Origin of the sequence: Paracoccus sp. (in: a-proteobacteria) (assembly GCF_035556475.1) — a bacterium.
Lineage (GTDB): Bacteria > Pseudomonadota > Alphaproteobacteria > Rhodobacterales > Rhodobacteraceae > Paracoccus.
In genome coordinates, this window is sequence record NZ_DATMFA010000091.1 from 1 (window position 1) to 91,047 (window position 91,047).

The following is a 91,047-nucleotide window of genomic DNA, read 5'->3' on the forward strand; positions in this document are numbered from 1 at the left end:
CCTGAAAAGAAGCGAGAACATCTCTCTAAACGACAAAAATACCGCATCTCCCGATGCAAAACGGCGCGGGATAGAGCAGCCCGGTAGCTCGTCAGGCTCATAACCTGAAGGTCGCAGGTTCAAATCCTGCTCCCGCAACCAAAAATCAGAACCAATGCCAGATATTCGAAACCCGACGCAAAACGTCGGGACATTCGCCGTGATGTAAACCAAGTGATCGGCCCAACCTGAGTGGTCCATTTTAAAAGTTAGGGCATGACCTGCCTCTGTCCATCGGGACGACGGCTTCCGGGGCTGGTGGGCGATTGCCAATGCGCGGTGTGGTCGTTTCGTGTTGTAGTGCTTTCTCCATTGCTCGATCAGGAATTGCGCCTCTCGGAGACGGTAGAGGACTTCCCCGCCCAGCTGGATCAGGGGCATGACGTTTGTGCCAATGTCGGCATGTCCAAACCTTTGGTGATCAGCCCCACCTGAGTGGACCGTTTTAAAGGTTAGTGCATGACCGGCCGCTGGTCCATTGGGACGATGGTTGCTGGAGCCGGTGGGCGATAGCCCAATGCGCTGTGTGGTCGTTTGATGTAAGCCGTTTTCGCCCCGACGGCGCCAATCCAGTCCCGAACGGCTTGGGCGATGAACTCCGGGCCGTTGTCGGAACGGATGAAGGCGGGAACGCCACGCAAGATGAACAGGTCGGTCAACGCATCGATCACATCTGTCGAATTCAGCCTGCGCCGCACTCTGATCGTCAGGCATTCGCGGCTGAAACTCGTCCAGGATGTTCAATGTCCGGAACACCTTACCGTCATGGGTGCGACAACGAACGAAGTCGTAAGACCAGACATGATCCCGATATTCGGGCCGCAGCCGGACACAGGATCTGTCGTTCAGCCAGAGCCGGCCCTTCTTGGGTTGCCTCGATGGCACTTTCAGCTCCTCTCGCCGCCACAAGCGCTCGACGCGCTTGTCGTTCACCTGCCACCCGGCACCCCGCAACAAGGCCGCAATCCGGCGGTAGCCTGAGCTGCCATATTGTCGAGCCAGCTCGATCATGTCGGCGACCAGGCGATCTTCATCAGCCCGCCCTCGCGGCAACTTGCGCTGTGTCGAACGATGTTGGTGGAGCACTTGGCACGCCCGACGTCTCGGAGACGCCCAACTCATCTTGGACATGATCGATGCCGTGAGGATCAGTTTGTCCAGCGTCAGGTCGGACACGGCACGCCTCAGCCGATCATTCTCCTGCTGAAGCCGCTTCAGTGCCTTGAGTTGGTCTACGCCCATCCCCCCGTATTGCTTCCGCCAGCGGTAATAAGTCTGTTCGACGACACCGATCCGTCTGATCGCGTCCAGACGCGAGAGACCTTGACCCATCAGAACCTCAACCTGCCGCAACTTCGAGGCAATCTCTTCCGGCTTCGGGCGCGTGTTTGCCATTCTCGATCCTCCGTTTCCTAATCATAACGGCGGACCACTTCACGGGGGGAGGATCAGGTCCCTCGAACCAGTGGCGTTCACCGCTCACTCTGGCTCATCATGGATTGCATCCATGCCGCCATACTGCGCCCGCCATTCCTAGAAGCTCGCGCTGCTGATCCCGTGCTTGCGGCACAGTTCCGGCCGCCTTCGGCCTGGTGCAGCACCGCCATGATCTGCGGCTACGTGAAACGGGTATTCCTCATTCGATCCTCCTCAGCTGACGTTAAGAGAAAATTCTACGCCCGCATCCCCTTAACCACCGGGAAGATTACCATAGGCGCCAGAGGCGGGCGGTCTTGGAAGGTCGTGCAGACCGTCCGCGAGAAGTTCACCTGCCGGGGCTGCGAGAAGATCAGCCAGAGCCGCCGGCCGTTTCATCCGACGCCTGAGCAGTCTATATCGCCCCGCGTTCCAAGGATATGCTGGGCGTTGGCCGCCTCCTGTGGAAATGAGTATGATGTCAATAATGCTGAGCAGCTTAGCTGGGAGGAACGGTCCATAAATTTTCGGCAGCTGACTTATTTTCGAAAAGTGGTGGAGACCGGTAGTATTACCGCGGCCTCAACTGCGCTGAACCTGGCCCAACCCGCTTTGGGGGCGCAGATTCGGCTGTTGGAAGATGAACTTGGCGTTGAATTGCTGCACCGCCATTCGCGTGGAGTCACCCCGACCACCGCGGGTGAACTGCTTTACCAGCACGCTCAGCACCTTCTGGACGGGTTGGAGCAAGCCTCTCGGGAGGTCCGCGCCTTGGCGGTTAAAGGTAGCCAACAGTTGCGACTCGGCGTTGCCCCAAGCATGGCGTTGCTCGTCGGTCCTGACACGCTGCTTGGAAAACCGCATCAGATGCCGGGGATCACGGTCAGCCTTGTGGAAGAACGCACCACTGCGCTGTTGGCCGCATTGCGGCAAGGGCAGCTGGATCTTGCCTTTCTTAGCAATGTCGAAGAGCAGCCCTGGCTTCAGCGCCACGCGCTGCTGGAGGAGGACTTGCTTCTGGTCACGGCCGCATCCCAGCTGCCGCCGCCGGAAGAGATCGGTTTCGCAGATGCGTTGCGCTATGATATCGCCATCGGAGGAGAGCGCAGTGTCCTGCGCCATGTTGTCGAATCCGAGGCCCGCAGGCTGTCGATGACGATGCGAGTCGCGTATGAGGTGCATTCTCTGTCGGCGATGAAAAATATCGTCGCGCGCGGAATGGCGGCGACGATCATGCCTTATGGCGTCGTTGAAACCGAAGTCCGCGCTGGAAAGTTGTCCGCGCAGCTGATCGTCCGTCCGGCGCTGACGCGCACGCTTTATGTTGTCTGCCGCAGGGACCAGCCCGATTATCTCGAAGTTCCGCAGATATCCGAGCACATCGAGCGTGTGGTGGCGTCTTATCTGTCGAAGGTGACGCCTTGGGCGCGTCGCCTGCTCTGATCCGGTTCCTCGGGGCTGTGATACAGCCCGCTACATGCGCCCAGCTCACCGGGGCAAGCCCCGTCTAAGCTCAAAGAAAAAGCTATTCCTGATGCAGGAAAATAGTTTTGGACCGAAAGTTTCCCCGCGGGTAAAACAGATCTGAGGAAAATATCCGTTCGTTTTTAATCGGTTAGGCGCGAGGCCTTTGCCTCCGCAAGCCGAGGCGGATTCCCGACAGCCTGGTCGTATTGAAAGGGGGCTGCCTTATGGCAGAGCACTATGTTTGCCCGGCATCTGAATTCAAAGAGGGCGAACGCCAGATCGTTCGCATAGGTAAAGATGAGATCGGTATTTTCCGACACGAAGGGAAATATTATGCCTATTCGAATTACTGCCTGCATCAGGGTGGCCCGGCCTGCGAGGGGCTGACCATCGCCCGAGTGGTCGAAAAACTGCGCCCTGATCAGACCTCCATGGGACTCGATTTTCATCCCACCGATATGCATTTCGCCTGCCCTTGGCATGGCTACGAATATGATCTCCGAACAGGTGAGAATGTTGCCGACCGGCGGTTGCGGTTGCGGAAATATGCCACAATTGAAAAGGAGGACAGCATCTATGTCGTCGTCTGATCCAATTCGTCTCGCCGAATCGAACGAACTGTTTACTGCCCCCTCGGCGACCGAAAAAACAGCCTTCGTCCAAGCGATGTATCGCGGTGTTGAGCCGGACTCCGAGGCGGCGCGGGCGGTGGCGCGCAAAAAGGGCGCAGAGGCCACGCCAAAGGTCGAGATCCTGAACCGTATTCCTGCCCCTTCATCGCTGAAGTCGGCAGAGGCCCCGGCTAACGCCCTTTCGGCCAGTGCCCTCGCGCTCGCGGCCGATATCGAAGCGGCCATGGCTGCGGATGATCCGGGCCGCATCTCGCCCGAGGCGCAGCAGGCGCTGATTGCAGCGCTTGGCCGGGTCTATGCGGCCAATGATGACAACGGCAATCACTTCGCAATCGTGGATCAGGGGGCCATCACTGCGACAGACGTGATGGTGATGTGCAGTGCGCTGCTGCGCGCGGTCGATCTGCAGGTCTTCGAGTTGTCCGTCTGGCAAAGTTGGAGCTCACGATGACCTTCCCCAAAACGTGCGCTCTGCCACATCCGCCTTTTCATACGACATCATACTGAAAGAGTGCAGGAATGGACCTCATTGCTGATCGCGGGCGTCGGGTGTCCGTCGCCGATCTTAACACCACTAATCAGTTGGCCCATGCGACGGAGCAGGCCAAGGCGCGCAATTACAAGGACATGCTGATCGTCGATTGCGACGCACATCATTACGAGGGCGAAAATCTCGATGAGATCCTGCCCTTTATGGAGAATGAGGTGTTCAAGCAGCTCTCGCTGTCGAGCCGCCAGAAGGGGCGGGGCAGCATCATGCCCTCCGGGACCAGCTGGCAGGACATGGGTGGGCGGGTGACGCGCTATCCCCTTCGTTCGAGTGAGATGACCGCAGCCCCGAAAGGACCAAAGCGCGATGTCGAGCGGACCTTCCGCTGGATGGATGCAATGGGGGTCGATTACTCCTGCCTGTTCCCTACCGGGATGCTGAATATTGGTCTGCATCCGCAGAAGGAAATGGAATTCGAGCTGTGCTGGGCCTATGCCCGGTGGGTGACGGAAAAGGTTCTGCCGGAATCCGGCGGCCGGATCTATACCATGATTTGCCTGCCTTTCAGTGATCCCGAGGGATCGCTGCGCATGGTCGAGACATTTGGCGACCGCCCCGGGGTTGGTGGCTTCATGGTCACTTCGGTGCGCGAGAAAATGGCGGTCTATAACAACGAATACATGAAGCTCTACCGCGCGCTTGAGGAGCGCGGTCTTACCCTGGCATTCCATGCAGGTCCTCACTGGGATTCGACCACCTTCCAGAGTTGCAACCGCTTCATCTCGGCTCATGCACTGGGTTTCAGCTGGTTCAGTATTCTGCATTGCACCAATTGGGTGGTGAACGGGTTGTGCGAACGGTTCCCGAAACTGCCGATGTTGTGGATTGAATCCGGCCTGGCATGGATTCCGTTCTTGATGCAGAAACTTGACCACGAATATCTTCTGCGTCCCTCGGAATGTCCGCTGCTAAAGAAAAAACCGTCGGATTACATGCGCGAAATGTTCTATTCCACCCAGCCTATGGAAATTCAGGACATGCAGGCGCTCGAGACGACTTTCCGCATGATAAATGCGGAAACGCAGCTCATGTACGCATCGGATTATCCCCATTGGGATTTTGATCTGCCGTCGACGATCTATGATCTGCCGTTTCTGTCGGAAAAAGCCAAGCACAGTATTCTGGGTGGCACTGCGGCACGTCTGTTCAAGCTGCCGCCGAGAAACGAGGCTCAGCGGCAGAATCTTATCAAATACGGGAATTATGCCGAGGAGCCGCTTGCGATCTGATCCTCACAGAGCCAATGACAGGAACCAGCATGACCGACATCATTTTCCCTGAAAATCGGGAACTCTACTATCGTGGCGCCTGGCACAAGCCACTGGCGGGGGAATATGACCGCAGCGTCAGCCCCGCCACCGGCGAGGATCTGGGGTGCATCGCCCGGGCCATGCCCGAGGATGTAGCGCAGGCCGTCGCAGCCGCGCAGGCCGGATTTGCCGAATGGCGACAGGTGGCTCCGCAGGACCGTGCCAAAATCATGCGCGAGGCCAGCGCAGTCATGGCCCGGCACGGGGAAGAACTGACGCTTCTTGATGCGGTCGATTGCGGCAATCCGGCAGGCCCCATGGCCAAGGATGCCGCCTCGGCGGTGGCACGGTTCCAATATTTCGCCGGGCTGGTCTCCGAGATGAAGGGCTCCTCTATCCCGTCCGGCCCGGATAGCGTCAACTTCTCGGTGCGGGAACCGCTTGGCGTGGTGGCGCGTATCATCGCCTTCAATCACCCGTTTTCCTTTTTTGCCAGCAAGATCGCGGCGCCACTGGCCGCGGGCAATGCTGTGATCGTCAAGCCGTCCGAGCAGGCGCCGCTTTCGGCGCTGCGATTGGCCGAATTGATCGGACCGCTGTTCCCGGCGGGGGTGCTGAACGTGCTGACCGGCGGGCCGGCGGCGGGCGAGACGTTGTCCTCGCATCCGGGTATCGCGGCGATTTCCCTTGTCGGCAGTGCGCGGACAGGCCGTGCCATTGCCCGCGCCGCCGCCGACACGCTCAAGGTCGTCACGCTGGAGCTTGGGGGCAAGAATGCGCTGATCGCATTTCCCGACGCCGATCCCGAACAGGTGGCGCGCATGGCGGTCAGCAGCATGAATTATGCCTGGTGCGGGCAGTCTTGCGGCTCGATGAGCCGGGCTTTCCTGCACGAGGCGATCCATGACGAGGTGATCGAGAGGATGGGCAAGCACCTTGCCCGGTATCGCCCCGGCGTGCCGACGGATCCGAAAACCACCATGGGGGCCCTGATCAACCGTGCCCATCATGACCGCGTTCTGGGCTATATCGCCGAAGGCCAGGCCGAGGGCGCGCGTCTGGTCTATGGCGGCACCGCGCCCGACGATCCGGCGCTGGCGGGGGGCTGTTTCCTTCAGCCGACGGTCTTTGCGGATGTCACCCAGTCCATGCGCATTGCCAACGAGGAGATCTTTGGCCCGGTGCAGTCGATCCTGCGCTGGTCCGATGAAAAGGCGATGCTCGCGGATGTCAACAGCGTTCCCTATGGTCTGACCGCCTCGATCTTCACTTCGGATATCACCAAGGCACATCGCGCTGCCGCTGATATTCAGGCAGGTTATATCTGGATAAATGGCGCAGGAAAAAGAACCTTGGGCGCACCCTTTGGCGGATATAAGCAATCCGGCCTTGGGCGCGACGATTGCCTTGGCGAACTACTTGCCACAACTCAGGAGAAGAATATCCATATCTACCTCTGAGTAAATAATGACAAATTTCTATCGAGTTCCATTCTCACAGGGAGGAAACGACGTGGGAATTTTCTCAAGAGGTATTGCTGCAATGGTTGCAGCAATATTGCCTGCCATCGTGGCGGGATCGGCAATCGCGCAATCGGGCGCCGATTTCTTCAAGGGTAAGACGGTCAGTTATATCGTCCCGACCGATGCGGGGGGCGGATATGACACCAATGGCCGCTTGGTGGCGGAATTCATGCAGAAGCATCTGCCTGGTTCCACTTTCGTAGTCCGCAATATGCCAGGCGCGGGCCATATAATTGGCGCCGCCTACATCTATGCGGCCAAACCAGACGGGCTGACCATCGGGACTTTCAACACCGGGTTGATCTATACGCAGCTGGCCGGAGTGGTGGGAGGACGCTTCGATCTGGCCAACATGGATTATATCGGCAAGCTGGCCTCGGACCCGCGCGCGATCATCGTGTCGAAGAAGTCCGGCATCACCAGCTTTGAACAACTGATGACGCATGAGCCTCGGGTGCGCTTCGCCTCTTCGGGCGGGGGAACGGCGTCGACGGCCGAAACGCAGATGCTGATCAGCTCATTGAATCTGCCGATCGACCTGGTGACTGGCTATGAAGGCAACGACGCGCTGCTGGCCCTGCGCAGGGGAGAAGTGACGGGAACGCTTGGAGCGCGCTCGTCAATGGAGCCCTTCGTCAAGGAAGGCCATGGAGTGATGATCGCGCAGATTGGCGGTTCGCAGACGGACATTCCGCAGCTTGCCTCTTTGGTCGATGACAACGAGGCGGGCGCGCGGGTCACCGCATTGGTGGCGTCGCAGGGCAATCTCTCACGCATGACCGCCGGGCCAAAAGGCATTCCCGCGGACCGGCTAGAGGCGCTGCGCGAGGCCTATCAGGCGGCCGTGACCGATCCAGAATTTCTGGCACGCGCGAACAGCATGGATCTGCCGATCGATCCACAGGTCGGTCCTGCGGTCGGCGAGGCCGTTGTTAAAGCCTTGGATCAGACTCCAGAGATGATCGAGTTCCTGAAGGCCACGCTGAAAATGGACTGATTTCGAGGCCGCCACCGGAGGAGGTGGCCGGGTTTTGAAAAGCGTCACTTCGGCAAACATCGCCGGCATCCCGGAATCGCCTGGGGTGCAGCTTATCTGACGGGAGGGGAAAATATGAATATGCTTGCGCGATTCGTGGCGATTGGTGCAGCTGTCATTGCGTCGACCTTCGGCACTTCAGCTCTTGCACAATCGGGCGCGAATTTTTTCAGCGACAAGACGGTCAATTTTATCGTTGGAACTGGCCCGGGCGGAGTCTACGACACCAATGGCCGGCTTCTCGCCGAATATATGCAGAAATATCTGCCCGGCTCGACCTTCGTGGTCCGCAATATGCCAGGGGCGGGTGGCATCATCGCGGCCAATTTCGTCTATGCGTCCAAACCGGACGGGCTGACGATCGGCATTTTCAATCCCGGCCTGATCTACAGCCAGCTTGGTCAGGAACCGACCATCAAGTTCGATCTGGCGAAGATGTCGTGGATTGGCAACCTGACATCCGATCCACGGGTGGTCGTGACCACAACCCAATCCGGCATCACATCGTGGCACCAACTGGCGACAGGTGAGAAGGTCAAGTTCGCCGCCTGTGGCATCGGTTGTTCCCGGATGCTGGAGACGACGATGCTTACCAATGCGCTGGAACTGCCGATTCAGGTCGTCACAGGCTATAACGGCAACGACGATGTTCTGGCGATGCGTCGCGGTGAGGTTCAAGGCCTGATCGGCTCACGCTCGGCCTTTCAGCAGTTCGTGCAGGAGGGTCATGGCCAGATGATCGCCCAGATTGGTGGCACGCAGACCGATCTTCCGCAACTTTCCTCTCTGACCGAGGATAAGGCGGGTTTGCGAACCATCTCGTTGATCGAGTCTCTGGGTACCATTTCGCGCCCCTCGGCCGGCCCGCCGGCTATCCCGACAGACCGGCTTGCGGCGTTGTGGGATGCCTATGCCAAGGCCACATCCGACCCGGAATTCCTGACCAGGGCAGAACGGCTTCAACTCGACGTCAATGTTCAGGTCGGTGACGAAGTCACGCTGGCGATGACGAAGGCTCTGAACCAACCGCTCGAGATGGTTCAGTTGATAAAAGACACAACAAATCAATAGAGAATGATAATCGCCAGCCAGCTACCAACTGGTCGGTGTCACTTGGGGGGTGCCGATCCCTTTATGGGAGACCCTGATACCCGGCACCGACGGTGCTGACGCAGACAAGGATGGATTGTGATGCATGACATGATAGAATCCCACTGGCATGAGCCGCGGGGCACCAACAAGGCTGGCTATGGCACCTTCCGACGCCCCGCGCTGCCCTACGATACATTCATGGAGGAGCAGGGTATCCCGATCTTCCGCGACATCGGTGTCAGCAAAGTCCAGAACCTGCCGCTGAAACCGTGGAAACGGATGGGCGGGAACGGCACGTTCATCCAGCTGTATGGCACTGAAGGCTTGTGGGGCTCTTACGTCATCGAAGTTCCGGCCTCGGGCGCTTTGAACGTCGAAAAGCACATCTATGAAGAGCAGTTCCTTGTTATCGAAGGGCGCGGCTCGACAGAGATCTGGCAGGACGGCGGTGAAAAGACCGTGTTCGAATGGCAAGCGGGTTCGATGTTCGCCATTCCCGTGAATGCCAACCACCGCATCGTCAACTCGACCAATGCGCCAGCGCTTCTGCTCGCCGGAACGTCGGCGCCGAATACGATGAACCTGTTCGGAAACGAGCAATTCATCTTTAACAATCCGTTCGTCTTCCGTGAACATTTCGACGGTCAGCCCGATTACTACAAGAGCAAGGATGACATCGCGCCGGACCCGGTGCGCGGCCTTGCCATGCGCAAGACCAACTTCATCCCGGATATCGTCAATTGCGAGTTGCCGCTCGACAACCGCCGTTCACCTGGCTACCGCCGGGTCGAGCCTCATATGGCCAACAACCGCTTCTACGTCTGGATCGGCCAGCATGAGAACGGGCGCTATGCCAAGGCGCATGCCCATGCCTCGGCGGCGGTGCTGATCTGCGTCAAGGGGAAGGGCTATACCTATACATGGCCTGCCAGCGCCGGTCAGAAACCGTGGGAGAGCGGTAAGGCCGATTTGGTCAAGCGTGTGGACTATGAACCGGTCGGCATGGTTACCGCCGCGCCGATGAACGGAGACTGGTTCCACCAGCATTTCGGGGTCAGCCATGAGCCGTTACGCCTGACCGCCTGGTTCGGGCCGAACAACGCCCGTGGACACAAGGCGGGTGTGCCAGGCCAGGCGACGAAGGACCTTGGTGCCATGGACATCCGCGATGGCGGCAGCGCCATTCCCTATGATGAGGAAGATCCCTATATCCGCAAGGAATATGAAGAGACATTGCGCCAGAACGGCACCGTCTCACGCATGGAGGACTGGCTTTACACCAAGCCGAAGGAAGGCGAGGAGCGCGCCTCGATCTTCACCGGGGGAATGTAGGCAGTGCCGTTGCGGGGGCGCCCTGCTGCGCCCCCACCTGAAAACCTGAAGATTTGCCCAAAACCTTTGGCACCGTCCTGCCTGACAGGTCGCGATTTCCCCATCTCTCGATCATTTGCAGCCTGCTGGTCAGCGCGCCTTCAGCGGCGTTGCTGTGGCGTCAGATCAGATCGCCGCGATCCATGCCTGCCTAGCTACACGCTGATGCTGGTGAAGTCGCAATGGCCGGTCACCACATGGCGGCATTTGGGCCGAGATGCCGAACCCGGACCCTGCCCCTCATGGCGGGGCCAGTTAATCGCCCCGCGCCACTCCTCGAAGGCGCGCGCAAGCCGCATCACGCCCAGATCGTCGAAACGGTGCCCCACGATCTGCAATCCGATCGGGATCCCGGTCGAGGTCAGGCCGCAATGGATCGAGGCTGCCGGCTGCTCGCCCATGTTCCAGGGCACGGTGAAGGCGATATGTTCGAAGGGGCGCGCCGGATCGTTGGTGGGCGAGGCCCAGTCTGCCGGATAGCTCCGCTGTGGATTGACCGGGGACAGGATGAAGTCCAGCCCGTGCAGCGCCTCGTTTGCGGCACGGCGCATCGCGAAGGTCTGGTCGAAGCCCTCGGCGACGCGGATCGGGTCGGCGGATGCCCCGGCCTCGGCCCATTCGCGGATATAGGGCAGGATCTTCGCGCGACTTTCGGCCGGCAGCTTCTGCATCTGGCCCCAGAACCGCGCGCGCCAGGCGATGTCGAGCCCGTCCAGCATCCCGCGCGTCAGGACAGGGGCGATGGGGATGATGGTTGCGCCGTTCTCCTCGAAGCGGCGCGCGGCGGCGGTGACGGCGGCGGCGACTTCGGGATGGGCGCCGAGGCCGCAGCCCGCATCCAGCATCAGGCCGATGCGCAGGTCGCGAACCTCGCACGCGGCGGCGTCCCAATCGATCGGCTCGTATTTCAACGCGGTCGCATCCCGCCAGTCGGGGCGGCAGACGGTGTGCATCAACAGCGCCGCGTCATCGACGGTGGGCGTCATCGGCCCGGCCGCGCGGCCGGTGTAATAGGGATCTATCGGGATGCGTCCCAACGTCGGCTTCAGCCCGAAAAGCCCCGTCCAACCCGCCGGAAGCCGCACCGAGCCGCCGATATCGGTGCCCAGATGCAGCGGCCCGTAACCCGCCGCCCCCGCCGAGGCGGCGCCCGAGGACGACCCACCCGGATTCTGGCTCAGATCCCAGGGATTGCGGCTGAGATGGTGGAAGGTCGAGAGGCCGGAACTGAGCATCCCGAAATCGGGGCAGGTCGTCTTGGCGAAGATGATCGCCCCATCCTCATGCAGGCGCGCGGCCGCAGGGGCATCCTCGGCCGCCGGGCTATGGGGCATGGCGGCGGTACCCAGCGGAATGTGGTCGCCCTTTGTCGCGATCAACTCCTTGACCGTCACCGGCATCCCGTCCAGCAGCCCCAGCGGCGCGCCTTGCATATAGCGGGCCTCGGAGGCGCGCGCGGCATCTAGCGCGCGCTCGGGGCGGAACAGCCACAGCGCCTGAACCTTCGGCTCCGAAGCCTCGACCCGCGCGATCAGCGCCCGCATGTATTCAACCGGAGAGAGTTCGCGCGCGCGGAATGCGGCAAGGATCTGGCGGGCGCCAAGATCGAGGATCGGGGACATTTCGGTTTCCTGTCGGCTTCTTGTCACGCCATGAACATCCCCCCTCGGGTGGAATGGAAGTCGCCTTGTTGTGCGCACGGTGCTACGTTTTCCGTATCATGGGGAATGGTCATGGATCTGAACAGCATCGCCACCTTCAATGAGCTGGTTCGCTCGGGCTCGATCCGGCAGGCGGCCGAGGGGCTGAACACCTCTCCGACCGCGGTGGTTCGGCAGCTCGACAAGCTGGAACATGCCTTCGGGACCGCGCTGGTCGAGCGGTCGCCGCGCGGCATCCGCCTGACCGCGGCGGGCGAGGTTCTGGCCGAACGCGCCCGTCTTGTCGCGCGCGAGATGGCGACGGCGCGGCGGGCGATCGACGACCTGCGCGGGCTGAAGCGCGGCAGCGTGTCGCTGCACGTGCCGGGCGTGGCGGCGAGTTCGATGCTGGCCCCGGCGCTGGCCGGATTCTCGTCCCGCTATCCCCATATCCAGATCGAGGTGACCGTGACTTCGGCCGCCGCCGCGATCGAGGCCGCCGCGACCGGCGCGTCAGAGATCGCGGTGGCGATGTTCACCCCGCCCGATCCGCGCATCGAGGTGCTTCTGCGCGTGCCGATGCGCCATGATCCGGTGATGGCGCCGGGCCATCCGCTGGCCGCGCTGGACGAGGTTTCACTGGAGGATCTGCTGCATCATCCGCTGGCCCTTCCCGACCGGGCCTTTGGCGTCAGGCGCGCGCTTGACGCCCGGATCCGGGCGAGGGGCCTGGCCGCGCCGGAGGTCGCCTTCACGACGGCCTCGCTGGAATTGCAGAAGGAACTGGCCTGTCGCGGTGCCGCCGTGATGATTCTGCCGCGCCAGACCGTCGCGCGCGAGATCGGGACCGGCTTCCTGACCCAGCGGCCCTTCTGCGCCCGCGACCGGATCGAGACGTATCTGGAACTGTGCCGACCCGTCGCCCACCACCAAAGTCGGGCCGCGCGCGAGCTTTCTGATTTCCTTGTCGAATACCTCAGCGGGCTGGGCGCGGGCTGAACCGCCGCCCTCGCGTCCTTCAGCCTTTTCTTGACAGCTTCACCCTCTTGTGTGAGCATTTGCCCATCGTGTTGGCAAATGCTGATCCGTAGGGAGGATAACCAGAATGACCACCAAGTTGCGCGGCCTGCTGGGGGCGTGCGCCCTTGCGGCCCTTGCCGTGCCCGCCACGGCCGAGACGCTGACCATCGCCACCGTGAACAACGGCGACATGATCCGCATGCAGAAGATGACCAAGCCCTTCACCGATGCGAATCCCGATATCCAGCTGGAATGGGTCACGCTGGAGGAGAACGTCCTGCGCCAGCGTGTCACCACCGATATCGCGACCAAGGGCGGGCAATATGACATCGTGACGGTCGGCAATTACGAGGTGCCGATCTGGGCCAAGCAGGGCTGGCTGATGCCGCTCGAGGACATGGGCGCCGATTACGACGCCGATGACATCCTGCCGCCGATCCGCGAGGGGCTGTCGCTCGACGGCAAGCTTTACGCCGCGCCCTTCTATGGCGAATCCGCGATGATCATGTATCGCAAGGATCTGTTCGAGAAGGCCGGGCTGACCATGCCGGAGCGTCCGACGTGGGACTTCGTCTTCGACGCGGCGCGCAAGATCACCGACAAGCCGAACGAGGTCTATGGCATCTGCCTGCGCGGCAAGGCCGGCTGGGGCGAGAACATGGCCTTCATCACCTCGATGGCGGCAAGCTATGGCGCGCCGTGGTTCGACATGGAATGGAAGCCGCAGTTCGGTTCCGAGGCGTGGAAGAAGACGCTGACCGATTACGTCACCATCATGACCGACGCTGGCCCGCCCGGCGCGTCCTCGAACGGGTTTAACGAAAACCTCGCTTTGTTCCAGACCGGCAAATGCGGCATGTGGATAGACGCCACGGTCGCGGCCAGCTTCGTCTCGAACCCCAAGGAATCGACGGTGGCGGACAAGGTCGGCTACGCCCTCGCCCCCGAGGGCGAGAAGCCCGCCATGTGGCTCTGGGCATGGACGCTGGCCGTCCCGGCCTCGACCGATGCGCCGGATGCGGCGAAGAAATTCGTCGGCTGGGCAACCTCCAAGGCCTATACCGAGCAGGTGGCGGCGGCCGAGGGCTGGGCCAATGTCCCGCCCGGAACCCGGACCTCGCTTTACGAGAACCCGGAATACCAGAAGGCCGCGCCCTTCGCCAAGCCGACGCTGGACAGCATCATGTCTGCGGACCTGAAGAACCCCACCACGGTCGAGGTGCCCTATATCGGCACGCAGTGGGTCGGCATCCCCGAGTTCCAGGCGCTTGGCACGGCGGTCGGCCAGCAATTCTCGGCAGCCCTCGCCGGGCAGGCCAGCGTCGATCAGGCGCTGCAGATGGCCCAGCAGATCGCCGAGCGTGAAATGGCCAAGGCCGGCTACCCGAAATAGCCTCCCCGGCTAGGCGGGGGGCGGTCGCGTCCCCTGCTTTTCATCACCCGCGCAGGGAGGCGCGGCCATGGCGACGAGACACCAGAAAACCCTTGCGCGCTTCATGGTCGCGCCCTCGGTCCTGTTGCTTCTGGGCTGGATGATCGTGCCGCTGGCGATGACGCTGTGGTTCAGCTTCCAAAGCTATAACCTGCTCTCGCCCGGGATGGAGCAGTTCATCGGCCTGACCAACTACAAGTATTTCCTCTCCGACCCGGCCTTCTGGACGGCGATGGCGAACACGCTGATGATCGTGGGCGGGGTCCTTGCGATCACCGTTGTCGGCGGCGTGGTGCTGGCCCTGTTGCTCGATCAGCCGATCATGGGGCAGGGGATCGTGCGCATCCTGATGATCGCGCCCTTCTTCATCATGCCCACCGTCTCGGCGCTGGTCTGGAAGAACATGTTCATGAACCCCGTGAACGGGCTTTTCGCATGGATGGCGAAGGCGGTGGGCGCGCAGCCGATCGACTTCTTCGCGCAATATCCGCTGATGTCGATCATCCTGATCGTCGCCTGGCAATGGCTGCCCTTCGCGACGCTGATCCTGCTGACCGCGCTGCAATCGCTGGACAGCGAGCAGATGGAAGCGGCCGAGATGGACGGCGCGGGCGCATGGTCCAAGTTCTCCCATCTGGTCCTGCCGCATCTGTCGCGGGCGATCACCGTGGTCATCCTGATCGAGACGATCTTCCTGCTTTCGGTCTTTGCCGAGATCCTCGTCACCACGAATGGCGGGCCGGGCTATGCCTCGACCAACCTGACCTTCCTCGTCTATTCGCAGGCGCTTTTGCAATATGACGTGGGCGGTGCATCCGCGGGCGGCATCGTCGCCGTCATCCTGGCCAATATCGTCGCGATCTTCCTGATGCGGATGATCGGCAAGACGCTGGAGTAACGCCATGGCCCGTCGCGTTTCCGACCGTCGCCGCTGGACCTTCACCATCCTCGCATGGCTGGTGGCGCTGGCAATCTTCTTCCCGATCCTCTGGACGATCCTGACCAGCTTCAAGTCCGAGGCCGACGCCATCGCCAGCCCGCCCAAGTTCCTGTTCTTCGACTGGACGACCGAGAACTATGCCGAGGTGCAGGCGCGTTCGCCCTATTTCCGGCATTTCACCAACTCGGTCGTCATCTCGATCGGCTCGACGCTGCTGGGGCTGCTGATCGCCATTCCGGCGGCATGGTCGATGGCCTTCCAGCCCGGCAAGCGGACCAAGGATCTGTTGATGTGGATGCTCTCGACCAAGATGATGCCAGCAGCGGGCGTGCTGATCCCGATGTATCTGCTGTTCCGCTCCTCAGGACTGCTGGATACGCGCTTCGGGATCACCTTCGTCCTGATGCTGATCAACCTGCCGATCATCATCTGGATGCTCTACACCTATTTCCGCGAGATCCCGTCCGAGATCCTCGAAGCCGCGCGGATGGACGGGGCCAGCCTCAAGAACGAGATCGTCCACGTCCTGACCCCGATGGCGGTGCCGGGCATCGCCTCGACCATGCTCTTGAACGTGATCCTCGCGTGGAACGAGGCGTTCTGGACCCTGAACCTGACCACCTCCAAGGCAGCGCCGCTGACGACCTTCATCGCCAGCTATTCCAGCCCGGAGGGGCTTTTCTACGCGAAACTCTCGGCGGCAAGCACCATGGCCATCGCCCCGATCCTGATCCTCGGCTGGTTCAGCCAGAAGCAACTCGTGCGCGGCCTGACCTTCGGCGCAGTGAAATAAGGGGGGAATGATGGGCAGCATCACCTTGAAACAGGTCCGTAAGACCTTCGGCGATGTCGAGGTCATTCCCGGCGTCGATCTGGAGGTCGATCACGGCGAATTCGTCGTCTTCGTCGGCCCTTCGGGTTGCGGCAAGTCGACGCTGCTGCGCCTGATCGCGGGGCTTGAGGATGTCAGCTCCGGCTCGATCCTGATCGACGGGCAGGACGTGACGCAGGCCGCACCGGCGCGGCGGAAGCTCGCGATGGTGTTCCAGTCCTATGCGCTTTATCCGCATATGTCCGTGCGCAAGAACATCGCCTTTCCGCTGAAGATGGCGGGAATGCCCGCGGATGAGCAGGCCCGGCGGGTCGAACATGCGGCGGGCATCCTGAACCTGACCGATTACCTGGAACGCAGGCCCGGCCAGCTTTCGGGCGGTCAGCGCCAGCGCGTCGCCATCGGCCGCGCCATCGTGCGCGAGCCGGTCGCGTTCCTGTTTGACGAGCCGCTGTCGAACCTTGACGCGGCGCTGCGGGTGAACATGCGGGTCGAGATTTCCGAACTGCACAAGAAGCTGGCGACCACGATGGTCTATGTCACCCATGACCAGGTCGAGGCGATGACCATGGCCGACAAGATCGTCGTCCTGCGCGCCGGTCGGGTCGAGCAGGTCGGCTCTCCGCTGGACCTCTATCGCAAGCCCGCCAACCGCTTCGTCGCGGGCTTCATCGGCAGCCCGAACATGAATTTCCTCGAAGGCGAGGCGGCGGCAAGGCAAGGCGCCCATGCCATCGGCGTGCGCCCCGAACATTTCCAGATGTCCAAGACCGAGGGGCAGCTTGCCGGAACCGTGGGCGTGGCCGAGCATCTGGGCTCCGACACCTTCCTGCATGTCCAGCTTGACGGCGGAACGCATGTCATCGCGCGCGCGGCGGGCGAGTTTCCGGTCAGCCATGGCGACCGGATCTGGCTGACCCCGCAGGAGGGGCGGATCTATCGCTTCGATCAGCAGGGGTTGGCGATATGAGGTTGTCGGGCAAGACCGCCATCATCACCGGCGCGGCGCGCGGCATCGGTCGCGCCTTTGCCGAGGCCTATATCCGCGAAGGCGCGAGCGTCGCCATCGCCGATATCAACGAAGCCGCCGTGCACCAGACCGCCTCCGAGATCGGCGCGCATCCGATCGTCATGGACGTGACGAAACAGGACAGCATCGACGCCGGCGTGGCCGAGGCGGTGCGCCTGATGGGCGGCATCGACATCCTGATCAACAATGCGGCCCTCTTCGACCTTGCCCCGATCACCGGGATCACCCGGAAAAGCTATGACACGCTTTTCGCGATCAATGTCGGCGGCACGCTTTTCGTCATGCAGGCCGTGGCGCGCCACATGATCGAGACCGGGCGGCGCGGCAAGATCATCAACATGGCCAGTCAGGCGGGCAGGCGGGGCGAGGCGCTGGTCGGTGTTTATTGCGCGACCAAGGCCGCCGTCATCAGCCTGACCCAATCGGCCGGGCTGAACCTGATCCAGCACGGCATCAACGTGAACGCCATCGCGCCGGGCGTCGTCGATGGCGAGCATTGGGACGGGGTCGACGCGAAATTCGCCGAATATGAGGGCAAGCCGCGCGGCCAGAAAAAGGCCGAGGTCGGAGCCTCAGTGCCTTTCGGCCGCATGGGGACCGCCGCCGACCTGACCGGCATGGCGATTTTCCTCGCCACGCCCGAGGCCGATTACATCGTCGCCCAGACCTACAATGTCGATGGCGGGAACTGGATGAGCTGACATGACCAAGTTGACCCAAGCCAACCTCTCCAGCCTGCCGGTTCCGGGGCCGGAATATGATCGCAAGGCGCTGAAGGGCGGGATCGTGCATTTCGGCCTCGGCAATTTCCACCGCGCGCATCAGGCGGTCTATCTCGACCGGCTGATGAATCTCGGCAAGGGCCATGACTTCGCCATTATCGGGGCGGGGGTGATGCCCTCGGACGCGAAGATGCGCGAGGTGCTGGCCGCGCAGGATTGGCTTTATACGGTGGTCGAGCAATCGGCGGGTGCCTCGCAGGCCCGCGTGATCGGCGCGATGATCGACTATCCCCCTGCCGCCGATGCCACAGCCATCGTGGCGCGGCTTGCCGATCCCGCCATCCGCATCGCCAGCCTGACCATCACCGAGGGCGGCTATTTCATCGACGCCCAGACCGGCCATTTCGACCCCACCCATCCCGCCATTGCCGAGGACGGGCGCAATCCCGACGCGCCCCGCACGGTTTTCGGGATGCTGGTCGCCGGGCTTCGCGCGCGGCGCAGGGCGGGCATCCCGCCCTTTACCGTCATGTGCTGCGACAACATCCCCCATAACGGCCATGTCACGCGCGAGGCGGTGGTGGAAACTGCCCGTCTTTCCGACCCCGAACTGGCGGAATGGATCGCAGCCAACGTCGCCTTTCCGAACGGCATGGTCGATCGCATCACCCCCGCGACCAGCGACCGCGAACGTCGGATGATCCGCGAGGATTTCGGGGTCGAGGATGAAAGCCCGATCTTTGCCGAGGATTTCATCCAATGGGTGCTCGAGGATAATTTCCCGCAAGGCCGCCCCGCGCTGGAGGAGGTCGGCGTCGAGTTCGTCGAGGACGTGACCCCGTGGGAGCTGATGAAGATCCGCATCCTGAACGGCGGGCACGCGGTCATCGCCTATCCCTCGGGCCTCATGGACATTCATTTCGTCCATGAGGGGATGGAGAACCCGCTGGTCCGCGCCTTCCTCGACAAGATCGAGGCCGAGGAGATCATTCCCGTCGTGCCGCCGGTGCCCGGCACCGACCTGCATGGCTATTACCAGAAGGTCGCGGAACGCTGCGCCAATCCCAAGATCGGCGACACGATCCGCCGCCTTTGCCTCGACGGGTCGAACCGGCAGCCGAAATTCATCATCCCGACCATCGCCGACCGGCTGGCGCAGGGGTTGGGGGTCGAGGGGCTGGCGCTGGAATCCGCGCTCTGGTGTCGCTACTGCGCCGGGACGACCGACAGCGGCGCGGTGATCCCGCCGAACGACCCGAACTGGGACCGCCTGACGCAGGTTGCGCAAAAGGCGAGGCATGACCCCTCCGCATGGCTCGCCATGTCCGAGATCTATGGCGAAACCGGGCAGGACCAGCGGTTTGCCGAACCCTTCGCGCGCTGGCTCGACCTGCTCTGGCGCGAGGGGACGGCGGCGACCCTGACCCGCTATCTTCAGGGCTGACATGTCGGGGGCGCTGATCTTCGACTGCGACGGGGTTCTGGTCGATTCCGAGCCGCTGGCGGTGGTCGAACTGGTCGCGATGCTGGCCGGCCTTGGCGCGCCAGTCGACGCGGCCCGGATCTATGACGAGTTCCTGGGCCGCTCGCTCCAGACCATCATCGAGGCGGTGGCGCGTGATTTCGGGGTCGACCTGCACCCCGCGCTGGAGGGGTATCGCGGCGCGCTGGCCGACCGCTTTCGGCGTGAGTTGCGTCCGGTCCCCGGCATGGCCGAGGCGATTGCCGCAATAGGCGGGCTGCGCGCTGTCGCCTCATCCAGCGCGCCCGAGCGGCTCAACCTTTCGCTGGGACTGACCGGGCTTGCGCCGCTTTTCGGCGCGCATGTCTATTCCGCGACGCAGGTGGCGCATGGCAAACCCGCGCCGGACCTGTTCCTGCTGGCCGCGCGGAACCTTGGCGTCGATCCTTCCGGCTGCGTGGTGGTCGAGGACAGCCCTGCCGGCATCCTTGCCGCGCAGGCCGCGGGCATGCGGGTGGTGGGGTTTCTGGGTGGCAGCCATGCCGGCCCCGCCGGATTACGCGAAAGGCTGGGCGCGCTTCGCCCCGACGCGCTGATTGAACATGCGCGGGATTTGCCCAACACTCTGGCACGGATGGGATAGGGGGAATCCGTGCTGATTGCTGCCGTTGATGTGGGCTCGGCGCGGGCGCGTGCGGGGCTGTTCACGACCGATGGGAAACTCGTGGCGCGCGCCAGCCGCGGTTTCGCGACGCTGCCCGCGGACGGAGGGCAGGCGGGCTTCGACTTTGCCGAGATCTGGCAGGCCGTCGCCGATGCGCTGGCCGAGGCGCGGCGCATGGCGGGGGCAAGCCCGGCCGAGGTGCGGGCGCTCGCTTTCGATGCCACCTGCTCGCTGGTCGTCGATGCGCCCGGATTCGCGCCCGACGTCATCGCCTGGCACGACCACCGCGCCGTGGCCGAGGCTGAGGAGCTTGGTCGGATCGACCATGAGGTCGTAGCACGCGCCGGCGGCTCGGTCTCGCCCGAGATGCAGACGCCAAAGCTGATCTGGCTTGCCCGGAACCGGCCCGATGTATGGGCGGGGCTGCGCTCGGTCCATGATCTTTGCGACCACCTCGCCTTTCGCGCGACAGGCCGTCCCGCCCGCTCGCTTTGTGCCATGGCGGCGAAATGGGCCTATCTGCCCGATCGCGGCGGCTGGGCCGAGGATCTGCTGGCCGCGCTGGGGATCGCGGATTTTCCACATGACCAGCCGGTCCTGCCCCCCGGCGCGCCGATCGGCCATCTGTCGGCGCAGGGCGCGGCGGAGCTGGGGCTGGACCGCGAATGCATGGTGGCCGCTGGGCTGGTCGATGCCTTTGCGGGCGCGCTGGGCGCTGCGCCGGGAATGCCCGCGCTGATCGCGGGGACATCGAATTGCGTCATGGCGACCGAGGTTGCGGTGACGCCCGCCCTTTGGGGGCCATATCCGGGCGCCATCCTGCCCGGCGAGGCCGTCAGCGAGGGTGGGCAATCCGCGACCGGGGCGCTCCTCGAATGGATACGCCGGCAATATGCCGGGGAGGAGAGCCATGACGACATCCTTGCTCGCATCGATCCGGGGCAGGAGCCGGGCGAGGGGATGCATGTCCTGCCCGACTTCAAGGGAAACCGCGCGCCGCTTGCCGATCCCCTGGTGCGCGGGGTCGTCCACGGCATGTCGCTGGATCGCGGGACCGAGGCGATGGACGCGCTTTACTGGCGGGCCTCGGTCGGGATCGCGCTGGGGACGCGGCAGGTGATCGCCCATATGGGGCTGAGACCCGACCGCATCGCCATGGCGGGCGGGCAGGCGCGTGCGCCGCTGCTGCGCCAGCTTTACGCCGATGCGACCGGGGCCGAGATCCACTGGCAGCCCGAGGATGCCGTCCTGCGCGGCACCGCCATCGCCGCCGCCGCGCCCGCCGCCGGCGGCATCCGCGCCGCCCGCGCCCGCTTCGCGCGCGAGGTCGAGGTCACGCGGCCCGATCCCGTCGCCGCGGCCCGGCGGGAACGGGACTGGGCCGTCTTTCTTCGGATGCAGGCGCATCGCGCCGAGATCCGCACGCTTACCACTGGGGGTTGAACATGTATCTGGGAATCGATCTGGGCACGTCCGGGGTCAAGGCGACGCTGATCGACGAGGCGCAGCGGGTCATCGGCTCGGAAACCGCGCCGCTTTCGGTGCAGCGCCCGCATCCGAACTGGGCCGAGCAGGACCCGGCGGACTGGATCCGGGCGGTGCAGGCGGTTGTCGGGGCGCTGGCGCGTCAGCATGACCTCGGGCGCGTGCAGGGGATCGGCCTCTCGGGGCAGATGCACGGGGCCGTCACGCTGGATGCGGGGGGCAATGTGCTGCGCCCCGCGATCCTCTGGAACGACACCCGCGCCCATGCCGAGGCGGCGGAACTGGACGCCATGCCCGAGGTGCGGCGGCTTTCCGGCAATATCGTCTTTCCCGGCTTCACCGCGCCCAAGCTGGTCTGGATGGCCAGAAACGAGCCCGATCTTTTCGCGCGCGTCGCGACGGTGCTGCTGCCCAAGGACTACCTGCGGCTCTGGCTGACCGGAGAGCGGGTCAGCGAGATGTCGGACGCCTCGGGGACAAGCTGGCTGGACGTGGCGGGGCGCGACTGGTCGGAGGTGCTGCTCGACGCCAGCGGCATGAGCCGGGCGCAGATGCCCGCGCTGGTCGAGGGGGCGGCGCCCTCGGGCCGGTTGCGCCCCGAGCTTTGCCGCGAATGGGGGATCGAAGGCAGCCCGGTGGTTGCCGGGGGCGCCGGGGACAATGCCGCGACAGCCGTTGGCGCGGGGACGGTGGCGGCGGGGCAGGGCTTTGTCAGCCTTGGCACCTCGGGCGTGGTCTTTGCCGCCTCCGACCGTTTCCTGCCCGCGCCGGAAACGGCGGTCCATGCCTTTTGCCACGCATTGCCGGGGCGCTGGCACCAGATGGGGGTGATCCTCTCGGCCTCGGCGGCGCTGGAATGGCTGGCGGGGGTGCTGGAGGCCAGCCCCGCGGCGCTGACGGCGGGCCTTGGCGATCTGCAACCGCCGGGGACGGTGATGTTCCTGCCCTATCTTTCGGGCGAGCGGACGCCGCATAATGATGCGTCCGCGAAAGGGGTTCTCGCCGGGCTGACCCCGGTGACGGATCGCGCGGCGCTGACCCGGGCGGTGCTGGAGGGCGTGACCTTCGCCCTTGCCGACAACCTGACCGCGCTGCGTGCGGCGGGGGCGGAGCTGGGGCCGCTGCTGGCGCTGGGCGGGGGCGCGCGGTCGGAATATTGGCTGAAGCTGATCGCGACCGTTCTGGACCTGCCGGTGCTGGTGCCGGTGGGCGGCGATTATGGCGCGGCCTTCGGTGCGGCGCGGCTTGCGATGATGGCGGCAAGTGGCGCCTCGGCCGAGGAGGTCTGCACCATGCCCGGCATCGCGGCCGAGATCCTGCCCGACCGCAGCCTTGTGCCGGCCTTCGTCGAGGCGCGGGGCAGGTTCCGCGCCCTTTACCCGGCCAGCGGCGGCTAGTCGCGCATCAGCGCGGCCCCGGTCGCCGCGTCGGTGATCAGCCCGCCCAGCAATCCACCGCTGAGCGCGCCGCGCAATGCGGGCAGCTTTTCCGCGCCATGGGCCGCGCCGATCACCAGCGTGGTCGCGCGCGGGGGGATCGGGGCCGAGGCGACGCGGTCATTGCTCAGCCCCTCGATCAGCCGGCCCTCTGCGTCATAGGCCCAGCCGGTGATCTCGCCCACCGCGCCCGCCGCGATCATGCGGTCGAGATCGGGCCGAGTCAGGAACCCGTCCTGCATCAGGGCGGCGCTGTCATTCATCGTGCCGACGCCAACAAAGGCCACCTCGGCTTGTCCCGACATCTCGATCACGCGCTGGATGCCGGGTTGGCGCATCATCGCGCGCTGCTCCTCGACCGTGGGCAGGATGACCGAAAGCGGCAGCGGAAAGCTGCGGGCCGAGACCAGTTCGGAGAGCGAGAAGAGGACGTTGTAATAGGCGGTCGACCCGTCGGTCGCGATATTCCCGGTCAGCGAGACGATGCGGTGCTGCGGGCAGTCGATATGGGGCAATTGCGCGACCCCGGCCCGCAGCGTCCGGCCGGTGCCGATGGCCAGCGTCACCGGCTCGGCCCGCCGCAGCCAACGCTCCATCGTGGCCGAGAGGTGATGGGCGACGCCCGCCTCGGGCGCGTCGGCGGGGGCGATCTCGCAGAATTGCAGGTTCCATTTCGCGCGCAGATCCCGGGCGAGTTCCAGGCATTGCGCGAAGGGATGGTCGATGCGGATCTTGACCAGCCCCTCGGCCATGGCCTGCGCAACAAGACGCTGCGCGGTCTGGCGCGAGACGCCCATGATGCCCGCGATCTCGTCCTGCGTCATGCCCGCGACATGCGCGAGCCAAGCCGCGCGCGCCGCCTGTTCGAGCTTCTGGCCCTCGTCCGCCATCTGGTCCCCTGAATACCCTCCTTCGGGTCTAGTCCCAGCCCGGCCATCCTGTCCAGTGCGACAAACTGGATCCATAGATGTGGCAAGACTGGCTCTATTGCGGCGGCGCGCGCGGACGTAATGTCGGCGGGCAAAGGATTCCCTCCCCTCCTATCGTCAGAGGCCCAAAATGAACGACCTCAGCCCGGTCATCGCCGCGGACAAGGCCCATGTCTGGCACCACCTGAGCCAGCACAAGCAATATGAAACCATCGACCCGCGCGTCTTTGTCGAGGGCAAGGGCATGCGTCTTTGGGACGCCACGGGACGCGAGTTCCTGGACGGCGTCTCGGGCGGGGTCTGGACGGTCAATGTGGGCTATGGCCGCGAAAGCATCGCCAATGCCGTGCGCGACCAGCTGGTGAAGCTGAACTATTACGCGGGCGCGGCCGGGACCGTGCCGGGTGCGCTCTTCGCCGAAAAGCTGATCACCAAGATGCCGGGCATGACGCGGGTTTACTATTCTAACTCGGGATCGGAAGCGAACGAGAAGGTCTACAAGATGGTGCGCCAGATCGCCGCGCGCCATTATGGCGGCAAGAAGTGGAAGATCCTGTATCGCGACCGCGACTATCACGGCACCACGATCGGCACGCTCGCCACCTCGGGTCAGGACCAGCGCGCGATGCAATACGGCCCCTATCCCGACGGCTTCGTCCGCGTGCCGCATTGCCTTGAATACCGCAAGCAATGGGATGTCGAGAATTACGGCGAACGCGCGGCCGACGCGATCGAGGAAGTCATCCTGCGCGAAGGCCCCGACACCATCGGCGCCATCGTGCTGGAGCCGGTGACGGCAGGCGGCGGCGTCATCACCCCCCCCGAGGGCTATTGGCAGCGCGTGCAGGAGATCTGCCGCAAATACGACATCCTGCTGCATATCGACGAGGTCGTCTGCGGCGTCGGCCGCACTGGCACCTGGTTCGGCTATCAGCATTACGGGATCGAGCCGGATTTCGTCACCATGGCCAAGGGCGTCGCCTCGGGCTATGCCGCGATCTCCTGCACGGTCACGACCGAGCGTGTCTTTGACATGTTCAAGGACGATGCCAGCGACCCGATGGGCTATTTCCGCGACATCTCGACCTTCGGGGGCTGCACCTCGGGTCCGGCCGCCGCGCTTGAGAACATGCGCATCATCGAGGACGAGAAGCTCTTGGAAAACACCATCGCCATGGGTAACCGGCTGATGGACAACCTGACCACGCTGATGGACCAACATGGCGTGATCGGCGACGTGCGCGGCAAGGGGCTGTTCTGCGGCGCCGAACTGGTCGCCGACCGCGCCACCAAGGAGCCCGCGGACGAGAAGAAGGTGCAGGCCGTTGTCGCCGACTGCATGGCGCAGGGCGTGATCATCGGGGCGACCAACCGCTCGGTGCCGGGGTTCAACAATACGCTGTGCCTGTCGCCGGCGCTGATCTCGACCGCCGATGACATCGACGCGCTGACCAATGCGATCGACGGGGCGCTGACTCGGGTCTTTGGATAGGGCAGGATGGGGGCCGATACGAAAGGCCCCCATGCAGATCCCGCCCGAGACGTTCCTGATCGACCGCAGCTCACACCTGCCGCTGCAATTGCAATTGCGGCGGCAGATCGTTCTGGCGGTGCATGAGGGGCGCTTGCGACCGGGCGAGCGGATGCCGTCAAGCCGGGCGCTGGCCGCGCATCTGGGGGTGGGGCGGATCACGGTCACGCAGGCTTACGGCGATCTGGTGGCGACCGACTATCTTTCGGCGCGGGGGCGGTCGGGCTTCTTCATCTCGGTCCGGGTCGAGGATCTGGCGGACAGCCCCGATCCCGCCCCCGATGCCCCGCGCTTCGACTGGGCCAGGCTGCTCGACGGGCGCAGCCTTGCGGCGCGGCGCAAGGATCGCCCGGCCGACTGGCGCAGCTATCCCTATCCCTTCCTTTACGGGCAGACCGATGACCGGCTGATCGACCACGCGGCGTGGCGGGAATGCGCGCTCCGGGCGCTGGGTCGCCGCGATCTGGGCGCGCTTTCGGATGACCAGTATGACGGCGATGACCCCGAGCTGATCGACTTCATCATCCGCCACCTTCTGCCCCGGCGCGGCATAAGGGCCCGGCCTGAGGAGATCCTGCTGACAATGGGGGCGCAGAACGCGCTGTGGCTGATCTGCGACATCCTCCTGAAGCGCGGCGTCTCCTGCGCGATGGAGGAGCCGGGCTATCCCGGCCTGCACGAGATCCTTGCGACCCATGATGCCGAGGCGCTGCCGGTGCCCATCGACGCGGGCGGCCTGCCGCCCGAGGCGATTCCGCCGGGCATCTCGGTCGTCTTCGCCTCGCCCAGCCATCAATGCCCGACCAGCCGCACCATGCCCCGCGCGCGGCGCGAAGCGCTGCTGCGGCTGGCCGAGGGGCGGGGTTTCTGCGTCGTCGAGGATGATTATGAGTTCGAGATCAGCTTCGAGGGCGCGACCTCGCCCGCGCTGAAGGCGATGGATCGCAGCGGCTCGGTGATCTATATCGGCTCCTTCTCGAAATCCGTGTTTCCGGGGCTGCGGCTGGGTTATATCGTCGCCGATCCCGCCTTCGTGGCCGAGGCGCGGGCGCGGCGCGGGATGATGCTGCGCCACCCGCCTGGCCATGTGCAGCGCACCATGGCCTATTTCCTGTCGCTGGGTCACTACGACCGCCAGTTGAAGCGGATGCGCGAAGCCTATGCCGAGCGGCGGCAGGTCGCGGCGGCGGCGCTGGCGCTGAACGGGCTCGATATCGGGATGGATGGCTGCGGCGGCGGCTCAAGCTTCTGGCTGAAGGTGCCGCCGGGGCTGGACAGCGACGTGCTGGCGCGTGCGCTGAAACCGCAGGGCGTGCTGATCGAGCCGGGCCGCCCGTTCTTTCGCCGGCGCGAGGCTGGGGCCGGCTTCTATCGCCTCGCCTATTCCTCGATCGCGGCGCGCGAGATCGAGGAGGGGATCAGGCGCATCGCCCGGACCTGCCGCAGCCTGACGGGCTGAGCCTTACCCGAGGCGGGCGAAGGCCTGCAGCACCACGCGCTCGGATTGCGTCAGATATTCGTCCAGCATCGCCGAGGAGCCGGCGGCATCGCCCGATTCCAGCCGGGCAAGGATCATGTCGTTGCGGTCGATATAGGGCTCGTGCAGCAGTTCGGGACTGTCGAGCAGCCCGAAGGCCAGCCGCAATTCGGCGATGATCTGGGCAAAGAAATCATTGAGGCGCGGGCTGTCGCTGAGCGAGACGATCGCTGCGTGGAATTCCATATTGGCGCTGCCGACGCCGCGCCAGTCGCGGACCTCGCGCAGGCGCTGCGCCTCCTCGACCGCGGCGCGCATCCGGCCGACCCCCTCATGCCGCGGCCAGGCCTGCGCCAGCGCCGGAACCTCGATCAGGCGGCGGACGCGATAGATGTCGAGGATCGACGCCATCGAAGGCACGGCCACGAAAACGCCGCGATTGGGCTCATGCCGCAGCAACCCCTCGCGCGTGAGCAGGCGAAAGACCTCGCGCAGGGTATTGCGCGAGATGTCGAGATCGGCCGCAAGCCGCGCCTCGGACAGCCGCTGGCCGGGAATCAGCTTGCCCCCCGTCACCTGATCGCGCAGCCGCGAGGCGATTTCTTCGGTCAGGCTGGGTTCTGCAGACATGTAGGTTTCCGTTCAGGTGGGGTGTATCTTGTCCGAGCGGCGGGGCGCAGGCAAGCCACGCCCGTGCAATGAAATCAGGTTGATGACCTGCCGATGCAGGGTGCAAACCTACATATCCTGCCTATCAACCGCGCAGATTGTCCAATTCGAAATATTGAATTGTTCAACAGTCTATGTATGAATGTAAGATAATCGTTGACTGACCGTCATGCGAAAATCAAACTTCCGTCATCCAGACCATTCCAGCAGGAGCATGTCAGATGAGCGATTCCGCTCCAACCGCTGCCAATGCCAGCCTTCGCGGCGGCTTCCTTGCAGCGATCTTCCTGATGGCCACCTCGGCCATCGGCCCCGGCTTCATCACCCAGACCGCCACCTTCACCCAGAAGCTGGGCGCGGCCTTCGCCTTTGCCATCCTCGCCTCGATCGTGATCGACTTCGTGGTGCAATTGAACATCTGGCGCATCACCGCCCTGACGCGCCGCAATGCGTCCGAGACGGCCAATGCGGCGATCCCCGGCTCGGGCTACCTGCTGGCGGTGCTGATCCTGATCGGCGGCCTTGCCTTCAATATCGGCAATATCGCGGGCGCGGGCCTTGGCATGAACGCGATGTTCGGCCTTGATCCCAAGATCGGTGGCGGGATCTCGGCCCTGCTGGCGATCGGCGTCTTTCTGTCGAAACGCGCGGGGCTGCTGCTCGACCGCTCGCTGATCGGGCTTGGCATCCTGATGATCCTGATGACGCTGGTGGTCGCCATCACTTCGAACCCGCCGGTGGGCGACGCGCTGCGCCAGACCGTCATGCCCGACGTGATCGACTTCCCGACCATCACCACCATCGTCGGCGGCACCGTGGGCGGTTATATCACCTATTCCGGCGCGCACCGCCTGCTGGACAAGGGCCTCGTGGGCGAGCAGAACCTTGCCGCCGTCACCCGCGCCTCGCTGACCGGGATCGCGGTGACCGGCCTCATGCGCTTCATCCTGTTCCTGGCCATCCTGGGCGTCGTCGCCTCGGGCGTGACGCTGGACCTGTCGAGCCAGGCCGCCAACCCCGCCGCGCAGGCATTCGCCGCCGCGCTGGGTGATACCGGCATGCGCATCTTCGGCGTGGTCCTCTGGGCCGCGGCCATCACCTCGGTCATCGGGGCGGCCTATACTTCGGTCAGCTTCCTCAACGTCTTTTCGACGCTGAGCGAGCGGACCCGCAACATCGCGACGGTGATCTTCATCGCCTTCTCGCTGGTGGTCTACATGCTGATCGGCACGGCGCCCGCCGCGATCCTGGTCTTTGTCGGCGGCTTCAACGGGCTGATCCTGCCCATCGGCCTGACCATCTTTACCTATGTCGGCTTTGCCCGGCCCGACCTGATGGGCGGCCATGTCTATAACCGGGTGCTGCTGACGCTCTCGGCCATCGTCTGTGCGCTGACCTGGTATATGGGCATCAAGTCGGTCGGCCCGATCTTTGCCTTCCTCGGCGCCTGATGACACAATGGCGGCGACCGGTCCCGGTCGCCGCCTTCCTGATATTACGGAGGACAGCATGACCCGATCCATCGACCTCAACAGCGATCTTGGCGAAGGCTATGGCGCCTGGCAGATGGGCGACGACGCGGCAATGCTCGCGATCGTCAGCTCGGCCAATGTCGCCTGCGGCTTTCATGCCGGCGATCCGCTGACGATCCTTGCGACGCTGCGCGGTGCCGTGGCCGGGGGCGTGGCGGTGGGCGCGCATGTGTCCTATCCCGACCGCGTGGGTTTCGGGCGGCGTCCGATGGACGTGACCTCGGCCGAGCTGACCGCCGACGTGATCTATCAGATCGGGGCATTGCAGGGTCTTGCCGCCTCGGTCGGAACGCGCGTCACCTATGTCAAACCCCACGGCGCGCTCTACAACACCATCGCCAATGACGCCCGGCAGGCCGATGCGGTGATCGAGGGCATCAAGGCCATCGACCCATCGCTGGTGCTGATGGGACTGGCCGGGGCGCCGATCCTTGCCCGCGCCGAGGCCGCGGGCCTGCGCACCGTGGCGGAAGCCTTCGGCGACCGCGCCTATACGCCCGAGGGGCAGCTTGTCTCGCGCCGCGAAAAGGGTGCGGTGCTGCATGACCCGGAACTGGTTGCCGCCCGCATGGTCCGCCTCGCGACCGAGGGCGTGATCGAGGCCATCGACGGCTCGACCCTGAAGCTCGCCGCCGACAGCATTTGCGTCCATGGCGATAGCGCCGGCGCGGTCGGGATGGCCCGCCGCATCCGCGAGGAGCTGGTCAAGGCCGGCGTCGCGATCACCTCCTTCGTGGAGGCCCGCTGATGCTGCGTCCCGATCCCGCCGCTGCTGCCGCCGCCCGCCTCGAATGCCGCAAGGGTCTTGTCGCGCCCACCGCGGGGATGGCCCCGGGCTTTACCCAATGCAACATGATCTCGCTGCCGCGCGACTGGGCATGGGATTTTCTGCTTTACGGCCAGCGGAACCCGAAGCCCTGCCCGGTCCTTGACGTGACCGATCCCGGCAGCCACCGCACCGCGCTTGCGCCCGAGGCCGATCTGCGCAGCGACCTGCCGCTCTACCGCGTCTGGCGCGACGGGGTGCTGACCGAGGAACTGGCCGACGCGACCGAAGCCTGGGCCGAGCATTCCGACCTCGTGACCTTCCTGATCGGCTGCTCCTTCACCTTCGAGACGCCGCTGATGCAGGCCGGGATCGAGGTGCGTCATGTCGCGCAGGGCTGCAACGTGCCGATGTATCTGACCAATCGCCCCTGCCGCCCAGCGGGACGTCTGCACGGGCAGATGGTCGTCTCGATGCGCCCGGTTCCCGCCGACCGCGTGGCCGAGGCCGCGACCATCACCGCGCGTTTTCCCGCCGTCCACGGCGCGCCGGTCCATATCGGATCGCCCGAGACTCTGGGCATCGCCGATCTCGGCAAGCCCGATTTCGGCGACCCGGTCCAGATCAATGAGGGTGAGGTTCCGGTCTTCTGGGCCTGCGGGGTGACGCCGCAGGCGGCGGTCATGGCCTCGAAACCGCCTTTTGCCATCACCCATGCGCCGGGCCACATGTTCATCACCGACGTGCCCGATACGCAGTGGCAGGTATGAGCATGAGGTTCCTGCCCGTCGGTCCGCGCACGGTTCTGGTCGAACTCGCCGATCTGGACGAGACGCTCGCGCTCTTCGATGCGCTGCTGGCCGAGCCGATCGAAGGCGTGGCCGAGATCGTGCCCGCCGCCCGGACGCTGATGATCCGCATGGCTGCGGGCTTTGCCGCCGATGCCGGGCTGGCCGGGCAGGTAATGGCGCGCCAACCCGCGCCCGGCACCCGGCGCGAGGAAGGCCCGGTCGAGACGGTCGAAATCCCCGTGACCTATTCGGGCGAGGATCTGGACGATGTGGCCCGTCATATGGGCCTGACCGTGGCCGAGGTCATCGCGGCCCATCAGGCGACGACGTGGCAGGTGGCCTTCTGCGGCTTCGCGCCGGGCTTTGCCTATATGACCTGCGACGATGCACGTTTCGACCTGCCGCGCCGTCCTGCGCCGCGCACGCGCATCCCGGCGGGCTCGGTCGCGCTGGCGGGGCGTTTCTGCGGCATCTATCCGCAAGAGACGCCCGGCGGCTGGCAGCTGATCGGCACGACGAAGGTTCCGATGTGGGATCTGAGCCGAGATCCGCCCGCGCTGCTGCGCCCGGGCGTGCGCGCCCGCTTTGTCGAGGGGGAGGCGGAGATCCATCCTTCGACCGCCATTCCCGCGCCGGTTGCCGAACCCGCGCTGACGATCCTCTCCTCGGCCTTTCCTATCGTCTTTCAGGACGAGGGGCGGCCGGGTCAGGGCGGGCAGGGGGTTTCGGCCTCGGGCGCGCTGGACATGGGCGCGCTGCATCGCGCGAACCGCGCTGTTGGCAATCCTTCCGATGCGCCGGTGCTGGAGATCACCCTTGGCCCGGTCAAGCTGCGCGCCGACCAGCCGGTGACGCTGGCGCTGAGTGGCGCAGCCACGGCCAGCATCGCGGGCATCCCCCAACCCGCCGGTCCGGCCTTTGCGCTGGATGCGGGCGAGGAGGTCACGATCCTGCCGCCCGAAGCGGGGATGCGCAGCTATCTGGCTTTGCGGGGCGGTTTCGATGTCGCCCCGGTGCTGGGTTCTGCCGCGACCGATACGCTGGCCTTTGTCGGCCCCGATCCGCTGAAAGCCGGCGCGGCGCTGGCCTGCGCGTATCGCCCGGCGGTGGCGGTGGCCGAGGTGCAGGACCAGCCCACGCTGCCGAAGCCGGGCGATCTGGTCGAGCTGCCCGTGACGCTTGGCCCGCGCGCCGACTGGTTTACGCCCGAGATGATCACGCATTTCCTGACGCAGGAATGGCTGGTCACGCCGCAAAGCTCGCGCGTGGGCATCCGCCTTGAAGGGGCGCAGCCGATGACGCGCGAGGATGCGCTGGAACTGCCCTCGGAAGGGACCGAGACCGGCGCGATCCAGATCCCGCATTCCGGCCAGCCGGTGCTGTTTCTGGCCGACCATCCCCTGACCGGCGGCTATCCGGTGATTGCGACCCTGTTGCCGCAGGCTTTGGATCTGGCAGGCCAGATCCCGCCCGGCGCGCGCATCCGCTTTACCGCCGCCCAAGATTTTGCCCCGATTACCCCTGCGAGGTCCGCATGACCCTTTTCGCCACCGGTCCCGACCGCCCCATCACCCGCCTGCTGATCGCCAATCGCGGCGAGATCGCCGTCCGCATCATCCGCGCCTGCCGGGATGAGGGGATTGCCGCGATCGCCATCTATGCCGACAGCGACCGCGACGCCCTGTTCGTGCGTATGGCGGACGAAGCCCATGCCCTTGGCGGCGAGAAGCCCGCCGAAAGCTACCTGAACGCCGAAAAGATCATCGCCATCGCGCGTGAGGCCGGGGCGGATGCCATCCATCCGGGCTATGGGTTCCTGTCGGAACGCGCCGATTTCGCCGCCGCGGTGCAGGAGGCCGGGCTGATCTGGATCGGCCCCGACCCATCGGTCATCGAGGCTTTGGGCGACAAGATCGAGGCGCGGCGCATCGCCGAGGCCGTCGGCGCGCCGCTGGTCGCGGGCACGCCCGGCCCGGTCGAAACCCCGGCCGAGGCGCTGGCCTTCGCCAAGGAACACGGCCTGCCCATCGCCATCAAGGCCGCCTTTGGCGGCGGCGGTCGCGGCATGAAGGTGGCATGGCGGCTGGAAGAGGTTGAGGAGCTGTTCGAATCCGCCACGCGTGAGGCCCTGACCGCCTTCGGCCGCGGCGAATGCTTCATCGAGCAATTCCTTGACCGCCCCCGCCATATCGAGGCGCAGGTGCTGGCCGACCGCCACGGCACCGTCAAGGTGATCGGCACGCGCGACTGTTCGCTGCAACGCCGCAACCAGAAGCTGGTCGAGGAGGCCCCCGCCCCCTTCCTGACCGATGAGCAGCGCGCCCGCATCCACGAGGCCGCGCGCGCGATCTGCGCCCATGCCGGCTATTCCGGCGCGGGAACGGTCGAGTTTCTGCTGTCCGGGAATGGCACGATCTCGTTCCTCGAGGTGAATACCCGGCTTCAGGTCGAGCATCCCGTGACTGAGGAAACCACCGGCATCGACCTTGTTCGCGGCATGATCCGCGTGGCGCAGGGCGCGCGGCTGGCGGATGAGACCGTGCCCGAGCCGCGCGGCCATTCGATCGAGTTCCGCATCAATGCGGAAGACCCGGCCCGGGGGTTCCTCCCCACTCCCGGGCCGGTCGAGGTCTTTGACGCGCCTTCGGGGCCGGGCATCCGCCTCGATAGCGGCGTGGTTTCCGGCTCGGTCGTGCCGGGCAGCTTCGATTCCATGATGGCGAAGCTGATCGTGACCGGCGCGACGCGCGAGGAGGCGCTGGCCCGTGCCGCGCGCGCCTTGCGCGAGTTCAGGATCGAAGGCGTGGCCTCGGTCCTGCCCTTCGATCAGGCGGTGCTGGATGAGCCCGATTTCCGCGCCGAAAATGGCGATTTCCGCGTCCATACCCGTTGGATCGAGACCGATTTCGCCGAGGCGCTGGCCGCCGCGATGGAACCCCATGCCCGTGTCACCCCTGCCGCCCCGGCGCGGATGCTGCGCCTTGCGGTCGAGATCGACGGCAAGCGGCATGAGCTGGGCCTGCCGGCGAACCTGCTTGCGGCGCTGCCTGCGGGCGGGGCTGCGCTGCCCGAGGATGCAGCCCCCGAAGCGGATGAGGCGGTGATCGGCGCTCCGGTCGCCGGCACGCTGACGCTTTGGCAGGCCGAGGACGGGGCCGAGGTCGAGGCCGGGCAGGTCATCGCCGTCATCGAGGCGATGAAGATGGAAACCCGCATCGAGGCGCATCGCGCCGGCCGGCTGGAGCAACTGGCCGAGGCGGGCAAGGTGCTGGGCTTTGGCGCACCGGTCGCCCGGATCGCCTAGCCCAAGATCATCTAGCCCGAGATCGAATAGGCCTCGCGCATCGTGCCGTTCTGGGTCGGGATCCGCCGGGTTCCGATCCAGCCGACATGGCGGGCGAGCGTCGCGCAGGCCGAGGTGACGTTCCCGCGCCTCAGCGCGGCCAGAATGGCCCGGTGGTCGTGATCGGTCCGCGATTCCCAATCCGAACGCCAGGCGGCGAACAGGAACCGCGCCGAGGCGGCGTGCAGGTCGTCGATCGTCGACATCAGCCGGGTCATCCCGCAGGGGGCGAGGATCAGGCGGTGAAAGCGGCGGTTCGCCGCCTCCCATTCGCGGACGCTGCCGGCATCATCGACCTCACGGGCCGCAGTCTCGGCCTCGGCCAAAATCACCGGAGTCATATGCGGCGCGGCATGGCGCAGCGCCAGCGATTCCAGCGCCGAGCGCATCTCGGCCACCTCGCGCAGCTCGTCGATCGAGAAGCTGGTCACGCGCATCCCCCGGCGCGGCTCGCTGACCGTCAGGCCCTGCGCTTCCAGCCGCAGGAGCGCCTCGCGCACGGGGACGTGGCTTGCACCGAACTCGGCGGCGATATGGTCCTGACGCAGCTTTTCACCGGGGGCGATCTGTCCCTGGATGATACGATCGGCAAGCGCGCGGGCAATTCGGGAGGTCAGCGTTTCATCGGCCATGAATCATAGATAATTTCTCATGGTGGCGGCGTCGAGGGGCGGATTTGACATCGCCGGCCTGCCACGGGACAAGGCGGCGCGCCTTCTGCTGGATTGCCGATGACCCTCACCACCCGACGTCTGCTGACTTTCGCCCTTGCCGCTGCCGGAGGCGCGCTGTTCCTGACCCTCGGCCTGCCGCTGCCCTTGCTGCTGGGACCGATGCTCGCTTGCCTGATCGCGGCCCTGGCCGGGGCGCCGCTGGCCGACATGGGCTGGTTCGGGGTGCTGATGCGCACGGTCCTCGGCGTCGCGGTCGGTTCCTCGATCACTCCCGAGGTCATTGGTGGTTTGCCCGACATCGCCCTGTCGCTGGTGTTCGTCCCGATCTTCATTCTTGTGATCGCGCTGGTCGGCTATCCGCTGCTGCGCCGCGCCTTCGGCTTCGACCACGCGACGGCCTGGTATGGCGCGATGCCGGGCGGGCTTCAGGACATGCTGGTCTTTGGCGAGGAGGCGGGTGGGGACATCCGCGCGCTGTCGCTGATCCATGCCACGCGGGTTCTGGTCATCGTCACGGTCGCGCCGCTGATCATGTCGACCTATTGGTCGGTGGATCTGTCACAGCCGCCGGGCCAGCCCATGGCCTCGGTCGCGCTGCGTGAGCTGGTGCTGATGATCTTCTGCGGCATCGCCGGCTGGAAACTGGCCGAGCGCCTCAACCTCTTCGGGGCCTCGATCCTTGGTCCGATGGTCCTGACCGCGGCCCTGTCGCTTTCGGGACTGATCCAGCACCGGCCCCCGGCCGAGATGATCCAGGCGGCACAATATTTCATCGGTATCTCGATCGGCGCGAAATATGTCGGCATCACCCCGCGCGAGTTGCGGCTGCATGTCACGGCGGGGCTGGTCTATTCGCTGGTGCTGGCGGCGATCAGCCTCGCCTTCATCGAGGTCATCGTCCAGCTTGGCCTTGCCCCCGGCCTCGACGCCTTCCTTGCCTTCCTGCCCGGCGGTCAGGCCGAGATGATCGTCATCGCCATCATCGCCGGGGCCGATCTGGCCTATGTCGTCAGCCACCATCTGCTGAGAGTCGTGCTGGTGATCCTGCTTGCGCCGGTGGTGGCGCGCTTCTTCCGCTAGATGTTCATCTGGCTTCCGATCTCGACCACGCGACCGGCCGGGATGCGGAAATAGTCGGAGGCCGCGGCGGCGTTCCGGGACAGCGCGATGAACAGGTTGGCCTGCCAGACCGGCACGCGGCTATGGGTCGAGATGCGGATGCGGCGGCGCGACAGGATGAACGAGGTCGCCATGATATCGAACTTCCACCCCTGACGCCGGCATTCCAGAAGTGCCTGCGGCACGTCGGGATCCTCGGCATAGCCATAGCGCAGCTCGACCCGGCGGAAGCGGTCGTTCAGCTCCTCCATATGCACACGCCGGCTTGGGGGCACGCGCGGGACATCGGCGGTGGTGATGGTCAGGATCACGTTCTGCTCGTGCAGGGACTTGAAGTGCTTGAGGCTGTGCAAAAGCGCGCCGGGCGTCAGGTCGGGGGTCGAGGTCAGGAACACCGCCGTCCCCGGCACCGTGCTGATCGAGCCGGATTTCTGGATCTGCCGGAGCAGCGTGTCGAGGGGCAGTTCGGCCTCGTGGTCCTTGGCGGCGACGATTGCGGTGCCGCGCATCCAGCTTCGCATCACCACCAGAGCGGCCGCCGCGATCCCGAGGGGCACATAGCCGCCATCGGCAATTTTCATCAGGTTCGCACCCAGAAAGACGAGGTCCAGCAAAAGGAAGGGCAGCATCATCGCGATCGACAGCCAGAGCGGCAGCTTCCAATGCTTATGCGCGACGATCATCGCCAGCGTCGCGGTCACGACCATGGTGCCGGTCACGCTGATCCCGTAGGCCGAGGCGAGGCTGGAGGACGAGCCGAAGATCACCACCAGCGCGAGAACCGCATACATCAGCCAGCGATTGACGCCGGGCATGTAGATCTGGCCCTGATGCTCGTCCGAGGTGTGGCGGATCTTCATTCGCGGCAGCAGATGCAGTTGCACGGCCTGCTGGGTCAGCGAATAGGCCCCGGTGATGACCGCCTGACTGGCGATGATCGTGGCCAGCGTCGCAAGGATCACGACCGGCAGCAGCGCCCAGCCGGGAAAAAGCAGATAGAACGGGTTGGCGATGGCACCGGGGTTCGAAAGCAGCAAGGCGCCCTGACCGAAATAGGTCAGCAGCAAGGCGGGGAAGGCGACAAAGATCCACGCCATCTGGATCGGCTTCCGCCCGAAATGGCCCATATCGGCATAAAGCGCCTCGGCCCCGGTGACGGCAAGAAAGACGGCCCCCAGCACGATCAGCCCAAGCTGGCCGTTCCCGACCACGAAGCTCAGCGCATGGACGGGGTTCAGCGCCGCCAGCACTTCGGGATCTTGTGCAAGCCAGCGGCAACCGCCCGCCGCCATGACGATGAACCAGACAAGGGTGACCGGGCCGAAATAGCGCGCGACCGCGTCGGTGCCCCGGTTCTGGACAAGGAAAAGGCAGATGATGATGACGATTGCCAGCGGCTCGATGAAGGGATCGACCCCGTCCGTGACCAGCTTCAGCCCCTCGATCGCCGAAAGGACCGAGATCGCGGGCGTGATCGCGGCATCGCCGTAGAACAGCGCGGCCCCGATCATGCCGAGGACCATGATCGTCATGTTGGGTCGCCCCATCGCCCGCTGCGCCAGCGCAAGCAGCGAGAGCGTGCCGCCCTCGCCCTCGTTATCGGCGCGCATCAGGATCAGGACGTATTTCACCGTCACGACCAGAATGAGCGCCCAGACGATCAGCGACAGCACGCCCAGCACATCGGCGCGGGTGACGCCCCCGTGACTGGCGCCGGCGGCCAGCATCGCCTCGCGGAAGGCATAAAGCGGCGAGGTCCCGATATCCCCGTAAACCACCCCGATCGCCGCGAGGGAAAGCGAGAGCATTCCCGCGCGTCGTGGTTCGGCCTCGGAAATGTGAGTATCCAGAGCTGCCATTTCATGCTTCCTGTCCAAGGGCGAGTCGCCGCCGAGCCGGGACATTGCCGCAGAGCAGCATAAAGGTTCGCCTGCGATTTCGGACCTGTGCGTAAAGTTTCCATAAAGGCGATGGACAACCGCCACGGCATGAACCCAGAATCCTTTTATGAACCAAGTGGATACCGCCCAATTCAAGGATGCCCAGTTCAGGGATGACCGCCGCTGGATGACCGCCCCCAGCCTTGGCGGCTTTCTGGGTGCGGCGAGCATTCTGGTGGTGATCGCGGTGACGGTCGGATCGGCGCGGCAGGTCTTGCCGGAATCCATCGCCATCCTGCTGTTTCTGACCGCGGTTCTGATCAATGCGGCGGGTTTCGGCTTCTGGATCGGCATTGCCAGCGCCTTTGGCGCGCTTGCAGGCTTCAACTTCATGTATGTCGAGCCGCATTTCACCCTGCACATCGCCCAGCCGCAGGATCTGATCACGCTGGCGGTGTTTCTGCTGGCGGCCTCGATCACCGGGCTGATCTCGGGCCGGCTGCGCGAGCAGGTCGATGCGGCCGAGGCTCGCGCCGCGGCGCTGGAGGTGCTGTCGCAGGTCTCGACCGAACTGGCGGGGGCCGCGACCCCCTCCGATGTGACCCGAATCGCGGTGCGGCACCTGAACGCGCTGTCGATGGGACCGGCGCTGGCCCTTGGCCCGGTCGACGGGCAATTGCGCCTTCTGGCCGCGGTTCCCGAAGGCTACCTGCCCGAAGCGAGCGAGCTTGAGGCCGCGGACAATGCCTGGCGGCGCGGGAGGCCCGAATTCGCCTCGGCCCAGGGATGGAGCGGATCGCGCCTGACCTTCTATCCGGTCAATGGCGGGACCGAACGGAAGGACGCGATCGTGCTTGGCCACGCACGCATTCCAGCCGACCGGCGCAATCATGGCTGGCGCGATCAGGTCATTGCCGTGATCATGCGGCAGATAACGCAGGCGCTGCAGCGCCTCGCCCTGACCGAGCGGGCCGCGGCCGAGCGGCGTCGCGCCACCAGCGAGGAGTTGCGCGCGGCCCTGCTGGCCTCCCTCTCGCATGATCTGCGCACGCCGCTTGCGACCATCCTCGGATCGGTCACCACGCTTCGCCAGCTTGGCGGGACGCTGTCGCCCGAGGCGCAAGACGACCTGCTGGCCGCGATCGAGGAGGAGGCCGAGCGCCTTGCCCGCTATGTCGAGAAGCTGCTGCAACTGACCCGGCTTCAGGCCGGGGTCGAGGTCCATAGCACCTGGGTCGATGCGGGCGACGCGGCGCTGGCCGCCGTCAACAGGGCGCGGCGGGCATGGCCGGATGCCCGGATCGAGGATGCGATCCCGCCCTTGCCGATGATCCATGCCGAGGCCGGGCTGCTGGAGCAGGCGGTCTTCAACCTGATCGAGAACGCGGTGAAATACGCGCCCGGCGTGATCCGCGTCGCCGGCACCGTCGAGGCAGCGCCGGCAGGGGCAGAGCCGGGCACCGGCCGGGTGCTGGTCCTGTCGGTCACGGATCGGGGCCGCGGTCTGCCCGGCCCGATCGGCGAATGGCTCGCGTCGGACAGCATGACGGTGGGGCCGCAACTGACCGGCCTCGGGCTTCAGATCAGCAAGGGGATCGCGCTGGCCTTCGGCGGCACGATCGCGGCCAGCCATTCGGCCCTTGGCGGCGCCGTGCTGGAGATCCGGCTGCCGGTTCCGAAGGAGCAAGGGGCATGACCACGCGGCAGACCATCCTGATCGTCGATGACGAACCGCAGATCCAGCGCTTCCTGGGCCATGCGCTGATGGCGGCGGGATATGAGACGCGGCTGGCCGGCAATGGCAGCGAGGCATTGGCCAGCATCGCCGCGCAGGAGCCTGACCTGATGATCCTCGACCTTGGCCTGCCGGACATGAACGGCAAGGAGGTGATCGAGCGATTGCGCCTGCGCTCGGACCTGCCGGTCATCGTGCTTTCGGCCCATGATCAGGAGATGGAGAAGATCATGGCGCTGGACCTCGGCGCCGATGATTTCGTCGCCAAGCCCTTCGCCATCGGCGAGCTTCTGGCCCGGCTGCGCGTCGGCCTGCGGCCGCGCCGCTCCTCGCGGGTCGAGGTGATCAGCCAGGATGGCGTGGTCATCGACCTCGACGCACATCAGGTCACCCGCGACGGCGAACAGCTGCGCCTGACGCCAAAGGAATTCGACCTGCTGGCGGTGCTGGCCTCGAACGCGGGGCGGGTGATGACGCATCGCCGCCTGCTGCAACAGGTCTGGGGACCGGCACATGTGGATGATGTGCCCTATCTGCGGGTCTTTATCGGACAGTTGCGCCAGAAGCTGGAAGCGGACCCGGCGCGACCGTCCCTGATCCTGACCGAGCCCGGCATCGGCTATCGCTGGGCACAACCGGAGAGTGGAAAGACATGAGTATTACAGTCCTGCGCGCCGGCGATCATCGCCGGATGCCCTGGAAGAACGGCCGGGGCGAGACGACCGAGGTTGCGATCTACCCCAAGGGTGCCGACCTTGGCGATTTCGGCTGGCGGGTCAGCATGGCGGCCGTGGTCGAAGACGGCGCCTTCTCGATCTTTCCCGGCATCGACCGGACGCTGGCCGTGCTGGGCGGCGACGGGATCGAGTTGAGCATTGCCGAGGGCACGCCCCGGCACCTGACCCCCGAGGGCGCGCCGCTGTCCTTTCCGGCGGATGTGGCGGTCACGGCGCGTCTGCCCGGCAGTCCGATCACCGACCTGAACGTGATGACCCGTCGCGGTGCCTTCGGCCATTGCGTGTCCCGCCAACGCGAAGCCGGGCCGGGGATGGCGGACTGGCGGTTGCTGCTTGCGACCGAGGCGACCGATCTGAGCCTCGGGCGCGAGGATTTCTCGCTCTCCGCCCTCGACGCGATCCTTGTTCAGGGCAGGGATGTCGGCCTGCCGATCACGGCCACCGCCCCGATCTGGGTGATTGATATCGGGCGCGCCTAGTTTGACGGGCGGTTGCCGAGGATCAGGTCGCGACCCGCAAAAAGGCCGCCGACGCATTCCATCTGGAACCGGGTCAGGTCGCGGCCCCGGATCTGCTCGATGACCTCGTCGGCCTCCTCGGGCGTCTCGCCCAGTTGCAGCAGCGCCTCCCGCCCCATGGCGAAGGCGCTCTCCAGCGTCTCGCGCATCTGGTAGTCCGCGCCCGCCTTGACCAGTTCCAGCGCATGTTCGCGGTCGAAGGCGCGGGCAAGGACGGGGATGAGGGGAAACTCCTCTTTCACCAACTCGGTGATGCGCGTGACCGCGTGCTTGTCCCCGGCCACGGCGATGATCAGGCTCGCCTCGGCCGCGCCTGCGGCATGAAGGACGTCCAGCCGTGCGCCGTCGCCATACCAGATCTTGAAGCCGAATTCGTCGGCATTGCGGATCGTGTCGGGATCCTTCTCGATGATCGAGATGGAATGGCCCCGCGCGATCAGCGGCTGGCTGATGATCTGCCCCATCCGGCCGAAGCCGATCATCAGGATGCGGGCGCTGAGGCCGTCCGCCGCCTCGACCCCGTCGAGCGAGGGCACCAGTTCGGGCGTGAGCCGGTCGTGGAGGATCATCATCAGCGGCGTCAGCACCATTGAGACGATGACGATGGCGGTCAGGACGGCATTGTCCTTGGCCGAGATGATCCCGGCGGACATGGCGCTGGCATAGAGGACGAAGGCGAACTCGCCCCCCTGCGCCATCAGGACCGCGCGCTCCAGCGCCTCGCGCGTATCGGCCTTCCAGAGCCGCGCCACGACATAGATGACCAGCATCTTGAGGAGCATGTAGGCCGGGACGCAGATCGCGATCAGGCCCCAGTTCGACGCGATGATATTGAGGTCCAGCGCCATGCCGACGCCAAGGAAGAACAGGCCCAGCAGAAGGCCGCGGAACGGCTCGATATCGGCCTCGAGCTGGTGGCGGAAATGGCTTTCGGACAGCAGCACCCCGGCGAGGAAGGCCCCCATCGCCATCGAAAGCCCGCCCGCCTCCATCAGCACCGCCGCGCCCAGCACGACCAGCAGGGCAGCCGCCGTCATCACCTCGCGTCCGCCGAAGCGCGCGAGCATTCCGAACATCGGGTTCAGCAGATAGCGCCCCGCCACCACCAGCGCGGCGATGCAGCCAAGGCCGATCGCGATGCTGAGGAAGCGCGCGGAAAGCGTCACCTCCTCGCCGCCCGGCGCGAGGAAGGCGACCAGTGCCAGCAGGGGGACGATGGCCAGATCCTCGAAGAGCAGGATCGAGATGATCCTCCGCCCGCCGGGCAGCGAGATCTCATTCCGCTCCTGCAGAACCTGCATGACGATCGCGGTCGAGGTCAGGACGAACCCGGTGCCTGAGACGAAGCTTGCCGCGATGGGAAACCCGAGGGCGAGGCCCACGAAGGTCAGAAGCCCCATTGCGCAAAGCACCTGCGCGAAGCCGAGGCCGAAGATCTCGCCCCGCATCGCCCAGAGGCGCGAGGGCTGCATCTCGAGCCCGATGATGAACAGGAAGAGCACGACCCCCAGCTCGGCGACATGGATGACCGATTGCGGATCGTGAAAGAGGCCGAGGCCGAAAGGCCCGACGGCGAGCCCCGCCGCCAGATAGCCCAGCACCGAGCCGAGGCCGAGCTTGCGAAAGATCGGGACGGCGATCACCGCGGCGGCAAGCAGGATGACGACGCTGTCGATGCTGGTGCCGGAATAATGTGCGGCATCCGCCGCGGCCTCGGTTACTGCCATGCCTGGGATTCCCCGCTCATGCTTTTCACCGCCAGACTAGCGCAGCGAAGCCCCTTGCATAGCCTATGAACGCAAGGGGCGCGATCAGGGGCTCAGCGCCAGCCAAGCGCCGGGGCGACATGTTGCAGGATCGCCTCGATCACATGGGCGTTGTAGTCGACCCCAAGCTGGTTCGGGACGGTCAGCAGCAGCGTATCGGCCTCGGCGATGCCTTCATCCCCGCGCAGCTCCTCGATCAGCTTGTCCGGCTCGCCCGCATAGCCGCGCCCGAAGATGGACCGGGTCTGGTCGATCATGCCGATCTGGTCGCTTTCCTTGCCGCCACCCCCGAAATACATCCGGTCGCGATCGTCCATGATCGGAAAGATCGAGCGGCTGACCGAGCTGCGCGGCGCGCGCTCATGCCCGACCTCGGCCCAGGCCTCGCGATAGGCGCGGATCTGCTCGGCCTGCTGGACGTGGAAGGGCTTGCCGTTCTCGTCATCCTTCAGGGTCGAGCTTTGCAGGTTCATGCCCAGCGTCGCGGCCCATCTGGCGGTCGCGTTCGATCCGGCGCCCCACCAGATCCGGTCGCGCAATCCGGGGGAATGCGGCTCCAGCCGCAAAAGGCCGGGCGGGTTCGGAAACATCGGGCGCGGGTTCGGCTGCGCGAAGCCGTGGCCCTGGATCACGTCGAGGAACACCTCTGCATGGCGGCGCGCCATGTCGGCATCGCTTTCGCCCTCGGCAGGTTGATAGCCGAAATAGCGCCAGCCGTCGATCACCTGCTCGGGCGAGCCGCGGCTGATCCCCAGTTGCAGCCGCCCCTGCGAGATCAGGTCGGCCGCGCCCGCGTCCTCGGCCATGTAAAGCGGGTTTTCATAGCGCATGTCGATGACGGCGGTGCCGATCTCGATGGTTTTCGTCCGTGCGCCCACAGCGGCCAGCAGCGGAAACGGACTGCCCAGTTGCCGCGCGAAATGGTGGACGCGGAAATAGGCGCCATCCGCGCCCAGCTCCTCGGCCGCGACGGCAAGGTCGATGGATTGCAGCAGGACGTCCTGCGCGGTGCGCGTGCCCGACGGGGCCTCGGGCGACCAATGGCCGAATGAAAGGAAGCCGATCTTCTTCATGATGTCCTCGGGGATGTGTCGGCGGCCGGTTGCCATGGCGGTTCCTTCAGCTCGGCCGCGACGTGGTCGATGAACCGGCGCAGCTTGGCCGGCATCGGGGTGACGGGGGGCCAGACGGCGACGATGGGCAGCCGTCTGGTCGGGAAACGGGTCAGGACGCGCTTCAGGCGTCCATCAGCGATGGCGGCGGAGACGATGAAGCCCGGCAGCATCGCCAGCCCCAGCCCGGCAATCGCCATGTCGCGGATCGCCTCGCCATTGTTCAGCGAGATGCGCCCCTCGACCAGCGGCGAAACGAAGCGGTCGCGTTCCTGAAATTGCCAGAGCTGGCTGTTCGGCATGTGGCTGTAGCCGATGACCTGATGGTTGCGCAGGTCTGTCAGCGTCTGAGGCTCGCCATGCGCGGCAAGATAGGCGGGGCTGGCGCAGGCGACGCTTTCATCCTCGCAGAGCTTGCGCTGCATCAGCGCCTTGTCGCGCGTCTTTCCGACGCGGATGCCGATGTCCTGACCCTCGCGCGCCAGATCGCGCGTGCGGTCGTCGTAATCGACGGTGATCTCAAGTTCGGGGTTCCGCGCGGCGAAGCTGGCGATGATCGGGCCAAGATGCAGGACGCCAAAACTCATCGGCGCCGAGATCGAGAGTGTGCCGCGTAGCGGCGCGATCCCGTCCATGTCCCATGCCGTGCTTTCCGCCGCCGCCACCAACTCTTGCAGGGCGGGGCGCAGGCGTTCGGCCAGCCGCAACGCTGCCTCGGTCGGGGTGATGCGGCCGGCGTTGCGACGGAAAAGCGCCGCCCCCAGCGTCGCCTCGAGGTCGGTGATGCGCTTGCTGACCACGGATTTCGACAAGTTCAGGCGCGCGGCGGCCGCGGTCACGGTGCCAAGCTCCATCACGGTCAGGAAGGTCTGGAGGTCGTCGAGATCATAGCGCATGATCCCGAAGATAGACCGCAGGCGACGCGGCGCAAGCCTTTGCCGTTCGCTCTGCGCGAACGCAAGGTTCGCATTCGCCCTTGTGGCGGAAACGCCGGACCCACCCGATATTCGGTGTCAGAGAAAGGAGGCCCGCCATGGATCTCACTGGAATTCACCACCTGACGGCCATCACCGCCCAGGCCCGCGAGAACAAGCGTTTCTACACCGAGACGCTGGGGATGCGGCTGGTGAAGAAGACCGTCAATCAGGACGACACCAGCGCCTATCACCTGTTTTACGCGGACGGGCTTGCCCAGCCCGGCACCGACCTGACCTTCTTCGACTGGCCCGCCGCGCCCGAACGCCGCGGCACGCATTCGATCAGCCGCACCGGGCTGCGCATCGGCAAGGACAGCTTCGATTTCTGGGCCGGCCGCCTCGGAGATCATGGCCTGACGGTCGGAAAGATCGCGGAATTCGACGGCCGCACCACCCTCGATTTCGAGGATCCCGAGGGGCAGCGCTTTCGCCTGACGGCTGACGCCGAGGGTAGCACCGGCAATCCTTGGGCGAAAAGCCCCGTCGCGGCCCAGCACCAGATCCATGGGCTTGGTCCGATCACCATTTCGGTCCCCGACCTTGCGCCGACCGGGATCGTGCTGACCCATGTGCTGAACATGCGCAAGCTGCGCGAATATGCCAGCCCGGACGGGCAGGGCAGCGTGCATGTCTTCGAGATGGGCGCCGGCGGCCCCTCGGCCGAGTTGCATGTCGCGGTCCAGCCGGATCTGCCGGTGGCACGGCAGGGGGCAGGCGGGGTTCATCACGTCGCCTTCCGCGTGCCCGACAAGCCCGCGATCCACGAATGGGCCAAGCGGCTGAACGAGCTGCGCATCCCCAGTTCGGGCGAGGTCGAGCGCTATTACTTCCGCTCGCTCTATTTCCGCGAGCCGGGTGGCAACCTGTTCGAGCTGGCCTCGGACGATCCGGGCTTTGCCGTGGACGAGCCGATGGAGACGCTGGGCGAAAGCCTGTCGCTGCCGCCCTTCCTCGAGGGCAGCCGCGCCCGGATCGAGGCCGGGCTGAAGCCTCTCGACTGACCGGAACGGGCCGCCCGCAAGGCGGCCCGTTTCCTATTCCGCGGCCTGCCGGGAGGTGTCCGAATGCAGGGCCTCGATCTCGTCGGCGACCAGCTTTTGCAGGGTCCACAGGTTCCGGTCATGGATGCCGAATTCCTTCAGATGCAGGACCGTGTTGAACAGGTATTCCGCGCAGGATCCCGCAGGTCCGCAGGCACGGGCAAGGATATGCGCGACCTCGTGGAGGGGCAGGCGGCTCAGGATCCGCTCTCCCCTCGGGCCGGCCCAGAAAACCATCGCCCGCATCCTGCCGCGCGCGGTATGGACCGGGATCCAGCGCACCATGTCGATATTGTCGTGAAACCGGATCTCGCGCGTCATCATCCGGCGGATCTGGGCGAGGCGGTCGCCGTTACGGACCTGATAGATCACCCCGTCGCAGCGCCCGCCGCGTTCCAGCGCCATCATCAGGCCAAGCTGCGTGGGCGAACCGCGCCAGCGGTGCATCTTGAGGCAGAACGAGCGGTGCCAGCCATAAGCGCTGGCCCGGCAATGGTCGACCGCGTCGAAATCCGGCTTCCAGATCAGCGAGCCATAGGCAAAGACCCAGAGCGGATCGTCGCCCAGTTCCTCATGATATTCGCGGGCAAGCGTGTCGATCTCCTCCGGCGTCATTGGCCGCCATCCCGGCTCCGGCCCCAGATCGGGTTCGGGCCTGATGGTCAGGGTCACATGCTCCTGCGTCAGCGACATTGGCCGGGACAGGGGCGCGTTGCGATCGCCGGATTGCTTCATTTCATGCCTTTCGGGCTTGCCGCCTTGCTCCGTTCTGCCGATTCTTCCCCATGGGACGCCGATGCGGCCCAAAGGGCAAGCCCCACGGCATCGCCTTGCATCCGGGGACGAGGGATGCGGCAGGAATGCTCACCTTGGCCGCGATGCGGCGCCGGAAAAGCGTCCGAAAAACGCATTGCGCGCTGAGATCTAACGCTTTCGCGCCCCGACGGGCGCGGGGAAGTCCGTGCCGGGTTCTGCATGTTTCCCGGAAATTTTCGGTTGCTGCCTGCCTGAATCCGCTGACCGAAAAAGCCCTTGTTTCCTCGATCCCTGCCCCATATACGGGGCGACGGAGACGTGGCCGAGTGGTCGAAGGCACACCCCTGCTAAGGGTGCAGACGGGGAACCGTCTCGAGGGTTCGAATCCCTTCGTCTCCGCCAGCCACACTTAAGCTATATATATCAGTGGTTTACACAGCATTGACCACACACGCTAACCACACACGTTCACACCACACACGTTGAGACGTTAGCCAGTTCCTCGAAACGGTTCCCCGTCTGCACCCTTAGCAGGGGTGTGCCTTCTTCCTACAACAAGGGGGAGGTGCGATGCCGGTAGGTTGCGGTGAACAATGGCTCTCACTGAAATGAATGAATTTGCCCGTTGCCGCAACCGTGCGGTATTCTCTCGCAATCAGTGGATTTTCGGGTGTCTAGCATGAACTTGACGGCATCGGCGTTTGAGACTTTCTCCAAACAGATATTTCTATATTCGAGGGAGAGAGTAGATAATGCAAGAAAGCAAAACACCAAATTTTCTCACTACACCAGTGCTTATGCGGCCCTTCAGATAATCGAAAAAAATCTGTCTGGATGCGAAATGCCGTGCTGATGAACGATTTTTCAGAGGTTGAATATGGGCATGAAAGAATTCGTGAGGCCATAAGCGAGAAATCTGTAGGAGGAAGGCTTGACTTTCTTCTGAATCAAGTCGGGAATAGTCTCTACGACGAAGTTTTAGGAAGAATCGATTCATTCTACGAAGATCGAGCGGCTCAAACGTATATGGTATCTATTAGTGAACATGGTGACGCGGAGCGTGAGGAGGATGAATATGGTAGGTTGTCTATGTGGAGGGCGTACGGCGGAAATCCGAACGTTGCTTTTGTGTTCAATAATGACCCGTTTTTGAACGAGACTAATGCCCTTAACGCTTTTACCAGTCCGGTTCTCTACGCAGGACGAGAAAAATTCCTTCGGGAGTTCTCCCGCATGGTGGACTCATTCGAGCAAAATATTGAATTAGCTAAACAAATTGGCGTTGTTGGTGTCCGTAAATTGATCTTCAATCTGATGCATTTTACCGCCCTTTCGACCAAGCATCCGGGATTTGCAGAGGAACGTGAGTGGAGGGTGCTCTATTCCCCTACCGTCTGGAAGTCGGATAAGATAGTTTCATCAATAGAGGTTATCGGGGGAGTTCCGCAGGTGATTCATAAAATCCCGCTACAGAATTATCCTGAGCAAGGGCACATTAACTCTGAACTGCATGAACTTCTCTATGAAATAATCATTGGGCCTACTGATAATCCAGAACCAATTAGGGAGGCTATCGTGCAGAAGCTTGACGAAGCGGGGGTTCCTGATGCGGCAATGAAAGTAAGGGCTTCCAACATTCCTCTAAGGAGATAGTCTCTCGATCATGTGCTGAGGGTTTTTGCAGGTCCTGTATATTCCGAGAGAGCCTTGGAGAATGAACTCCTAACGGATAGAAATTTTTTTATTTTGGAAATCGGTAGGGGTACCCGGACCGAAGCGAATCGTTCTGAAATAATTAGGGGGGACCCTAGACGAATCCCCCGCTCAAAAATCTACAACTGCGTCAAGTGAAATCATTGACTCATAGGCGCTTACTCTTGAAGGCAACGATAGACACTAGCGCGACTGATACCGATTGTCTCAGCGATAGCGTTGGGCTTCATTCCTTCACTGTGTAGCTGCTGGACGCGCTGGGCGTGACCCATGGCGGTAGGCTTCCGGCCCTTGTACTTACCCTCTGCCTTAGCCTTAGCGATGCCTTCTCTTTGACGCTCTAGCATAATCTCCCGTTCGAACTCAGCTACACCACCCAACAGAGTGAGCATGAGCTTCCCGGTAGGGGTACCAGTGTCTATCCCCATGTTCAGGATACGGAGTGCAGCACCCTTGGCTTGGATGGTTGCCAGTATTTCATGTAGGTGAGCAACGGAGCGGGCGAGACGATCAAGCTTAGTGACGATCAACGTGTCATCCTCACGGATGAAGTCTAGAGCGTCAGCGAGCTTCTGACGGCTTCTCATATCTACAGAGGATACTTGCTCTACAAAGAGCTTTTCACAGCCTGCTTGCCGTAGGTCGCGTTCCTGGGCCTCAAGTCCTGCCTTCTGGTCTAACGTAGAGGTACGGGCATAGCCGATCAGCATGTCTCAAATCCTCGAATCAGTCTCAATAGGTTCTTAAATGTTGTAGCTAATCTTTCTCAAAATGTAAAATGGATCTATGTGAGACGTAATCGGGTAGGGGCTGAGACGATCACACAAGCAGGGGCTATTGAGACACGGCAAAGCCGTGGCGACTGTTAAGGCGTGACTTAACGTGAGACGGGAACCCACCTTCCTTGATCCGATAGGGCGGTGATGATAGAAGGACCATGCCCCGAGAGGGGGCACCTACAGTCCAAGTCCGAATGACTGGACACCTGCGACGGAATTAATCGGTGTGACGCAACGTTACAACGAATATTTCGTATTTATATCTTGACAAGATCGTAAAATAGGTGTATAATATTGTCTTAATTGATTCGGTTAAGCTATGGCTTGCCGGAAGTAATGCGCTTCAACGGCTTTGCACAGCGTGATCCCCTCCAACGAAAAACGGGGTTGCGGAATTAAGCTGATACCGAAATTCTATTTATGCGCTAGCTCTAAGCGCCCTAGAGAACAGACATTCTCGAAATACAGAGTAATCCAAATGCGTTAAAATATCCTTACACCCCGTCGTGAGACACGGTTTAGGAGCAGACAAAATCGGTGTAGCTCCTGCCTAGGAATACCAATCGCTTAGGTTGGGGCTACGCCAATTCTTCGCAGATTGAAAATCTGTTTCGTGTAGATCGAAGATCACACTTCCATAAAATTTATCAAAATTACCCCTAGGCACCAAAAGCCTGAGGGGATTTTTTCATGTTCAGAGATCAGAAAGGAAATATTATGAACAACACTAAACAAAGTCCAACAAAATATCCCAAAGCTAAGATTTACCTAGACTACCATCGGGTAGAAATTGACACTGATTTTATCGCTACCTGCTTCAATGAAAATGAGGAAGTTGTAGATCAGTACAATGTTAAAGAAGTTCTAGGCGTTCTAGAAGAAATCAATGCCATTGAATGATGGTTAGTACATTCCTCTACTTGCTTTGTAGCTCAGTTCTGGTTGTAGCAGCCGGGAAAGGCTCACTCACTCTCTAGATAAGCTCTGAGAGGCTTGCATAGGGGTCGTGGAGAGGCGTTAGCCAATTTTAGGTAGTCAGGTAGCCAAAATCCTTAAGGGCGCTGTATGACCCCAATGCAGCATTAAAATAAGCATTGTAACGATTAAAAGGAAGTTATTCATGTTAGATTGTTCAAATTCATGTTCCGTTTGTGGGGAGATATTTGAAAAGAAAAGATCAAATCAGAAGTACTGTGGACGAAAGTGTCAAAAGAACAGTTCGAGGCGAAATAGGGTAGTTTCCGCGCCGCGATGCAGGTTCATTGAAAACAAAAAGCGCAATGAAGATCACTACACAAGAAGCTGCTGGCTGACATACGATGTTTACCGTCTCCCAGGGCAGGAAAGAGACCTCATGATTCAACAGATTGTAGAGGCTGCTTCGGGTGAGGATGCAAAGCTTAGGAACATTCTTCTTGATCCAAAACTACTTGCGGCAAGCTGGAATAGCCAGGAGGGACGTTTCGAATATGATAGAAAATTGGGTATCCCGAACATTTCAAAGCAAGCCTACTGGTTCTGTCAGGAACAATACGGATGCAGCACAAGAGACGCAATCTTAGACGACGGTAAACCAGCTTACCGCAAATTTCTGGGTGACACCTCAAGTCAAACTTTGTCTAAGCACAAGGAAGAAGTTCCACTGAGTACTAGAATGCTGAAAAATCTAAGAACGCTAGGTGAATTAAAGCTTGAAAATAGCACATCTGGATTGAGAGAGCGCGCTTACAAGCTGTTACTGATCTCGAAAATGGCGGAAATAGTAAGCGGTCCTGCAGCGGTACTGTTGGCAGCGTAATCCGCCTCTCCGCATATAATATAGTATGAAACATTTGTGAGAGCGTTTGATTGCTTCCTGATTGATGTAGTGAGTACAATCCGCCTCTCCGCATATATATACGTAAGTAACAAGACGAAACGGTAATTCGAGCGCAGCGGGTCAGATCACAGCTATCGCTGCTCTCTACCTCTCCTACGGAGAGTACCCCTTGACTCACGGTCACTATCGTTCTCTCTAAGCTACAAAATAAGAATAATAATCAAGTAAGACTCTCCAATACTTAAGCGTAGACTACTTACAGTGCGATATTCTATCAGTTTATTTATTAACTATGAGATAGAATAATAAAATGTGTAGTGAAGTAACTTAAGTATTAACAGATCACCCTCCGCCTTCACCTTTCTTAACGGCTTCACGGCCTTTAGGGCCAACAGCCTAAAAGTCTTGTCTACGGCTTCGGGAGGGCGAGACCTCCCTAGTTCTCGATGTTCCATCTCGAATATTCAATAATCTATCTTCATTGTCATTGCGATGTACGATTATTTCAAGAATTAGATGTAGCACTTCACTACTACGTATCTTGGATACTTCGTAGATCGACTAGAAATAACTATAGTTACAGATAATAGCGATAGCGTAGTTAAATCTGATATTGGTTTTAACAAATATAAAATCAGTATTTGAGACTATCGTATTAGGGAAACCCTAAGTCAGTTCAGTCCGCAGGACAAGAACGGTTCATTAGCTTTGCTTAATTTGTAGCTCCTAAGGCGAAAGCCTGAGTCAAGGGGACCTGTCCCGGTTGCGCTCGAATTAATAGCCGAAACAACTAAAAAAGATAAAAAATTATTATATTTCAATCACTAAGCGGTAAGGTAACTTAATACCTACCCTTTCCTCCAAACACTAAAATGAGGCTACATCAAGCTAAAGTATTGAAAATAAACACGTTATACAGACCAACCAAGCAGAATCAGCACCCTGTAAGGTTTGGCACATTTCAGGAAACAATTATGGAGTTTGAACACAGTTTAAAAGAAGAAATCGAGACAATTTACCTACACATTTTGCCTTGGCGTAAGGGCGAAAAGGCTTCTCTTAAGTGGAAAACCACCACATCTACAGGCGAGATTATTGTAGCTAGTTCTGCAAACGCGGTCAGGGACACAGCTACAACCTTACTACTTGAATGGGGCTGGAAGCCAGAACAGCTAATCACATTCCGACATGTAGGGAAGAACTACGACTCTTTTGAACCCACACAACTCATTACGTTTGCCCGACAAGGGATCAAAAATGAGATCAAGAGGCTCCACGCACTAAAGAAACGTTCAGAGAGCGCGGTATTGGAGTCATTGAGAAGCTTTAAAGGTTTTCGAGTGCCGACCTACCCAGAAGATACAGATAAGGCTCTAGCACCTCTATACCAGCTTCTACAGACAGTTGACGATGTGGAGGTGGAAGCATGAACCTAGCAACCTTTACCTCCAACTACAAGCTGTGGGAGAAGGTTCACCCTTGGCATAAGCCATTCTCTCCACAGTGCATAAGCAAGAACTGCAAGAACAAACCCCTAGAGCATAAGGGTATTCACTATTCCTGTTGTAGGGAGTGCCTAGAGCGGAATGACCTCGGACCGTTCAGAAAGAGGATTCATAAGAAGAATGATTACTCAACATTATTTTGGACTACAGATATTCAAAGGAAACATAAATGACAATCACACTAAACACTAGTTCAGCAAATCTGAACGGTAATTCACGGATCTGCCTGAATACAAACTGGACAACTAGAGACGATGCTACAAAGAAGGTAGTAGAAAAGGCAAAGACATTACTTGATGGCAGGATTAAAGCAGTAAAGGACGCTTCTGACAGTACCCTGAACCGTATTGTCACGAGCTTTTTAGCTACGGCAACAATGAGTACCAAGTGCTTCTGGATAAGGTTCCTGACGCTGACAGAGAGCTACTGAGTGCCTGTAGAGACACTTTCGTAGGGGAGGTACTGCAAAGGACTAAGGGGCGTGTAGGGTATAAGCTAAAGCCTCAGTGGTACAACATCTACAAAGCTGAGACATTAACATACTCTCCAAATAATCCCCGTATCGAAACCAGCTATGGTTCAGTTATCACTGATAACGGTTACCACGATGTTCCTTTGGACCAAATTGTAGCTCTGAATTATCAGCGTTGCGGATACATTAAAGTTCCTAATCCCTACCAGCAGACTAAGTGGATTTATGAAGGGCAGGCACCTACTCACAGATGGAAGGGCATGGAAGGTGAAGATTACTGTTTGGTTCTTGAGTGGTGGGAAATCAGAGATAGGGCAATTGAGGACAACCGTAGGACCTTAGCTCAATACCGAAATGATACTATTCTCTGCCTCGATCCTGATTTTGCCATTCGATCTTTGAGGATTGCTACAAGCCGGATCATTGGTCGTTCTGGAATGAACTTCTCTGTAGAATACAAAGACAGGTATGGACGTTCAGGCGAAACTTGGGGTGGTGCGGCGTAAGCTGATCGAAGAACCTAACTGGTAGTTGCCTCAGCGCATCAGGACAGATTAGCGTACATGAAAGAATGGTTTTGCCGGAGCCAACGAACCACATGACTAAGCCTGACGATGAGGCGCAACGCCTAAGGGAGCAACTGCATCGCAATCAGATAATTACGGCGGTTATCGCTGCCGTTCTGGTAGCTTTTGTAGTTGCACTCTACCTCGGCGCATTCAGTAAAACTGAGTTCAAAGAAATTCCGCCGTGGGTATCTGCACTTACATCGGTGGTTGCTGCGACTATTAGTGCTTATGCGGTGTATTTAGTCGCAAGAACTTTGGAGGCCACCCGTGAGACGCTAGATGCTACCCGACAGATGGCGGATGATCAAAGGCGAATAGGGGACTCTCAGGTCAGGCCGTGGGTGTTTATGAAGAAATTTACTCTTGTAGATGGTAGATTTGGGCCGGAGGTTGTTCTTGAATTCAAAAATTACGGGAATACACCCGCTACATTTCTTCAATATGGGGTTTTTATAAAGTGCTATGGCTTTTCGGAAGAAGAGAATATTGAGCTTGACGAGGATGGCGTCGATAAGAATGTTGTGGGAAATTGGTTTGGTGGCGGAGCGGTAGATGACTACCTTATTCCGGGCGGAGAGCGAACCTTTACTGCTCTATTTTCTCTAGAAGAAAGGCCGGATGACGTCGGTGAAATGGAAATGATAATCGAATGGTCGTATGATGATATTACGGGAAGCCTTAATGGTTCTCCCTATCATAAAGGAAAGATCGTCCGCCTGGTTTCGTTTACTGGTGATGGTATTGCCATTGATGATCCTGATGATGTGCTTTTTGATAAAGGTGTTTGAGGTTCTTTTACTTTTGATCAGCCCACTTAAGCTTGTTGATCGTCTCTTTTAGCAATTTAAAGTCAAGAGTGTTTCCGCTATATAAGCCATAAGTCATGGTTGGAATATCGTGACCAAGTAGGTTGGCGGACACATTCTCAGCAATACCTAGCTTTTCCCACTGGGTAGTCACACCCTTCCTGAATGAGTGAAAGACAAGGTTCTTGCCATAGCCCAGCTTAAGTTTGAGCTTTCCGAACCTCTTGCCAATGGCGTTGGACCTGTCACCGTACTTGTTGTAGCTCAATCCATAAATCAGATAGCCGTCAGTGCTTTCCTTCTTCATTGTAGCTACTAAATCAACAAGATCATTGTGCAGGGGAACAGTTCTCCAACCTGTTTCGGTCTTGGCATCTTCAATCAGGATTCTATCATCCTTAACGGATTCAAGTTTCAGGCTGCAAAGTTCTTCAATCCTACAACCCGTGAACGCTCCAAGCTGGATCAAGCTAGAAGGTTGGGTATCCTCTTTGGCATATGCTGCTTTAAGAAGGTTCTGGTAGTCGTCAGGTTCGAAATGCCTTCTTCGCTGCGCTACCTCCTGCTTTCTGGTCATTGTCCTTGCAGGAACTACATCTCTAAAGGGTTCGGGTAGATTCAAGTCCTTCTTGTCTACAAGGTATTTCCAGTATTGCCTGAGATTCGAAACGATCCGCCTACATGTGGCAACGGATAGACCATCCTCAGCAATAAGGGTTTGTTCCACCCAATCCTTAACTTCTCGATTTGTAGCATCTTCGGCATATTTGAATTTCTTCAAGAAGCGTTTAATGTCCGACATTCTCATGTCTTTAGACTTCGCCTCAAGATGGTTCAGGGTCTTTTCATAATCTGAAAGGTGATACTTGAGGGGGAAGTTCTTGCCATGCAGTACAGCCGACAGTTCGTGCCGGTTCTGTTCCAGTTCCTTGAAATCTTCCTTCGACTGAGGCGACAGGATCAAGGCAAGTTCAGTAGGATCAGGTTTGACCTTGGCGGTCATCTTCTGTCTGACCAGAACGACCCTATCCAAGTTTGTGGAGCTACCCCGAGCGGCTTCAATCTCAGCCTTCCACTGGGCTACAAAGGCATGTTTCCTGACCTCTGCCACCTTCAGGGAGTCCGTTTGTAGGCTCTGAATGAACCTGGGCTTGCCTAGCTTGACCCTGAGGGGTCTTGGGACCTCCACAACGCAGTACCAGCCCTGACGGCGCTTCTGTAGGTATTGGGGCACGATCGGGCCTTTCAGTGGTTAACCACACACGCTAACCACACACGTGGACCACTTTAACCTTGTGGAGATCAAGGAAAATAATGGGTTAGGGCTTAGGATCATCCCATCCCTTCGTCTCCGCCATGCATTACATATTCATTGAAAAATTTGGGCTCGAACCTGCCCGGTCAGCCTGATCGGCCTCAAGGCCTCGCGATTGATCTGCATGTTCAATGAGGGCGGCAGCCGCCGGCCACCGTCGCGATCCCGCACTTGCAAGCCATCCGGGTTTGTCGTCACGGTCCCGTTCATACCGTGCGCTGGGCTGCTGTAACATTCGGCCAGGCCGGAACCTCACGCTCCGGGATGACGCTGCCCGATCTTCGGCCTCGCGTCGTCACGCCCAGGGGTTTCCTGTCTGGAGTTCGCGAGGGAGCGTCGCCGTTAATGGTCCCCCGAGATCTCCCCTCCTCCAGATGTATTGAATCAATACTGATTGTTTATATATCAACAGTCTGGTATGAACCTTCCATAAACCCAGAAATTTCGGAATGTGATGATCACTTCAGCCCAGATGCGCGCCGCGCGTGCCCTGCTCGGGATCGACCAGAAGGCGCTCGCCGAGCTTTCGGGCCTCTCGGTTCCCACGATCCAGCGGATGGAGGCTGGGCCGGGCAATGTCCGGGGGGTGATCGACAGCCTGAACAAAGTCGTCGACGCGCTGAACAAGGCGGGGATCGAACTTATCGGGGAAGGCTCGATCAGCGTCGAGGGCGGGCGCGGCGTAAGACTGAAAGCGCCCGCCGAAACCGGGAAATAGACCCGCAATCCCATCCTGAGAGCGCGCTGCCAGCCATGAACCGAAGCGATCCCATCCAGCAACCGGGCGCGAACCTGCTGCTGTCCTATACCCCAAAGCTGCTGACCGTGCTGCGCGAAGGCTACGGCATGCGGGAGTTTCGGGCCGATGCCGTCGCCGGGATGACGGTGGCGATCGTGGCGCTGCCCCTCTCGATGGCGATCGCAATTGCCTCCGGGGCAAGCCCTGCGCAGGGGCTTTATACTTCGATCTTCGGCGGGTTTCTCGTCTCGGCGCTCGGCGGCTCGCGCTTCCAGATCGGCGGGCCGGCGGGCGCGTTCATCATTCTCGTCGCCGCGACCGTTGCCCAGCATGGCATGGAGGGGTTGATCCTCGCCACGGCTCTCTCGGGTCTGCTGCTGACCCTGATGGGGGTGCTGCGGCTGGGCAGCTTCGTCCAGTTCGTGCCGTTTCCGGTGACGGTCGGGTTCACGGCGGGGATCGCGGTCATCATCTTTGCCAGCCAGATCAAGGATCTTCTGGGCCTGTCGCTGACGAATGAGCCGGGCGATCTGATCGGCAAGCTCTCGGCGCTTTACGCGGTGCGGGGCAGCTTCTCGCCCGCGGCATTCGGACTGGCTTGCCTGACCATTGCCGTGATCCTGACCCTACGCCGGTGGCGTCCACATTGGCCGGGGATGCTGGTCGCGATAGCGGTCGCGGCGCTGGCGGCGGCGGCGCTGAACCTGCCGGTCGAGACGATCGGAACCCGCTTCGGAGGCATCCCCTCGACCCTTCCGCGACCGGCCTTGCCGGATCTTTCGCCCGAAAAGCTCGTGGCCATCCTGCCCGCCGCCCTGTCCTTCACCCTGCTCGGGGCGATCGAATCGCTGCTCTCGGCCGTGGTCGCGGACGGGATGACGGGGCGCAGGCACAGGTCGAATTGCGAATTGGTGGCGCAGGGGCTCGCGAATGTCGGATCGGCACTGTTCGGCGGGTTCTGCGTGACCGGAACGGTGGCGCGGACCGCGACCAATGTGCGCGCCGGCGCATATGGGCCGGTGGCCGGGATCCTTCACGCGCTGTTCCTGCTGCTGTTCATCCTTGTCGCCGCGCCGCTTGCGGCCTTCATCCCGCTCGCGGCGCTGGCCGGCGTTCTGGCCGTCGTCGCCTGGAACATGATCGACCGGGCCGCGATCGGGATCCTCGCGCGCTCGGGTCTGGGCGAAGGCATCGTGCTGGCCTCGACGCTGCTTCTGACCATGTTCCGCGACCTGATCGAGGCGATCGTGGTCGGCATCGCCCTTGGCGGCGTGATCTTCATCCACAGGGTCGTGCGGACCACCTCGGTCGAGAGCCGCCGTGCCTCGGGCGACGCCGCCGAGGTGGTCGGGGAGGGGGCGCTGCCAGAGGATATCCTGATCTACCGCATCAACGGCCCGATCTTCTTCGGGGCGGCGGGGTCGATCGGCTCGGCGCTCGAACGCATCCATGACAGCCAGACGGCGCTGATCCTCGATTTGACCGGCGTGCCGGTGCTGGACGCGACGGGCAGCAACATGATCGCCGACCTTGCCGCCAAGGCGCGCAAACAGGGTGTCGCGCTCTGGGTGGCCGGGGCGGATCCCGCGATCCGCAGGTCGCTGCTGCTGCATGGTCTGCGCGCGCCCCTGTGCCGGCATGCCTCGACCGTGGAAAAGGCGATTGCGAGGCAGCGCCACGCGCAGAAGACCGCGTCCGAGCCCGGACATGGCTGACAGATGGGCCAGACAAAGGGCCGCCGGTCACGCGCTGCGGCCCGCCGATCTGCGGCAGGAACGGCTTTACGACGCGCTGTCCCGGCCCCGCACGCAGGCAGAACTGCGCGATCTGCTGGGGATGACCAATAGCGGTATCCTGAGCCTTCTGCGCCGGATGGAGCGGGGCGGGCTGGTGACCCCCGCCGAGCGCGTCAGCCACACGCGCATCTGGGAAAGGCGACCCGCGCCCGGATGCCGGAACCCCAAGACCTGAGGGCGCGCAGCCGCCCTCCGAGACCACCAAAGGAAAGCCGATGACCGAGACCCTGCCGCCCTGCCCGAAATGCGCCTCTGCCTATGCCTATCAGATGGATGCGCTGCTGATCTGCCCGGAATGCGGCCATGAATGGCAACCCGGAGAGGCTGCTGAGACCACGTCGGAGGTCCGCGACAGCGTCGGCAACCTCCTTAGCGATGGCGACACCGTGACGGTGATCAAGGATCTGAAGGTCAAGGGCTCTTCTCTGGTCGTGAAGGTCGGAACGAAGGTGCGCGGGATCCGGCTGGTCGATGGCGACCACGACATCGACTGCAAGATCCCCGGCATCGGCCAGATGGGCCTGAAGTCCCAGTTCGTGAAGAAGGTTTCCGAATAGGCGGCTGTTGGTCGTCCCCGGATCGGGGTCGGGCTGACCCCCTCGCAGTGCCAGGACCCGCCTTGCTCCACTGGGATGCAGGCAGGTTCGGGGAGAATACTCCCGAACCCTTTCCGTGAGGGGGACAGATGCCCTATCGCGGTGCCCGTCAGGCCCGGCAACCCCACGGGAGATGGGGGCCGGGCCTGCTGCCCTATCCCTAGGTCAATCGTCCCTCAGACATTCCCCGCCGCCATTTCGCTGGCGATGTGGTCGGCCTGACGGATGGCGAGGGCCACGATGGTCAGCGTCGGGTTCTCGGCCGCGCCGCTGGTGAACTGGCTGCCGTCGCTGACGAACAGGTTCGCCACGTCATGCGATTGCCCGTGCTTGTTGACGACGCCGTCCTCGGGTTTTTCCGACATCCGGTTCGTGCCAAGGTTGTGGGTCGAAGGATAGGGCGGCGTGGGCAATGTCCGCGTCGCCCCGACCTCCTTGTAGATGGCCTGCCCGACCGCATAGGCATGGTTGCGCATGGCGATGTCGTTCGGGTGGTCGCTGAAATTGACATTCGCCACCTTCAGGCCGAACTGGTCCTCGGTGTCGGAGAGCGTCACGCGATTGTCGGCTTGCGGCATGTCCTCGCCCACGATCCACATGCCGGCCATGTTCTCATAGCTGTCCAGCGCGGTCGTGAACGCGCGCCCCCAGGCGCCGGGATCGAGGAAGGCGGCCATGAAGGGCAGGCCAAGGCTCAGCGTCTCAAGCTCATAGCCGCCCACGAACCCGCGCGAGGGGTCGTGGCGGGCCTCGTCGCGGATGATCCCGGCCATGGTCGTGCCGCGCCACATATGCACCGGCTTCTCGAAGACGCCATAGACCGAGCCGGTGGTGTGGCGCATGTAGTTGCGCCCGACCTGATCCGAGCTGTTCGCCAGCCCCTTCGGGAACATCGAACTGTGCGAGTTCAGCAGCAGCCGCGGGCTTTCGAAACTGTTGCCCGCCACGCAGACCAGCCGGGCCTTCTGCATCTGCAGGTTGCCGTCCTTGTCGAAATACTCGACCCCCGTGACCTTCCCTTTGTCGTCGTGGAGGATACGGGCGGCATGGCAGCGGTCGCGGACCTCAAGGTTGCCGGTCGCCTCGCCGCGCGGGATGTCGGTATAGGCCGCCGACCATTTCGCGCCCCATTTGCAGCCCTGAAAACAGAATCCGGTCTGCTGGCAGGACATCCGCTCGTCATATTCGACGCTGTTGATGGCCATATTGCCGGTATGGACTTCCTTGTAGCCAAGCGCCTTCGCGCCCTTCTCGAAGACCTTGAAATTGCTGTTGCCGGGCAGGCGCGGACGGCCATTGACGCCGGTGACGCCCAGCTTGGCCTCGGCCTTGTCATACCATGGCTGCATCTCGGCCGGGTCGATCGGCCAGTCAAGAAGGTTCGCCCCCTCGACCGCGCCGTAATTGGTCCTGGGCTTCCACTCATGCTCCTGAAAGCGCAGCGAGGCGCCCGCCCAATGGATCGAGGTGCCGCCGACCGCCTTCACGATCCATGCCGGCAGGCCGGCGAAATCCTTGGCGACACGCCAGTCGCCGGATGTGGTGCGCGGGTCGGTCCAGGCAAGCTGGCCGAAGCTTTCTCATTCGTCATTGACGTAATCTTCGGGCAGGTAGCGCCCTCCAGCCTCCAGCGAGACCACCTTGACGCCCTTCTGCGCCAGTTCATTGGCCAGAACCCCGCCGCCGGAGCCGGTTCCCACGATGACCACGACGCTGTCGTCGGTCAGATCGAATTTGGCTGCATTTGCCATGACGTGTCCTCCCCCTTACAGCCAGTCAATGGCGTCGAAGCCGCGGTTGATGTAGCCGCCTTGCGAGTAGGACTCGCCCTCATAGCCGAAGATCGGCCAGATTTCCTTCTGGTTGTAGAGGCCCGTCACCAGCCCGCCGCGCACGGTCTGGAAGAACGGCGTCTCCTGAATGCCGCGCAGGATGGCGACGCGCTCGTCCTCCCACCCGGCCGCGAGGTAGGTGTCGAAGCCCGCATCCTTCGCCGCCTTGTCGAGGGCCGCGATCCCCTCGGCCACGGCGGCCTTCTGTTCCTCGCTGTCATAGCCCTTGACGGCGATCGCATAGAAACGGTCGCCGACCTTGTCATGGGGATAGATGTCGCGCGCCATCTGCAGAAGCGTCGCCATCTCGTGTTCGCTGACATGGGTGACTTCGACGGCCCAGGCGGCATCGGGCGCGGCGATGAAGCCCGCGCCCGCGACCGCCAGCGCGCCCGCGGCCACGGCGCGCGACAGAAGCGCCCGCCGGGTCAGACCCTGCTTGCTGAGTTGAGACATATTGTTTTCCTCCTCCCTAACTTCCCGCTGCGCCGCCCGCTCCCCCGGTCGGCACAGGGGATTACCTGAAACGCCCGCCGCGCCTCAGAACCTCGATCTGGTAGCCGTCCGGGTCGGCGATGAAGAAGAACCGGGCGATCACCTCGCCGCCGGGGGCGAAATCGACCAGCTTGCGCGGCTGGAATCCCTCGGCCTCGAGGCGGGCGTGCAGCGCATCAACGTCATCCACGGAAAAGGCGACATGGCCGTAGCCATCGCCCAGATCATAGGGTTCGGTCCGGCCCTTGTTGACGGTCAGCTCCAGCTCGGTCCCGCTCTCGTCGTTCGAGAGGTAGACCAGCGTGAAATCGTCGAAATCCAGCCGGTCAGCGATCTTGAGGCCAAAGCAGCGGTCATAGAACGCGACCGAACGTGCCTCGTCCAATACCCGGATCATCGAGTGAATGTATTTCGCCATGCCACCTTTCCCCCCTGTATGGATCCGAGGCTAAGGGGCGCGGATCGGGGGCGGGTAGTAATGGAATACTACAGGCGCGAATTTCGCTATTCGGCGGCGATGGCGGTCAGGTGATGCTCGTCGGCCAGGTTGATCGTGCAGGCGCAGCGCAGAAGCGAGGTGAAATTCCTGACCTCGCCATGCAATACAAGCACCTCGGCATGCAGCTTGGAGATGAAGGCCGAGGTCGTGACGCCCTGACGGGCCGCGATCTGGTCGAGGATTTCCCAGAAGGCCCGTTCAAGCCGGATCGAGGTGGATTGCCCGTTCAGCCTCAGCCTGCGGGTGATGGTCTCGTATCGTTCGGGATCCTGTCCCGCAAAGATCTGGCACATCGCTTGATCTCACTCCGCCCCGTTCGTCGATCTTGGGACAAGCGGGATCGCCGGTCAACGTGTTCCGCCGACCGCCGGAATTTCCGCCGCGACCAGGGGGGCAGGGGCCTGCATTGCCGCGGCGCCAGAGAGATAGTGCCAGACCTCCGAGATCACGACCGATCCCTCGCCCACCGCCGAAGCGACGCGCTTGACCGATCCGGCGCGGATGTCGCCGACCGCGAAGATGCCGGGATGCGAGGTCTCGAAGGACGCCGCGCGCCCGGCCGCCGCGCCGGTCAGGATGAAGCCCGCATCGTCCAGATCGACCAGACCGGCCAGCCAGTCGCAATTCGGGGCGGCGCCCGCCATGACGAAGACCGCGCAGCAGTCGAGGTGGCGGGTCGCGCCATCCGCATCCCGAACCTCGGCCGAGCGGAGCGATCCGTCGCCTTCGAGCGCCGCGATCGAGCTGTTGTAATGGATGGTGATCTTCGGATCGGCCTCCAGCCTGCTCGACAGATATTCCGACATGGAGGCGGCAAGCGAGTCGCCCCGGACCAGCAGATGCACATGGCTTGCGCTGCGCGACAGGAACATCGCGGCCTGCCCGGCGGAATTACCGCCGCCCACGACGATGGTGGCGGCGCCCCGGCATTGCCGCGCCTCAAGCTCGGTGGCGGCATGGTAGACGCCATTGCCCAGAAACCGGTCCAGCCCCGGAATCGCCAGCCGCCGGTATTGCACCCCGGTCGCGACCACCAGCGCCCGGGCGCAGATTTCATTGGTGCAGTCCAGCGTCACGCAGAACAGCCGGTCCTGCCGCCGCGCAAGCCGGATCACCCGGCGCGGCATGGCAAAGCTGGTGCCGAACTTCATCGCCTGCACCTCGCCGCGCCAGACGAGGTCGGCGCCGGAAATGCCGGTCGGAAAGCCCATGTAATTCTCGATCCGGCTGGAGGTGCCGGCCTGCCCCCCGATGGCAAGATCCTCGATCACCAGCGCGGAAAGGCCCTCGGCCCCGGCATAGACCCCGGCAGCGACGCCAGCGGGACCGCCGCCGACGATGATGACGTCGAAGATCGCGCCCGGCTCGGCCCGCAGGTCCATCCCGAGGCGCTGGGCGACCTTCAGGGGCGTCGCCGCCTCGATCACGCGGCCCTGACCGAAGATCACCGCAGGCTCGCCCGGCGCGATGCCGCATTCCTCGGCGACGGCCCGCGCCTGCGGGCAGACCAGATCGAAGGAGCGCACGGGGATCCGGTTCCGGCCCGCGAATTCCTCGATCCGGCGCACGCCGCCGTCCTGATCCGCGCCGATGAGCGTAAGGCCGGTCGCGCGTTCCTCAAGCTGCAGGCGGCGGCGGGCGGCAAAGACGGTGATGACGATATCGGAAAGCTCGGGCACCTGCGACATCAGGCGCAGCATCGCCGTGCGGTCCACCGCGATCGCCCGCGTCTCGCGCGCGGCGCGCATCGGCAGGGCGTGGACGCCGCCGGCCAGAAAGGCGATCTCGCCGGTGAATTGCGCCGGGCCGATGGTCGAGGCCATCGCCCTTTGCCGCGAATAGGGGTGCAGCATCTCGATCTCGCCCTCCTCGACATAGAGGAAGGTGTCCATCGGCTGCCCGATATCGGCGATCAGCTCGCCCTCGCCGAAATGCGCCTCGCGCCCGATCCGGCGCAGGCCCTCGACATGCGCGGCATGGAGAGGGGTGCGCTGCATCTGCCGAAGGTCGTGGCCGATGGCTTCCATGGCCCATGCTCCCGCTGGTCAGAGGAACTCGTCATCCGCGAAACAATAGGTCCAGTCCTCGCGCGGTTCCATCGAACCGATGATGGGATGGCCCGAGGTCTGCCAGTGCTGCCGTGCATGCCGGTTGGGCGAACTGTCGCAGCAGCCGATATGCCCGCAAGTCAGGCAGATCCGCAGATGCACCCAGCGCGACCCCATCGCCACGCATTCCGGGCAGACCGCCCCGGCCTTTTCAGAATCAGGCGGGACAGTCAGCGTGATTTGGTTCAGGTGCGTGCAAGTCATGTGATTTCCCGCCTCCGATCCGAGAGATGAATCTCAGCCTGAACCAGATACGGGCAAAATCAAGGCTAATCGGCCAACGGCCAGCCGGGGCTGGCCGTCGGGGGGCTGCGTCAGGCGTTGAAGAGGAAATGCAGGACGTCGCCGTCCTTCACCTCGTAGGACTTGCCCTCGACCCGGAATTTTCCGGCCTCGCGTGCGCCCGCCTCGCCCTTGTAGGTGACGTAATCGTCATAGGCGACGGTCTCGGCCCGGATGAAGCCGCGCTCGAAATCGCCGTGGATGACGCCCGCGGCCTGCGGGGCCAGCGTGCCCTTGTGGATGGTCCAGGCGCGGGCTTCCTTGGGGCCGACGGTGAAATAGGTTTCCAGACCCAGCAGCTTGTAGCCCTCGCGGATCAGCCGGTCGAGGCCGGCTTCGTGGAGGCCCATCTCCTCGAGGAACATGGTCGCTTCCTCGGCGGGAAGCTGGCTGATCTCCTCCTCGATCTTGGCCGAGATCACCACATGGCCCGCGCCCTGCGCCTTGGCCATCTCGGCCACGCGGTCGGACTGGCTGTTGCCGGTTGCGGCCTTGTCTTCCTCGACGTTGCAGACATAAAGCACCGGCTTCGCGGTCAGAAGCTGCAGCATGTCCCAGGCCTTGCGCTCGTCATCGGCCACGGCGACGGTGCGGGCGGGCTTGCCGGCTTCCAGCGCGGCTTGCGCGGCCTTCAGCAGCTTTTCCTGCGCCACGGCCTCCTTGTCGCCGCCCTTCAGCTTGCGCTGGATATTGGCCAGCCGCCGCTCGACGGATTCGAGGTCGGCGATCATCAGCTCGGTCTCGATCGTCTCGGCATCCTCGATCGGATCGACGCGGCCCTCGACATGGGTGACGTCGCCATCCTCGAAGCAGCGCAGGACATGGGCGATGGCGTCAACCTCGCGGATGTTCGCAAGGAACTGGTTGCCCAGACCTTCGCCCTTGGAGGCGCCCTTCACGAGGCCCGCGATATCGACGAAGGTGATGCGGGTGGGGATGATCTGCTTGGACCCGGCAATCGCTGCCAGCTTGTCCAGACGCGGATCGGGCACCGCGACCTCGCCCACATTCGGCTCGATCGTGCAGAAGGGGAAGTTCGCGGCCTGCGCGGCAGCGGTCTTCGTCAGCGCGTTGAACAGCGTCGACTTGCCGACGTTCGGCAGACCGACGATCCCCATGCGAAAGCCCATGATGCACCCCTTTTCCCGGAAATCTCGCGCCTTTTATGGGCGGACGCGGGCCAAGTCCAGTGCGGGACCGTTGATCTTTACCCGGCAGAGGGGATAACGCTGGGCGTCGGAACGAATTGGCGGACAGGGACCGGAGCGCATGAGCAGAATCGACGATACTTTCGCACGGCTTGGCGAAACCGGCGGCAAGGCCTTCGTGGCCTATATGATGGGCTGCGATCCCGATTTCGACTCCTCGGTCGAGATTATGCGCGGCCTGCCCGGCGCGGGCGTCGACATCATCGAGCTTGGGATGCCCTTTACCGATCCCATGGCGGATGGTGCGACGATCCAGGCCGCAGGACAGCGCGCGCTGGAGGCAGGCGGCAGCGTGACCCGCGTGCTGGAGATGGTGCGCGCCTTCCGTGCCGGCGACGACCGGACGCCGATCGTGCTGATGGGCTATTACAACCCGATCTATGCACGCGCGGGCGGGGTCGACCGCTTCATCGCCGAGGCGGTCGAGGCCGGGGTCGATGGTCTGATCGTCGTGGACCTGCCGCCCGAGGAGGATGCCGAATTGTGCCTGCCCGCGAATGCGGCGGGGCTGAATTTCATCCGGCTCGCGACGCCGACCACGGATGACGCGCGGCTGCCGGCGGTGGTTCGGAACACTTCGGGCTTCGTCTATTACGTCTCGGTCACCGGGATCACCGGCGGTCCCGCCGCGAATGCGGCCGAGGTCGCGCCGGAAGTTGCCCGGATCCGCGCCGCCGCCGGCCTGCCGGTGGTGGTGGGCTTCGGCATCTCCACCCCCGAGGCCGCAGGCGCGGTGGCGGGCGTCGCCGATGGCTGCGTCGTCGGCTCGGCCATCGTCAAGCGCATCGGAGAGGGGCGCCCGGTGCCCGAGATCCTCGACTTCGTGGCCGAGTTGGCCCAGGGCGCGCATCGGGGCTGAGGCGCGCCGCCGTTCGGCCGGGGGAAACACCGCGTTCCGACCGATTGCGGTTGGCAGAACGCGCCGCCACGTTATCTTCCATCCCGTAACGGATGGAGGATCCCATGACCAAGCTGTTTTATCACACCGGCGCGTGCTCTCTGGCGCCCCATATCGTGCTGGAATGGATCGGCGCGCCCTATGAGGAGCAGAATGTCGAATTCGGCGCGCCGGAGCTGCTGGCGGTGAATCCGGCCGGCGCGGTCCCGGCGCTGATCGAGGATGACGGCTGGATCCTGACCCAATGTGGCGCGGTCCTGCACTATCTCGCGGACAAGCATCCCGAGGCGGGGCTTGGCGCTGAACCCGGTCCGCGCGGCGCGGCAGAGCTGAACCGCTGGTCCTCCTTCTTCACCGGCGACCTGCATCCCGCGTTCTTTCCGCTGTTCTTGCCCGCGCGCTATACGACCGATCCCGACCCCGCCGCATTGGAGAAGGTGCAGGACGCCTGCCGCGATCTGGTGCGCAAGCGGCTGGGGCTGCTCGACGACCATCTGGCGGGCAGGGAGTGGATCTTGGGCAAACGCTCGATCATCGACGCCTATGCCTTTCCGATGATCCGCTGGGCCGCGAAGCTTCTGCCCGAAGGGATCAAGGGCTGGGCCAATATCCAGGCCCTGCATGACCGCATCGCGGCGGACCCCGCCGTGCAACGTGTTCTGGCCCGCGAGACGGGCAAGTAAGGGGGAAACCATGCCCACCGGCATCCACCACGTCACCGGCATCACCCGCCGGGTTCAGGCCAATGTCGATTTCTACGCGGGTTTCCTTGGCCTGCGTCTCGTCAAGCGCACGGGCGGGTTCGAGGATGCCGAGCAGTTGCACCTGTTCTATGGCGATGCACTCGGCTCGCCCGGTTCGCTGGTCACCTTCCTTGTGTGGGAGGACGGCGCGCCGGGCCGGGTCGGGCATGGGCAGGTGGCAGAGATCGCGCTGGCCGTTCCGCCCGCCAGCATCGGCGACTGGCTGACCCGCGCCATGACCGCGCGGGTTCCCGTCGAGGGGCCGGTGCGCGAGCATGGCGAAACCGTGCTGCGCCTGAAGGATCCCGATGGGGTGATCGTCAAGCTGGTCGGTGTGGACCTGCCAGCCGCCGCACCCCTGCCGGACCCGATTGCGCCCACGCGGCTGCGCGGCGTCACCGTGTTCACCGAAAGCCCCGTCGCGACGGCCGAGTTCATCGCCCGCTTCGGCTATCGCTCCGGCACGACCGAGGGCGCGATCCGGCGGCTGGTCTCGGACACGGATGTCATCGACATCCGCGATGCGACCGGCTTCTTTCCGGGCATTCCCGGCACCGGGATTCTGGACCATGTCGCCTTTCGCGCGGCGGGTGCCGATCAGGTGCGCGCCATGCGGCTGGAGTTGAAGGACACGGACGCGACCAGCGTGCATGACCGGAAATATTTCCTGTCCCTCTATGTGCGCGAGCCTGCGGGCACGTTGCTGGAATATGCCACCGACGCGCCGGGCTTCACCATTGACGAGGCGCCGGAGGATCTGGGCCGGACGCTGTTCGTCCCGCCCCATGACGCGGCCCGCGCAGACGATCTGCGCGTGATCCTGCCGCAATTCGCCCTGCCGGGCGAGGAAAGGATGCCTATGCGTGATCTGCATTTCATTCATCGCCTGCACCAGCCGGATACCCCCGACGGCAGCACTATCGTCCTGCTGCACGGCACCGGCGGGAATGAGACCGACCTCATGCCCTTGGCCCATCGGCTGGCGCCCAATGCCACGCTGCTGGGTGTGCGCGGCCGCTCGACCGAGGAGGGGATCAACCGCTGGTTCCGCCGCTTCGACGCCGTGACCTATGATCAGGCCGATATTCGCGCCGAGGCCGAGGCCTTTGTGGCCTTTGTCGAGGATGCCGCCAAGGCCTATGGCCTCGATCCCGCGCGGATGACCTTCCTTGGCTATTCCAACGGCGCGAACCTGATCGGCGCGATCCTGCAGCTTTATCCGCAGGCGATCCGGCGCGCGGTCCTGCTGCGCGGCATTCAGGCGCTGGAACAGCCGCCCGCAGCGGCGCCGGATGCCTTTGCCGGGCAGGAGGTCCTGATGCTGAACGGCGCGCGCGACATGTTCGGGCGGATGGCCCCCGCGCTCGAGGCAGCACTTGCCGGTGGTGGGGCACATGTGGACAGCCGCACCCTCGCGGCGGGGCATGAGCTTTCGCCGCAGGATCTGACCGAGGCGCAGGGCTGGCTTGGCTGACCCTTCCCGATGTCCCCGGGCGCAATCCGGGGGCATCGCAAACGGGGGATGTTTCCCGCATCCGAACACCGCATTCCGCGCCCGGTGGCTTGCGGGAATGCCGGGCTGCGGTCAATCTCCACGTCGCGGGCACTGCCCGGCAGGTCCGCTGACATGAAAGAGGAGTAGGAAGATGAGTAAGCCGCATATCGCAGTCATCATCGGTTCGACCCGCGACTCGCGCTTTGCCGACAAGCCTGCGGCCTGGCTTTTCGAGAATGTCTCGAAACGCGAGGACATGAGCTTCGAACTGGTCGATCTGCGGGATTACGACCTGCCGTTCTTCAACGAGGTCGCCTCGAACGCCTGGGTGCCCTCGCAGGATCCGCGCGCGGTCAGGTGGCAGGAAAAGCTGGCCGAATTCGACGGCTATATCTTCCTGACCGCCGAGTATAACCGCGCGGTTCCCGGTGCGCTGAAGAACGCGCTGGATCAAGCCTACAAGGAATGGAACCGCAAGCCCGCCGCCGTCATGGCCTATGGCTCCATGGGCGGGGCGCGGGCGGCGGAAAACCTGCGCACCATCGCGATCGAGCTGCAGATGGTCCCGGTCCGCAGTGGCGTCCATCTGGGCGGCACCGAGTTCTTCAAGGTCTCGCCCCTTGGCGGCAATGGCGAGATGTCCGAGGTGGACGGCGTCCTGCAACCCTCGCTGAAGGGGATGCTCGACGACCTGCACTGGTGGGCCGAGGCCACGATGGCGCAGCGCGCGAAATCCGCCTGACCACCGGGGGGCGGCTGCCTCGGGTGGCCGTTGTCATCCGAGGATTGAAACCCCTCAGTTCACGATGAACTCGGCGTGAAGCGCGCCGGCGGCGTGGACCGCCTTCAGAATGTCGATCATGTCGCGCGGGCGGATGCCAAGGGCATTCAGCCCCGCGACCACCTCGGACAGCGAGGATTCCCCGCTGATCTCGGCGAATCCGATCCCCGGTTCCTGCGTGATGTCGGCCTGGCTGCGGGGCAGCACCACCGTCTCGCCCGGCGCGAAGGGATTGGGCTGTGAGGCGATCGGCGCCTCGCGCACGCGCAGGGTCAGGTTGCCCTGCGACACTGCCACGCGCGAGATGCGCACATCCTCGCCCATGACGATGGTGCCCGAGCGGTGGTCGATGACGACCCGCGCCGCGATCTCCGGCTCGACGGTGATGTTTTCGATCCGCCCGATCAGCCGCGCCGGGTTCACTGTGCCAAGCACGGTGGAATCGATCGCGATCGTCCCGGAATCGAGAAGGTTCGCCAGCCCGCTCCCCAGCGCGCGGTTGATCGCCGCCTCGACCCGCGCCGCAGTGGTGAAATCCGGGTTGCGCAGGGCAAGGCGCAGGCTGGTCATCTGGGAAAAGTCGAAGTCCACCTCGCGCTCGACTCGCGCGCCGGATGGGACGGTTCCCGTCGTCGGCACCCCCTGCACGACCGAGGCGGCCTGCCCCGATGCCTCGACGCCGCCGGCAAGGACCGATCCCTGCGCGACGGCATAGATCTCGCCATCGGCGGCGTTCAGGGGCGTCATCACCAGCGTACCGCCGAGCAGGCTTTTCGCATCGCCAATCGCCGCCACATTGACGTCGATCTGCGATCCGGCGCGGGCAAAGGGCGGCAGCGTCGCCGTCACGATCACGGCGGCGACGTTCTTGGGCCGGAACGCGTCCTCGGTGACGTTCACCCCCAGCCGTTCCAGCAGGCTGGCCATGATCTCCTCGGTGAAGGGCGCATTGCGCAGGCTGTCGCCCGAGCCGCTGAGCCCGACGACAAGGCCGTAGCCGACCAGATCATTGCCGCGCACGCCGTCCACATTGGCCAGATCCTTGATCCGAACCGGCGCAGCCTGGGCGAACCCGGCCCAAAGCAGCAGGACGAGAAGGCGCCAGAGGTGCCGCATCACAGATAGTCCGTCAGGCTGAGCCGCGAGAGGCGCGCGGTGATGGCATAAAGCGTCTCGATCCGGGCCTCGGCATCCTCCAGCGCGGCGGCGGTCTCATAGGGGTCGGCGGCGATCAGGCCGTTCCGGGCAATGTTGAGCGCCGAGGTTTCGGCCGAATTCGCCGTGATGGCCAGCGCGGCCCGCTCCTCCTGCACGCCGATCAGGGTGCGGGCCTCGGTCAGGCCCATTTCGCCCTGAACCAGCAGCGACCCGGCACCACGCGACAATTCGCGCCGGGTCTGGGCGTCCAGCCCGGTCGCTGCGCTGGTATAGGCCATGATCGCGAAGCCTTTGAGGGCGGCGCGCAACTCCGCGGAATTGGCGGTGATCGGCGGGGTGATGCTTTTCTCGGGCGATATGGCGATGGCGGCGGTTCCTTGGTCATTGCCAAGGAAACCATCATCCGCGAAGCCGCCGCTGCCGGCGGGCGCGTCGAAATACCCCTCGATCGCGGCAAGGATCGCGTCCGCGCCCGTCGCGCCGCCAACGGCGGTGGTGATCTGCGCCATCAGGTCGTCATAACCGGCGACGGGGGCCTGCCCGCTGCGGCTGCCGGCAAAGACGAAGCGGCCGGCGACCGCGCTGTTCAGGGATTCGATGACCGATTTCAGGTCCGCAGGCGCCTTGTTCAGATAGACGTCAAGCGACGCCGCCGACGAGACCAGCGCATCCGAAAGCAGCACCGTCCCGGTGGCATTCGCGAGCGACTGGATGTTGTCGAGCGCGGTTTGCGAGGTGTTCAGAAAGCTCTTCGCCTCGGCCAGATTGCGCGCATAGGTGTCGAGCGTGACGAGCCGCGCCTCGATCTGGCTGATCTGGCCAAGATCGCCGCCAAGCGCCTTGGGGATGTCGGACCTGATCCCCGTCGCCACTTCCTCGGAGAGGGTGTTGAGCCGGGTCTTCAGCGCCGATTGCGACAGGCGAAGCTGATAGGACCGTGCGAGGTCGCTGATGGAGTTGAAATTGGTCATGTCAGCCTCAGGATTTCGTCGAGCATGTCGTGGACGGTCTGGAGGACCCTGGCATTGGCGGCATAGGCTTTCTCGAGCGCCAGCAGCGCCTCCATCTCGGCATCGGTATCGACGCCTTCGGCCAGCAGCGCGCCGCGCAGCCCCTGCGAATGGACCTGGTCCTGATATGCGGCGGCTTCGCTGCCGAGCCGTGCCGTCGCCGCGCCGGAAGCAAGGTCCGAGGACATGGTCAGCATCGTGCGCGGAATGTCGGAAAGGGCGGCGGATGCGGGCGGGCGATTGTCCGAAAGCGCCGCCGCCATGCGCATGAGCAACCCGCTTTCCCCCAGATCGCCGGGGCCGGTCGCGTTCAGCCCGGCGCGGATGCGCCAGAGGGCGCCGCCCTTGGCGGGATCAAAGGCGGAGGCGACGGCGATCCGGTTGGCAAAGCCCGCCTCATTCGCAGGATCGAGGTTTCCTTGCAGGTCGGTGAACAGCCCGTGCTGGCCCGCCGCCAGCGTCGGATCGACCGCCGGATCGGCGAAGCGGGCATAAACCTCGCGCGCGAAGCCGTCGATCCGCGCCTGATAGGCGGGCGCAAGTTCGTCCCGGATCTGGAAATTCGCGGCGATGGACCCGCCGGAAAAGACCGACATCTCGGCCGCCGACAGGGGTTTTCCGTTCAGGCTGATGGTGGCGAGGGCGCCGTTCGCGACATTCATGTCCGCGCTCACGCGGCCTGCGGCGGTGAAGCCGAGCGTCGCCGGGATCGTGCCGTCGAGAAGGGTAGCGCCGCCCTTGGTGAAAAGCGCGATCCGCCCGTTCTCGCGGCTCACCTCGACCACCGGGACGATGGTGCAGATCTCGTCGATCGCGGCCTGCCGGGCGTCCATCAGCGAGGAGGCATCGCCCCCCTGCGCGCTGGTCACGGTGATCTGCCGGTTCAGCTCTGCCACGCGCTCCAGCGCGGTGTTGAGCTTGCCCACATCCGTCGCGATGGCCTTCTCGGCCGCGGTCCGGGCGTCCTCGATCGAGGTCGAAATGGCCGAGATCTTCGCGGTCAGGGCCTGGGCCGAGTCGAGCACGTCCTGCAAGCGCACGTCGCTGTCCGGCCGCGCCGTGGCCGAGGCAATCGCGGCGTCGAAGGCGGTCAGGATGCTGCTGAGCGAGGTCGCGTCATTGGCGGTGCCGAAGCTCGTCTCCATCGCGCCGTGGAACGTGGCGATGGTGCCGGAATTGGTGGCGCGGGCCATGGCAAGGCGGTTCTCGGCCAGCAGGCCCGCATTCACCATGCGCCGCACCCCGTCGATCGCGACCCCGCCGCCATTCGCCGCGTAAAGGCGCGAGGACAGCTCGACCTCGCGCCGCGCATAGCCCGAGACCGTCTTGTTCGAAACGTTGGTCGAGACGATCTCGGTCCCCCGCGTGGTTGCGGTCAGGCCGGAGAGGGCGTTCGATATCGCCGATGAAAGGCTCATGTCCTCACTCCTCTGTCAGGGGGCCGGTCAGCGCTTGATGTTGGTGGTTTCCTGCAGCATCTCGTCGACGGTCTGGATGATCTTGGCGTTCGACGAATAGGCGCGCTGGGTCTGGATCAGGTCGGTCAGTTCCGCCGCGACATCGGTGGTCGAGCTTTCGCGCGCATAGCCGGCGATCGCCCCCGTCGGCCCGTCGCCCGCGTCCCAGAGGAAGAAGGCCCCCGAATCCTGCGAGATCTTGTAGGTCTGGTTGTCCAGCGCGACCAACCCGTTCGGATTGGGCACGTCGACCAGCGGCACCTGATAGAGGAGGCGGGTGACGCCATTGTCATAGGTGCCGTGGATGAAGCCGTTATCGTCGATCTCGACCGCAGTGAGCACCCCGGCGGCCGTACCGTTCTTGGTGATGTTGGTCGGCGAGAAATCGGCGCTGATCTGGGTCATGCCCGATGTGCCCCCCGGCTGGCCGATGGTGATCGCTATCGGGCCATGCGCCGCGTTGACCGTCAGCTGTCCGGTGACCGGATCATAGGCCCCGCCCGAGAGGGTCGTCACCGCCCCGAGCGGGCCGCCCGGCGCGTCGTTGAAGTCGAGCGTATAGGAGCCGACCAGCGATTCATCACCCGGCGTCGCCGGATCGTCAAAGGTCGCGGAATCGCGGATCTCCATGGTCCAGCTGTTCGATCTGCCCGTCGCGTCCGCGCCGACGGTCGGCACGAAGGTCATGGTCAGCCTGCGCGAGGCGCCGAGATTGTCGTAATATTCGATCGAGGTCGTGGAATTCGCGGGCGTGGTGCCGCCGACCGTCGCCTCTGCCGGCAGGTTGAACCCGACCGAGATCGCGGTGGTCGGCTCGGCATACATATCGTTCGCATTCAGGACGATAGGTTGCAGCCCGGCGGAGGAGTCGCGCGGCATCGTCGGGATGGTGCCGTCCCGGTTCGCGGGCCAGCCCATCAGCACGAGGCCCGAGGAGGTCCGCAGCACCCCTTCGGCATCGGTGCGGAACGCGCCCGTCCGGGTCAGCGACAGCGACGGGTTGCCGGTGCCGAGGCCGCTCAATTCCGAATAGTTGATGACCGGCAGCATGCCCCGGCCGGTGATCGCGATGTCGAGCGCATTGCTGGTCCCGACAAGGCTGCCGCGCTGATCGACCACGCGTCCCGACTGGGCCAGGACGCCACCCGCGGTATATTGCCCGCCGCCGCGCGAATTGCCGATCACGACGCTTTCGAACTCGGTCGAGACGCGGCGGTATCCATAGGTGCCGGAATTGGCGATATTGTCCGAGATGCCCGCAAGCCGGGCCGAGTTTGCGGTAAGGCCGGAGACGCCGGCGCTGAGGGCAGAGGAGATCGACATTCCATGTCATCCTGTGTGAGTCGAACTGGGGCAGTCTCGTCCCCGTCCGGTTAAGATCGCCCTAACCGGCAGAGGAAATTCGCGCGTCATCTGAGCAGGATCACCTCGATCCGGTTGTTGTTCGGGTCCATCGGGTTGACCGCGCGGTTGCGGCGGTCGGCATAGGCGGTGACGCGCTGGATGCGCGTGGCGCCGGTTCCCGCCCCTTCGAGGAGGTTGCGGACGGTATGGGCGCGCGCGTCCGACAGCGCCCAGACGGGCGAATGGATCAGAAGCTCGGGATAGGTCCGCACATGGCCCGCAATCGCAAGCTGGTTCCTGACCCGGCCAAGCACGCCCGAAAGGACGCTCGCAAGTTCGCGCATCGCGGGGCTGGGCTGGGCGGTGTCGTCGACGAAAAGCGGCTCGTCCAGCAGGTCGGTCAGCTCGATGACCAGCCCCTCATCCGTCATGCGGGTCACGACATGCTTCAGGATGTTCTGGCGCTGCATCGATTCCGCGCCGCGCCCCGAAAGCTGGTCCTGCACATGCCGCGCAAGCTCCTCGAACTCGGTCGAGGCGGGAGTGCCGCCCAAGGTGTCGCGCGAGGAGCCGATCCCCTTGCCGGAGTTGCTGTCGGCATCCTGCAATTCGCCCCCGAAAGGGCCCTGCGCGCCGCCCTTGTTCGTCTGCACGATCGTCGGGTTGAAGTAATCAGCCAGTCCCTGCCGCTGCTTCTCGGTCGTGGCGTTCAGGAGCCACATGAGCAGGAAGAAGGCCATCATCGCGGTCACGAAATCCGCATAGGCCACCTTCCACGCGCCGCCATGATGGCCGGGGGCCGTGCCACCCTGAACCTTCCGAATGATGATCGGCGCGCCGCCGCGATCCGCAGCCATGACCTGTCCTCTCGATTCCCGTCGGGACCGGTCTAGGGGATCGGGCGATAAGATCGGGTTAACGGATCAAATGCGCGACATTTCGGCCTCTGCCGGTCGTCGCCGGGGCCGCTGCCGCACGGCATTGCCTTGCATGGCCGGGGCCAGCGCCTATTCTGGCCCGATGCTGATCGAAGGCACATATGACCTCTCAACGGGAAGCGGGCTGGTCGCCTGTCCGCGCTGCGACGCGCTGCATGTCGAACACGACCTTCAGGCCGGAGAGACGGCGCGCTGCGTGCGCTGCAACGCCGTCCTTGCCAGTCCGCGCGCCGGGGCTTTCACCCGGATCATCGCGCTCTCCTTCACGTCGATCGTCCTGATGATCGCGGCTGTCTTCTTTCCCTTCCTGCGCATCTCGCGCGCGGGGTTCGGGAACGAGACCTCGCTTTTCGATGTCGCGCTGGCTTTCTCGCACGGGGCGCTGATGCCGCTGACCGTGGCGCTGCTGGCGACGATCATCGGCCTGCCGGTGCTCAGGTCGGTGCTGCTGGTCTATACGCTGGTGCCGCTTTCGGCGGGGCGGGCGCCCTATGCCCATGCCGTCGGCGCCTTCCGCCTGTCCGAGGCGCTGCGGCCCTGGTCCATGGCCGAGATCTTCGTGATCGGGACGACGCTTGCGCTGATCAAGGTGGGCGGGCTTGCCGCCATCAGCTTCGGCCCGGCCTTCTGGGCCTTCTGCGCGCTGATCCTCGTCAATGCCGCCAGCAATGTCTTTACCAGCGCCACGACCATCTGGGACGCGATCGAGGATGGCGGGGCAAGGACCGACGGACGCGAGATCCGGCGGGAGCCGGCGAAATGACCGGCCTGCCCACGCATGACGCGCCGATCCTGACCGCCCATCGCGCGGGGCTGATCGGCTGCCGCGGCTGCGGGCGGGTCTGGCCCGACAGCGAGGAGAGCTGCCACCGCTGCGGCGCGACCCTGTCGCCACCGGACCGGCGCTCGCTCAACGCGGTCTGGGCGTGGCTTCTGGCCGGGTTCATCTTCTATATCCCCGCAAACCTTTTCCCGATGCTCAGGACGACGACATTCGGGGGGCTGGCGGGGAATACCGAATCCACCATCCTCGGCGGCGTGCTGGAGCTTTTGCACTATGGCAACTGGTTCGTCGCGGCGGTGGTCTTCACCGCCTCGATCATCGTGCCGATCGGCAAGTTCATCGCGATCGGCTGGCTTGCCACCGTGGCGGGCCGCCCGGCCACGGTCAGGGACGCGCATAACCGCCTGATGCTCTATGAGGTGGTCGAGTTCATCGGCCGCTGGTCGATGATCGACGTCTTTGTCGTCGCGATCCTTTCGGCGCTGGTCCAGCTTGGCTTCGTCGCCTCGATCCATCCGGGGCCGGCGGCGGTCGCCTTCGCGCTCTCTGTTGCCTTCACCATGCTTTCTGCGCAAAGTTTCGATCCCAGACTGATCTGGCGGGGGCTGCCGCTCAGAAGCCGCAAGGACCGAACCGACCCATGACCGACACCCCCCCGTCCGAGCAGGGCCCCGGACTGAAACCCGCCGAACCCGTCCGCAAGGTGGCGGCCCGCGCCGCGCGCGCCGGATCGTCGCTGATCTGGCTGGTGCCGATCATCGCGCTGATCGTGACGCTGGGCGTCGGCTGGAACGCCATCGCAAGTCGGGGCACCCTGATTTCGGTGAAATTCAAGGACGCGACCGGCATCACGCCGGGCGAAACCGCGCTGAAATTCCGTGAGATCACTGTGGGCAAGGTCGAATCCGTCCGCTTCACCGACGACCTCCAGCAGGTCGAGGTGAACATGCGCGTGGACAAGGATCTTGCGCCCTTCATCGACAGCGACGCGAAGTTCTGGATCGTGCGGCCGCAGGTCTCGGCGCAGGGGATCTCGCGGCTCGACACGGTGCTGACCGGCTCTTTCGTCGAGGGTTATTGGGACGACAAGGCGGCCGAGCCGCATACCGAATTCACCGGCCTCGAAAAGCCGCCGCTGACCAGCTTGGGCCAGAAGGGAACGCTGATCGAACTTTCGGCGGAACGCTCGCGCGGGATGAGCGATGGTGCGCCCGTCATGTTCCGGGGCGTGCAGGTCGGGCAGATGCAGAACCTGCGGCTGGACGAAAACGGCGAGGGAGTGGTCGCCGATGTCTTCATCGCCGCGCCCCATGACGCGCGGCTGACGACGAATACCGTCTTCTGGGACACGTCGGGTTTCTCGATCTCGCTGGGTGCGCAGGGCCTTGCGCTGAACGTGGGCTCGCTCGCCTCGGTGCTGCAGGGCGGCGCTGAATTCGCCACGCTGACCTCGGGTGGCGAGCCGGTCGAGAACGGCCACAAATTCGTCCTCCAACCCGACGAGCAATCGGCCCGCGCCAATCTTTTCACTGACGATGGCAATGCGCTGCGGCTGACCATGCTGGTGGGCGAATCCGTCAAGGGGCTCGAGACCGGGGCGAATGTCCAATATATGGGCCTGACGGTCGGGCGGGTGACGAACCTCGCCTCGCGACTGGTCTCCGGCCCCGATGGCGACCGGGTCGAGCAGGAGATCACGTTGGCGGTGACGCCTGAGCGGCTGGGCCTTCCCGTGGATGCGACGCCCGAGGAGGCGCTGGATTTCATCGCCCGACAGGTCGATCAGGGTTTGCGTGCGCGGATCACCAGCGCGGGCTTTTTCGGCACCTCGCTGGAGGTCGAATTGGTCGAGCGACCCGATGCCGCGACCGCCTCGCTCGATCGCGCGGCCAAGCCCTATCCGGTCATCCCCTCGCTTCCGGGCGAGGTCTCGGACTTCACCGAGACGGCGCAGGGCTTCCTGTCGCGCGTGGGCAACCTGCCGATCGAGGAGGCGCTGAAATCCGTCACCGACATGATGAACTCGATCACCGCGATCGCGAGCAGCGACGATACCCGCGCCATTCCGGCCGCGCTGCGCGGCACGCTGGACGACGCCAAGGCGACCAGCGGCGAGATGCGCCAGATCGCGACGGAACTGCGCGAATCCGGCGCGGCGGGCCAGATCCGCAAGATGGTGGACGAGGCCAGCGCCGCAGCCGAGGCAGTGAAGCTTGCTGCCGCCGACGTGCCCGCCATGGTCGAGGAGATCGACAAGGCCGCCGCCAAGGTCGGCGAGGTGGATTTCGCCGCCCTTTCGACCGAGGCCGAGGGTATCCTGAAGGATATCCGCGCCATGATCGGCTCGGAAGATGCCGAGAAGCTGCCGCGCAACCTGTCGGACACGCTGGAGGCGGCCTCCGGCTTGCTCAACGACCTGCGCGACGGCAATGCGGCGGGCAGCCTGAACGAGGCGCTGGGTTCGGCAAAGCTCGCGGCGGACAATATCTCGGCCTCGGCCCAGCGGTTGCCGCAGCTCAGTGCGCGGCTTGAATCGCTGGCCAGCCGGGCAGAGAGCGTGATCGCCGCCTATGGCGACCGCTCGACCTTCAATACCGAGACGATCAACCTGATGCGCGAGATGCGGCGCGCGGCCAATGCCTTCGGCAACCTCGCCCGCACGATCGAACGCAATCCGCAAGCCTTCATCCTGGGACGATAAGATGCGCCACCTCCTGCTCGCCTCTGCTTTGCTGGCCGCGCTGGCCGCCTGTTCGAACGGCGAAAAGACCGCCCGCTTCCTGATCGACCCACCGGAAACCGGCACGCGGCTGCCGAACCGGCTGGGGACGGCGGAACTCAAGGACGTGTCGCTGCCGGAATATGCCTCGGCCGGAGAGATAAGCTGGCAGGACGCGGGTGGCGCCGTTCGGTCGAACACCCGGCAGCTCTGGGCGGACGAGCCGCAGCGCGCCTTCACGCTGACGCTTGCCCGCGCAATCTCGGACATTTCGGGCGCGACGGTGATTGCCGAGCCATGGCCGCTGGCCGAGCCGCCGCGCCGGACGCTGGAGGTCCGGGTCGAGAAGGCCTTGGCGCAGGCCAACGGAACCTATCGCCTGACCGGGCGCTATTTCATCGCCGATTCCGGGGCGGGCGGGACGAACCATGCCCGCAGCTTCGATATCTCCGTGCCGATGGGTGCCGAGGGCGGCAAAGCCGGTCCCGCGACCATTGCCCGCGCGCAATCGGCGGCGATTGCGCAGCTGGCGCAGCAGATCGCAAGTCTCGGCGGGGCGGGGAACGCGCTGCGCACCTCGTCGCCCGCGCCGACGCGCATGGATGACATTTTCTCGCAACCGCTGCCGCCGCTTGACGGCAGCTGAGGCTCAGCCGTCCTCTGGGTCGAACTGGCCGAAGCGGCCCGCCGCAAAGACCAGCGGGTGATCGCCCGGCCCCGCGACGGTGACGCGCAGGACGCGGCCGACCAGAACCGTGTGGTCGCCTGCATCGTGGATGGCATGGCTCTTGCAGTCGAAGCGCGCGGCGACACCCGGCAGCAGCGGCACGCCTTCCTCGGACAACACTTCCTCCAACCCCTCGAACTGGCGCCCGCCACGGGTGAAGCGCAGGCAGACCTCAAGCTGCTCGGCGCCCAGCACATGCACCGACCAATGCGGCGCCTCGAGGAAACCGCGATGCCGGGTCGAGGACTTGGCCGGGCACCAGAGTACCAGCGGCGGTTCCAGCGAGACGCTGCTGAAGCTGTTGACCGTCATGCCGATCGGGCCGGCATCGCCCATGGCGGTGATGACCGTGACCCCGGTGGCAAAGCGGCCAAGCGCCTCGCGCAGCAACCTCGCCTCGGCGGTGGCGGGATGAAAGGTGATCTCGTCGGCGAGCCTGTCGCGGGTCGCTGGGGGAATGCGGCGCATACGCGGGCCCTGTCATCTGCGGTCGCCCATTCATAGCCTCGACCCCCGGCCTCATCAAGCCGAGGCGGAGTATCCGGTCGCGGGTAGGGGCGTCAGCGCCGCCATCATCTGGCCATGCAGGCCGGGCGGGGCAACCACCAGCCCGTCGCAGAGCGCGCGCGGGGTATTGAATCGCAGCGCGCTTCCCGAAAGACCGGTCGCGACGCAGCCCGCGCGCTCGGCGATCAGGCTGCCGGCGGCGATGTCCCATTCCCAGGCGGCGCGGGTCGAAAGCGCGGCGTTGAACCGGCCCTCGGCGACAAGGCACAGCCGCCATGCCAGCGAGGGGCGGAACTCACGCCGGATCGGGGGCGGAGCGCCCTGCCAGAAGGTCGGGTCGAGGCTGGGCTTGCTGGTCAGCACCCGCGCCCCCGAAATGTCGTGTTCGGCCGGTTCCAGCGGGCTGCCATTCAGAAGCGCCGGGCCGTCCTCGGTCGCGGTATAGGTCAGGTCGCGCGCGGGCAGGTGGACCACCGCCGCCGTGATCCGGTTGCCGGTGGCGATGGCCAGCGAATGCGAGAACCCGTCCTGTCCGGCCAGAAAGGCCCGCGTGCCGTCGATGGGGTCGAGGATGAAGCAATGATCGGCATCAAGCCGCGCGGGCTCGTCGGCGGATTCCTCGCTGAGCCAGCCGTAATGCGGTCGGGCGGGGCGCAGCACCTGTTCGAGATGGCGGTTGATGGCAAGGTCGGCCTCGCTGACCGGGCCGGCGCCGTCGCTTTTCTCCCAGGCCTGCGGGTCGTTGCGCCAGTAACGCAGCGCGATCTCTCCCGCCTCCCGGGCGGCCTCGATCAGCAGGTTCAGGTCACTCGCCGGCAACAGTCATTCCTTCGACCAGCAGGCTCGGCACCCGCATTCCGCGCCAGTCGCGGGCGTCATTGGCCGCGATCAGGCGCATCAGCATCTCGCGCAGGTTTCCGGCGATGGTGCATTCGTTGACGGCATGGGTGATCTCGCCGTTCTCGACCCAGAAGCCGCTGGCCCCGCGCGAGTAATCACCGGTCGTCGGGTTGATCGAGGAGCCGATCATCGAGGTCACGAGAAGGCCGCGCCCCATGTCCCGGATCAGTTCGTCGCGGCTTTTCTCGCCGGGCGTCAGGACAAGGTTCGTCACGCCGGGCGAGGGCGGGCTGCCGGCCCCCCGCATGGCATTCGCGGTCGAGGCCATGCCAAGCTTGCGCCCGGTCGCGAGGTCGAGGGTCCAGCCCTGCAGCACGCCGCCCCGGACAAGGTGGCGGTCGGCGGTCTTGAGCCCCTCGGCATCAAAGACCCGCGACGCGCCCATGCGCGGCAGATGCGGCAGTTCGATCAGGTCGAAGCCGGGCGGCAGCACCGCCTCTCCCATCGCGTCCCGGAGCCAGCTTGCGCCCCGCGCCACCGCCGCGCCATTCGCGGCCGAGACGAGATGGCCGATTAGGCCCGAGGAGACGCGCTCGTCATAGAGGATCGGGAAGGTTCCGGTCGGCGGCTTGCGGGCGCCCCGCCGCTCGACCGTGCGTTCGGCGGCGAGGCGTCCGATCTCTTCCGGTGCGGGCATGTCGGCGCGATGGACGCGGCTTTCGCCGGCCCAGTCCCGCTCCATCCCGGTGCCCTCGCCGGTGATCGCGATGGTCGAGAGGCCGTGGCCACTACGGGCGAGGCCGGCGGAAAAGCCGTTCGTCGCCGCCAGCCACATCCGCCGGTGCGAGGCCGAGGCCGAGGCGGATTCGATCTTCGAGACGCCATCGACGGCCAGCGCGGCGGCTTCCGCGCGCAGCGCCGCCTCCTGCAATTCCATCGGCTGGGGCTCGGGCGCGGAATCGAAAAGCTCCAGCCGCGCGCTGTCCGTGTCACGGCTGAGTTCGCCCGGCTCGGCCAGCCCCAGCGTATCGTCGACCGGCGCCTCGCGCGCCATGGCGACGGCGCGCAGCGCCATGTCCTCGATCGTGCGCGGCGATTCGTCCGAGGCCGAGACGCAGGCCTGCCTGCCGCCCAGAAGCACGCGCAGCCCGATCTCGACGCCTTCGGCGCGCTCGGCATGTTCCAGCTTGCCGCCCCGGACATCGACCGAGACGGCCGCGGCCTCGACCGCGACGGCATCGGCCTGCTCTGCCCCCGCCCGGCGCGCGGCAGCCAGAAGCTGCTCGGTCAGGGATTGCAGGCGCGCGAATTCGGTCATGGCTTCTCCTCGGGTGGCAACTGGGGGCAAGGGCGGCAATCCTTGCGCCACGGGTCGGCCGTGGCGCTGGATCGCGGCGCTTCGGCGCGCGAATTACCTGATCTGCTGGCCGTTGGCAAAGATGGTGCCGCCTTCCTTGAACTCAAGGTCGGTGGTCAGCTTGTCCTCGGCCCCGTCCACCGGCTTGGCGAACATGGCCAGCATCATGCGCACGCCCATCATCTGATCCTGCGGGATCAGGCCCATATTGCCCAGCTTTTCGATGAGGCCGTTCACGCCCTCGAACTCGGCATGGATCTCGCCGACCGGAGCCTCCATCGACCCCTCGTCCACGGCCTTCAGGTTGCCGCTGGCATTGGCCTTGGCCCCAAGCAGGTTCAGCGCGACCTGATTGATGTTCAGCTCGACCGGCTCGAACCCGGTGGGCTCATCGGCCATTTCGTCGTCCTGCTCGGCGGTTTCCGCCTCGGCCTCGGCCATGTCGGCGGGGGCATCGGGGCTGACGCCCTCGGCCGTCGCATCGTCTGTCGCGTCGGCGGGCGCGGTTTCATCCGGCGCGGGCAGGGCAAAGAGATCCTTGGTGACTTTCAGCAGGCCGGTCAGGTCGATCTCCAGCGAGGCCGGGTCGCGCGGCAGGGTGGCCGTCGGGTCGAACATGTTCCAGACCGCATCGCCCAGCGACACGCCGTTCAGCGCATAGGCGAACTTGAACGGCTGAGCCTCCTCGGATTGGGTGACCGGCAGCTGCATGTTGAAGCTGCCGCTTTCCACCGCATAGCTGATCGGGAAGGGCACCTGCGGCGAGGTCATCTCGAAGGCCATCGCGTCCGAGCCAAGCTGATAGCCCATGCCGTCGCGGGACAGGGTGAAGTTGCCGTCGAAACCCTTGCCGTCATATTTGCCCGCGCCGCTGCTCGGCTGGCCATCCTCGTCCGTGCCCGAGAATTCGAAGGTCGCGGCGATGGCGCCGACCTGCATCTTGCCGCCGATCGCGAGGCCGGCCTTCAGCGCCGCGCTCATCTCCTCCTCGAGGTTCGAGATCGCGGTCGGCGCGGTCATGCTGCCCTCGCCCATGATGCCGTCGAGGCTGCCCGCGAACTTGAGCCTGCCGTCCGTCTCATCGGGGACATCGCCGGCGAAGGTCATCTGCTCGGTCTTGAGGTCATAGTCATATTGCGCCGGCTGGCCCGAGACGACATGGAAGCTGCCGGTCGAGTTCTTCAGCGCGAAATTCATCGGCAGCGGGCTCTCGGTCCCGTCGCTGGTCATGGTGGTCAGCTCAAGCTCGACCGTCGGATAGTCGATGGCATGGACCATGTCCTCGGGCGCGCCCGACGTCACCATGCTGTTGCCGGGGATCGCGACCTTGACCGGGACGGAATAGCTCGCCCCCTCGGGCTCGGTCCCGTCCAGCAGGATGTCCATGCTGTCGGCAAAGACCGTCTTGACCTTGCCGTCGCCGGTGTCGGTCAGGACGGCCTGCGGCAGGCTCAGCGTGACCTTGCCGGTTTCCGGCCCGCCGGCGATCTGGATGTCGCGCACGGTCAGCGTGCTGCCGGCCGCGTCGCGCCCGCCTTCGGTCACGGTGTAGCCCATGGATTGGTAGTAATCGACCCAGGACTGCCAGACCTGTTCCGGTGTCACATCGGCGAAAGCCGGGGTGCCGATGGCTGCAAGGGCCAGGGCCGAGCTTGTCAGTCTGCGGAACATTTCACTACCTTTCATGGGTCGACTATCAATAAAAAAGCAATCGTCCACGTTTTGCCACAGCCGGGACAGCGGTCCAAGGAGAGATACCATGATCTTGAACGAATTCTCCGGGGGGCTCGGCAGGATCACCATCTCTCGGCCCGAAAAAGCCAATTCGCTGACCGGCGAAATGCTGGCCGATCTGACGCGGGCCTTTGCCGATCTGGCAGGGCGTCCCGACCTTCGCGCGGTGATCCTGACCGGCGCGGGCAGGGTCTTCTCCGCCGGGGCCGATCTGGACGAGGCGCGGGCGGGCCTTGCTACCTCGCCCGCGTGGGAGCGGCTTTCGGCGCAGGTCGCGGCGATGCCCTGCCTGACCATCGCGGCGCTCAATGGCACGCTGGCGGGCGGCGCGTCGGGCATGGTCCTGGCCTGCGACATCCGCCTTTGCGTGCCCGAGGCGACGTATTTCTATCCGGTCATGCGACTTGGCTTCCTGCCCCCGCCCAGCGATCCCCGGCGTCTGGCGGCGCTGGTCGGCCCCTCACGGGCGCGGATGATCCTGCTGGCGGGTCAGCGGATCGGGGCCGAGGAGGCGCTGGCATGGGGCCTTGTCGACCGGCTCCATCCGGCGGACCGGTTGATCGCCGAGGCCGAGGCGCTGGCGGCCGATGCGTGCAAGGCACCGGCCGGTCATGCGGCGGCGCTGAAGGCCGCGCTGGCCTGATCCGCCGCTTCTCAGGCGTAGGCGGATTGCCGGCCGAAATGGGTGCAGAGCATGTAATAGACGACCGCGCGATACTTGTTGCGGTTGGCGCTGCCGTATTTCTGGACGACCGCGTTGATCGCCTCCATCAGCTCCGGCCCGTCTTTGAGCCCCAGCTTCTTGATCAGGTAGTTCTGCTTGATGCGCTCCAGCTCCTCCGGGTCGGAGGCGGCGACGGTTTCCGCATCGGCATTGTAGATCGAAGGCCCGCAGCCGATCACCACCTTGGTCAGCAGCGCGGCGTCGGGCGAAAGGCCCAGCTTGTCCTTGATGTCGGCGGCATATTTCGCGATCAGGTCGTCACGTTTGCTCATCTGGCTTCCCCCGAAATGTGAACTCCCGGGGGAAGCGTAGCTGTGCGACATGAAATATCAACCGAAACCACGGTTTCTGGCCGACTCCCGCTCAGTAGCGGTAATGGTCGGCCTTGAAGGGGCCTTCGGGGGTCACGCCGATATAATCGGCCTGCTCCTTGGAAAGCGTGGTCAGCTTGACGCCGATCCGGTCCAGATGCAGGCGGGCGACCTGCTCGTCCAGATGCTTGGGCAGGATATAGACGCCGGGCTGGTATTCATCACCCTTGGTCCACAGCTCGATCTGGGCCAGAACCTGGTTGGTGAAACTCGCCGACATGACAAAGCTCGGGTGGCCGGTCGCGTTGCCAAGGTTCAGCAGACGGCCCTGCGACAGCAGGATGATGCGATTGCCCGAGGGCATCTCGATCATGTCCACCTGATCCTTGATGTTGGTCCATTTGTGGTTCTTCAGCGCGGCGACCTGAATTTCATTGTCGAAATGGCCGATATTGCCGACGATGGCCATGTCCTTCATCTCGCGCATATGCTCGATGCGGATGATGTCCTTGTTGCCGGTGGTGGTGACGAAGATGTCGGCGGTGGCGGCCACATCCTCCAGCAGCACGACCTCGAACCCGTCCATGGCGGCCTGAAGCGCGCAGATCGGGTCGACCTCGGTGACCTTCACGCGAGCGCCCGCGCCGCGCAGGCTGGCGGCCGAGCCCTTGCCGACATCGCCATAGCCGCAGACGACGGCGACCTTACCCGCCATCATCACGTCGGTCGCGCGGCGGATGCCGTCGACGAGCGATTCCTTGCAGCCATATTTGTTGTCGAATTTCGACTTGGTGACGCTGTCATTGACGTTGATTGCCGGGAAGGGCAGCAGGCCCTTCTTGTGCAGGTCGTAGAGGCGGTGGACGCCGGTGGTGGTTTCCTCGGACACGCCTTGCAGCGCGGCGCGTTGCTGGGTGAACCAGCCGGGCGACTGGGCCAGACGGGTGCGGATCTGCGCGAAAAGCGCCTCCTCCTCCTCGCTGGTCGGGACGGCGATCAGGTCGGTTTCGCCCGCCTCGACCCGCGCGCCCATCAGGACATACATGGTGGCATCGCCGCCATCGTCGAGGATCATGTTCGCCGTGCCTTCCGCGAATTGGAAGATCTGGTCGGTATAGGACCAATATTCCGCCAGCGTCTCGCCCTTGATGGCAAAGACGGGGACGCCCGCCTTGGCGATCGCGGCGGCGGCATGGTCTTGGGTCGAATAGATGTTGCAGGACGCCCAGCGAACCTCGGCCCCCAGCGCGACGAGGGTTTCGATCAGCACGGCGGTCTGCACGGTCATGTGCAGCGAACCAGCGATGCGCGCGCCCTTCAGCGGCTTCGATTCCCCGTATTCGGCGCGCAGCGCCATCAGGCCGGGCATCTCGGTTTCGGCGATGTCGAGTTCCTTGCGGCCGAACTCGGCCAGGGCGATGTCTCGGATAATGTATTGGGTCACGGCTATGCCTCGGGAATGGGAAGTTGCCGCGCCATAGCATTTGCCGGCATTCGCTGCAAACCGCGCGTCAGCCGCCGAGGCCGACCTTGACGAAATAGGCCTGCGGGCTTTCGCCATCGCTGAAGCCGATGCCCGAGGCGATGACGCAGCTTGTCGCGTCGGGACGCTCCAGCACCATGGTCCAGGTGCCCATCAGCTCAGACCCCCAGAGGGCGGTGTCCTGGGCATTGGTCGCGATCTTCTCCTCGCCGAACTCCTGTCTCAACGCGGCCTCGACCTCGGCATCGCGGTCGCACCACGGGCGGTCCGGCGCCGCATCGGGCGAGACGGGAAGGCTTCGCGCCATCTCGCGCACGGCCTCCGGGGCCATTCCGGCGACGGCGGACCAGCCGCGCGGGCTGGCGGCATTCTCCTCGCGCGTGAGGGTCGCGGAGGCGGCCTGACCTGCGGGCAGCGCCATCATCGCGACGAGGCTGGCTGCAAGGGCTTTCCGGGTCAGGGTCATCGGCATCTTCTCAACCTTTCGCTTGCGCGTTCGATCTTGAACTCAATGCGATTCGGGCGGTGGAAGTTCCGGCTTCTTTCCGGGGCGGGCCGCGCGCGGCTGGCAGGATGGACCACGATCCCCTACAACGGCGGGAACCAAGCGGAAAGGACAGGGCGATGGCGATTTTGCTGGCGGATGTGGGCGGCACCAATGCCCGACTGGCCCTTGCGCAGGCGGGCGGCGTCGATCCGGGCAGCATCGCGCGCTTTCGCGGCGACGATCACGCCGACTTTGACCAGGTCGTGCGCCTGTTTCTGGAAAGCCGCGGCAATCCGGCGATCGAGGCGGTCTGCGTCGCGGTTGCCGGCCCCGTCTCGCAGGGGCGGGCGCGGCTGACCAATCGCGATTGGCATTTCAGCGAGGAGCGGCTTTCCGAACTGACGGGCGCGCGCGCGCGGCTGATCAACGACCTGACCGCGCTTGGCTATGCGACCCCCGCCCTCAGCGGCGAGGCGGCGGGTTTCCTGCGCGGGCCGGTGGAGGGTGGCGCCCGGAACGGGCAGCGGCTGGTCGTCAATGCCGGGACGGGCTTCAATGTCTGCGCGGTCAAGGTATTGCCGGACGGCGGCATCGCCTGCCTCGAGGCCGAGGAGGGACATACCCGCCTGCCGGTCTCGGTCTCGGTCCCGCTGGGCGAGGCGTTGGGAGAAAAGGCCGCCGCCTTCGATTCGGTCGAGGAGCTGTTCGCGGGACGCGGGCTTGCGCGGCTGCACGCGCTTCTCTATGACCGCGCCCCGGAACGGGCCGAGGCGGTGGTCGCCGCCGCCGAGGCAGGGGACGCCGAAGCGCAGGCGACCTGCGATCTTTATGCCCGGCTTTTCGGTCTTGTCTGCCGCGAACTCGCCCTGCGCTTCATGCCGATGGACGGGATGTTTCTTGCCGGCAGCGTGGCCCGCAGCGCGACGCGCCGCTTCGATCTGTTCGAGACGGCATTCCTCTCGGACCCGCTGATGGCGCAGATCCCGGCGCGCGTGCCGATCGGGGTGATACGGGACGATATGGCGGCGCTGCATGGCTGTCTTGCCGCAGTTGCGTGAACTTTCGCCTATCTAGGGGGCTTGACGCTGGATTCCGGCCCGTCCTCCTGCGAGACTGCCGGCAAAGACCAGAGCAGGGCAGGTGGGATGAGACGAGCATTGACGGCAGGCTTTGCCGCCGCATTCGTGCTGGGAACGGTTGCGGAGACAGGCTTCGCGCAGTCCTCGCGATCGCCCTCCTCAGCGTCATCCTCGCCCTTTTCCGGCTTCTCGGGCCTTTTCGGCGGCGGCAAGGACAAGGAGGCGTCGCCGGTCGATCTGAACTTTACCGTCGGCGGGCGCGATGACGACATCCTGCCCGCGGTCCGCAATACCTCGCTGCTGCTGGCCGCCCAGAAGGAGGGGCGCGTCACCGGGCAGGACATTCTGGCCGCGGCGCGGGGCGATTATGCCCGCATCCTCGGCGTGCTTTATGACGAGGGTTATTATTCCGGGCTGATCAACATCACGCTGGACGGGGTCGAGGCGGCCTCGATCGCGCCGCTCGATGCGCCGCGGACCGTCCGCAAGGTCGTCGTCTCGGTCGAGCCGGGGCCGCGCTTTCGCTACAGCCGCGCCGATATCGCCCCGGTCGCACCCGGCACGGAACTGCCCTCCAGCTATCGCCGGGGCGAGGTTGCCCGGACCGGCGACATGAAGAACGCCGCGACCAGCGCGGTCGAGGGTTGGCGCAATGTCGGCCATGCCAAGGCCGCCGTGGCCCAGACCGACATTATCGCCGACCATGCCACCAACCTCGTCGACAGCAACATCCTGCTTGCGCCCGGCCCCACGCTGCGCTTCGGTCACCTGACCATCCGGGGCAACCAGAGGATGAGCCTGCGCCGGCTCGAAAAGATCGCGGGCTTTCCCGAGGGAGAGCGATACGACCCCGAAAAGCTCGAGGATGTGCGCAAGCGCCTGCGCCGGTCGGGCGTCTTTTCGGCCATCACCCTCAGCGAGGCCGATTACATCAGCCCCAACAACACGCTGGACGTCGACCTGCTGGTGGCCGAGCAGAAGCTGCGCCGCTTCGGCGGGGGCTTCGAATATTCCAGCATCGAAGGCTTTTCGCTTCAGGGTTACTGGATGCACCGCAACCTGCTGGGCGGGGGCGAGCGGCTGCGCGTCGACGCCAGCATCGAGGATGTCGGGTCCGACACTTCGGGGACGGATTATCGGCTGGGCGTGCGGATCGACCGTCCCGCGACGCTGCATCCCGATGTGACCGGCTATGTCATGTCCGAGATCAGCAGCGAGCAGGAGGAGGACTACGACCAGGAGGCCGGAACCTTCGGCCTTGGCTTCACCTATATGCATAGCGACGAGCTGACCGCCGATATCGCGCTGCAATTCCGCGCCCTGCGGGTCGAGGACGATTCTGGAAAGACCAATTTCCGCCTGTTCGCATTGCCGACCTCGGTGACATGGGACAAGCGCGACGAGCCGACCGATGCCAAGCGCGGCTACTGGCTTTTTGGCTCGGTGACGCCTTTCGTGGGGCTTCAGGACGAGACCGGATCGGGTGCCCGGCTGATCGGCGAGGGCCGGAGCTATTTCAGCTTTGGCGCCAATGACCGCTTCACGCTGGCCGGCCGCGCCCGGCTTGGCACCGTCCTTGGCCCCGATATCGAGGAGGTGCCGCGCGACTATCTGTTCTATTCGGGCGGCGGCGGCACCGTGCGGGGCCATTCCTTTGAATCGCTCGGCGTCAATGTCATTCGCGGGCCGGACGGCACGGTCAAGACCGGCGGCATGAGCGTCGTCACCCTGACCGCCGAAACCCGCATCCAGATCCGCGAGAAAATCGGCCTTGCCCTCTTCACCGATGCCGGCCGGGTCTGGGAGGAAGGCGGCTTCGAGGGGGCGAGCGACTGGCAGGCCGGGGCGGGCGCGGGCATCCGCTATGCGACGCCGATCGGACCCTTGCGCTTCGACCTCGCCGTGCCGGTGGGCGGTGGCTACACCGATGATGACGACGATTCCGGCGTTCAGGTCTATATCGGTCTGGGACAGGCATTCTGATGAAACTGCATGATCTGACCTCCCGTATCCTTCTGATGCTCTGGCTCGCGGTTCTGGTCCCGATCGGAGTGACTGCGCAGGAGCCTGCCCCCGAAAGCACCCCGGAAACTGCGCCTGACAGCGCCGCCGAAATCTCGCAGGAGGTCGAGGATGACCGGGGCTTCGTCACCCGTTTCCTTGAGGAAAAGCTCTCGGGTGCGGGCCGTCAGGTGGTGCTGGAGGGATTTCAGGGTGCGCTGTCCTCGCGCGCGACCTTCCGGCGGCTGACGATCGCGGATGACGAGGGGGTCTGGATCACGCTGGAAAACGGCGCGATGCAATGGCAGCGTACCGCCTTGCTGGGCCGGCGCGTCCAGATCGAGGAGCTTTCGGCCGAGCGCGTGATCCTGCCGCGCCGGCCCGGTGCCGGCAAGTCCGCCCCGCAAGCCGAAGCGAGGGAGTTTGGCCTGCCGCAACTGCCTGTCTCGGTCAATATCGACAAGATCTCCATCGGCCGGGTCGAGCTTGGCGCGCCCGTCATGGGGATCGAGGCGGTTCTGGCCGTGCAGGGGTCGATGAACCTTGCCAATGGCGAGGGCACGACCAACCTGACCATCGACCGGGTCGACGGGCCGCGCGGCCAGTTCGGCCTTGTCACCTCCTTCTCGAACGAAACCCGCGTCCTGAACCTCGACCTGACGCTGGACGAGGATCGGAACGGCCTTTTCACCAATCTGGTCAAGATGAACGGGCGCCCCGCCGTCAAGGCCGAGATCAAGGGCGCAGGACCGCTTTCGGATTTCAACGCCCAGATCCAGCTTGCGACCGACGGCCAGCCGCGGGTGGCGGGGACCGTCGCCGTCACCGCCGAGACGCGCGACAACGCGCCCGGCACCGCCTTCCGCGTCAGTCTGGATGGCGACATCGCGCCGCTGATCAAGCCGGACCGGCAGGAATTCTTCGCCGGGAAATCCGAGATCCGCGCCAATGGCTGGCGCGGGCAGGACGGCGCGCTGGTCATCCCGGAACTGAAGGTGACGACCGGCGGGCTGGACCTTTCCGGCTCGGTCGAGACGAATGCCCAGAACGCGCCGCAAAGCGCGAACCTGACGCTGCTGCTGGGACAGGATGCGGGCGCGACCCAATTGCCCGTCGCCGTGCCCTTCGGGGCGGTGCCGGCGACGGTCCGGTCCGGCAGCGTCCGGCTGCAATATGACGCGGCACAGGGGTCGGGCTGGTCGCTGGTCGGGCGGATCGGCGATCTGTCGCGCCCGGATGTCAGCCTGTCGGAAGTCCGGCTCGACGGTCGCGGCCGCGTGGTTCTGACCCCCGAGCAGGCCTTGCAGGAGGTGCGCGGCTGGGTCGCCTTCGGGATGGATGATCTGGAGCCGACGGGGCCGGGCCTCGCGGATGCGGTCGGCGATACGCTGAACGGCGGGCTGAACTTTGCCTTTACGCCGGGCAATGCGCTGAAGCTTTGGGGCATGAACATCAATGGCGACCAGTTCCGGCTGACCGGCGACATGGAGGTCTCGGGCCTCAGAAGCGGGATCGCGCTTTCGGGCGATGTCGCCGCCGAGCATCG

Annotated in this window: 80 protein-coding genes, 2 tRNA genes and 4 pseudogenes; 54 read left to right on the forward strand and 32 right to left on the reverse strand. The window is 63.9% G+C overall.

Annotated features, from left to right (window positions below):
• The first annotated feature begins 64 nt into the window (after positions 1 to 64).
• Positions 65 to 141, forward strand: a tRNA-Met gene (locus tag VNQ78_RS11555).
• A 100-nt stretch (positions 142 to 241) separates the two neighbouring features.
• Here VNQ78_RS11555 and VNQ78_RS11560 read toward each other — a convergent pair.
• Both VNQ78_RS11560 and VNQ78_RS11565 read right to left on the reverse strand, forming a co-directional pair.
• Positions 242 to 405: pseudogene (locus VNQ78_RS11560) on the reverse strand (integrase core domain-containing protein); the annotation flags it as partial.
• Between the two features lie 86 nt (positions 406 to 491).
• Positions 492 to 1,434, reverse strand: a pseudogene (locus VNQ78_RS11565) (IS3 family transposase).
• A gap of 471 nt (positions 1,435 to 1,905) precedes the next feature.
• Here VNQ78_RS11565 and VNQ78_RS11570 point away from each other — a divergent pair.
• From VNQ78_RS11570 to VNQ78_RS11605, 8 genes are all read left to right on the forward strand, one after another.
• The gene (locus VNQ78_RS11570) at positions 1,906 to 2,898 is read left to right on the forward strand and encodes a LysR family transcriptional regulator (RefSeq protein ID WP_325689977.1); all 993 of its coding nucleotides are present in this window, start codon (positions 1,906 to 1,908) and stop codon (positions 2,896 to 2,898) included.
• 248 nt (positions 2,899 to 3,146) lie between these two features.
• Positions 3,147 to 3,512: a Rieske (2Fe-2S) protein gene (locus VNQ78_RS11575; RefSeq protein WP_325689824.1), complete on the forward strand. Its 366-nt coding sequence runs from the start codon at positions 3,147 to 3,149 to the stop codon at positions 3,510 to 3,512.
• Positions 3,499 to 4,005 (forward strand): hypothetical protein, encoded by a 507-nt coding sequence (locus VNQ78_RS11580; protein WP_325689826.1) that lies wholly within the window; start codon positions 3,499 to 3,501, stop codon positions 4,003 to 4,005. Before VNQ78_RS11575 ends, VNQ78_RS11580 begins: the two co-directional genes overlap by 14 nt.
• Positions 4,006 to 4,073: 68 nt before the next feature.
• Positions 4,074 to 5,333 carry an amidohydrolase family protein gene (locus tag VNQ78_RS11585; RefSeq protein WP_325689828.1) on the forward strand — a complete coding sequence of 420 codons (1,260 nt, stop codon included), beginning with the start codon at positions 4,074 to 4,076 and terminating at the stop codon, positions 5,331 to 5,333.
• 29 nt (positions 5,334 to 5,362) lie between these two features.
• On the forward strand, positions 5,363 to 6,814 hold the full coding sequence (locus VNQ78_RS11590) for an aldehyde dehydrogenase family protein (protein ID WP_325689832.1): 1,452 nt from the start codon (positions 5,363 to 5,365) through the stop codon (positions 6,812 to 6,814).
• 7 nt (positions 6,815 to 6,821) lie between these two features.
• Positions 6,822 to 7,874 (forward strand): Bug family tripartite tricarboxylate transporter substrate binding protein, encoded by a 1,053-nt coding sequence (locus tag VNQ78_RS11595; RefSeq protein ID WP_325689834.1) that lies wholly within the window; start codon positions 6,822 to 6,824, stop codon positions 7,872 to 7,874.
• A gap of 114 nt (positions 7,875 to 7,988) precedes the next feature.
• Positions 7,989 to 8,984: a Bug family tripartite tricarboxylate transporter substrate binding protein gene (locus VNQ78_RS11600; RefSeq protein ID WP_325689836.1), complete on the forward strand. Its 996-nt coding sequence runs from the start codon at positions 7,989 to 7,991 to the stop codon at positions 8,982 to 8,984.
• Positions 8,985 to 9,104: 120 nt separating this feature from the next.
• Positions 9,105 to 10,337 (forward strand): cupin domain-containing protein, encoded by a 1,233-nt coding sequence (locus VNQ78_RS11605; RefSeq protein ID WP_325689838.1) that lies wholly within the window; start codon positions 9,105 to 9,107, stop codon positions 10,335 to 10,337.
• A gap of 194 nt (positions 10,338 to 10,531) precedes the next feature.
• Here VNQ78_RS11605 and VNQ78_RS11610 read toward each other — a convergent pair whose 3' ends face one another.
• Positions 10,532 to 11,998: an amidase gene (locus tag VNQ78_RS11610; RefSeq protein ID WP_325689840.1), complete on the reverse strand. Its 1,467-nt coding sequence runs from the start codon at positions 11,996 to 11,998 to the stop codon at positions 10,532 to 10,534.
• Between the two features lie 111 nt (positions 11,999 to 12,109).
• Between VNQ78_RS11610 and VNQ78_RS11615 the strand changes: the two genes are divergently transcribed.
• The 10 genes from VNQ78_RS11615 (at position 12,110) to xylB (ending at position 23,000) form a co-directional block, all read left to right on the forward strand.
• Complete coding sequence (locus VNQ78_RS11615) at positions 12,110 to 13,015, forward strand: LysR family transcriptional regulator (protein ID WP_325689842.1); 906 nt, start codon at positions 12,110 to 12,112, stop codon at positions 13,013 to 13,015.
• Between the two features lie 106 nt (positions 13,016 to 13,121).
• Entirely contained in the window at positions 13,122 to 14,429 is a 1,308-nt protein-coding gene (locus VNQ78_RS11620) for a sugar ABC transporter substrate-binding protein (protein WP_325689844.1), read from the forward strand.
• Between the two features lie 67 nt (positions 14,430 to 14,496).
• A complete protein-coding gene (locus VNQ78_RS11625) occupies positions 14,497 to 15,366 on the forward strand; it encodes a sugar ABC transporter permease (protein ID WP_325689846.1) in 870 nt (289 codons plus the stop codon).
• 4 nt (positions 15,367 to 15,370) lie between these two features.
• Positions 15,371 to 16,201 carry a carbohydrate ABC transporter permease gene (locus VNQ78_RS11630; RefSeq protein ID WP_325689848.1) on the forward strand — a complete coding sequence of 277 codons (831 nt, stop codon included), beginning with the start codon at positions 15,371 to 15,373 and terminating at the stop codon, positions 16,199 to 16,201.
• Between the two features lie 10 nt (positions 16,202 to 16,211).
• On the forward strand, positions 16,212 to 17,210 hold the full coding sequence (locus VNQ78_RS11635; protein WP_325689850.1) for an ABC transporter ATP-binding protein: 999 nt from the start codon (positions 16,212 to 16,214) through the stop codon (positions 17,208 to 17,210).
• Positions 17,207 to 17,971 (forward strand): L-iditol 2-dehydrogenase, encoded by a 765-nt coding sequence (locus tag VNQ78_RS11640; RefSeq protein ID WP_325689851.1) that lies wholly within the window; start codon positions 17,207 to 17,209, stop codon positions 17,969 to 17,971. Before VNQ78_RS11635 ends, VNQ78_RS11640 begins: the two co-directional genes overlap by 4 nt.
• A gap of 1 nt (position 17,972) precedes the next feature.
• A complete protein-coding gene (locus tag VNQ78_RS11645; protein ID WP_325689853.1) occupies positions 17,973 to 19,436 on the forward strand; it encodes a mannitol dehydrogenase family protein in 1,464 nt (487 codons plus the stop codon).
• Position 19,437: 1 nt separating this feature from the next.
• Complete coding sequence (locus tag VNQ78_RS11650) at positions 19,438 to 20,097, forward strand: HAD family hydrolase (protein ID WP_325689855.1); 660 nt, start codon at positions 19,438 to 19,440, stop codon at positions 20,095 to 20,097.
• A 9-nt stretch (positions 20,098 to 20,106) separates the two neighbouring features.
• On the forward strand, positions 20,107 to 21,561 hold the full coding sequence (locus VNQ78_RS11655; protein ID WP_325689857.1) for an FGGY-family carbohydrate kinase: 1,455 nt from the start codon (positions 20,107 to 20,109) through the stop codon (positions 21,559 to 21,561).
• Positions 21,562 to 21,563: 2 nt separating this feature from the next.
• Entirely contained in the window at positions 21,564 to 23,000 is a 1,437-nt protein-coding gene (xylB, locus tag VNQ78_RS11660; RefSeq protein ID WP_325689859.1) for a xylulokinase, read from the forward strand.
• Here xylB and VNQ78_RS11665 read toward each other — a convergent pair.
• Positions 22,997 to 23,929 carry a sugar-binding transcriptional regulator gene (locus VNQ78_RS11665; protein ID WP_325689861.1) on the reverse strand — a complete coding sequence of 311 codons (933 nt, stop codon included), beginning with the start codon at positions 23,927 to 23,929 and terminating at the stop codon, positions 22,997 to 22,999. The genes xylB and VNQ78_RS11665 overlap by 4 nt on opposite strands.
• Positions 23,930 to 24,098: 169 nt before the next feature.
• On the opposite strand from VNQ78_RS11665, the gene tpa reads away from it, so the two are divergent.
• Together tpa and VNQ78_RS11675 are read left to right on the forward strand one after the other, a co-directional pair.
• Positions 24,099 to 25,460 (forward strand): hypotaurine--pyruvate aminotransferase Tpa, encoded by a 1,362-nt coding sequence (gene tpa / locus VNQ78_RS11670; protein ID WP_325689863.1) that lies wholly within the window; start codon positions 24,099 to 24,101, stop codon positions 25,458 to 25,460.
• Positions 25,461 to 25,491: 31 nt separating this feature from the next.
• Complete coding sequence (locus VNQ78_RS11675; RefSeq protein WP_325689865.1) at positions 25,492 to 26,958, forward strand: PLP-dependent aminotransferase family protein; 1,467 nt, start codon at positions 25,492 to 25,494, stop codon at positions 26,956 to 26,958.
• Positions 26,959 to 26,961: 3 nt separating this feature from the next.
• On the opposite strand, the gene VNQ78_RS11680 is transcribed toward VNQ78_RS11675, so the two are convergent.
• Positions 26,962 to 27,606: a GntR family transcriptional regulator gene (locus VNQ78_RS11680; RefSeq protein ID WP_325689867.1), complete on the reverse strand. Its 645-nt coding sequence runs from the start codon at positions 27,604 to 27,606 to the stop codon at positions 26,962 to 26,964.
• A gap of 260 nt (positions 27,607 to 27,866) precedes the next feature.
• Between VNQ78_RS11680 and VNQ78_RS11685 the strand changes: the two genes are divergently transcribed.
• Genes VNQ78_RS11685 through VNQ78_RS11705 form a run of 5 tightly spaced genes read left to right on the forward strand, consistent with a single transcriptional unit; the run spans position 27,867 to position 34,038 of the window.
• The gene (locus VNQ78_RS11685; protein ID WP_325689869.1) at positions 27,867 to 29,096 is read left to right on the forward strand and encodes an NRAMP family divalent metal transporter; all 1,230 of its coding nucleotides are present in this window, start codon (positions 27,867 to 27,869) and stop codon (positions 29,094 to 29,096) included.
• A gap of 58 nt (positions 29,097 to 29,154) precedes the next feature.
• Positions 29,155 to 29,925: a 5-oxoprolinase subunit PxpA gene (locus VNQ78_RS11690; RefSeq protein ID WP_325689871.1), complete on the forward strand. Its 771-nt coding sequence runs from the start codon at positions 29,155 to 29,157 to the stop codon at positions 29,923 to 29,925.
• Complete coding sequence (locus tag VNQ78_RS11695; RefSeq protein ID WP_325689979.1) at positions 29,922 to 30,713, forward strand: putative hydro-lyase; 792 nt, start codon at positions 29,922 to 29,924, stop codon at positions 30,711 to 30,713. Before VNQ78_RS11690 ends, VNQ78_RS11695 begins: the two co-directional genes overlap by 4 nt.
• Before the next feature lie 2 nt (positions 30,714 to 30,715).
• A complete protein-coding gene (locus VNQ78_RS11700) occupies positions 30,716 to 32,272 on the forward strand; it encodes an urea amidolyase family protein (RefSeq protein ID WP_325689873.1) in 1,557 nt (518 codons plus the stop codon).
• On the forward strand, positions 32,269 to 34,038 hold the full coding sequence (locus VNQ78_RS11705; protein WP_325689875.1) for an acetyl/propionyl/methylcrotonyl-CoA carboxylase subunit alpha: 1,770 nt from the start codon (positions 32,269 to 32,271) through the stop codon (positions 34,036 to 34,038). The genes VNQ78_RS11700 and VNQ78_RS11705 overlap by 4 nt, the downstream gene beginning before the upstream one ends.
• A gap of 11 nt (positions 34,039 to 34,049) precedes the next feature.
• On the opposite strand, the gene VNQ78_RS11710 is transcribed toward VNQ78_RS11705, so the two are convergent.
• Positions 34,050 to 34,709, reverse strand: a complete 660-nt coding sequence (locus VNQ78_RS11710) for a GntR family transcriptional regulator (RefSeq protein ID WP_325689877.1) — start codon at positions 34,707 to 34,709, stop codon at positions 34,050 to 34,052.
• 99 nt (positions 34,710 to 34,808) lie between these two features.
• On the opposite strand from VNQ78_RS11710, the gene VNQ78_RS11715 reads away from it, so the two are divergent.
• Positions 34,809 to 35,831: an AbrB family transcriptional regulator gene (locus VNQ78_RS11715; RefSeq protein ID WP_325689879.1), complete on the forward strand. Its 1,023-nt coding sequence runs from the start codon at positions 34,809 to 34,811 to the stop codon at positions 35,829 to 35,831.
• On the opposite strand, the gene VNQ78_RS11720 is transcribed toward VNQ78_RS11715, so the two are convergent.
• Positions 35,828 to 37,729 (reverse strand): potassium transporter Kup, encoded by a 1,902-nt coding sequence (locus VNQ78_RS11720; protein ID WP_325689881.1) that lies wholly within the window; start codon positions 37,727 to 37,729, stop codon positions 35,828 to 35,830. The genes VNQ78_RS11715 and VNQ78_RS11720 overlap by 4 nt on opposite strands.
• Positions 37,730 to 37,877: 148 nt before the next feature.
• Between VNQ78_RS11720 and VNQ78_RS11725 the strand changes: the two genes are divergently transcribed.
• From VNQ78_RS11725 to VNQ78_RS11735, 3 genes are read left to right on the forward strand one after another with little or no spacing between them, the layout of a single operon-like run.
• On the forward strand, positions 37,878 to 39,446 hold the full coding sequence (locus VNQ78_RS11725) for a DUF4118 domain-containing protein (protein ID WP_325689883.1): 1,569 nt from the start codon (positions 37,878 to 37,880) through the stop codon (positions 39,444 to 39,446).
• On the forward strand, positions 39,443 to 40,141 hold the full coding sequence (locus VNQ78_RS11730) for a response regulator (RefSeq protein ID WP_325689885.1): 699 nt from the start codon (positions 39,443 to 39,445) through the stop codon (positions 40,139 to 40,141). The genes VNQ78_RS11725 and VNQ78_RS11730 overlap by 4 nt, the downstream gene beginning before the upstream one ends.
• Positions 40,138 to 40,701 carry a HutD family protein gene (locus VNQ78_RS11735; protein ID WP_325689887.1) on the forward strand — a complete coding sequence of 188 codons (564 nt, stop codon included), beginning with the start codon at positions 40,138 to 40,140 and terminating at the stop codon, positions 40,699 to 40,701. Before VNQ78_RS11730 ends, VNQ78_RS11735 begins: the two co-directional genes overlap by 4 nt.
• Here the strand turns inward: VNQ78_RS11735 and VNQ78_RS11740 are convergent.
• From VNQ78_RS11740 to VNQ78_RS11750, 3 genes are all read right to left on the reverse strand, one after another.
• The gene (locus VNQ78_RS11740) at positions 40,698 to 42,467 is read right to left on the reverse strand and encodes a monovalent cation:proton antiporter-2 (CPA2) family protein (protein ID WP_325689889.1); all 1,770 of its coding nucleotides are present in this window, start codon (positions 42,465 to 42,467) and stop codon (positions 40,698 to 40,700) included. The two genes, VNQ78_RS11735 and VNQ78_RS11740, sit on opposite strands and share 4 nt — an antisense overlap.
• Before the next feature lie 92 nt (positions 42,468 to 42,559).
• Positions 42,560 to 43,579 (reverse strand): LLM class flavin-dependent oxidoreductase, encoded by a 1,020-nt coding sequence (locus VNQ78_RS11745; protein ID WP_325689981.1) that lies wholly within the window; start codon positions 43,577 to 43,579, stop codon positions 42,560 to 42,562.
• Complete coding sequence (locus tag VNQ78_RS11750; protein ID WP_325689891.1) at positions 43,576 to 44,514, reverse strand: LysR family transcriptional regulator; 939 nt, start codon at positions 44,512 to 44,514, stop codon at positions 43,576 to 43,578. The genes VNQ78_RS11745 and VNQ78_RS11750 overlap by 4 nt, the downstream gene beginning before the upstream one ends.
• 137 nt (positions 44,515 to 44,651) lie before the next feature.
• Between VNQ78_RS11750 and VNQ78_RS11755 the strand changes: the two genes are divergently transcribed.
• Entirely contained in the window at positions 44,652 to 45,596 is a 945-nt protein-coding gene (locus VNQ78_RS11755) for a ring-cleaving dioxygenase (RefSeq protein ID WP_325689893.1), read from the forward strand.
• Positions 45,597 to 45,629: 33 nt separating this feature from the next.
• Here VNQ78_RS11755 and VNQ78_RS11760 read toward each other — a convergent pair whose 3' ends face one another.
• On the reverse strand, positions 45,630 to 46,370 hold the full coding sequence (locus VNQ78_RS11760; protein WP_325689895.1) for a gamma-glutamylcyclotransferase: 741 nt from the start codon (positions 46,368 to 46,370) through the stop codon (positions 45,630 to 45,632).
• Between the two features lie 333 nt (positions 46,371 to 46,703).
• Here VNQ78_RS11760 and VNQ78_RS11765 point away from each other — a divergent pair.
• Both VNQ78_RS11765 and VNQ78_RS11770 read left to right on the forward strand, forming a co-directional pair.
• Positions 46,704 to 46,793: transfer RNA gene (locus VNQ78_RS11765), tRNA-Ser, on the forward strand.
• A gap of 450 nt (positions 46,794 to 47,243) precedes the next feature.
• Positions 47,244 to 48,044 carry a DUF2971 domain-containing protein gene (locus VNQ78_RS11770; protein ID WP_325689897.1) on the forward strand — a complete coding sequence of 267 codons (801 nt, stop codon included), beginning with the start codon at positions 47,244 to 47,246 and terminating at the stop codon, positions 48,042 to 48,044.
• Between the two features lie 218 nt (positions 48,045 to 48,262).
• Here VNQ78_RS11770 and VNQ78_RS11775 read toward each other — a convergent pair whose 3' ends face one another.
• Positions 48,263 to 48,814, reverse strand: coding sequence for a recombinase family protein (locus VNQ78_RS11775; RefSeq protein ID WP_325689899.1), 552 nt, complete (start codon positions 48,812 to 48,814; stop codon positions 48,263 to 48,265).
• A 759-nt stretch (positions 48,815 to 49,573) separates the two neighbouring features.
• Here VNQ78_RS11775 and VNQ78_RS11780 point away from each other — a divergent pair.
• The 5 genes from VNQ78_RS11780 (at position 49,574) to VNQ78_RS11800 (ending at position 54,036) form a co-directional block, all read left to right on the forward strand.
• The gene (locus VNQ78_RS11780) at positions 49,574 to 49,783 is read left to right on the forward strand and encodes a hypothetical protein (RefSeq protein ID WP_325689901.1); all 210 of its coding nucleotides are present in this window, start codon (positions 49,574 to 49,576) and stop codon (positions 49,781 to 49,783) included.
• 454 nt (positions 49,784 to 50,237) lie between these two features.
• The gene (locus tag VNQ78_RS11785) at positions 50,238 to 50,681 is read left to right on the forward strand and encodes a hypothetical protein (protein WP_325689903.1); all 444 of its coding nucleotides are present in this window, start codon (positions 50,238 to 50,240) and stop codon (positions 50,679 to 50,681) included.
• A gap of 995 nt (positions 50,682 to 51,676) precedes the next feature.
• Positions 51,677 to 52,132: a hypothetical protein gene (locus tag VNQ78_RS11790; protein WP_325689905.1), complete on the forward strand. Its 456-nt coding sequence runs from the start codon at positions 51,677 to 51,679 to the stop codon at positions 52,130 to 52,132.
• A 462-nt stretch (positions 52,133 to 52,594) separates the two neighbouring features.
• A complete protein-coding gene (locus VNQ78_RS11795) occupies positions 52,595 to 53,185 on the forward strand; it encodes a hypothetical protein (RefSeq protein WP_325689907.1) in 591 nt (196 codons plus the stop codon).
• Positions 53,186 to 53,277: 92 nt separating this feature from the next.
• Positions 53,278 to 54,036: a hypothetical protein gene (locus tag VNQ78_RS11800; RefSeq protein WP_325689909.1), complete on the forward strand. Its 759-nt coding sequence runs from the start codon at positions 53,278 to 53,280 to the stop codon at positions 54,034 to 54,036.
• A 7-nt stretch (positions 54,037 to 54,043) separates the two neighbouring features.
• Here VNQ78_RS11800 and VNQ78_RS11805 read toward each other — a convergent pair whose 3' ends face one another.
• A complete protein-coding gene (locus VNQ78_RS11805; protein ID WP_325689911.1) occupies positions 54,044 to 55,288 on the reverse strand; it encodes a tyrosine-type recombinase/integrase in 1,245 nt (414 codons plus the stop codon).
• A gap of 535 nt (positions 55,289 to 55,823) precedes the next feature.
• Here VNQ78_RS11805 and VNQ78_RS11810 point away from each other — a divergent pair.
• From VNQ78_RS11810 to VNQ78_RS11825, 4 genes are read left to right on the forward strand one after another with little or no spacing between them, the layout of a single operon-like run.
• The gene (locus VNQ78_RS11810; RefSeq protein WP_325689914.1) at positions 55,824 to 56,087 is read left to right on the forward strand and encodes a helix-turn-helix transcriptional regulator; all 264 of its coding nucleotides are present in this window, start codon (positions 55,824 to 55,826) and stop codon (positions 56,085 to 56,087) included.
• Positions 56,088 to 56,122: 35 nt separating this feature from the next.
• Entirely contained in the window at positions 56,123 to 57,823 is a 1,701-nt protein-coding gene (locus VNQ78_RS11815; RefSeq protein ID WP_325689916.1) for a SulP family inorganic anion transporter, read from the forward strand.
• Positions 57,816 to 58,079, forward strand: a complete 264-nt coding sequence (locus VNQ78_RS11820; RefSeq protein WP_325689918.1) for a hypothetical protein — start codon at positions 57,816 to 57,818, stop codon at positions 58,077 to 58,079. Before VNQ78_RS11815 ends, VNQ78_RS11820 begins: the two co-directional genes overlap by 8 nt.
• A 40-nt stretch (positions 58,080 to 58,119) precedes the next feature.
• The gene (locus VNQ78_RS11825) at positions 58,120 to 58,461 is read left to right on the forward strand and encodes a zinc ribbon domain-containing protein YjdM (protein WP_325689920.1); all 342 of its coding nucleotides are present in this window, start codon (positions 58,120 to 58,122) and stop codon (positions 58,459 to 58,461) included.
• A 215-nt stretch (positions 58,462 to 58,676) separates the two neighbouring features.
• Here VNQ78_RS11825 and VNQ78_RS11830 read toward each other — a convergent pair.
• The 7 genes and pseudogenes from VNQ78_RS11830 to ychF form a co-directional block, all read right to left on the reverse strand.
• A pseudogene (locus VNQ78_RS11830) lies at positions 58,677 to 60,251 on the reverse strand (GMC family oxidoreductase).
• 15 nt (positions 60,252 to 60,266) lie between these two features.
• Complete coding sequence (locus tag VNQ78_RS11835) at positions 60,267 to 60,788, reverse strand: Twin-arginine translocation pathway signal (protein ID WP_325689922.1); 522 nt, start codon at positions 60,786 to 60,788, stop codon at positions 60,267 to 60,269.
• Between the two features lie 61 nt (positions 60,789 to 60,849).
• Entirely contained in the window at positions 60,850 to 61,245 is a 396-nt protein-coding gene (locus VNQ78_RS11840; RefSeq protein ID WP_325689924.1) for a VOC family protein, read from the reverse strand.
• 86 nt (positions 61,246 to 61,331) lie between these two features.
• Entirely contained in the window at positions 61,332 to 61,619 is a 288-nt protein-coding gene (locus VNQ78_RS11845) for a ribbon-helix-helix domain-containing protein (protein ID WP_325689926.1), read from the reverse strand.
• Between the two features lie 54 nt (positions 61,620 to 61,673).
• Entirely contained in the window at positions 61,674 to 63,353 is a 1,680-nt protein-coding gene (locus VNQ78_RS11850) for an FAD-dependent oxidoreductase (protein ID WP_325689928.1), read from the reverse strand.
• Between the two features lie 18 nt (positions 63,354 to 63,371).
• Entirely contained in the window at positions 63,372 to 63,638 is a 267-nt protein-coding gene (locus VNQ78_RS11855) for a UBP-type zinc finger domain-containing protein (RefSeq protein WP_325689930.1), read from the reverse strand.
• A gap of 110 nt (positions 63,639 to 63,748) precedes the next feature.
• The gene (gene ychF, locus VNQ78_RS11860; RefSeq protein ID WP_325689932.1) at positions 63,749 to 64,846 is read right to left on the reverse strand and encodes a redox-regulated ATPase YchF; all 1,098 of its coding nucleotides are present in this window, start codon (positions 64,844 to 64,846) and stop codon (positions 63,749 to 63,751) included.
• A 139-nt stretch (positions 64,847 to 64,985) separates the two neighbouring features.
• On the opposite strand from ychF, the gene trpA reads away from it, so the two are divergent.
• The 4 genes from trpA to VNQ78_RS11880 all read left to right on the forward strand — a co-directional run bounded on the left by trpA (position 64,986) and on the right by VNQ78_RS11880 (position 68,802).
• A complete protein-coding gene (gene trpA, locus VNQ78_RS11865) occupies positions 64,986 to 65,783 on the forward strand; it encodes a tryptophan synthase subunit alpha (RefSeq protein WP_325689934.1) in 798 nt (265 codons plus the stop codon).
• 104 nt (positions 65,784 to 65,887) lie between these two features.
• Positions 65,888 to 66,505: a glutathione S-transferase family protein gene (locus VNQ78_RS11870; RefSeq protein WP_325689936.1), complete on the forward strand. Its 618-nt coding sequence runs from the start codon at positions 65,888 to 65,890 to the stop codon at positions 66,503 to 66,505.
• A gap of 10 nt (positions 66,506 to 66,515) precedes the next feature.
• The gene (locus VNQ78_RS11875) at positions 66,516 to 68,039 is read left to right on the forward strand and encodes a VOC family protein (protein WP_325689938.1); all 1,524 of its coding nucleotides are present in this window, start codon (positions 66,516 to 66,518) and stop codon (positions 68,037 to 68,039) included.
• A gap of 172 nt (positions 68,040 to 68,211) precedes the next feature.
• Complete coding sequence (locus VNQ78_RS11880; protein ID WP_325689940.1) at positions 68,212 to 68,802, forward strand: NAD(P)H-dependent oxidoreductase; 591 nt, start codon at positions 68,212 to 68,214, stop codon at positions 68,800 to 68,802.
• Between the two features lie 54 nt (positions 68,803 to 68,856).
• Here the strand turns inward: VNQ78_RS11880 and VNQ78_RS11885 are convergent, their stop codons facing one another.
• The 5 genes from VNQ78_RS11885 to VNQ78_RS11905 form a co-directional block, all read right to left on the reverse strand.
• Positions 68,857 to 69,957, reverse strand: coding sequence for a flagellar basal body P-ring protein FlgI (locus tag VNQ78_RS11885; RefSeq protein WP_325689942.1), 1,101 nt, complete (start codon positions 69,955 to 69,957; stop codon positions 68,857 to 68,859).
• Positions 69,957 to 70,970, reverse strand: coding sequence for a flagellar hook protein (locus tag VNQ78_RS11890; protein WP_325689945.1), 1,014 nt, complete (start codon positions 70,968 to 70,970; stop codon positions 69,957 to 69,959). Before VNQ78_RS11890 ends, VNQ78_RS11885 begins: the two co-directional genes overlap by 1 nt.
• Entirely contained in the window at positions 70,967 to 72,427 is a 1,461-nt protein-coding gene (locus VNQ78_RS11895) for a FlgK family flagellar hook-associated protein (protein WP_325689947.1), read from the reverse strand. Before VNQ78_RS11895 ends, VNQ78_RS11890 begins: the two co-directional genes overlap by 4 nt.
• Positions 72,428 to 72,454: 27 nt before the next feature.
• Positions 72,455 to 73,789, reverse strand: a complete 1,335-nt coding sequence (locus tag VNQ78_RS11900) for a flagellar hook protein FlgE (protein ID WP_325689949.1) — start codon at positions 73,787 to 73,789, stop codon at positions 72,455 to 72,457.
• Positions 73,790 to 73,875: 86 nt separating this feature from the next.
• Positions 73,876 to 74,667, reverse strand: a complete 792-nt coding sequence (locus VNQ78_RS11905) for a flagellar motor protein MotB (protein WP_325689951.1) — start codon at positions 74,665 to 74,667, stop codon at positions 73,876 to 73,878.
• Positions 74,668 to 74,737: 70 nt separating this feature from the next.
• Here VNQ78_RS11905 and VNQ78_RS11910 point away from each other — a divergent pair, with 70 nt between their 5' ends.
• From VNQ78_RS11910 to VNQ78_RS11925, 4 genes are read left to right on the forward strand one after another with little or no spacing between them, the layout of a single operon-like run.
• The gene (locus tag VNQ78_RS11910) at positions 74,738 to 75,511 is read left to right on the forward strand and encodes a paraquat-inducible protein A (protein WP_325689953.1); all 774 of its coding nucleotides are present in this window, start codon (positions 74,738 to 74,740) and stop codon (positions 75,509 to 75,511) included.
• The gene (locus tag VNQ78_RS11915; protein ID WP_325689955.1) at positions 75,508 to 76,176 is read left to right on the forward strand and encodes a paraquat-inducible protein A; all 669 of its coding nucleotides are present in this window, start codon (positions 75,508 to 75,510) and stop codon (positions 76,174 to 76,176) included. The genes VNQ78_RS11910 and VNQ78_RS11915 overlap by 4 nt, the downstream gene beginning before the upstream one ends.
• Positions 76,173 to 78,233 carry an intermembrane transport protein PqiB gene (locus tag VNQ78_RS11920; protein WP_325689957.1) on the forward strand — a complete coding sequence of 687 codons (2,061 nt, stop codon included), beginning with the start codon at positions 76,173 to 76,175 and terminating at the stop codon, positions 78,231 to 78,233. The genes VNQ78_RS11915 and VNQ78_RS11920 overlap by 4 nt, the downstream gene beginning before the upstream one ends.
• Before the next feature lies 1 nt (position 78,234).
• Entirely contained in the window at positions 78,235 to 78,897 is a 663-nt protein-coding gene (locus VNQ78_RS11925) for a PqiC family protein (protein ID WP_325689958.1), read from the forward strand.
• A 3-nt stretch (positions 78,898 to 78,900) separates the two neighbouring features.
• Here the strand turns inward: VNQ78_RS11925 and VNQ78_RS11930 are convergent, their stop codons facing one another.
• From VNQ78_RS11930 to VNQ78_RS11945, 4 genes are all read right to left on the reverse strand, one after another.
• A complete protein-coding gene (locus VNQ78_RS11930) occupies positions 78,901 to 79,446 on the reverse strand; it encodes a flavin reductase family protein (RefSeq protein WP_325689959.1) in 546 nt (181 codons plus the stop codon).
• Positions 79,447 to 79,500: 54 nt separating this feature from the next.
• Complete coding sequence (locus VNQ78_RS11935) at positions 79,501 to 80,304, reverse strand: 3'(2'),5'-bisphosphate nucleotidase CysQ (protein WP_325689960.1); 804 nt, start codon at positions 80,302 to 80,304, stop codon at positions 79,501 to 79,503.
• On the reverse strand, positions 80,291 to 81,643 hold the full coding sequence (locus VNQ78_RS11940; protein ID WP_325689962.1) for a TldD/PmbA family protein: 1,353 nt from the start codon (positions 81,641 to 81,643) through the stop codon (positions 80,291 to 80,293). The genes VNQ78_RS11935 and VNQ78_RS11940 overlap by 14 nt, the downstream gene beginning before the upstream one ends.
• Before the next feature lie 93 nt (positions 81,644 to 81,736).
• Entirely contained in the window at positions 81,737 to 83,353 is a 1,617-nt protein-coding gene (locus VNQ78_RS11945; RefSeq protein ID WP_325689964.1) for a DUF2125 domain-containing protein, read from the reverse strand.
• Between the two features lie 88 nt (positions 83,354 to 83,441).
• Between VNQ78_RS11945 and VNQ78_RS11950 the strand changes: the two genes are divergently transcribed.
• A complete protein-coding gene (locus tag VNQ78_RS11950) occupies positions 83,442 to 84,059 on the forward strand; it encodes an enoyl-CoA hydratase/isomerase family protein (RefSeq protein WP_325689966.1) in 618 nt (205 codons plus the stop codon).
• An 11-nt stretch (positions 84,060 to 84,070) separates the two neighbouring features.
• Here VNQ78_RS11950 and VNQ78_RS11955 read toward each other — a convergent pair whose 3' ends face one another.
• The 3 genes from VNQ78_RS11955 to VNQ78_RS11965 all read right to left on the reverse strand — a co-directional run bounded on the left by VNQ78_RS11955 (position 84,071) and on the right by VNQ78_RS11965 (position 86,400).
• The gene (locus VNQ78_RS11955; RefSeq protein ID WP_325689967.1) at positions 84,071 to 84,412 is read right to left on the reverse strand and encodes a DUF2853 family protein; all 342 of its coding nucleotides are present in this window, start codon (positions 84,410 to 84,412) and stop codon (positions 84,071 to 84,073) included.
• A 91-nt stretch (positions 84,413 to 84,503) separates the two neighbouring features.
• The gene (gene ahcY, locus VNQ78_RS11960; protein ID WP_325689969.1) at positions 84,504 to 85,895 is read right to left on the reverse strand and encodes an adenosylhomocysteinase; all 1,392 of its coding nucleotides are present in this window, start codon (positions 85,893 to 85,895) and stop codon (positions 84,504 to 84,506) included.
• Between the two features lie 67 nt (positions 85,896 to 85,962).
• The gene (locus VNQ78_RS11965) at positions 85,963 to 86,400 is read right to left on the reverse strand and encodes a hypothetical protein (RefSeq protein WP_325689971.1); all 438 of its coding nucleotides are present in this window, start codon (positions 86,398 to 86,400) and stop codon (positions 85,963 to 85,965) included.
• 158 nt (positions 86,401 to 86,558) lie between these two features.
• Here VNQ78_RS11965 and VNQ78_RS11970 point away from each other — a divergent pair, with 158 nt between their 5' ends.
• The 3 genes and pseudogenes from VNQ78_RS11970 to VNQ78_RS11980 form a co-directional block, all read left to right on the forward strand.
• Positions 86,559 to 87,479, forward strand: coding sequence for a glucokinase (locus VNQ78_RS11970; RefSeq protein ID WP_325689973.1), 921 nt, complete (start codon positions 86,559 to 86,561; stop codon positions 87,477 to 87,479).
• A gap of 87 nt (positions 87,480 to 87,566) precedes the next feature.
• The gene (locus tag VNQ78_RS11975; RefSeq protein WP_325689975.1) at positions 87,567 to 89,483 is read left to right on the forward strand and encodes an autotransporter assembly complex family protein; all 1,917 of its coding nucleotides are present in this window, start codon (positions 87,567 to 87,569) and stop codon (positions 89,481 to 89,483) included.
• Positions 89,483 to 91,047: pseudogene (locus VNQ78_RS11980) on the forward strand (DUF490 domain-containing protein); the annotation flags it as partial. The gene VNQ78_RS11975 and the pseudogene VNQ78_RS11980, both read left to right, overlap by 1 nt.

What these genes read in the sequence shown, in the direction of transcription:
- VNQ78_RS11575 (WP_325689824.1), top strand. Translation starts at nt 3,147, where the DNA reads ATGGCAGAGCACTATGTTTGCCCGGCATCTGAATTCAAAGAGGGCGAA.
- VNQ78_RS11580 (WP_325689826.1), top strand. Translation starts at nt 3,499, where the DNA reads ATGTCGTCGTCTGATCCAATTCGTCTCGCCGAATCGAACGAACTGTTT.
- VNQ78_RS11585 (WP_325689828.1), top strand. Translation starts at nt 4,074, where the DNA reads ATGGACCTCATTGCTGATCGCGGGCGTCGGGTGTCCGTCGCCGATCTT.
- VNQ78_RS11590 (WP_325689832.1), top strand. Translation starts at nt 5,363, where the DNA reads ATGACCGACATCATTTTCCCTGAAAATCGGGAACTCTACTATCGTGGC.
- VNQ78_RS11595 (WP_325689834.1), top strand. Translation starts at nt 6,822, where the DNA reads ATGACAAATTTCTATCGAGTTCCATTCTCACAGGGAGGAAACGACGTG.
- VNQ78_RS11600 (WP_325689836.1), top strand. Translation starts at nt 7,989, where the DNA reads ATGAATATGCTTGCGCGATTCGTGGCGATTGGTGCAGCTGTCATTGCG.
- VNQ78_RS11605 (WP_325689838.1), top strand. Translation starts at nt 9,105, where the DNA reads ATGCATGACATGATAGAATCCCACTGGCATGAGCCGCGGGGCACCAAC.
- VNQ78_RS11610 (WP_325689840.1), bottom strand. Translation starts at nt 11,998, where the DNA reads ATGTCCCCGATCCTCGATCTTGGCGCCCGCCAGATCCTTGCCGCATTC.
- VNQ78_RS11615 (WP_325689842.1), top strand. Translation starts at nt 12,110, where the DNA reads ATGGATCTGAACAGCATCGCCACCTTCAATGAGCTGGTTCGCTCGGGC.
- VNQ78_RS11620 (WP_325689844.1), top strand. Translation starts at nt 13,122, where the DNA reads ATGACCACCAAGTTGCGCGGCCTGCTGGGGGCGTGCGCCCTTGCGGCC.
- VNQ78_RS11625 (WP_325689846.1), top strand. Translation starts at nt 14,497, where the DNA reads ATGGCGACGAGACACCAGAAAACCCTTGCGCGCTTCATGGTCGCGCCC.
- VNQ78_RS11630 (WP_325689848.1), top strand. Translation starts at nt 15,371, where the DNA reads ATGGCCCGTCGCGTTTCCGACCGTCGCCGCTGGACCTTCACCATCCTC.
- VNQ78_RS11635 (WP_325689850.1), top strand. Translation starts at nt 16,212, where the DNA reads ATGGGCAGCATCACCTTGAAACAGGTCCGTAAGACCTTCGGCGATGTC.
- VNQ78_RS11640 (WP_325689851.1), top strand. Translation starts at nt 17,207, where the DNA reads ATGAGGTTGTCGGGCAAGACCGCCATCATCACCGGCGCGGCGCGCGGC.
- VNQ78_RS11645 (WP_325689853.1), top strand. Translation starts at nt 17,973, where the DNA reads ATGACCAAGTTGACCCAAGCCAACCTCTCCAGCCTGCCGGTTCCGGGG.
- VNQ78_RS11650 (WP_325689855.1), top strand. Translation starts at nt 19,438, where the DNA reads ATGTCGGGGGCGCTGATCTTCGACTGCGACGGGGTTCTGGTCGATTCC.
- xylB (WP_325689859.1), top strand. Translation starts at nt 21,564, where the DNA reads ATGTATCTGGGAATCGATCTGGGCACGTCCGGGGTCAAGGCGACGCTG.
- VNQ78_RS11665 (WP_325689861.1), bottom strand. Translation starts at nt 23,929, where the DNA reads ATGGCGGACGAGGGCCAGAAGCTCGAACAGGCGGCGCGCGCGGCTTGG.
- tpa (WP_325689863.1), top strand. Translation starts at nt 24,099, where the DNA reads ATGAACGACCTCAGCCCGGTCATCGCCGCGGACAAGGCCCATGTCTGG.
- VNQ78_RS11675 (WP_325689865.1), top strand. Translation starts at nt 25,492, where the DNA reads ATGCAGATCCCGCCCGAGACGTTCCTGATCGACCGCAGCTCACACCTG.
- VNQ78_RS11680 (WP_325689867.1), bottom strand. Translation starts at nt 27,606, where the DNA reads ATGTCTGCAGAACCCAGCCTGACCGAAGAAATCGCCTCGCGGCTGCGC.
- VNQ78_RS11685 (WP_325689869.1), top strand. Translation starts at nt 27,867, where the DNA reads ATGAGCGATTCCGCTCCAACCGCTGCCAATGCCAGCCTTCGCGGCGGC.
- VNQ78_RS11690 (WP_325689871.1), top strand. Translation starts at nt 29,155, where the DNA reads ATGACCCGATCCATCGACCTCAACAGCGATCTTGGCGAAGGCTATGGC.
- VNQ78_RS11700 (WP_325689873.1), top strand. Translation starts at nt 30,716, where the DNA reads ATGAGGTTCCTGCCCGTCGGTCCGCGCACGGTTCTGGTCGAACTCGCC.
- VNQ78_RS11705 (WP_325689875.1), top strand. Translation starts at nt 32,269, where the DNA reads ATGACCCTTTTCGCCACCGGTCCCGACCGCCCCATCACCCGCCTGCTG.
- VNQ78_RS11710 (WP_325689877.1), bottom strand. Translation starts at nt 34,709, where the DNA reads ATGGCCGATGAAACGCTGACCTCCCGAATTGCCCGCGCGCTTGCCGAT.
- VNQ78_RS11715 (WP_325689879.1), top strand. Translation starts at nt 34,809, where the DNA reads ATGACCCTCACCACCCGACGTCTGCTGACTTTCGCCCTTGCCGCTGCC.
- VNQ78_RS11720 (WP_325689881.1), bottom strand. Translation starts at nt 37,729, where the DNA reads ATGGCAGCTCTGGATACTCACATTTCCGAGGCCGAACCACGACGCGCG.
- VNQ78_RS11725 (WP_325689883.1), top strand. Translation starts at nt 37,878, where the DNA reads ATGAACCAAGTGGATACCGCCCAATTCAAGGATGCCCAGTTCAGGGAT.
- VNQ78_RS11730 (WP_325689885.1), top strand. Translation starts at nt 39,443, where the DNA reads ATGACCACGCGGCAGACCATCCTGATCGTCGATGACGAACCGCAGATC.
- VNQ78_RS11735 (WP_325689887.1), top strand. Translation starts at nt 40,138, where the DNA reads ATGAGTATTACAGTCCTGCGCGCCGGCGATCATCGCCGGATGCCCTGG.
- VNQ78_RS11740 (WP_325689889.1), bottom strand. Translation starts at nt 42,467, where the DNA reads ATGGCAGTAACCGAGGCCGCGGCGGATGCCGCACATTATTCCGGCACC.
- VNQ78_RS11745 (WP_325689981.1), bottom strand. Translation starts at nt 43,579, where the DNA reads ATGAAGAAGATCGGCTTCCTTTCATTCGGCCATTGGTCGCCCGAGGCC.
- VNQ78_RS11750 (WP_325689891.1), bottom strand. Translation starts at nt 44,514, where the DNA reads ATGCGCTATGATCTCGACGACCTCCAGACCTTCCTGACCGTGATGGAG.
- VNQ78_RS11755 (WP_325689893.1), top strand. Translation starts at nt 44,652, where the DNA reads ATGGATCTCACTGGAATTCACCACCTGACGGCCATCACCGCCCAGGCC.
- VNQ78_RS11760 (WP_325689895.1), bottom strand. Translation starts at nt 46,370, where the DNA reads ATGAAGCAATCCGGCGATCGCAACGCGCCCCTGTCCCGGCCAATGTCG.
- VNQ78_RS11770 (WP_325689897.1), top strand. Translation starts at nt 47,244, where the DNA reads ATGAACGATTTTTCAGAGGTTGAATATGGGCATGAAAGAATTCGTGAG.
- VNQ78_RS11775 (WP_325689899.1), bottom strand. Translation starts at nt 48,814, where the DNA reads ATGCTGATCGGCTATGCCCGTACCTCTACGTTAGACCAGAAGGCAGGA.
- VNQ78_RS11780 (WP_325689901.1), top strand. Translation starts at nt 49,574, where the DNA reads ATGTTCAGAGATCAGAAAGGAAATATTATGAACAACACTAAACAAAGT.
- VNQ78_RS11785 (WP_325689903.1), top strand. Translation starts at nt 50,238, where the DNA reads ATGATTCAACAGATTGTAGAGGCTGCTTCGGGTGAGGATGCAAAGCTT.
- VNQ78_RS11790 (WP_325689905.1), top strand. Translation starts at nt 51,677, where the DNA reads ATGGAGTTTGAACACAGTTTAAAAGAAGAAATCGAGACAATTTACCTA.
- VNQ78_RS11800 (WP_325689909.1), top strand. Translation starts at nt 53,278, where the DNA reads ATGACTAAGCCTGACGATGAGGCGCAACGCCTAAGGGAGCAACTGCAT.
- VNQ78_RS11810 (WP_325689914.1), top strand. Translation starts at nt 55,824, where the DNA reads ATGATCACTTCAGCCCAGATGCGCGCCGCGCGTGCCCTGCTCGGGATC.
- VNQ78_RS11815 (WP_325689916.1), top strand. Translation starts at nt 56,123, where the DNA reads ATGAACCGAAGCGATCCCATCCAGCAACCGGGCGCGAACCTGCTGCTG.
- VNQ78_RS11820 (WP_325689918.1), top strand. Translation starts at nt 57,816, where the DNA reads ATGGCTGACAGATGGGCCAGACAAAGGGCCGCCGGTCACGCGCTGCGG.
- VNQ78_RS11825 (WP_325689920.1), top strand. Translation starts at nt 58,120, where the DNA reads ATGACCGAGACCCTGCCGCCCTGCCCGAAATGCGCCTCTGCCTATGCC.
- VNQ78_RS11835 (WP_325689922.1), bottom strand. Translation starts at nt 60,788, where the DNA reads ATGTCTCAACTCAGCAAGCAGGGTCTGACCCGGCGGGCGCTTCTGTCG.
- VNQ78_RS11840 (WP_325689924.1), bottom strand. Translation starts at nt 61,245, where the DNA reads ATGGCGAAATACATTCACTCGATGATCCGGGTATTGGACGAGGCACGT.
- VNQ78_RS11845 (WP_325689926.1), bottom strand. Translation starts at nt 61,619, where the DNA reads ATGTGCCAGATCTTTGCGGGACAGGATCCCGAACGATACGAGACCATC.
- VNQ78_RS11850 (WP_325689928.1), bottom strand. Translation starts at nt 63,353, where the DNA reads ATGGAAGCCATCGGCCACGACCTTCGGCAGATGCAGCGCACCCCTCTC.
- VNQ78_RS11855 (WP_325689930.1), bottom strand. Translation starts at nt 63,638, where the DNA reads ATGACTTGCACGCACCTGAACCAAATCACGCTGACTGTCCCGCCTGAT.
- ychF (WP_325689932.1), bottom strand. Translation starts at nt 64,846, where the DNA reads ATGGGCTTTCGCATGGGGATCGTCGGTCTGCCGAACGTCGGCAAGTCG.
- trpA (WP_325689934.1), top strand. Translation starts at nt 64,986, where the DNA reads ATGAGCAGAATCGACGATACTTTCGCACGGCTTGGCGAAACCGGCGGC.
- VNQ78_RS11870 (WP_325689936.1), top strand. Translation starts at nt 65,888, where the DNA reads ATGACCAAGCTGTTTTATCACACCGGCGCGTGCTCTCTGGCGCCCCAT.
- VNQ78_RS11875 (WP_325689938.1), top strand. Translation starts at nt 66,516, where the DNA reads ATGCCCACCGGCATCCACCACGTCACCGGCATCACCCGCCGGGTTCAG.
- VNQ78_RS11880 (WP_325689940.1), top strand. Translation starts at nt 68,212, where the DNA reads ATGAGTAAGCCGCATATCGCAGTCATCATCGGTTCGACCCGCGACTCG.
- VNQ78_RS11885 (WP_325689942.1), bottom strand. Translation starts at nt 69,957, where the DNA reads ATGCGGCACCTCTGGCGCCTTCTCGTCCTGCTGCTTTGGGCCGGGTTC.
- VNQ78_RS11890 (WP_325689945.1), bottom strand. Translation starts at nt 70,970, where the DNA reads ATGACCAATTTCAACTCCATCAGCGACCTCGCACGGTCCTATCAGCTT.
- VNQ78_RS11895 (WP_325689947.1), bottom strand. Translation starts at nt 72,427, where the DNA reads ATGAGCCTTTCATCGGCGATATCGAACGCCCTCTCCGGCCTGACCGCA.
- VNQ78_RS11900 (WP_325689949.1), bottom strand. Translation starts at nt 73,789, where the DNA reads ATGTCGATCTCCTCTGCCCTCAGCGCCGGCGTCTCCGGCCTTACCGCA.
- VNQ78_RS11905 (WP_325689951.1), bottom strand. Translation starts at nt 74,667, where the DNA reads ATGGCTGCGGATCGCGGCGGCGCGCCGATCATCATTCGGAAGGTTCAG.
- VNQ78_RS11910 (WP_325689953.1), top strand. Translation starts at nt 74,738, where the DNA reads ATGCGCGACATTTCGGCCTCTGCCGGTCGTCGCCGGGGCCGCTGCCGC.
- VNQ78_RS11915 (WP_325689955.1), top strand. Translation starts at nt 75,508, where the DNA reads ATGACCGGCCTGCCCACGCATGACGCGCCGATCCTGACCGCCCATCGC.
- VNQ78_RS11920 (WP_325689957.1), top strand. Translation starts at nt 76,173, where the DNA reads ATGACCGACACCCCCCCGTCCGAGCAGGGCCCCGGACTGAAACCCGCC.
- VNQ78_RS11925 (WP_325689958.1), top strand. Translation starts at nt 78,235, where the DNA reads ATGCGCCACCTCCTGCTCGCCTCTGCTTTGCTGGCCGCGCTGGCCGCC.
- VNQ78_RS11930 (WP_325689959.1), bottom strand. Translation starts at nt 79,446, where the DNA reads ATGCGCCGCATTCCCCCAGCGACCCGCGACAGGCTCGCCGACGAGATC.
- VNQ78_RS11940 (WP_325689962.1), bottom strand. Translation starts at nt 81,643, where the DNA reads ATGACCGAATTCGCGCGCCTGCAATCCCTGACCGAGCAGCTTCTGGCT.
- VNQ78_RS11945 (WP_325689964.1), bottom strand. Translation starts at nt 83,353, where the DNA reads ATGTTCCGCAGACTGACAAGCTCGGCCCTGGCCCTTGCAGCCATCGGC.
- VNQ78_RS11950 (WP_325689966.1), top strand. Translation starts at nt 83,442, where the DNA reads ATGATCTTGAACGAATTCTCCGGGGGGCTCGGCAGGATCACCATCTCT.
- VNQ78_RS11955 (WP_325689967.1), bottom strand. Translation starts at nt 84,412, where the DNA reads ATGAGCAAACGTGACGACCTGATCGCGAAATATGCCGCCGACATCAAG.
- VNQ78_RS11965 (WP_325689971.1), bottom strand. Translation starts at nt 86,400, where the DNA reads ATGACCCTGACCCGGAAAGCCCTTGCAGCCAGCCTCGTCGCGATGATG.
- VNQ78_RS11970 (WP_325689973.1), top strand. Translation starts at nt 86,559, where the DNA reads ATGGCGATTTTGCTGGCGGATGTGGGCGGCACCAATGCCCGACTGGCC.
- VNQ78_RS11975 (WP_325689975.1), top strand. Translation starts at nt 87,567, where the DNA reads ATGAGACGAGCATTGACGGCAGGCTTTGCCGCCGCATTCGTGCTGGGA.